Source organism: Curtobacterium sp. VKM Ac-1393 (assembly GCF_015350995.1).
Lineage (GTDB): Bacteria > Actinomycetota > Actinomycetes > Actinomycetales > Microbacteriaceae > Curtobacterium.
On sequence record NZ_JADKRW010000005.1, the window covers coordinates 1 to 115,343 of the forward strand.

A 115,343-nucleotide genomic window follows, 5' to 3' on the forward strand; every position below is an offset into this window, starting at 1 on the left:
GGCTCGGTGCCAGCTGGCACCGCGCCTCCCGTCCGTCAGGTGGTCGCGTCTAGGACTTCGACGCCTCGACGAAGTTGCGTCGCGGGTCCGTCTCCTTGATCAGCGAGGTCGCGTCGCGACCCGACACGGCGCCGGTGACCCAACCGATGATGATGCGTGCCTTGCGGTTCAGCGTCGGCATCGCGTACACGTGGTACGCGCGGTGGGCGAGCCACGCGAGCAGGTTCGTCATCTTGATGCCCTTGATGTTGGCGGCACCCTTGGCGACGCCGTACGACGCGACGGTGCCGATCGAGGGGTGGCGGTACTCCTCGAGGGGCTTGCCGGTGATCGTCGCGACGACGTTGTCCGCCGCGACGACGGCCTGACGCACGGCGTTCTGCGCGTTCGGCGGGTAGAACGCCGGCTGCTTGTCGGCGGTCAGGTCGGGCACCTGTGCGACGTCACCGAGGCCCCAGACGCCGGGGACGACCGCGTGGGTGTCCTCGGCCTCGACCTGGAGCTTTGCGTTCGCAGCGAGGTGGCCCTTCGGACCGCGGGGCAGGTCGGACGCGTCGAGCAGCGGGTTCGGCTTCACGCCGGCGGTCCAGACGAGCAGCCCGGTCGGGATCTCGTCGCCGTCGGACAGCTTCACGATGCCGCCCTCGGCGCTCGGCATGGTGGTCTTCAGCCGGACGTCGATGCCCCGGGCGCGGAGCGACTCGAGCGTCCACTTGGAGAGCTCCGGGCCGACCTCCGGAGCCACGCGGTCGAGCGCGTCGATGAGGACCCATCGAGGCTGCTCCCCCGCGAGCGACGGGTAGGTCTTGATGGCGGCCTGCGAGACGTCGAAGAGTTCGCCGATCGCCTCGACGCCCGTGTAGCCACCGCCCACGAAGACGCTGGTGAGCAGGCGACGACGCTCGTCCTCGTCACGCGTGGCAGCGGCCTTGGCGATGTTGTCGAGGAGCTTGGCGCGCACGTAGGCGGCCTCTTCCACGCTCTTGAAGCCGACGCCGTACTCCTCGAGCCCGGGGGTCGGGAAGGTACGGGTGACGGAACCGAGCGCGACGACGAGCTGGTCGTAGCCGAGCGTGCGGTCGTCGCCACCGGCGGTCGCGATCGAGACGGTCTTGTCCGCCGACGAGATGCCGGTGACCTTGCCCTGGATGACGCGCGTCTTGCGGAGCGCACGACGCAGCTCGACGGTCACGTCCTTCGGGGCGATGTGGCCGCCGGCGACCTCGGGCAGGAACGGCAGGTACGTGTAGTAGGTGTTCTGGTCCACGAGCGTGATGCGCATGGGCACGGTCGCGGCGTGCTTCTGCAGCTGCTTGACGGTGCTGTAGCCAGCGGAGCCGCCGCCGAGGACGAGGACGTGGGGGATCGAGTCTGCCATTCCTCCGGTCTACCGGACTTTGGCTTGGCGCGTCATGAGCTGCGCGGCCTGTCGCGGAGCCGCCACCAGGCCGTCTCGGCGATGTCGAGGCCCGTGTAGACCCCGTGCGGGGTGCGTCGGGACTCGGTCAGCGAGAACCGTCGCAACCGGTAGCCCCCGGCGAAGCGGTCGATGATCGCCTCGGGTGACGCTTCTGCGTCGCGTTTGACGTACCAGGTGCGATCGTCGACCGGCTCGATCACGCGCGGGTCACCGGCGTCCGCCGATGCGCGAGCGCAAGACGTCGATGCGCTTCTGGATCTGTTCGATGCTCGCCTGTGCCACGGCCGGACCGCCGCTGATCCGCCGGAGTTCTGCGTGGATCGAGCCGTGGGGTTCGTTCGAGTGGCGGGACCAGATCGACACGAGCCGCGCGAGCTCGGTCCGCTGCTCCTTGATGGTCATGTACATCGGGCGGTTCTCGGGCTCGGCGGCCTTCGGCTGCCCGTCCTTGACCGCGCGGCCCTTGGACCGCTTGGCCTGGGTCGCCTGGCGGGCCCGGAGCAGGTCGCGGACCTGGTCGGGTTCCAGCAGCCCGGGGATGCCGATGAAGTCGAGCTCCTCGAGCGAACCGACCTCGCCGCCGGTGCCGAACTCACCGCCGTCGTAGAGGACCCGGTCGAACGACGCCTGGGAGTCGAGCGCCTCGAACGGCTGGACCTCGAGCAGGCTCTCGGACGCACGGTCTTCCTTGTTGGCCTCGGCGACCATGGCGTCTTCGGGGTTGTACATGCCGTCGTCGGCGTCCTTGGGACGGTCGAGGGCGTGGTCGCGTTCGAGCTCGAGGGTCGCCGCCAGCGCCATCAGGCCGGGCACGCTCGGCAGGAAGACACTCGCGGTCTCACCGCGGCGTCGGGCACGCACGAAGCGGCCGATCACCTGGGCGAAGAACAGCGGGGTGCTCGCGCTCGTGGCGTACACGCCGACGCAGAGCCGCGGGACGTCGACACCCTCGGACACCATGCGCACGGCGACCATCCACCGCGAAGTGTCGTCGGCGAAGGCGCTGATCCGGCTCGACCCGGCGGCCTCGTCCGAGAGCACGACCGTCGGCCGCTCCCCCGTGATCTGCTGCAGGATGCGGGCGTACGCGCGGGCCGTCGTGGTGTCCGTCGCGATGACCAGACCACCGGCGTCCGGCACGCCGCGGCGCACCTCGGTCAGGCGCTTGTCGGCTGCGGAGAGCACCGCGGGCATCCACTCGCCCTCTGGTGACAGCGCGGTGCGCCACGCCTGGGCGGTGATGTCCTTCGTGACCTGTTCGCCGAGGGACGCCGACATCTCGTCGCCCATCCGGGTCTTCCAGCGCATCTGGCCGGCGTAGGCCATGAACAGCACCGGTCGGACGACGCCGTCCTTGAGCGCACGGCCGTAGCCGTAGTTGTAGTCGGAGATCGAGGTGCGGATGCCTTGCTCGTCGGGGGCGTACTGGACGAACGGGATCGGCGCGGTGTCGGACCGGAAGGGCGTGCCGGACAGCGACAGGCGACGGGTGGCTCCGGAGAAGGCCTCTCTGATGCCGTCACCCCAGGTCAGGGCATCGCCGCCGTGGTGGACCTCGTCGAGGACCACGAGCGTACGGCCGCTCGCGGTGATCTTCTGGTGCACCTCGGGGTTCATGCCGACCTGGGCGTACGTGATCGCGACGCCCTGGTAGTGCCGGCCGAACATGCCGTCACCGTTCTTGAACATCGGGTCGATCCGGATGCCCACGCGGTCGGCCGAGTCGGCCCACTGCCGCTTGAGGTGCTCGGTCGGGGCGACGACCACGATGCGGTCGACGGTGCCGCGCGCCAGCAGCTCGGTGGCCAGGCGGAGCGCGAAGGTCGTCTTGCCGGCGCCGGGTGTCGCGGCGGTGAGGAAGTCGCGCGGCTCGGTCTCGAAGTACTTCGTCAGGGCTTCGACCTGCCAGGCGCGGAGCTTCGACGCGGTGCCCCACGCGGCGCGGTCCGGGAACGCCGGCGACAGGTGCTGGACGGCGGAGTTGCCCGCAGCCTCGGCCAGGGCGGCTGCATCGGCTTCGTCTCGCGCCGCCGCTTCGGCGTGTGCCGACGACGGCGACCCCGCACCGTCTCCGGCCCGGTCGTCCCCCGACTCGGCCCACAGCGTGGCGGGCTGCTGCTCTTCGTACTCCGCTGCGCTCACTGGACCCGATTCTACCGCCACCGTCAGTCCTGCCTGGCATGCGGGACGTGGCCGTCGGGGGTCCGACGGACCAGCGATGCCGGTCGCAGCACGCCTGCACCGAACCGCGCCGCGACTGCGTCGACCGTGGTCTCGGTGTCGCGCCACGGCGCGTCGTCGTCCCACAGCGCGTTGCTCGCCGCGGCCGGCACGAGGTTCTCACCGCGGACGCCGATGAGTCGGATCCGGTTGCCTGGTCGGTGCAGCACGTCGTACAGCTCGACGGCTTCGCGGTGCAGCCGCTTGGCGACGTCGGTCGGCTCGGCGAGGGTGCGCGACCGGGTCAGCGTGGTGAAGTCGGTGTACCGGACCTTGAGCGCGACCGTGCGGGCCTGCACGTCCGCGTGGCGCAGGCGGACGGCGACCTTGTCGGCGAGGCGCAGGAGTTCGCGCGCGACGTCGTCCCGCTCGGTCAGGTCGTGGCCGAACGTGACTTCGTGCCCGATGGACTTCTCGCCCACCCCGGTGTCGACGACCCGTGGGTCGCGCCCCCAGGACAGATCGTGCAGGCGCTGGCCGCCGGCGGGTCCGAGCGCGGAGACGAGTGACCCGAGCGGGGTGTTCGCCAGGTCGCCGACGGTGCGGATCCCCCGGCGCTCGAGGGTCTCCTGCGTCTTGCCGCCGACGCCCCACAGCGCGGAGACCGGCTGCGGGTGCAGGAACGCGATGGTGTCGGCAGCGGGCACGACCAGCAGCCCGTTCGGCTTGGACCGGCTCGACGCGAGCTTCGCCACGAACTTCGTCGACGCGGCACCGACCGAACAGTGCAAGCCCGTCTCGGCGTGGACCGTGCGCCGGATCGCCTGACCGATCTCCCACGGCGTGCCGTACAGCCGGAGCGCGCCGGCGACGTCGAGGAAGGCTTCGTCGATGCCGAGCCGCTCGACCCGCGGGGTGAAGCGGTCGAAGATCGCCATCACCGCCGCGGACTGGTCGCGGTACTTCTCGAAGTGTGGCTCGACGATGACCGCGTTCGGGCAACGTCGCTTCGCGATGGCCATCGGCATCGCGGAGTTCACGCCGTACTTGCGGGCCTCGTACGTCGCCGCGGTGACCACGGACCGGTCGGAGTCGTGGCCGACGATGACCGGCAGCCCCACCAGATCGGGTCGGTCGAGCAGTTCGACGGACGCGAAGAAGGCGTCCATGTCGACGTGCAGCACGGTCGCCGAGGCATCGTCCACCGGGGCGTCGGAGACGAGCCGGTTGCTTCCGTCCTGCTTGCTCACACCGAGATGCTGCCACGCACCACCGACATCGCCGTGCCAGCGCTCGTTCGAGCCGGCACCGTGCGAGGTCGACCGCTTCGTGCGGCTCCGCGAGCGGGACCCGCACCGGCCGTGGGCGCGCGCGTCAGGCGGGCGGGCCGAGCACGGACGCCGCGAGGGTGCGCGCCGCCGAGTCCCGGGACGACGGGTGGTACTGCCCGGCCCGGACGTCCCGCGCCAGGCGCGCGAGCTCGCTCGACGACCGGAACGCCGAGCCGCCGACGACCCGCATCGCCTCGTCCACGACGTGCTGCGCCGTGTCCACCGCCCTGGCCTTCGTGCCGACGAGCAGCGGGAACCACCGGGCGCCGAGGTCGTCGAGTTCGTCCACCGAGCGGGCGAGGGCGTCCACCTGCAGCGTGATCGCGTCGACCGTGCCCCGCAGGTCTGCGATCGTGCGTCGGACGTCGGGGTCCTGCGACCGGAGCGAACCGTCGGCGGACATGCGGCGGCCGACGGCGGACGTCGCCAGCGCGATGGCCCGCTCGGCGATCCCGACGTACACCGACGCGATGAGGAGTTCGAAGGCGGCGAAGACCCCGAACACGAGCGGGTCCTGGTTCGGCCCGACGGGCAGCGACCGGACGATGCGCTCGGCCGGAACGTGCACGCCGTGCAGCCTCGTGGTGCGGCTCTGCGTCGCTCGCATGCCGAGGGTGTCCCAGTCGTCCAGGTGCTCGACGTCGCCGTCGGACCGGAGCACGAAGCCGTGCACGAGCCGCGGTTCCGCTCCGGACGTGTCCTTGCCGAAGACGCTCAGGACGTCCCACGCCGGTGCGAGCGAGGTGAACACCTTGGTGCCGGTGAAGCGGTACCCGCCGGCGCCGTCCGGCTCCGCCGTCGTCGACGAGTCGAACAGGACGGCGTCGTTGCCGGGTTCGCTCACCCCGAAGGCGAGCAGGTGGCCGTCCGCCGCGTGGTCGGTGACGGCCTGGAGGAACGACTCACCTCGCGCGGTGACGGCGCGCGCCGCCTGGACCCACACCTGGTGCATGCCGAGGCCGAGCGCCGTCGCCGGCGCGGCCTGGGCGAGGGTCCGCTGGACGCCCACCGTGCCGCGGAGGCCGAGTCCGGAGCCGCCCTGCTCCACGGGGACCCCGATGCGCAGGTACCCGGCTGCCCGGAGCTCGTCGAGGTCCTCGGCGCAGAACGCGTTCGCGGCGTCGTACCCGGGGGCCCGCTCGGCGATGCGGGCGAGGAGGTTCTCCGGCACCGTCCACGCGGTTGCACCCGTCCCGGCGTCCGCGCCCGTGTTGGCCTTCGTCATGGCACGAGACTATGGTCCGGAGCGTGTCAGATCGTCATCCGTGGTCCAGGTACGTCGCGATCGGTGACTCGTTCACCGAGGGGATCGGCGACCCCGACCCCACTGTGCCCGGGGGGAACCGGGGCTGGGCGGACCGGGTGGCCGAGGTGCTCGCCCACGGGTCCGACGACTTCGCGTACGCCAACCTGGCGATCCGCGGGCGGCTGCTGCAGCAGATCATCGACGAGCAGGTGGAGCCGGCGCTCGCCCTCCGCCCGGACCTGGTCACGGTGTCGGCCGGTGGCAACGACATCATCCGGCCGGGCTCCGATCCGGACGAACTCGCCGAGCGAGTGGACGCCATGGTGGCCCGGCTGCGGAGCGACGGCGCCACGGTGGTGCTGTTCACCGGCCCGGACGTCGGCATGACGCCGGTGCTCGGCATGGTGCGCGGCAAGACGGCTATCTACAACGAGAACCTGCACGCCATCGCGCTGAAGCACGGGGCCCTGGTGGCGAACATGTGGGCCCTCCGGGTGCTCCGCGACCCGCGGATGTGGGCACCGGACCGGCTGCACCACTCCCCCACCGGACACGCCACGATCGCCGCCGCGGTGCTCGACACCCTCGGCGTCCCGCACGGCCTGGAACCGTTCAACCCGGAGCCGCTCGAGGCCCGGCCGTGGCGTGAGTCCCGTGCGGAGGACCTCGGCTGGGCGAAGGAGTACCTCATGCCGTGGGTCGTCCGGCGGATCAAGCACACCTCGTCGGGCGACGGTGTCTCCGCCAAGCGCCCGGACTTGCAGGACGTCGTCGAGCACCGGTCCGACACCCCGTAACGGTCAGTCAACCGGGCGACGGAGCGTCATCGGGCCGTCGTGCAGCGGCTCGGTCTTCCACTTCGCCCCCACGGTGCCTGCGTCGAGGTCGATGCGCAGGTGCAGCAGGTGCGGCGTCTCCAGGAAGCGGAGCGCGACGAGCACGCTGCCCTCCGGCTCGGTCGCCGCACTCGCCGCGAGGGCGCCCTCGACCGCCCACCGTCCTTCGCCGAGCGGCACGGACTCCGACCGGCCGTCGTCGGTGATGGTCAGGCGGATCCCGTCTGCGTCACGTGCGAGCGTGACGGCATCGAGGATCCCGCCGGGACGCGACCGGAGCTCGACGTCGGCGAGGTGCTCGGGAAGGCGACCGCCCTGCACCGGAGGCAGTCCCAGGGAGGCGAGCCGGGCCTCCAGGGCGGTGTCCGCACCCGTGTCGGACGGACGGTCGACGGCGGGCAGCAGGTGTTGCCAGGCCGCGTCGAGGACCGCCTGCATGTCGAGGCTCTGTCCCGTGATCGCGAGGACGACGTCGTGCTCCGGCAGGACGACGCAGAACTGACCGTAGGCGCCGTCGCCGCGGAAACCGTGGCGGGCCATCCAGAACTGGAACCCGTAGCCCTGCGACCAGTCCGGGTTCTCCTCGCCCGGGTTCTCGACCTGTGTGCTCGTCGCGGCGGCGACCCAGTCCTCGTCGAGGAGCCGCTCGCCGTCCCAGACGCCGCGCTGCAGGTACAGCTGACCGAGCGCCGCGATCGCCGACGTCGGGGCGTAGCACCCGCTGAAGCCGAGCTCGGCGCCGGACTCGTCGCGGCGCCAGGCGAGGTCGTCGATGCCGAGCGGGTCGAGCAGCCGGGGGCGCAGGTAGTCGACGAGGGACCCACCACTGACCCGTCGGACGAGGGCGGCGAGCGTGTACGTGCACGGCTGGTTGTAGGCGAAGACGGTGCCGGGCTCCTCGTCCGGTGGCGTCAGCAGGAAGCCGCGGACGAGGTTCGTCGGGTCGGCGGCGCGGGCACGGTCGAGCGCTTCCTCACGGTGGCCGCTCGCCATCGCGAGCAGGTGTCGCACCCGGATGCGGCGGCTGCGCTCGTCCGTGATGTCGGCGTCGAGTTCGGGGAAGTACGACAGCGCGGTGGCGTCGAGGTCGATCAGTCCCTCACGCACGGCGATGCCGACGGCCGCTGCGGTGAAGCTCTTGCTCAGCGAGTAGAGCAGGTGCACCCGGTCGGCCGCGTACGGCTGCCACCACCCTTCGGCAGCGACCTGGCCGTGCCGGAGCAGCACCAGGCTGTGCGGCTCGACGCCGGGTGTCGACTCGAGGGCGTCGACGAACGCGAGCACGCCGCGCGCGTCGATGTCGAGGGCGGAAGGGGTGGACCGTGGGAACGTCGTCGTCGTCACGCGTCCGACACTACGGACTCCGGGTGGTGCGCGTCAGAGCGCGAGCACCGTCAGCCCTGGAACGGGTTCGTCCAGCGCCACCAGACGCCGGGATCGTCGATCGTCCGTTCGAGCACGAGCGGCACCGTCACCGGGTCGTGGTCAGTGACGGTGAAGCGGACGGTCCCGACCCGCTCGCCCTTCGTCCCGAGGGTCACCTGGTCGAGGTGCGCCGTCGCGCGGACCTTCGTCTTGCCCCAGACCAGGACCTCGGCGGCCTTCGCGGTGACCGCGTCGGCCTCGTCCTGCCAGGGGGTCGAGAACGTCCCGAACGTCTGCCCGGCGTGGGTCAGGGGCACCACCTGGAAGTTGTCGGCGACCGAGCGCAGCAAGCGCTGCACGTCGACGTCGAGCGAGTCGTGGTCGACGCCACCGAGCATCACGCCGATGACGGTGACGTCGCGGCCGCCCCGTTCGTAGGTCGCGGCGAACAGCAGGCAGGCACCGGCTTCGTCGAGGGTGCCGGTCTTGATGCCCTCGACGCCGTCCATGCCGAGCAGCTTGTTCGAGTTCTCGATCGCGCCGACGGTCGGGATCGTGACGTCCTCGGTGCCGACGATCTCCTTGACCACGGGGTTCGCGAGTGCCAGCTGTCCGAGGTCCACCAGGTCGGTCGCGGTCGAGGTGTTCTGCGGATCGAGACCCGTCGGCTCGTGGATCGTGGTGTCGTCGAGACCGTGCTCGTCGAGCCACTTCGACGCCGCCTGTTCGTACTCGGCGATCGACCCGAAGGCCCAGATGGCGAGGGCCCCGGCGTAGTTGTTCGCCGACTTCATGAGCATGACCTGGAACGCCTGGTGCTCGGTGAGCTTCAGGCCGGCTGGCATCGGGGCGACCTCGCCGTTCATCGCCGCGTACTTGGCGTAGAGCGACTCCATCTTCGGCGTGAAGGTGATCGCCGGTCCGGACTGCCCGCGTTCCATCGGCTTCTCGTCGAGGACCACGAGTGCCGTGACGATCTTGGTGATGCTCGCGATCGACCGGGGCTTCGTGTCACCGCTCGTGCGCAGGCTCTCCGGGAAGTCCGTGGCCTCGACCGCGGTGGCGCCGTAGCCGGGGAAGCGCAGTGCCGGGACACTCGAGGTGGGGGCCGAGTACGTGGTGGTCGACGCGCTCGCCGGACCGAACGGCACGACGGCCGCGGCCACGAGGTACCCGGCGACGAGCACCAGGACCGCGACGACGGCGATCGTCACGGGCCTCCGGACGGCGGAGCGGGGGCGACGGACGACTCGTGACACGGGAACCGAGCGTACCGGTCGGTCCCTAGACCCGGGCTGCGACCGGCAGCTCGGCGGCCGGGGTCGTCGTGGGCGTGTCCATCGTCGCTGCGGTCGGCGTCGGCCGCGCGAACGTCAGCCGCCGGGACAGGTACGCGAACACCGGGCCGAGCGCGTTCATCGCGACGACCGACGCCCACGCCGCCCAGGCGTTGCCCGGATCGAACCCGAAGCCTCCGAAGCACGTCGCGAAGAACGACGCGAAGCCGAGGAACATGCCGGGCACGAGCCCGAACAGCCGCGTCCGACCCGTGTACATCAGGGCGCAGTTGACGACCAGGATGAGCAGCGCGAGCACGGTGTTCTGCGCGGCCTGCCCCTCGCCGAGCACTGTGCCGAACCGCTGGTCGAGCAGCACGATCACGAGGCCGAAGGCTGACCCGATCGGCATCGCCGGCCAGAGCCGGGTGGCGTTCCGGAGCGTGGGCGTCGGCCCGAGCAGGAACATCCCCGCCCAGCTGATGAAGATCGCCCAGGTGGGCAGGTGCAGCGCGTTGCCGCCGATGAACGCCGTGGTGCCGGCGAGGACCGAGGCGACGATCTCGTGCGGGATCCGTTCACGCATGGGTGAGCTCCTTCGATCGGGTGGTGAGGCGGGTCGTCCGGGTGGTCTCCGCGACGACGCGGCCGCGCTTGAACACGATGTTCCGGTCGGGACGGTCGAGCAGGACACCCGCCGGGTCGGTCGTCGACAGGACGACGAGGTCGGCGGCGGCTCCCGGCCGGATGCCGTGGGTGTCGGCGACGCCGACGACGCGGGCTGCGGACGACGTGGCCATCTCGAGCACGCGCCCGAGGTCGTCCGGGCCGGACAGGTGCCCCACCTGCGCGAGCAGCAACCCGATGTCGAGCAGGTCCGCGTTGCCGAACGGCGTGAACGCGTTGCGGATGTTGTTCGACGAGTAGGCGCTCGTGACGCCGGCGTCCCAGAGCTCGCGTACCGGGACGACCCCGCGGCGGACGTCCCGGTCGTCCGAGCGACCGCCGAGGTGCAGGTCCGTGGCGGGCAGCGGCACCACCGCGACACCGGCTGCCGCGAGTCTCGCGAGCACGGCGCCGCGCGAGACCGGCGGCAGGCTCGCCAGCGAGGTCACGTGTCCGAGGGCGACCCGGTCGTGCAGTCCGCGAGCGGCGACCCGGTCGGCGATGTGCCCGGCGAGGGCGAAGCGCGGGTCGGACGTGTCGTCGGCGAAGTCGGCGTGCAGGTCGGCCGGCACGTCGAACTCCTCGGCCAGGTCGAGGACGGTCTCGACGTGCTCGTGGCACGCGGCCAGGGTCGCCTCGTTGTAGGTGCAGCCACCGATCACGTCGGCCCCGGCGGCGAGCGCCTGGCGGAGCAGGGCGAGCGTGCCGGGCGCCTTCGCGATGCCCTCCTGCGGGAACGCGACGATCTGCAGGTCCAGGGCGTCGCGGTACTCGTCGCGCAGGGTGAGGAGCACCTCGACGCCGGTCAGTCCGACGACGGGGTCGACGTCGGGGTGTGCCCGGACGAGTGTCGTGCCGTTGGTGATCGCCTGGTCGAGCAGGGTGCGGGCGCGGTCGCGCACGGCGTCGTGCGTGAAGCCGCGCTTGAGCTCCCCCGTCACCGCGATCGCGCCGGCGAGGGTGCCGTCGGGGTTCGGGCGTTCGCGGTCGAGCAGGGCCTTGTCGACGTGCAGGTGCGCTTCGATGAGCCCCGGGATCACGACGCGACCGGCACAGTCCACGACGTGCGCCGCGTCGGTCGGCTCGACCTCCGTGCCCGCTTCGGCGACCTCGGTGCCCGCTTCGGTGACGCGGACGATGGTGCCGTCGGCGACGTGGACGTCGACCAGGCGGCCGTCGGTCAGGCGGGCCGTGCGCAGGATCAGGTCCATGGTGGTGCTTCCTCGGATCGGGTCGGATCGGACGTGAGACCCACCCTTCGCCCGCCGTGTTTCCGGCTCCGACGTCGCGTGTGACGAGCGTGTAAAAGTTGGTCGTACCAATGAACCAAGCGGACCAATGGCCGTAGGCTCCTGCCATGCAGAGAGGCCGCACCCTGAGCGCCGCGACCGCCGCGCACCTGGCCCGTCTGGTGCTCGAGGACCTGGCACCCGGCGACAAGCTCCCGCCGGAACGGACCCTGGCCGAGGACCTCGCCGTGTCCCGCACCACGGTGCGTGAGGCCATGCAGGAGCTCGAGCGCCGCCGGCTGGTCTCGCGGACACCCGGCCGTGGCACCGTCGTGCTGCCGCGCTCCGAGGAGGCGACGGCCCTGCTCGAGCAGCAGACCGGCGCAGCCCACGGTGACGACCTGGCACGGCGGGCCGAGCACGTCGCCGAGTTCCGCGCGGTGGTCGAACCGAGGGTCGCCGGTCTCGCCGCCGTCCGTGCCGGCGAAGCGGACCTGCTCGCCCTCGAACGCATCCTCGCCGCCACGCACGCGGGGCTCAGCCCCGAGGAGTCGCTGGCCCAGGACGTCGCCTTCCACGTGCAGGTCGCGCGTGCCTCGGGCAACCCGCTGCTGGTGTCGCTGTGCGAGCTCAGCAGCGGCTGGGTGCAGGACGTCCGTGCCCGGTCGCACAGCACCAGCGAAGGCCGCCGCTCGTCGTTCGTCTGGCACGAACGGATCCTCGACTGCATCCGACGTCACGACGAGGACGGCGCGCGTGACGCGATGACCGCACACCTCGCCGACGTCGCCCACCTCGTCGAACGGAAGGCCGACCGATGACCACGCACACCCCGGCGATCCCGACCCTGCAGCCCGGCGCCGGCCCGATCCGGTCCACCCGCTACCTGCCCGTCGATCCCGGCACGGTCCTGTGGGGCCGACTGCCGAACGCCGACGACCGTCCGGCGATCACCGTCGCACCCGGTGAGGACGTCACGATGGACACCGTCAGTCACGAGGGGATCCTGCCCGACCAGGGCAGCGACCCCCTGGCGTACTTCGGGTCGCACGGGGTCGCCCCCGAGCATGTGCTGGACGACGCCGTCGCGATCGCCCGGTCCGGTCACCGCGACCCGGGTGCGGACGGCCCGCACGTGGTCTCGGGTCCGATCGCGATCGCGGGCGCGGAACCCGGCGACGTGCTCACCATGACCGTCCTCGAGACCCTGCCGCGGGTGCACTACGGCGTCGTGTCGAACCGGCACGGCCGCGGCGCCCTGCACGGCGAGTACCCGGTCGACGGCACCACGGTCAGCGTCTTCGCCGACGTGGTCGAGACGGCCGACGGCCAGCGGGGTCGCATCCCCCTGACCGGTGCCCGCGACCGCTTCGCGCACTTCCCGCTCGCACCCTTCCTCGGCATCATGGGCGTCGCCACCCCCGGCGAACGCCTGCACTCGGTGCCGCCGGGCCGGCACGGTGGCAACGTCGACGTGAACCTGCTGCAGGTCGGCGCGCAGCTCCACCTGCCGGTCCTCGTGCCCGGAGCGCTCGCGTACGTCGGCGACCCGCACTTCGCGCAGGGCGACGGCGAGGTGGCGCTGACCGCACTCGAGGCCTCGCTCCGCGCCACCATCCGGTTCGACCTGACGCCGGCCGACCGGGCGGCGCAGCAGTTCGGCGAGCTCGTCTGGCCGCTCGTCGAGACGCACGAGTTCCTCGTGCCGACCGGCATGGACCCGGACCTCGACGAGGCCGTCCGCGCCTGCGTCCGGCACGCCGTCGCGATCCTCGGGTCCCGATGGGGCATGGAACCGCACCTGGCGTACGCCTACCTGTCGGCGGCGACGGACTTCAACATCTCGCAGGTCGTCGACCTGGTCACCGGCGCGCACGCCCGCATCCGCAAGGCCGACTTCGAGGAGCCCGCACGATGACCACGCCCGACACGAGCACCGCGGCACCGGAGGGCCTGCTCGCGGCCCTCGACGCCTACGAGGCCGCCCTCGCCGCGAACGACCTCGACGCGCTCGACGCCGCCTTCGTCGACGCCCCCGGCACGATGCGCGGCGACGACCGCGGCCTGCTCGTCGGGCACGACGCGATCAGCGCGTTCCGCGGCGCACGGGGTGGGATCGGGACCCGGTCGCTGACGCGCGTCGAGGTCCGCCCCCTGGCCGACGGGCTCGCCCTCGTCGTCTCGGTGTCCGAGTTCGCCGCGGGTGGGCAGGGCCTCCAGACCCAGCTGTGGCGACGCGACAGCGACACGAGTAGCGGCAGCGGCAGCGACGACGTCGCACCGCGCTGGCGCATCGAGGCGGCCCACGTCACCGGCCGTCCCAAGGCGTTCGACACCACCGTCTGGCGCGCGGTCGGCGATCCGCTCGTCGCCGCGACGGGCGACGGCCCGCTCGACGGACTGACCGTGGCGGTGAAGGACCTCTACGCCGTCCCTGGCCAGCCCGTCGGCGCCGGCAACCCCACCCACCTGCGCGAGTCCCCCGTCCAGACGACGCCGGCCGCAGCCGTCGCCGCGCTCCTCGACGCCGGCGCGTCGATCCGCGGCATCGCACGCACCGACGAGTTCGCCTACAACCTGACGGGTCGCAACGAACACCACGGCACCCCGCCCAACGGGGCGGTCCCGACCCGACTGCCGGGAGGCTCGTCCAGCGGATCCGCATCGGCCGTCCGTCTCGGCATGGCCGAGATCGGGATCGGCACGGACACCGCGGGATCGGTGCGGGTCCCCGCCTCGTACCAGGGACTCTGGGGCCTCCGGACGACCCACGACACGGTCTCCCGTCAGGGCCTGCTCCCCCTGGCGCCGTCGTTCGACACGGTGGGGTGGCTCACCCGGATCGCCGACGTCCTGCTCGCGGCGCTCGACGCCACGGTGCCGTCGAACCCGGGAGCCCCCGCCGCGTCCGTGCTGCTCGTGCCCGCTGAGCTCCTGGACCTCGTGGAGCCCGACGTCGCCGAGGCCTTCACGGCGTTCGTCGCCGGACAGGACGAACCCATCGGCGCCGTGCAGCTCGCCGACCTCGGGGTCCCGCCCCTCGACGACCTGCGCGAACTGCTGCGGCTCGTGCAGGCCGCCGAGGCCGTCGCTGCCCACGGCGCATGGATCGACGCCCACCCCGGCGCCCTGAGCACCGTCGTCGGCGACCGGTTCGCAGCAGCCCGGGCGAACGACCCCGCCGCCACCGCCGACGCCGTGGCCCACCTCGACGACGTCCGAGCGGCCATCCGGACCGCGCTCGCCGGACGGACCCTGCTGTTCCCGACGGTCCCGGGGCCGGCACCGTTGATCGCCGCCGATGCCGCCGCGCTCGAACGGACCCGGACCGCCACCACGGCGATGACGAGCCTCGCGAGTGTCGGCGGCCTGCCGGCGGTCACCGCTCCCGCCCTCACCGTGGACGGCGCACCCGTCGGCGTGTGCCTGGTCGGCGAACCGGGCACCGACCGTGCCCTGGTGATCCACGCCGGACGGTTGCTGCAGGACTGACGCGGGTCGGGCCTCCCGGTCGGCTCGTCGGGTGTCTAGGAGGCGAGCCGCTGGGCGTGCGTGACCGCCCACAGACCGACGGCGCTCGCCGCGGCGATGTTGAGCGAGTCGACGCCGTGTGCCATCGGGATCCGCACCGTGGTGTCGGCGGATGCGATCGCGGCGGGCGTCAGGCCCTGCCCCTCGGTGCCCATGACGAGCGCGACCTTGCCGGGGACGTCGCGGACGAACTCGGCGAGGTCGACCGACTCGTCGGTCAGCGCCATCGCGGCGAGGTGGAAGCCCTGCTCGCGCAGCTCCTCGCCCGCAGCCGGCCAGTCGCCGATGCGGGTCCACGGGACCTGGAGGACCGTGCCCATGCTCACCCGGACACTCCGGCGGTACAGCGGGTCCGCGCAGCGCGGGCTGACGAGCACCGCGTCGGCGCCGAGGCCGGCGACGCTGCGGAAGACGGCACCGACGTTGGTGTGGTCGACGATGTCCTCGAGCACGACGACGAGCTTCGCGTCACGGACCACCTCGGCGACGGTCGGCAACTCGGGGCGCTGCACGGCGGCGATCGCGCCACGGTGCATGCGGAAGCCGGTGAGCTCCTCGAGCAGGGCGTCCGGGCCGACGAAGACGGGGCCGTCGTGGTCCGCGACCAGTGGCAGGACGCTGTCGAGCCACTTCTCCTGCACCAGGATGCTCCGCGGCGTGTGTCCCGCACGGACCGCACGCTCGATGACCGTGTTCGACTCGGCGATGTACAGGCCGCCCTCGGGTTCGCTCACACGGCGGAGCGCCACGTCGGTCAGCCGGGCGAAGTCGTCGAGGCGGGGGTCGTCGAGGGACTCGATGCGGACGGGGTGCACGGGGCTCGTTTCGGTGTGGTGCGGGTGGTGTGCCGGACGGTGTCGCAGCCGGTGCGCCGGTCGGTGTCGCGGCTGGTCTCGCTCCGTCGCGCCCGTCGGGAAGCGACCGGGACGGTCGGCTGTTGAGGGTACCGTGAACAGGGTGCTGGATGATGCTGCGTCGACGAGCGGACCGACCACCGGGGCGGCCACCGGCTTGCCGACCGCAGCGGACCTCGATCGCGTGGTCGAGGTGCTCGCCGGCAAGCGCGTCGCGGTCCTCTCCGGCGCCGGCCTGAGCACCGACTCGGGCATCCCCGACTACCGCGGCGCCGGACGGATCGTGCGGAAACCCATGACCTTCCAGGAGTTCCGAGCCGACTCCGCCAAACGGCAGCGCTACTGGGCGGGCTCGCACCTCGGCTGGCGGAGCTTCGCCGCTGCCAGGCCGAACGAGGGGCACCGCGCGCTCGCCGCACTCGAGGACGCCGGCGTCGTGACCGGTGTCATCACGCAGAACGTCGACGGCCTGCACCTGCGGGCCGGGTCCCGCCGCGTGGTCGAGATCCACGGCTCGATGGACCGCGCGCTCTGCCTGACGTGCGGGCAGGTGTTCTCCCGTGCTGACCTGGCCACCACGATCGACCGCGCCAACCCGTGGATCGACGAGCCAGGCTCGGTGCAGCTGCAACCCGACGGCGACGTCGAGATCACCGACGTCGAACGCTTCGTGGTGCCGGACTGCTCGGTGTGCGGCGGGATGCTCAAGCCCGACGTGGTGTTCTTCGGCGAGTTCGTGCCCACCGAGAAGTTCCAAGAAGCCGTGTCGATCGTCGCCGACGCCGAGGCACTGCTCGTGGTGGGGTCGTCCCTCACCGTGAACTCCGGTGTGCGACTCGTCGACCACGCCGCCCGCCGCAAGAACCCGGTGGTCATCGTGAACCGCGGAGCCACGCGGAGCGATCGCCGTGCCGCGGTGAAGCTCGACGGCGGCACCACCGAGACGCTCGTGCACCTGGCGGAGCGGCTGGGGTCGGCGGGGTCCGGTCCGCCGTCTGGTCCTGCGGCGTCTGCTCCGCCGTCTGGGATGATCGACGGGTGACGACGCTCCTGTACCTGGTCCGGCACGGCGAGACCGACTGGAACGCGCAACGCCGCATCCAGGGGTCCACCGACATCCCGCTCAACGCCGTGGGGCGGCGGCAGGCCGCGGACGCCGCCGAACTCCTCACCCGCCGACGGTTCGACGCCGTCGTCGCGTCGCCGCTGTCCCGCGCCGCCGAGACGGGGTCGATCATCGCCGACCGGCTCGGTCTCGCGGCACCCACGACGTACCCCGGCTTGGCCGAGCGCTCCTACGGCGAGGCCGAGGGTCTCACCGACACCGAGGTCACCGCGCGCTACCCGCACGACGACATCCCCGGACGCGAGTCCCGCGCAGCCCTGCTCGCCCGCATCACCGAGACGCTCGGCGAGATCGCGGTGCGCTTCGACGGCGGTGTCGTGGTCGTCGCCACCCACGGCGCGGTGATCCGGAGCGTGGTGAACGAGGCCGCTCCGGGCACCGCCGACCGGCACAGCACGCCGATCAGCAACGGGTCGATCCACTCGTTCCGGTGGGACCCCGAGCGCTTCCACGCCGAACTCGTCCGGTTCGACGACCCGATCGACGACGCCTCGGACGGACCGGGCGGGTACGCCTTCGAGTACCAGAACCCACTGGAACGCCGGGGCTGACCGGGTTCGGCAGCGCCGTCCGGGGGCCGCGCGGGTCCGGCAGCGCCGTCGGCGGACGTCGCGGACGTCGCGGGCGACCAGCGACTAGGCTCCGACGAACCCGAACCAGGGGGCGACATGGTGACCGACGGAACCGAACGGGGCGGCTGGCAAGCCGCCGACCAGCAGGACGACGACCTCAACCGGGCCTTCGGCCCCGAGACCGCGAGCGTGCAGACCCGCTCGATGGGGCAACGTGCTCGGACCTGGCTCGTCATCGGGGGCAGCACCGTCGTCGTCGCCGGTGTCATCGCTCTCGTGCTCGGCACCATCATCGGCAGCGTCCAGAACGGCATCGGCGGGGTCTTCCCCCGGCCGGACCTGGCGCTCGACCGGTTCGACCGTCAAGCGTCCGACGTCACCGGTGTCACCGAGGTGCGCCAGCACCCGGCGACGAAGACCGGGTTCGCGAGCTACGACGCGATCGCGACGGTCACCGCGGACCCGTCGCTCGACGCCGCCGCACGGAGCGAGCTGGTCGCCGACCTCAGCCGTGCAACCGACTCGGCAGGTGGCAACGGGGTGCGGGTGGTCGCGATCGCCGACCTCGGCAACCTCGAGGTCGGCGTGACCGAGTCCCGTTCCGTGGCCGAGCAGCGCCTCGTGCTTGCCGACCGCCTCGACCACATCGGCGGGGTGACGGCCGTCCGGTGCTCGTGGGCCCGCGGTGGTTCCCCATCGGACCGCGCCGCCGACCAGGCGATCGTCGTCGAGACCCCGGGGCGCGGTGCAGCGGTGCCGCCGATCGTCGCCCGGGTGACCGAGGAGACGCACAGGGTGTTCCCCGGGGCGAGCGTCGAGGTGGTCGCGGCGAAGTAGTTCGGGCCGGCAGCGGGTCCCGTGGCCGACGCGGAACGACGTGACCGATGTCGTACGACGTCGACATCGTCGTTCCGCGTCGGTACCCCGCCAGCCCGCCCCTACCGAGCGCCCCGGTCCGCGACAGCCCGCTCGACGGCCCGCACGACCTGTTCCGCAGAGTCCTGCCACCGGAACCGCGCCGCCCGCTCGACCGACTGCGCCGAGGCCTCGTCCCACCGCTCCTCGACCCGCCGCACCGCGGCCGCCACCGCCGACGGAGACGCCGGATCGAAGTACTCGGCTGCCGCGCCCCCGATCTCACGGAAGATCGGGATGTCGCTCACCACGACCGGCGTGCCGACACCCATCGCCTCGACGAGCGGGATGCCGAACCCCTCGTCGTACGAGGCGGTCGCCAGCGCCGTGGCCGACCGCAGCACCGACAGGTACTCGTCGTCGGTCGCACCGTCGTGGAACACGATCGCCCCCGCCGCCGCGAGTCCCTCGATCCGCGACCGGTCCGCGGCGGACACCCGCGACATGCAGTGCAGGGTCCAGTCCGCCCCGAGCAAGGGCAACGCGGCCGCGAGGGTCTCGACGTTCTTGTACGGCATGAACGACCCCATGTACACGAGCGAGCGCTCGCGGGGCGCACCGGCCGCACGCGGCGTCGCCGGGTCGGCGGCGTTGTAGGCCACCGTCACGGGACGCTTCGTCAGGCGGTGCTCCGCGATCAGCCCGGCGGTGGTCTCGGACACCGTCACCACCCCGTCGGCACCGTTCAGCAGGACGCGCTGCGGCACCCACGACAGGTGGAACGCGCGCCATCCGAGGCGCAGCGGCCACGAGAACTCCCGCGGAGGCGTCCGGTTCCGGTAGTAGATCAGGTCGTGCAGGGTGAGCACGAGCGCGTAGTCCCGTCCCCGGGACCCCATCGTCTGCATCGGCGAGAACACCGCGTCGAGCCGGAGTCGGTTCACCCGGCGTGCGACGAGCGGCTCCCCCGCCTCGGTCGGCGCGGGGAGCATCTCCCACGGCAGGCCCGGCGGCAGCGAGTCGAGCTGGCGCTCGTCGTGGACGAGCGCCACGAAGTCGTGCCGGTCCGGCAGGTTCGCCACCACGCCGGCGGTGAACCTGCTGATGCCGTCATGGCGGCCGATCCTGACGTACCGGCAGTCGATCCCGATGCGCAGGCGCGTCACGACGCGTCCGTCCCCTCGGTCGTCCGGGAGGCCCGTCCCGCGCCCGACGGTCGACCCGCCTTGGCAGCGCGGCCGCGTCCACTGCGTCCCCGCGTGTCCGCCATCCGGCGCAGCACCGCGGCCGCGGCCGGCGCCGGCGTCTCGTAGTGCACCAGGTGGCCGACGCCGGGGATCACCACGAGCTCGGCGTCGCGCAGCCGGGCGGCCAGGGCACGCTGCTCCGGCACGGCGGTGATGTCGTCGCGCTCGGCGGCGATCATCAGGACCGGCACGTCGATGCGGTCCGCGTACTCGGAGACGTCGTGGGTGACCGAGGTCCGGAACGCCTCGAGCACGCTCGTGCGGTTCGCGAAGGCCGAGAAGTACCGGTCGTGCTGGTCGTGCACCCACCGGCGCAGCGCGCGGTCGTGCGACTTGAGCATGGCGATGCTCATCACGCGCACGATGGCGGCGTTCCGCAGGATCCCGAGGCCGATCGGCTTCGGCAGGACGGCCCCGGCCCGGTAGTAGCCGATCGCGATCCCGGTGCCGACGGCCCGCGGGCCCTGCAGCGCCGGCGCAGCGATCGGGTTCACGAGGACCAGCAGGCGGGTGTCGAGACCCGCGGCGACGGCGGCCGACACCACGATCGAGCCGAACGAGTGCCCGAGCACGACGGCGTCGCGTCCGAGGCCGAGTGCCGCGTGGAAGCCGGCCAACCACGACACGTACGACTCGACGTCCGAGACCGGCAGCGGGTCGGACACGCCGAACCCGGGCAGGTCGGGCACGATCACGCGCGCGCCCTGCAGGTGGGCGGCGATCGTCTCGAGACCGTGGTGGTCGCCGCGGAACCCGTGCACCGCGAGCACGGTCTGTGCCGCGTCGGACGGCCCGTACTCCCAGTAGTGCGTGGTGCGGCCGTCGACCTGCACGGACCGGTGGACCACCGGGGTGGCGGCCATGAGCGACTGGTACGGGGAGAGCACGGGCGGTTGCATCGGCGCCAGTCTACGAAGACAACCGGCCGAAACCCCGGACACCCGGAGCATCGCACGCCTATCGTGTCCGGGGCGGGCTCTCGATGCGGCTCGTGGACCTTCGACGAGGAGCACGGTGACCTTCACAGCCCCGATCCAGCTGCCCGGCCTGACGCTCGACCCGCAGTGGTACAAGCGCTCGGTGTTCTACGAGTGCATGATCCGCTCGTTCGTCGACTCGAACGGCGACGGCATCGGTGACCTGCAGGGCGTGATCGGCAAACTCGACTACCTGCAGTGGCTCGGAGTGGACGCCCTGTGGCTGCCGCCGTTCTTCCAGTCGCCGATGCGCGACGGCGGCTACGACATCGGGGACTACAAGGCGATCCTGCCCGAGTTCGGCACGCTCGACGACTTCCGCGAGCTCGTCACGAAGTCGCACGAGCGGAACATGCGCATCGTGATCGACATGGTCATCAACCACACGAGCGACCAGCACGAGTGGTTCCAGCAGTCCCGCGAGGACCCCGACGGACCCTTCGGCGACTTCTACGTCTGGCGGGACACCGACGAGGAGTTCTCGAACATCCGCGTCATCTTCGTCGACACCGAGGAGTCGAACTGGACGTTCGACCCGGTGCGCCGCCAGTTCTTCTTCCACCGGTTCTTCTCGCACCAGCCGGACCTGAACTTCGAGAACCCCGCGGTCGTCGAGGCCGTCTACGACGTCGTCCGGCACTGGCTCGACCTCGGGGTCGACGGCCTGCGCCTCGACGCGATCCCGTACCTGTTCGCGTCGGAGGAGGGCAACGGCGAAGGCGAGCCGGAGACCCACGAGTTCCTCAAGAAGCTCCGCGCGATGGTGGACGACGAGTACCCCGGCCGCGTGCTGCTCGCCGAGGCGAACCAGTGGCCGCGCGAGACCGCCGCGTTCTTCGGCACCGACGAGGAGCCCGAGTGCCACATGGCGTTCGACTTCCCGGTGATGCCGCGCATCTTCTACTCGCTCCGCGCCCAGCACGCCAAGGAGCTGTCGGCGATCCTGTCCGAGACCCTCGACGTGCCGGAGAGCGCGGCGTGGGGCGTCTTCCTCCGCAACCACGACGAGCTGACGCTCGAGATGGTGAGCGAGGAGTACCGGCAGGCCATGTACGGCTGGTACGGCTACGACCCCCGGATGCGCTCGAACATCGGCATCCGCCGCCGTCTCGCTCCCCTGCTCGACAACTCGCGCGCCGAACTCGAGCTCATCCACGCGCTGCTGTTCTCGCTGCCGGGCTCGCCGTTCCTGTACTACGGCGACGAGATCGGGATGGGCGACAACATCTGGCTGCCGGACCGTGACTCCTCCCGCACGCCGATGCAGTGGACCCCCGACCGGAACGCCGGGTTCTCGACCGCGGACCCCGGCAAGCTCTACCTGCCGGTCGTGCAGTCGCTGGTCTACAACTACGCGCAGGTCAACGTCGAGGCGCAGCTCGCACAGTCGCGGTCGCTGCTGCACTGGGTGCGGAACGTCATCCACGTGCGGAAGGCCCACCCGGTGTTCGGGCTCGGGACCCTGCAGGTGCAGGAGACGTCGAACGAGTCGGTCCTCGCCTTCGTGCGCTCGTGGGAAGGCTCCGGGCAGCAGTTCGGCCCGTCGGCGGAGGACGTCCTGTGCGTCTTCTCGTTCGCCACGAACCCGACGTCCGTCACGGTGTCGGCACCGGAGTTCGCCGGTCGCCCGCTCTACGACCTGTTCGGCGGCGGTTCGTTCCCCGCGTTCGACGAAGACGGCACGGTCACGCTGACCCTCGGCACGCAGTCGTTCTACTGGCTGCACGTCGGCGCGCCGGTCGGGTAGCGCCGGCGGTGTCGGTGCGTCCCGTTAGCCTGACCGCGTGACGTTCCCCACAGCACAGCTGGACACGACGCAGCCGACCGCGGCCGACGAGGCCCCTGCCCCGGCACAGGACCTCTCCGGACGACCCTGGTGGCACGCCCTCGGTGTCTTCGACCTCGAGACCACCGGTGTCGACGTCGAGACGGCACGGATCGTCACGGCCCACGTCGGCCTCATCGACATGACCGGGGCCTCCATCGCCGAGGGTGCGTGGATCGCCGACCCGGGCATCGCGATCCCCGAGGGTGCAGCGGCCGTGCACGGCTACACGACCGAGCGCGCCCAAGCCGAGGGGCGGCCGGCGGCCGAGGTCGTCGCGGAGATCATCGCCGCGATCGAGGCCGTGTTCGCCCGCGGCATCCCGCTCGTGATCTACAACGCCCCGTACGACCTGACCGTCCTCGACCGCGAGGCGAAGCGGCACGGCTTCGCCTCCCCCGTCATCGGGAACATCGTCGACCCGCTCGTGATCGACAAGGCCCTCGACACCTTCCGCAAGGGCAAGCGCACGCTCGAGGCGGCCTCCGAGCTGTACGGCGTCACCCTCGACGACGCCCACGACGCCGGTGCCGACGCGATCGCCGCCGGACGGGTCGCTCAGGCCATCGCCGGCAAGTACCAGGACGAACTCGGCATCTCGGCAGAGGAACTCCACCGCAAGCAGGTCGGTTGGTGCGCCGAGCAGGCGGCGTCGTTCCAGGACTACATGCGCAAGAAGCGCGATCCGTCCTTCACCGCCGACGGTCGCTGGCCCCACCGCAACGCCACCGCGAGCATGTAGCATCTCAGCGGGGGCAGATCACGGTATCCGTCCCGCACCGACGCAGGACGAAGCACCAACAGGAGATCAGCACACGTGTTCTTGAAGACCTTCGGGTGGTCCCTCGTGATCACCGTCCTCGCCCTCGCCACGGCGCTGATCTACGGCAGCTGGAGCGCGGTCGCCATCACGCTGATCCTCGGCGTGCTCGAGATCAGCCTGAGCTTCGACAACGCGGTCGTCAACGCCCGCATCCTCGAGCGGATGAGCCCGTTCTGGCAGAAGATGTTCCTGACGGTCGGCATCGTCATCGCGGTGTTCGGCATGCGCGTGCTGTTCCCGCTGCTCATCGTGGCCGTCACGGCGCACCTCAGCCCGGTCGAGTCGATCCAGCTCGCGCTCGAGAAGGGCCCCATCGACGAGCCGGGGACCTACGCCTACCTGTTGCACGAGGCGCACCCCCAGATCGCTGCGTTCGGCGGGATGTTCCTGCTGATGATCTTCCTCGACTTCATGTTCGAGGACCGCGACATCCTGTGGCTACGGTGGCTCGAGCGTCCGCTGCACTTCATCGGCCGCCTGCCGATGGTGAACGTCGTCGTCGCCCTCGCGCTCCTCGCACTCTTCGGGGTCACGTCGGGCGACCACCAGGCGATCGTCCTCGTCTCCGGGATCGCCGGCCTGGTGACGTACTTCCTCGTCACCGGACTCGGCGGCCTGTTCGACGTCGGCGACCCCGACGACGACGGCAACTCGTTCGAGAGCGCCGACGAGATGGACGCCGAGGCGGGTCGCATCGTCACGAAGCGCCGGCTCGGCCACGTGGCCGGCCGTGCCGCGTTCCTGCTCTTCCTCTACCTCGAGGTCATCGACGCGTCGTTCTCGTTCGACGGGGTCATCGGCGCCTTCGCCATCACGGCCGACCCGATCATCATCGCGCTCGGTCTCGGGCTGATCGGCGCGATGTTCGTCCGCTCGCTCACGGTCTTCTTCGTCCGACAGGGCACGCTCGACGAGTTCGAGTACCTCGACCACGGTGCGCACTGGGCCATCGGGGCGCTCGCCGTGATCCTGCTCGTCACCATCACGACCGAGGTCAACGAGGTCGTCACCGGCCTGATCGGCGTCGTGTTCATCCTGGCGGCGTTCATCTCGTCGATCGTCCGGAACCGGCGCAAGGCCGACCACCCCGCTCCCTCGGAGCCGGCCACGCTCTCGCGCTGACCGGGTCCCGGCACACGCATCCCCACTCCAGCACTCCACGAAAGGGTCATCGCCATGGGTCTCAGCCTCCAGAAGGGCCAGTCGCTCTCACTGACCAAGCAGGACGGCAGCGCGCTGTCGCGGGTCCGCCTCGCGCTCGGCTGGGACGCCGTCGCGGCGAAGCGGGGACTGTTCGGCGGTCGCAAGGAGGCCGAGGTCGACCTCGACGCCTCGGCGATCTTCTTCGACGCGCAGGGCACTCCCATCGACTACGTCTGGTTCAACCAGCTGCGCAGCAAGGACGGTTCGGCCCAGCACACCGGTGACAACCTCACCGGCGCCGGGGACGGCGACGACGAGACGATCCGGATCGACCTGTCGGCCGTGCACGCCTCGGTCGCGCAGATCGTCTTCGTGATCAGCAGCTACAGCCGACAGACCTTCGACAACGTGCAGAACGCCTTCTGCCGGGTGGTCGACGACTCGTCCGCCGGGTCGCCCGAGGTCGCGCGCTACCAGTTGACCGACTCCGGCTCGCACACCGCGATGGTCATGGCCAAGGTGTCCCGCGCCGGCAACGGCTGGTCCTTCAGCGCGATCGGTGAACGCGCGAACGGGCGGACCGTGCAGGACCTCGTCGCACCCGCGACCGCAGCACTCTGAACCGGAAGGACGCAGCGAACGTGGCGACCCTCTCGCTCTCCAAGGGCAACAACCTCTCCCTGACCAAGACCGACCCGAGCCTCCGACGGGCCATGATCGGCCTCGGCTGGGACCCCCGGACCACCGCGGGTGAGCAGTTCGACCTCGACGCCTCGGCGCTGCTGGTCGGTGCGAACGGCCGCGTGCGGTCGAACGACGACTTCATCTTCTACAACCAGCTGCAGTCGGTCGACGGTTCCGTGGTCCACCAGGGCGACAACCGCACGGGCGACGGCGACGGTGACGACGAACAGATCCTCATCGACCTCGACGCCGTCGCGGCCGACGTCGAACGCGTTGTGATCGTCGTCACGATCGACCAGGCGGAGGCCCGCCACCAGAACTTCGGACAGGTGCGCGGCGCGTTCTGCCGGGTCGTCAACGACGAGACCGCGAACGAGGTCGTGCGGTTCGACCTGACCGAGGACGCCGCTTCCGAGACCGGCATGATCTTCTCGGAGATCTACCGGTACAACGGGGAGTGGAAGTTCCGCGCCGTCGGCCAGGGGTACGCCTCCGGCCTGCGTGGCGTGGCGACCGACTACGGCGTCGTCCTCGACTGACCGTCCCCACCGACTGAAAGGCACGACCATGGCAGGACTGACCCTCACCAAGGGCAACAACCTCTCGCTCACGAAGACCAGCCCCGGCCTGACGGTCGCCACCGTCGGTCTCGGCTGGGATCCCCGCACCACCACGGGCGAGCAGTTCGACCTGGACGCCTCGGCACTGCTGCTGAGTGCGTCGGGCAAGGTGCGCTCGGACGCCGACTTCATCTTCTACAACCAGCCGCGCAGCGCCGACGGCTCGGTCGAGCACAAGGGCGACAACCGCACCGGCCAGGGTGACGGCGACGACGAGCAGATCAGCATCGACCTGACGTCGCTGCCCGCCGACGTGGACCGCGTGGTCATCGTCGTCTCGATCGACCAGGGCGAGGCCCGCGGTCAGAACTTCGGCCAGGTCCGCAGCGCCTACTCGCGGGTGCTCGACCAGGACGGCACCGAGATCGTGCGCTTCGACCTCTCCGAGGACGCCGCCCCCGAGACCGCGATGATCTTCTCCGAGATCTACCGGAACGGTGCCGAGTGGAAGTTCCGTGCCGTCGGGCAGGGCTACACCACGGGTCTCGCCGGCATCGCCACCGACTTCGGCATCCAGCTCGGCTGACCCACCGACCCCGCCGACCGCACCCAGACCAGGAGAACCAGCCATGCCCGGACCGCTCGCTCCGCCGGAACCGATCGAACCGACCGAGGACGCCCTCGTCCTCCGTCCCGCAGCGTCCGCCGAGGTCGTGACCCCGGACGACGCCCCGGGCATGGTGCCGGTCGATCCCGAGCGGCAGTCGCAGATCGCCGCGCAGGCCCGGGAGTTCGTCGACGAGGTCGCCACGCTCGACCCACGATCGCCGGCGTTCACCGAGAAGGTCGACGGCATCACCACCATCGGTGGCGCCGAGATCGCCCGGTCCGGCGGCTTCTCCTCGCGGATGCTCGAGCGTTCGCAGTCCTCGGTCGCCGGTGCCAAGCGGACCGGCGACAGCGCGCAGGTCAAGGTCGCGACGACGCTCGGCGACCTGCGGTCCACCGTCGAGGACCTGACCCCGAACCAGGCCGACCTCAGCACCGGCCGGAAGATCCTCGGGCTCATCCCCGGCGGCAACAAGCTGGCGAAGTACTTCCAGAAGTACGAGTCGGCGCAGACGCAGCTCGACCACATCATCAAGTCGTTGATGGCCGGCCAGGACGAGCTCCGCAAGGACAACGCCACCCTGGCGGACGAGAAGGTCCAGCTGTGGGAGACCATGCAGCAGCTGAGCGAGTACGCCGTCTTCGCGAAGGCGCTCGACGCGGCGACGGTGACCAAGGTCGAGTCGCTGCGGAACGGCGGCCGCGTCGACGAAGCGCAGAAGCTCGAGTCCGACGTCCTCTTCCCGGTGCGCCAGCGCCACCAGGACATCCTCACGCAGCTGGCCGTCTCGGTGCAGGGCTACCTCGCGATGGACCTGGTCCGGAAGAACAACACCGAGCTCATCAAGGGCGTGGAGCGTGCGCGGACCACGACCATCGCAGCGCTCCGGACGGCCGTCGTGGTCGCGCAGGCGCTCGCGAACCAGCGGATGGTGCTCGACCAGATCGACGCCGTGAACAACACCACGAACGCGATGATCCTGCAGACCAGCGAGATGCTGCGCGACCAGACCACGCGGATCCACCAGCAGGCGACCAACTCCGGCGTCAGCGTCGAGACCCTGGAGCGTGCGTTCGACAACGTGTTCCAGACGATGGACGCGATCGACTCGTTCCGCTCCGAAGCCGCGCAGAACATGGCCTCGACGGTGACTGCGCTCGAATCCGGCATCCAGCGCGCGAAGCCCTACCTGGAGCGCGCGCGGCAGTCCGGCGACGACCCACGCTCGATCAGCCGATGACCCGATCGGCCGACCACGGTGCGTGACCGTCTGCGCGCGCTGTTCGGCCGCGACGACGATCGCGAACCGGAGCCCACCGACACCACCCCGGCGGCGGTGGCCGCGGCGGCGGCTGCACGCATCGACGTCCGGGGAGCCGGCGGGTCATCCGACGACTCCGCGGCCGCGGCGGGCCTCGACGACCTCCGTGCCTTCGTCCGGGCCGCCGGGGCCGAGCTGCCCACGGTCGTGTCGTCGCGGATCCGGCACGTCGAGGACCTGCTCCGGAAGACGGCCGGCACGGTGGTGGCACGCGGGGCATCGACCGAACAGCGGTTCCTCTTCCAGGCCATCGTCGACGACTACCTCCCCACACCGGTCCGGACCTACCGGTCCCTGCCGGACGCCGACCGCACCGAGGACAGTGCGGCGACCCGCACCCTCGCCGACCAGCTCGACGTCGTCGCCGAGACGGTCGACGACATGCACGAACAGATCAGGAGCGGAGCCATCGCAGAGCTCTCCACCCACGGACGGTTCCTCCGTGACCGTCTCGGCGACGGCGACCCGGGTCTCCGACTCCGCGGAGCCGACTCGTGACCGGGCGACTCGTCCCGGGCGCGAACGCGGCGCTGACGGCCGAGAACCCCGGCCTGGACGCGGTCGTCGTGGGCATCGCCTGGGACCAGATCGCGAGCCGCGGCCCGTCCGCTGAACTCGTCCCGATGGCGATCGTCTGCGGTGCCGACGGCAAGGTCCTCTCCGACGACGACCTGGTGTTCTTCAACCAGCTCGACGGCGCCGACGCTTCGGTGCGCTTCCTCGACGACTCCGACGACGAGGAGATCGACGTCGACCTCGTCAGCGTGCCGGCCGCCGTCGACAAGATCGTCTTCGCCGTCTACCTGGACCCGGACCCGCGCTCCCCTCGCGACCTCGGCTCGGTCCGGTCGATGACCATCCGGGTCGGTTCACCCGACGGCCGTGAACTCGTCCGGTTCGACCTGCCGTCCGACCGGAACCACACGATCGACGCGGTGATCCTGGGCGAGCTGTACCGGCACCGGTCCGAGTGGAAGTTCCGTGCGGTCGGACAGGGCTACACCACCGGGCTGACGGGGCTGCGCACCGACCACGGCATCGGCCGCGCGCGATGACGTCCGGACACCCCTACCTGCGGCGACGACGCCGACCTGTCCCGACGGCCACGCTGCCGCCCCGCACGCCGGTCGCGCCCGTGGCTCCGGCAGCAAGCGCGCCCGCACTCCCCGCGGCCGGCGCGGCCCCGCACCCCGTCGCGTCCGTCGGTCCGTCGGAGCGGGTGCTCCGCCGACGTGCCGAACTCGCACGGCGCGTCCGCCCGTTCCCCGCCCCCGATCCCCGGGCCGTCCGCGTGCTCGGTCCGGACGACCCGGTGGCCCGCGTCGACCGCCGCCGGTCCGCCGTCGGCGCGCTCACCGTCACCGGTTGCACGAGCGCGGCCTGGGAGACCGTCGACTGGACCGTCGGCGCGACGACCGCGGCCGGCGCCGAAGCGGGCCGGCGAGCCGTCACCGCGGGCAACCGTCCCCTCGTCGGCTTCGACGACGGCGTCGCACTCGTGTCGCTCCGACACGTCCGGCAGCTCCGACGTGCACTGTTCATGGCCCGTGGCACGGAGCGGCTCGTCGTATCCCTGCACGACGGCACCACGATCGGCGTCGCCGAGGGCACCCCCGACACCATGACCGTGCTCGCGCTCTCCGTCGTCGACGGGGAGCTCGAACTCCGCGCCGAACCCTTCGCTCGCTCGACCCACGACGGCGACGTGTTCGCCGCCTTCGGGTTCGTCCTGTCCACGCCGCTCCCGGGGGTCTGACCCATGCGCCACTTCGCCCACCTCGAGGGACAGGAGCAGCTGTTCCTGCACCCGCCGGAGGACGTCGGCCGCGACAGCGACCAGGGCCTCCGGGCGGTCGCCCTCGGCGCCACGCTCTACACGCCGGGCATCCGACCCGACCTGGTGCACGACGTCCGGCGCCAGACCGCCCTCGGCGCCGGGTCGATCGTGCTCTGCCTCGAGGACTCCGTCGCCGACGCCGACCTCCCCGTCGCCGAGACCCACGTCGAGGACGCCCTGCGTGCGCTGCAGCAGGACGCCGACGATGCCACCCTGCCGCAGCTCTTCCTGCGGGTCCGTGACCCCGGACACCTCCGCCGGCTGACCGACCGCTTCGGCGACCGTCTGCTCGACGTGCTCACCGGCTTCGTCCTGCCGAAGTTCGAGGACTCCCCGAACAGCGGATCCCGCTACTTCGACGTGCTCGACGACCTGAACGCCGGCCGTCCCGAACACCGCCGCCTGCTGGTCATGCCGATCCTCGAGTCACCGTCGATCATGCACCGCGAGACCCGCACCGAGGCCCTCGCGGCGCTCCGTGACCTGCTGCTGGCGCGCCGCCGCGACGTCCTGGCGCTGCGCATCGGCGCCACCGACCTGTCGAGCGTGTTCGGCCTGCGCCGACCGTCCCACCTGACCGTGTACGAGGTGCAGGTGCTCGCCTCGGTCATCGGTGACGTGGTGAACGTGCTGGGACGGGCCCGTGACGGCTTCGTCGTCAGCGGTCCGGTGTGGGAGCACTACCCCGGCTCCGACCGGGTGTTCCGCACCCAGCTGCGGGCGACGCCGTTCGAGGTCGCGGGTGACCTGGCGCTGCGTCGCCAGCTGCTGCTCGAGGGCTTCGACGGCCTGCTCCGCGAGGTCACCCTCGACCGCGCGAACGGGCTGACCGGCAAGACCGTCATCCACCCCCGGCACGTGCCGTTGGTGCACGCCATGTCGGTCGTGAGCGACGAGGAGTTCTCGGACGCGACCGACGTCCTCGCGAACGTCGACGGCGGTGTCGCCGCTTCCCGCTACGGCAACAAGATGAACGAGATGCGACCGCACCACGACTGGGCCGAGCGCACGATCCTGCGCGCGCGGGCCTTCGGTGTCGCCAACCCCGACGTGACGTTCGTCGACGTGCTCGAACGGAGCCTGCAGTGACCGAAGCCCCGCCCACCCCCGCCGACCTCGGCGTCGCCCTCACCGACGCGCCGCCGACGACGGTCGCGCCGTCCGTGCCGCTCGGCTCCCTCGCACGGATCGCCCTGCGCCGGAACCCGAAGCGAGCGCACCTGCTGGTGTCGACGGTGCTCGCGAAGCACCTGCCCACCGTCCCCGCGGTCGCCCTGACGGCCGGCGAGGCACTGGCCGCACGGGTGGCCGACGTGCTCGACGGCGGGTCGCGCTGGGACACCGCCGCCGCCGCCCGGCTCGAGCGCGTCGTCGGTGCGGCCGCTGCCGCCGACGCTCCGGACGGCGACACGGCCGCCGCCGCCGGACCCACGGGTGCAGACCCTGCGACGCTCGCAGTGCACCGCGCCGCGACCACGCTGCGGACGGACCTCGCGGCGCTGCGCCCCGAGCACCCGGACACGCTCGTCCTGGGCTTCGCCGAGACGGCGACCGCGCTCGGCGCGATGGTCGCCGAAGCACTCGGCGCCGCGTACCTGCACTCCACCCGGCACGACCCGCCTGGTGCCGTGCCCGCCGCCGGGTTCGACGAGGCCCACTCCCACGCGACCGCGCACCGCCTGCTCCCCGCCGACCCCGACTGGCTGCCCGACGACGGCACGGTCGTCCTCGTCGACGACGAGCTGAGCACCGGCGCCACCGCGCGCGCGACGATCCGCGCACTGCACGCCCTCGCGCCGCAGCGGCGCTGGGTGGTCGCCGGTCTCATCGACCTCCGCTCCGCAGCGGACGTCACGGCGACCGAGGCACTCGCGGCCGAGATCGGGGCACCCGTCACGGTGGTCGCGCTCGGCCGCGGCGACGTCGTCCTGCCGGCCGACCTCGCACACGCCGCCTCCGCGGTCGTCGCGGCCCACGCGGTCGCACCGACGGACGCACGAGACCTGTCGGACGCGCACCGGATCGAGACCGGCGAGGTGTCGGACGGGAGGCCCGTGGCGGCCCCGCCCCGCGCCTCCCGTCCGACAGCGGTCACCACCGTCACCGCACCGCCCACCGCCGTCGACCGCACCGGCACGCCGGCACGCCGTGTCCGGCTCCCACGTACCGACGTCGAGGGGATCGCACGCGACGTCGTCGCGGCGCTCGGCGACGCGCCGCGACGTGTCCTGGTCCTCGGCACCGAGGAGCACATGCACACGCCGCTCGTGGTCGCGGACGCGATCCGGCGGCAGTCCGACGCCGACGTGCGGTTCTCGACCACCACGCGGTCCCCGGTCGCCGTCCTCGACGACCCGGCGTGGCCGATCCGATCCGGTGTCCGCTTCCGGTCGCACGACGCCACCGTGGACGGCCCAGGGGAACGCTTCGCGTACAACGTGCACGGCTTCGACGCGATCGTGGTCCTGCCCGAACCCGGCACCGAACGCGACCTGCTCGACGGCGCGGACGGCCTCCTCGCCGCACTGCTGACCGCGGCACCCACCGTCGTCCTCGTGCGTGCGCCGCTCGACGCGCACGACGGCTCCGGTGTCCCGCGGCCGCTCACCGGGCCGTCCTTCGGCTCCTACGAACCCGACGACGTCACCTGGCTGCTCCAGGACCTGGCCGGAGCGGCGCTCGAGGCCGACACGGCCGACCGCGAGCGGGCGATCCAGCTCGATGGGGCGAACTACGCCGAGTCGCTGCCCGTCGAGTACGTCCCGTCGGACGAGTACGAGGCGCTCTACCGGGACGCCCTCGATCGGTCCGCCGAACGCATCGCCGAGGCCGTGGGGATCGTCACCGAGCTGATCCTGCGCGGTCGGCCGCGCCCGGTCCTGGTGTCCCTGGCCCGGGCGGGCACCCCGATCGGCATCCTGGTGCGACGGTGGGCCGAGGTGCACCACGGCCTGCGGCTCCCCCACTACACGGCGAGCATCGTGCGCGGGGTGGGCCTCGACGAGACGGCACTCCGCTGGCTCGCCGCCCACCACGACCCGAGCCAGGTCGTCTTCGTCGACGGGTGGACGGGCAAGGGCGCGATCACCCGCGAACTCACCGAGGCCCTGAACCGCTTCGCGGCGTCCGACGGTGTCCGCTTCGCCGACGACCTCGCCGTCCTGGCCGACCCCGCGGGGTGCACGCCCCTGCACGGCACGCGCGACGACTACCTCGTCCCGTCGGCCTGTCTCAACTCGACGGTGTCCGGGCTGGTGTCCCGCACCGTGCGCAACCCCGCCCTGACCCCCGACGGTACCTTCCACGGTGCCAAGCAGTACCGGGACCTCGCGCCCCGCGACCACTCCCGCGCCTTCGTCGCCGCGATCGCCGACCGCTTCGACGCCGTCCGTGACCGGGTCGACGCGGCGCTGGCGGCCACCGGCGGACCAGAGGGATCCCGGGCGGTCGACTGGCGTGGCATGCGCACCGTCGAGGCGATCGGATCGGAGTACGGCATCGACGACCTGCACCTCGTGAAGCCGGGCGTGGGTGAGACCACGCGGGTGCTGCTCCGTCGGGTGCCGTGGCAGGTGCTCGTCCGCGACCCCGACGACGTCGACATCGCCCACGTCGTCGCCCTCGCTCGGGAGCGCGGCGTCCCCGTCGTGACCCGGCCGGACCTGTCCTACAGCTGCATCGGGCTCATCCACCCCCTCGGCAGCCGGGTGGCGGGTTCCCCGGCAGGGACCGGGTCCGCCGATGCGGTGGCAGGTGGTGCGGCGTGACCGCGCTGGTCGGCTTCGACCTGGACCGCACGCTCGTCTACTCGGCCGCGGCACTGCTGCTCGACGGACCGGACGAGACCGCCCCGGCGCTCGTCGTGACCGAGGTCTACCGGCATGCCCCGCTCTCCTTCATGACCCGCGCAGCCGACACCGCCCTCGCCGCGCTGGCCGAGCGCGCCGCGGTCGTGCCCGTCACCACCCGGACGGTCGCGCAGTACCGCCGCATCCGGCTCCCCCTGCCGGCCACCGGGTGGGCGGTCACGACGAACGGCGCGGTCCTGCTCCACGACGGGCGGCCCGACGACGACTGGACGGCTGCGCTCCGAGCGGAGATCGACACGACCTCGGCGCCGTTGGAGACGGCCGAGGCGCTCGTGCTCGCCGGGCTCCCCGCAGCGGCACTGCTCCGGAACCACCGCGCCGAGGACCTCTTCGTCTACGCCGTGCTCGAGCGGTCGGAGCTCCCGGACCACGCGGTCACCGACCTGGCGGCGACCCTCGCCGAGCAGGGCTGGACGGTGTCGGTGCAGGGTCGGAAGCTGTACGCGGTCCCGATCGCGATCCGCAAGGAGCGTGCCTTGGCGGCCGTCGCCGAGCGGATCGGAGCCACCCGGGTGATCGCGGCGGGCGACTCCCTGCTCGACCGCGACATGCTCGCCGCCGCCGACGTCGCCATCCGGCCGGCACACGGTGAACTGCACGCAGCGGGCTGGACGGCGCCGCACCTGCTCGTCACGCGGTCGTCGGGCGTGCTCGCCGGCGAGGAGATCATCGGCCTGGCGGCGCGAGCCGTCGCGGACGTGCCGGTCCGCGCGGACTGATCCCGGTCCCCTACCCCACCGACGACGAACGGGCGGCCCTCCCGGAGGAGGACCGCCCGTTCCGTTGCTGTGGAAGGACTACTTGGAGAAGCCCTTGAAGCGCTGGTTGAACTTCTCGACGCGACCGGCCGAGTCGAGGATGCGCTGCTTGCCCGTGTAGAACGGGTGCGACGCGGACGAGATCTCGACGTCGATCACCGGGTAGGTGGCACCGTCGAGCTCGATGGTCTTGTCGCTGTTCGCGGTCGAACGCGTCAGGAACGTCTCACCGGAGGCCAGGTCACGGAAGACGATGGCGCGGTACTCGGGGTGGGTGTCGGTCTTCATGGAGTTTCCTCGATAGCGGTAGCGGTGGTGGGATTGCGCAAGATGCGCGGGAAGTCATCGGCTTGCGCCAGCCGTCAACGTTACCAGACGGACGGCGCGATCGCAGCGCTAGGACGCGCGCGCCGTGTACCGGCCGGCGTCCTTCGTGACGGACAGCGCGATGCCGAACGCCTCGGTCAGGGTCGCGTCGGTCAGGACCTCGTCGATGGGCCCGGCTGCCTGGACGTGACCGTCGGCGAGCACCAGCGCGTGGGTGAACCCGGCCGGGATCTCCTCGACGTGGTGGGTGACGATCACGATGGCCGGCGAGTCCGCGCTCTGGGCGTAGCCGCCGAGCGTGCGGACGAGGCTCTCACGGGCGCCGAGGTCGAGCGAGGCGGCCGGCTCGTCCAGGAACAGGATCTCCGGGTCGGTCATCACGGCGCGGGCGATCTGGACGCGCTTCTGCTCGCCGTCGCTCAGCTCGCCGAAGGTGCGGTCGGTGAAGGACCCGAGACCCCACTCCTCGAGCACACGCTGGGCTCGGCGGACGTCGAGCTCCTCGTACTCCTCGTTCCAACGCCCGGTCACCGAGTACGCGGCCGTCAGGACCACGTCGATGACCTTCTCGGTCACCGGGATGCGGCGGGCGAGGGCGGTCGACGCGAAGCCGATGCGCGGACGGAGCTCGAACAGGTCGGCGCCGCCGAGCTCGGTGCCGAGCACCTCGACCTCGCCCGAGGTCGGGAACGTCTGGGCCCCGGCGACCTGCAGCAGCGTGGTCTTGCCGGCGCCGTTCGCGCCGAGCACGACCCAGCGTTCGTCGTCCTGCACCTCCCACGAGATCGAGTCGAGGATGGTGGCCCCGTTGCGGACCACGGAGACGTCTGACAAGCGCACGACCGAGGGCATGCGACCAGCCTACGGGTTCCGGCCGAGCACCTCGTCGTAGACCTGCCGTGTCCTGGTGGCGATCGCGTCCCAGGTGAACTCGGTCTCGACCCGCAGGCGTCCGGCGCGGCCCATGAGCTTCGCGAGCCCCTCGTCGGCGAGCACCTCGTTCAGGGTCGCCGCCAGGTCCGCGACGTAGCGGTCGGGGTCGGTCGGGGTGCCGGTGCCGTCCTGCGCCTGGTCGATCGGCACGATGCGGCCGGTGAAGCCGTCCGCGACGACCTCGGGGATGCCACCGGTACGCGTCCCGACGACGGGGATCCCGCACGCCATGGCCTCGAGGTTCACGATGCCGAGTGGCTCGTAGATGGACGGGCACACGAACACGGTGCCCGAGGAGAGCACGTTCACGATCTCCTCGTGCGCGAGCATCCGGTCGATCCAGACGACGCCCTCGCGCTGTTCGCGCAGCCCCTCGACCAGGCCGGTGACCTCGGCGAGGATCTCAGGGGTGTCGGGAGCGCCGGCGCACAGCACGATCTGGACGTCCTCGGGCAGCGACGCCACCGCGCGGAGCAGGTAGGGCAGCCCCTTCTGACGGGTGATGCGCCCGACGAACACGACGCTCCGACGAGACGGGTCGATGCCGAGGGCACGCACGGCGTCCTCGTCGACGGTCGGCTTCCAGGCGTCGATGTCGATGCCGTTGTAGACGACGTGCACCTTCGCCGGGTCGATCGAGGGGTACGAGCGCAGGATGTCGGCGCGCATGGCCTTCGACACCGCGATGACACCGTCGGAGTTCTCGAACGCCTCGCGTTCCATCCAGCTCGACAGGCGGTAGCCGCCGCCGAGCTGCTCGGCCTTCCACGGACGGAGCGGCTCGAGGCTGTGCGCCGTGACGACGTGGGGGATGCCGTAGGTCAACTGCGCGATCCGGCCCGCCGAGTTCGCGTACCAGGTGTGCGAATGCACGAGGTCCGCACCGTCGACGTCGGCCGCGATGGCCACGTCGGTCCCGAGCGCCTGCAGCGCACCGTTCGCCTGCTCGAGGCCGGCCGGGGTCCGGTAGCCCCAGACGTCGGCCTCGTCACGGAAGGCCCCGAACGCCCGGACACGGACGTCGGTGTCCGTCCCCGACCGCAGCGCAGCGGTGAGTTCGGACACGTGGACACCCGCACCGCCGTAGACCTCCGGCGGATACTCCCTGGTCAGCAGATCGACTCGCACTGGATCAACGTAACCGGTTCCCAGTGCTGACGCCTACTGTGAGCGGCATGGCTCCAAAGAAGGTCTTCGGCATCGTGCTCGCTGGCGGCGAGGGGAAACGGCTCATGCCGCTCACGGCCGACCGGGCGAAGCCCGCAGTCCCGTTCGGCGGGAACTTCCGTCTCATCGACTTCGCGCTGTCGAACCTGGTGAACTCCGGTCTGCAGAAGATCGTGGTCCTCACCCAGTACAAGTCGCACAGTCTCGACCGGCACGTCGCCGAGACCTGGCGCATGGAGGGCCTGCTCGGGTCCTACGTGGCGTCGGTCCCCGCGCAGCAGCGGCTCGGCAAGCGCTGGTTCGCCGGCTCGGCCGACGCGATCCTGCAGTCGCTCAACCTGCTCCGCGACGAGCGCCCCGACATCGTCGTCGTGGTCGGTGCGGACCACGTGTACCGGATGGACTTCCACCAGATGGTCGAGGCGCACATCGCCTCGGGTCGCAGCGCCACCGTCGCGGCGATCCGGCAGCCCATCGAGCTCGCCGACCAGTTCGGCGTCATCCAGGTGGACGCCGACGACCCGACCAAGATCGACGCCTTCCTCGAGAAGCCGAAGAACCCGGTCGGGCTCGCCGACGCCCCCGGCGAGGTCCTGGCGTCGATGGGCAACTACGTCTTCAACGCCGATGCCCTCGTCGACGCGGTGCTCCGCGACGGCCAGGTCGAGTCGTCCGCGCACGACATGGGCGGCGACATCGTGCCGGACTTCGTCGACCGCGGCGACGCCGGCGTCTACGACCTGCAGCGCAACGAGGTCCCCGGCTCCACCGACCGCGACAAGTACTACTGGCGCGACGTGGGGACGATCGACTCGTTCTTCGACGCGCACATGGACCTCATCGCGCCGGTGCCGGTCTTCAACCTGTACAACCAGGACTGGCCGATCTTCAACCAGCAGACGAACCTGCCCCCGGCGAAGTTCGTGCGGGACGCCAACGGCAACACCGGGTCGACGGTCGACTCGCTCGTGTCGCTCGGCTGCCTGGTGTCCGGCGCCCAGGTCGAGCGCAGCATGATCGGCCCGTGGTGCGGGATCGACTCCGGCGCGAAGGTCCTCGACTCGATCGTGTTCGAGCGGGCGACGATCGGTGCGGGGTCGGTCGTGAACCGGGCGATCCTGGACAAGGACGTCGTCATCGCACCGGGCGCGAAGGTCGGCATCGACCGCGAGGCCGACGTGGCACGCGGCTTCACCGTCACCGAGTCCGGCATCACCGTGGTGGGCAAGGGCGTCCGCGTCGACGCGTAGCGTCGGCCGGTCACGTCTACTCCGACGAACGGGCGGACAGGAGGCACGGCTCGCGTCACGGACGCGGGCCGTGCCTCCGTCTGTCGGTACCGTTGGTGCGTGCCCCGCTTCCTCGTCGTCCTCGATGCCGATTCCACCCTCCTCGAGGACGAGGTGATCGAACTGCTCGCTGACGCCGCCGGCACCCGGCCACAGGTCGCGGCGATCACGGAGCGCGCCATGCACGGGGAGATCGACTTCGCGGAGAGCCTCCGGGAGCGTGTCGCGACCCTGGCGGGCCTCCCGGTCGACGTCTTCCGTCGCGCACAGCAGGCGGTCCGTGTGACGCAGGGGGCCGACCGACTCGTCCGCGGCGTGCACGCCGCCGGCGGGACCGTCGGTGTCGTCTCCGGCGGGTTCCACGAGGTCCTCGACCCGTTCGCGACCGAGCTCGGTCTCGACCACTGCCGAGCGAACCGGCTCGAAGTCGCCGACGGCGTGCTGACCGGGCGTGTGCTCGGCGACGTCGTCGACGCGCACGCCAAGGCCGTCGCCCTGCGCGAGTGGGCCGCGTCCGACGGCGTGGACGAGGCCCGCACCGTCGCGATCGGCGACGGTGCGAACGACCTCGAGATGATGCGCGTCGCCGCCCTGTCGGTCGCGTTCGACGCGAAGCCGCGCGTGCGGGAGCAGGCCGACGTCGCGGTCGTGGACCGCGACCTGTCCGCGGTGCTCGCGACGCTCGGCCTGCGCGGCTGAACGGACCGTCCGGTCTTTCGTGCTCAGCGACAGCTCACGCGCGCGAGCACCCGTGAACTGTCGCTGGGCCCGAACCGACGCGCAGTCGCTGGCTAGTGGCCCATCCCGAGGCCGCCGTCGACCGGGATGATCGCGCCGGAGACGTACCCGGCGCCGTCGCTCGCCAGGAACAGCGTGGCATCGGCGACGTCGTCCACCGTGCCGTACCGGGCGGCGGGGATCGCCTTCTTGAACTCGGCCTGCAGTTCGTCGGAGAGCGCAGCCGTCATGTCGGTCTGGATGAACCCGGGCGCGACGACGTTCGCGGTGATGCCGCGCGAGCCGAGCTCGCGGGTGATCGAGCGGGCCATGCCGACCAGGGCGGCCTTCGACGACGCGTAGTTGACCTGGCCGATCTGGCCGTAGGCGCCGACGACGCTCGACATGAGCACGATGCGGCCGAACTTCGCCTTCATCATGCCCTTGGTGGCGCGCTTCACGACGCGGAACGTGCCGGTCAGGTTGGTGTCGACGACGCTCGTGAAGTCGTCCTCGGACATGCGGAGCAGCAGCTGGTCGTTCGTGATGCCGGCGTTCGCGACGAGCACCTCGATCGGACCGAGCTCGGCTTCGACCTGCGTGAAGGCAGCGTCCACCGAGGCGGTGTCGGTGATGTCGGCCTGCACGGTGAGCGCCCCTTCGGGTCCGCCCTGTCCGCTGCGCGACGTGACCGCGACGCGGTGCCCGGCCGCGACGAAGCGCTCGGCCAGGGCGTGGCCGATGCCGCGGTTGCCGCCGGTGATCAGGACGGTACGGGGGGTGCTCATGGTCGCTCCGTTCGATGGTGGTGTGCGGTGGTGTCGTGCCGACGGGTCGGCTGACACGCCCGGACGAGCGTACCGGAGCCACCACCGCCCCCCGTTCGCGCGCGGCGCACCCACGATCGGCCGCAGAGGCTTAGGCTGGACCACGGGTAGACGGAGACCATCTGTATGAAGAGCACGCACACCAGCATCACCACGCTCCCGGATTCGCCGGAGCTGGACCGGGCGCACCGCCTGTCCAAGTACGTGTGGCAGATGGCGATCCGCGTCGTCCTGTTCATCGCTGCCGTGCTCGTCTACTCCATCTGGCACTCGTGGATCGCCGTGCTCCCGATCGTCGCTGCCGCCGTGATCCCCTGGGTCGCCGTCGTCATCGCGAACGCGGGCAGCCGCACCGAGAGCGACATGATCTCGCCCGCGGGTGCGATGCAGCTCTACGATGCCGTCGACCCCGGCCTGCGAGAGCAGCAGGAGGAAGACCGCGCCCAGGCCTACCGCGACGAGCAGGACCGACTCCGCCAGCAGGCGCAGCACGCACAGGACGAGTGGCAACGCAACGGCGACCGCTCGAAGATGTGGGGCCACCGCTGATGGGGGCCACCTTCGACCTGCAGACCGAGCCCGGCTCGACTCCCGTGTGCTCCCGCGCCGGGTGCGTCCAGACGGCTGCGTGGCGCGTGAACTGGCGCAACCCGCGGATCCACTCGGCCGACCGCGTGAAGATCTGGGCTGCGTGCGAGGAGCACCGCGACTTCCTCGCCGACTACCTGCGGTCGCGCTCCTTCCCGGTGCGCGTCACGGGCATGCACGAGGACGTCGACCGCCTCGACGACGAACGCGACCCGGCATCGTCGCCCAAGAACGACGTCGGGGTGCGCTCCACCGGCACCGGTCGATGACCGACGACTTCGACCCGCACTCCCGGTACGGCCGGAAGCACGCTGCCAAGCTGCAGCGCGCTGCGGACCGTTCCCGCCGGTCCGTCCCGGACGACCAGCGACCCGACCACGACCCGAACGAGCCCTTCGTCGGCTGGCACTTCGTCCGCAGCCGCCGCTGGCTCGGGTACTTCGCGATCGCTGTGGCCTTCGCGATCGTCTGCGCCCTGTTCGGCATGTGGCAGTGGGACCGCCGGAACGAAGCCGTCCGCCAGAACGAACAGGTGGCGCAGAACTACGACCACACCCCCGTGCCGCTCGACCAGGCGCTGCCGACGGCCTCGAGCTGGCAGGACGAACAGGAGTGGCTCCGCGTCTCCGTGACCGGCCGCTACGACGTCGACGCGCAGCTCCTCGTCCGCAACCGCGTGCACAACGGCCAGCCCGGCTTCGAGGTCCTCACTCCCCTGGTCACCGGCGACGGCCGGGCCTTCATCGTCGACCGCGGGTGGGTCCCCACCGGCAACGCGCAGGACGCCCCGGACCACGTGCCTGCTCCCCCGTCGGGTGAGGTGACGGCGATCGTCCGGCTGCAGCAGAGCGAGCCGCGCATCCCCGGCCGGACCGACCCGGCGCACACCGACCAGGTGCAGTCGGTCACCCTTGCGGACGTCGCGAAGAAGGTCGACACCCCCATCTGGACCGGTGCGTACGGCGAGCTCGCCTCCGAGTCCCCCGCTCCGACCGAGGCCCGTCCGCTCGGCTGGGAGCGTCCCACCGCGGACACCGGCCTGCACCTCAGCTACTTCATCCAGTGGTTCATGTTCGCCGCCGGCGGCTTCGGGTTCCTGGCGTACGTGATGGTGCAGGAGTACCGGAACCTCAACCAGGACGACCCGGACGAACGCGAGCGCGCCCAGGAGCGGCAGCGCCGCAAGGACGCCAAGCCGAAGACCGACGCCGAGATCGAGGACGACCTGATCGCGTCCCGCCGCTGACGCTCGGCTCGCGCGCTGGTGCTGCGATTTGTGCTGTGGCAGCTGCTGACGCGAGACGCCGGCGTCATCGCAAGACGCCGCCATGTCCGCGAGACGCCGCCAGATCCGGCGGCGTCTCGCCGCTTCCGGGGCGTCTCGCCGACACGACGCGTCTCACCAGCACGCGAACGCGACCCCACAGCGGACGGGAGGCCCGTGGCGGCGTCACCACGGGCCTCCCGTCCGCCTGCCCTCGCGATCAGGGCGCACGACGCCGTCGTGTCCACAGGACGCCGCCATGTCCGCGAGACGCCGCCGAATTCGGCGGCGTCTGGTCGCCTCAGCGGCGTCGGGCGGAAACGACGGCGTCTGACAGGACGACTACGCGAGCTCGATGAGCTCCGCGTAGTCCTTGTTCCAGTGGTCCTCGGTACCGTCCGGCAGCAGCAGCACGCGTTCGGGGTTGAGCGCCTCGACGGCACCGGCGTCGTGCGACACCAGGACGACCGCACCCTCGAACCCGGCCAGCGCGTTCAGGATCTCCTCGCGCGACGCCGGGTCGAGGTTGTTCGTCGGTTCGTCGAGCAGCAGCACGTTCGCGCCCGAGACGACGATCATCGCGAGCGACAGTCGGGTCTTCTCGCCACCCGACAGGACCCCGGCCTTCTTGTAGCCGTCGTCCCCGGTGAACAGGAACGACCCGAGCACGCGACGTGCCTCGGTCTCGTTGAGGTCGGTCGACGCCGACACCATGTTCTCGATCACCGTGCGGTTGATGTCGATGTTCTCGTGCTCCTGCGCGTAGTACCCGATGCGCAGGCCGTGACCGGGCTGGATCTCACCGGTGTCGGGCAGGTCGGCACCCGCGAGGATCCGGAGCAGCGTCGTCTTGCCAGCACCGTTGAACCCGAGGATCACGACGCGCGAACCGCGGTCGATCGCCAGGTCGACACCCGCGAAGATCTCCAGCGACCCGTAGGACTTCGACAGCCCCGCGGCCATGAGCGGCGTGCGGCCGCAGGGGGCAGGCGTGGGGAAGCGGATCTTGGCGACCCGGTCGGCGACGCGCTCGTCCTCGAGACCGGCCAAGAGCTTGTCGGCACGCGCGACCATCTGGTGCGCCGCGGCGGCCTTCGAGGCCTTCGCGCCGAACCGAGCGGCCTGGTCCTTCAACGTCGCGGCCTTCTTCTCGGCGCCGGCACGCTCCTTGCGGCGACGCTCCTCGTCAGCGACACGCTGCCGCTGGTAGAGCTTCCAGCCCATGTTGTAGATGTCGATGGTCTGGCGGTTGGCGTCGAGGTAGAAGACGCGGTTCACGACCTCGTCCACGAGCTCGACGTCGTGGGAGATGATGATGACGCCGCCGGGGTAGGTCTTGAGGTGCTCCCGCAGCCACACGACCGAGTCGGCGTCGAGGTGGTTCGTCGGCTCGTCGAGGATCATCGTCTCGGCGTCCGAGAACAGGATGCGCGCGAGCTCGATGCGACGGCGCTGCCCACCGGACAGGGTCTTCAGCTGCTGGTCGAGGATGCGGTCCGGCAGCTTGAGGTTCGACGCGATCGACGCCGCCTCGGCCTCGGCCGCGTAGCCGCCGAGCGCGTTGAACTGGTCGTCGAGCCGGCTGTACCGGCGCATCGCCTTCTCGGCGACGGCCGAGTCCTCGCTCGCCATGTCGAGCGTGGCGAGGCGGATGCCCTCGACGAGCTCGCCCAGACCACGGGCATCGAGGATGCGCTTGCGCGCGGTCTCCTCCGGGTCACCCGACCGTGGGTCCTGCGGCAGGTAGCCGATCTCCCCACCGCGGTCGATCGTGCCGCCGTTCGGCTGCGTCTCGCCCGCGAGAGCCTTGGTCATCGTCGTCTTCCCCGCGCCGTTGCGGCCGACGAGTCCGATCTTGTCACCCTTCTCGACACGGAAGGACACGTCTTCCATGAGGAGACGAGCTCCGACGCGGATCTCGAGTTCGTGCACGGCAAGCACAGTGGACGTCCAATCAGTTGGTGGGTTTGCACAACGACGTGTGCGTGAGGTGCACCGCTACGCTGACGGGACCGATGGTTCCGAACGGGACCAGCAGTCCATTCTAGGAGAATCCATGACGAACGCCACCGGGTTCGCTCCCCGCGCAGTCCTCGCCGACCGTCTGCGCACGCACGGGCTGGCCACGAACGCCGCCCTCGTCGCCGGCGGAGCCCTGTTCACCGCCGCGATGGCGCAGCTCGAGGTCCCGATGTGGCCGGTCCCGATCACCGGGCAGACGCTCGCCGTCGTGCTCGTCGGCGCGACCCTGGGTGCCCGCCGCGGCATGCTCTCGCTGCTCGTCTACGCCGTCGCCGGCCTGGCCGGTGCACCGTTCTTCGCCGACCTGACCGGTGGCCTGCAGGCCTTGGCCGTGCCGAGCTTCGGCTACGTCATCGGCTTCATCCCCGCCGCGGGCGTCGTCGGCTGGCTCGCCCGCCGCAACTGGGACCGCCACTTCGGACGTGCCGCCGTGGCGATGCTGCTCGCGAGTGCCATCCCCTTCGTGACCGGTCTGCCGTACCTGGCGGTCGTGCTCGGCCAGCTCGGTGCGCCGAACGACCTGCAGTCGGTGCTCGCCGCCGGCCTGTACCCGTTCATCGTCGGCGGGATCGCGAAGGCGCTCATCGCCGCCGGCATCGTGCCGCTCGCGTGGAAGGCGCTCGGCCGCCGCTGACGCGCGCTGCGCGGAGTGTCTGCCACGCCCGCCCCCGGCGGCCGGGGTTCCGAAATACCGGAACCCCGGCCGCTTCTGCGTCCGCCCGTGGAACCTCGGCGAAACTGAGCGGCGTGTCCAGCCCGGCGCGCCCCGCGCGTGTCGCGACCACAGACGGACGGGAGGCCCGATACCAGCTGGTACCAGGCCTCCCGTCCGTCAGGGGGTCGCGACTAGATCGCGAACCCGAGTGCGCGCATCATCTCGCGCCCGTCGTCGGTGATCCGATCCGGACCCCACGGCGGCATCCAGACCCAGTTGATGCGGAAGGCGTCGACGATGCCGTCCAGGGCGTTCGCGGTGTCGCCCTCGATGACGTCGGTGAGCGGGCAGCCAGCGCTGGTCAGGGTCATGCTGATGACGAGCGCCGAGGCCTCGTCGTCCCACGCCAGGTCGTAGATCAGGCCGAGGTCGACGATGTTCACGCCGAGCTCCGGGTCCTGCACCTCTTTCAGGCCCTCGACGACCTCGTCGAACTTCTCCGGGGCGAGTGCCGCGATCATCAGGCCTGCGCCTCGGCGGCCGACGCTGCAGCAGCCTGCACGTAGCGGTCGTAGCCCTCGTTCTCGAGGCGATCGGCCAGCTCCGGGCCACCCTGCTCGGCGACCTTGCCGGCGACGAACACGTGCACGAAGTCCGGCTTGATGTAGCGCAGGATGCGCGTGTAGTGCGTGATGAGCAGCACGCCCAGGCCGGTCGCGGCCTTGGCACGGTTGACGCCCTCGGACACGATCTTCAGCGCGTCGACGTCGAGTCCGGAGTCGGTCTCGTCGAGCACGGCGAAGCGCGGCTTGAGGAGCTCGAGCTGCATGATCTCGTGGCGCTTCTTCTCGCCGCCGGAGAAGCCCTCGTTGACGTTGCGCTCGGCGAAGGACGAGTCCATCTTGAGGTCGGCCATCGACTGGCGGAGCTCCTTGATCCAGCCGCGCAGGGCCGGGGCCTCACCGTCGATCGCGGTCTTGGCGGTACGGAGGAAGTTCGAGACCGTCACGCCGGGGATCTCGACCGGGTACTGCATCGCCAGGAACATGCCGGCACGGGCACGCTCGTCGACGCTCATCGCGAGCACGTCCTCGCCGTCGAGGGTGATCGAGCCACCGACGACGTTGTACCGGGGGTGGCCGGCGATCGTGTACGCCAGAGTGGACTTGCCGGAGCCGTTCGGCCCCATGATCGCGTGGATCTCGCCCTCGTTGATCGTGAGGTCGACACCCTTGAGGATCTCCTTGGTGCCCTGATCGGTGTCGATCGAGACCTGGAGGTCGCGGATTTCCAGAGTGGACATTGCGTGGGTTCCTTCGGTTGCAGCTGTGTGCGGCGTCAGCCGCGGGAAGTGTGGGGTGGTCTAGTCGACCGGGACGGTGTCGTGCACGTCGACGTAGACCTCGCCGTCACGGACCTCGACCCGGAAGACCGGGACGGGCTCGTACGCGGGGAAGTTCTGCGGCTTGCCGGTGGTCAGCGAGAAACGGGACCCGTGCGCCCAGCACTCGAGCGAATCACCCTCGACGAAGCCCTCGGCGAGCGAGATGTCGCCGTGGGTGCAGGTGTCGCCGATCGCGTGCACGGTGCCGGACGAGTCCTTCACGATGGCCACCGCGGTGCCGTCGACGACGGCGCGCATCGGGCTGTCGACAGCGATCTCGGACTCCGCGCAGACCTTCGTGGGCATCAGGCGTCGGCCTCAGCCGTCGCGACGGTGTCTGCCTCGGCACCGGACTCGTCCGGCGCGACGATCACCGAGTGACCGTCGGCGAGTTCCTGCTCGACCGCGGCGATGAGGCGTTCCTCGAGCTCGGGGGCACCGATCTTCTGGATGACCTCGACCAGGAAGCCGAGCACGACGAGACGACGTGCCTCTTCTTCGGGGATGCCACGGGCCTGCAGGTAGAACAGCTGCTCGTCGTCGAAGCGACCCGTCGCACTCGCGTGCCCGGCGCCCTCGATGTTGCCCGTCTCGATCTCGAGGTTCGGGATGCTGTCGGCACGGGTGCCGTCGGTCAGCACGAGGTTGCGGTTCTGCTCGTAGGAGTCGGTGCCGTCACCGGCGCGGCCGATGAGCACGTCGCCGATCCAGACCGTGTGCGCACCCTTGCCCTGCAGTGCACCCTTGTAGTTGACCCGACCGCGCGTGTTGGGCGCGTCGTGGTTCACGTAGACCTGCTGCTCGATGTACTGGCCGGCATCGGCGAAGTACACGCCGTACATCTCGGTGTCGGCACCCTGGGCACCGAGGTGCGTCGAGGGGTTCACCCGGATGACGTCACCACCGAGCGAGACCACGACGTGCTTGAGGAAGGCGTCGCGGCCGACCTCGGCGAAGTGCGTCGACACGTGCACGGCGTCGTCGTCCCAGTCCTGCAGGCTGACGACGGTCAGGCGTGCGCCGTCCTGCACGACGATCTCGATGTTCTCGCTCAGCAGCGCGCTGCCGCGGTTGTCGATGACGACGATGCCCTGGGCGTGCGGCTCGGCCGTGATGACCGTGTGCGCTGCGCGGGGCTGCGTGCCGAAGTCGGAGCGCGTGATGGTGATGAACTCGTGCGCCTCGGTCGACTTGACGGTGACGGCGAGGACGGCGTCACGAGCCGTCCAGGCTGCGGCGGCCGCACGGTCCTCCGGCAGGCCGGCGGTGCCGACACGGGGGTCGTCACTGCGACCCCACTCGACGTCGGCGCCGTCGGACTGACGGGCGAGGAACGGGTAGGCGGAACCGTCGAGGTCACCGTCGAGGAGCGGCTGGAGCTTCGCCAGGGGCGCGAACTTCCAGTTCACCTCGCGCCCGGTGACGGTCGGGAAGGCGCCGAGGTCACCGGACTGGAACCGCTCGGAGCGGGTCTGGACCGGGATCTTCTTGTCGGGGGCGTCCCAGCCGCCGTCGGAGTGGGCTCCGGCGCCGTGCTGAACGGTCGCCGCAGGCGCCGCTGAGGCCGCTGGTTCGATCGGCTGGTCGATGTGGGGAGGGGTAGTGCTGGACATCTAGCCGACGGATCCTTCCATGCTCATCTCGATGAGCTTGTTGAGTTCGAGCGCGTACTCCATCGGGAGCTCGCGGGCGATCGGCTCGATGAAGCCACGGACGATCATCGCCATCGCTTCGTCCTCGGCCATGCCGCGGGACATCAGGTAGAAGAGCTGCTCCTCGCTCACGCGCGAGACCGTGGCCTCGTGCCCGAGCTGGACGTCGTCGACGCGGATGTCGATCGCCGGGTAGGTGTCGCTCCGGCTGATGGTGTCGACCAGCAGCGCGTCACACCGCACGGTGTTCGCCGCGTGGTGTGCGGACGGGTCCACCCGGACCTCGCCGCGGTAGCCCGCACGACCGCCGCCGCGGGCGATCGACTTCGAGACGATCGACGACGTCGTGTACGGCGCCATGTGGATCATCTTCGCGCCGGCGTCCTGGTGCTGGCCGGGGCCGGCGAACGCGACGGAGAGGGTCTCACCCTTGGCGTGCTCACCGGCGAGGTAGATCGACGGGTACTTCATCGTGACCTTGGACCCGATGTTGCCGTCGATCCACTCCATCGTGGCGCCCTCGTGCGCGATCGCGCGCTTGGTCACGAGGTTGTAGACGTTGTTCGACCAGTTCTGGATCGTCGTGTACCGAACGCGGGCGTTCTTCTTCACGATGATCTCGACGACGGCCGAGTGCAGCGAGTCCGACTTGTAGATCGGCGCCGTGCAGCCCTCGATGTAGTGGACGTACGAGTCCTCGTCCGCGATGATCAGCGTCCGCTCGAACTGGCCCATGTTCTCGGTGTTGATACGGAAGTAGGCCTGCAGCGGGATCTCGACGTGGACGCCCTTCGGCACGTACACGAACGAGCCGCCGGACCAGACGGCCGTGTTCAGCGCCGCGAACTTGTTGTCGCCGGCCGGGATCACGGTGCCGAAGTACTCCTGGAAGAGCTCGGGGTGCTCGCGGAGCGCGGTGTCGGTGTCCATGAAGATGACACCCTGCTGCTCCAGGTCCTCGCGGATCTGGTGGTACACGACCTCGGACTCGTACTGCGCGGCGACGCCGGCGACGAGGCGCTGGCGCTCGGCCTCGGGGATGCCGAGCTTCTCGTAGGTCGCGCGGATGTCCTCGGGGAGGTCCTCCCACGACTGCGCCTGCTTCTCGGTGGAGCGCACGAAGTACTTGATGTTGTCGAAGTCGATGCCCGTGAGGTCGGCGCCCCAGGTCGGCATCGGCTTGCGGCCGAAGAGCTGCAGGCCCTTGAGCCGGTTCTTGAGCATCCACTCGGGCTCGTGCTTGAGGTTCGAGATGTCGGTGACGACCTCGTCCGAGACACCACGGCGGGCCGAGGCCCCGGCGGAGTCGGAGTCGGACCAGCCGAACTCGTATTGCCCGAGCCCTTCGAGCTCCGGACGGTCGATGAGCACGTCGGACATGGTCTCCTCGTTTCCTTCTCGCGGGACAGCGTCTTCAGGGGTGAACCCGTGGCGTCTGGACGCCATTCCACCGCAGACCGCTGACAAGCGGTCACGGTGCTGCTCCCTCGCAACGACAATGGTTCCACGCAGTCCCTGGATCGATCGGCGATCTCGGCCCATTCGGAGCCGGCGCCTGCCTAGACTTGACTGCTGCTGAACCCTCGAATCCTACAGGTTCACTGCACGGAACAACAGGAAGGCACCACCCTCGTGACTCGCGTCGGACCCCCCGTCGACCAGGAACTCCGGACCGGACGGTGGTGGTCGCTCCCCCGCGTCGTCGACCGGCGGGTCATCGCACTGGCGTGGGCCTCGTTCGTGGTCGAGGTCATCCTGATCGGCACCGGTGGCCTCGTCCGCCTGACCGCGTCGGGCCTCGGATGCCCCACCTGGCCCAAGTGCACGGCCGATTCCCTGGTCTCGACGCCTGAGATGGGCATCCACGGGATCATCGAGTTCGGCAACCGGATGCTCACCTTCGTGCTCGTCATCGTGGCGATCGCGATGTTCCTGGCGGTCGTCCGGATGCTCCGCACGCGTCCCGAACTCTTCTGGCTCGCGTTCGCTCAGGGCGTCGCGATCCCGATCCAGGCGGTCATCGGCGGCTTGAGCGTGTTGACCAGCCTCAACCCGTTCGTCGTCGGTCTGCACTTCGTCGTGTCCGCCGCCCTCACCTCCGTCACCGCGGCGCTGGTGTACCGGACGACGCACGGCCCCCGCACCGCCCGCCGTCTGGTCCCCACCTGGTACACCGGTGTCGTCCGCGGCACCGTCGCCGCCGTCGTGGTCACCGTGCTCGTCGGCATCCTCACCACCGGCAGCGGCCCGCACGCCGGTGCCGACGAGGCCGTCGACGGCGGACGCCTGCACCGCACCGGGTTCGACCCAGCGGTGCTCGAGCACCTGCACGCCTGGCCCGCGTACGTGCTCTTCGCGCTGACACTCGTGCTCGTCGTCGGCGCGGTGCGCCTGCGACTGTCGAGCAAGTGGGCGCTCCTGCTGCTCGTCGTCGAGTTCCTGCAGATCGCCGTCGGACTCACCCAGGCGCGCACGGGCTTGCCCGTCGGACTGGTCGGCACGCACATGGTGCTCGCCGGACTGCTCGTCGGGGCGGTGACGGCCGTCGTGCTGTCCACCCGCGCGAGCGCCGGTCGCGAGGCCGCGCGCGAACCCCTCGACGCCTGACGCCCGGGCGCGTCGCGCCGGTCGGGCGCACCGCTGCTGCGACACCCCACGAGTCGATCGACTCGTGGGGTGTCGTTCGTTGCGCGTGCATCGGATGCCTGCGCATGGTCCGTCAGTCCACGCGACGATCGACCGGTGGATCGTCGCAGAACGCGTGCGCCTCGCGCCCACGCACGCACACGGCGGCCGGGAGGCCCGTGGCCGTGTCCGCCACGGGCCTCCCGGCCGCCTGGTGGGAACGTCACCCGCCGCAGCACGCCGGCGTCATCGTGTCACGCCCCGGAATGCACGAGACGCCGCCGAATACGGCGGCGTCTTGCGGACACGGCGGCGTCTCGCGGACACGACAGCGTCTCGCGACGCCCGCCGTAACGGCTAGAAGGTGAAGACCTGCGGCAGCAGCGGGTCGATGCCCACGGCGATGAACAGCAGGGTCAGGTACGTGATCGAGCTGTGGAACACGCGCATCGGCTGCACGTGCTCGACGTGCTGGATCACCCGCGAGTACAGCCGGTGCGACTCGACGACGAACCAGATGCCCCCGGCCAGCGCGACCACGGTGTAGAGCGGGCCCATGTGCGCCACGGGGATGAGCAGCAGCGAGCAGACGAGCGTCGCCCAGGCGTAGAGCACGACCTGCAGACCGACGACGGTGCGGCCGCGGACCACGGCGAGCATCGGGACGTCGGCGGCGTCGTAGTCGTCGCGGTACTTCATCGAGAGCGGCCAGTAGTGCGGCGGCGTCCAGAGGAAGATCACCATGAACAGGATGACCGGTGCCCAGGTCAGCGAACCGGTCACGCCGGCCCAACCGATCAGCACGGGCATGCAGCCGGCCGAGCCGCCCCAGACGATGTTCTGGGGCGTGCGGCGCTTGAGCCACAGCGTGTAGACGAACACGTAGATGAGGATCGCGATGACGCTGAGCGCCGCGGCGAGCCAGTTGACCAGGAAGCCGAGGACCGCTGTCGACAGGACGCCGAGGATCCACGAGAACACGAGTGCCTGGCGGTCGGTGAGTTCACCAGTCACCAGGGGCCGGGTGCTCGTCCGCTTCATCAGGCGGTCGATGTCGCGGTCGATGTAGCAGTTGAAGGCCGATGCCGAGCCCGCGGACATCGCGCCGCCGAGCATCGTCCAGAACACGAGCCACAGGTCCGGGACGCCCCGCGCGGCGAGGAACATCGTCGGCGCGGTCGTCACGAGCAGCAGCTCCATGACCCGCGGCTTCGTCAGGGAGACGTACGCACGGACCTTGCGGGACAGCGGCGATCGGGGTCGATCGGTGTCGGGCCTGGTCACGGTGGCAGTCGGCAAGGGAACCTCAGTCTGTTCGCATCAGCTCGCACACTCGGTGGACGACTGCGGCGGCGTCCGGGCGTGCGCTGACCCGGAATGTCCACGGGTCGTCGACAGTTTACGCGATGGAAGCGCCGCGATGATGCCCCGCTTCCCCACGACACGCCCGGCGAACGCGTCCTGCGCGACCCGAGTCATGAACATCGGGGGTCACCTGAACCCCTTCTGAGTGGCTGGTCACTATGCTGGACATGCCCTCCCGCAGTGCGTGCCCCGATGACGTCGGTCGCGATGAGCCGGTCGGCCGCCGCATGACGGCGACACGACTCGGCCCCGGGATGGCCACATGTCCGTGCGATGGCACGAGCCCTCGCACATGTCGCATCAAGAAGGGTCAACATCCAAGTGGCTGAATTCACCTGGGACGCCATCGACCGGAAGGCCGTCGACACGGCCCGCGTTCTCGCCGCCGACTCGGTCGAGGCCGCCGGCAACGGTCACCCCGGCACCGCGATGAGCCTCGCGCCGCTCGCACACCTGCTCTTCCAGAAGGTGATGCGTCGCGACCCGAGCGACTCCACCTGGATCGGCCGCGACCGCTTCATCCTCTCCGCCGGTCACGCCTCGATCCTCCAGTACGTGCAGTTCTACCTGCACGGCTACGGCCTCGAGCTCGAGGACCTGCAGCACCTGCGCAAGTGGGGCTCGAAGACCCCGGGTCACCCGGAGTACGGCCACACCGACGGTGTCGAGATCACCACCGGCCCGCTCGGCCAGGGCCTCGCCAGCGCCGTGGGCTTCGGCTACGCGCAGCGTTACGAGCGCGGCCTGTTCGACCCGGAGACCGCCGACGGCGAGTCGCCCTTCGACCACTTCACCTACGTGATCGCCGGCGACGGCGACATGCAGGAGGGCGTGACGAACGAGGCCGCGAGCCTCGCCGGCCGCCAGCAGCTCGGTCGCCTGGTCGTCTTCTACGACTCGAACCAGATCTCGATCGAGGACGACACCGACATCTCCTTCTCGGAGAGCGTGCCGGACCGCTACGAGGCACTCGGCTGGCACGTCCAGACCGTGGACTGGAAGAAGACGGGCGAGTACTCGGAGGACGCCGAGGCGCTCTTCGCCGCGGTCGAGGCCGCCAAGGCCGTCTCCGACAAGCCGTCGCTCATCGTCCTCAAGACGATCATCGGCTGGCCGTCGCCGACCAAGCAGAACTCCGGCAAGATCCACGGCTCCGCGCTGGGTGCCGACGAGCTGAAGGGCCTCAAGGAGGTGCTCGGGTTCGACCCCGAGCAGACCTTCCACGTCGACCCCGAGGTGCTCGAGTACACCCGTGGCGCCATCGCCAAGGGCCAGGAGCAGCACGCCGAGTGGACGAAGACCTTCGACGCGTGGGCTGCGGCCAACCCGGAGAAGAAGGCCATCCTCGACCGCATCAACGCGGGCGAGCTGCCCGAGGGCCTCGAAGCGGCCCTGCCGGTCTTCCCGACCGAGAAGGCCGTCTCGACGCGTGCCGCCTCCGGCAAGGTCATCAACGCCATCGCGCCGCTGATGCCCGAGTTCTGGGGCGGTTCGGCCGACCTCGCCGAGTCGAACCTCACCACGATCGAGGGCGCGAAGTCCTTCGGTCCGGCCGAGGCGTCGACCAAGGCGTGGAGCACCGACCCGTACGGCCGCGTGCTGCACTTCGGCATCCGCGAGCACGCGATGGGCTCGATCCTCTCCGGCATCGTCCTGCACGGCAACACCCGCCCCTTCGGTGGCACCTTCCTGATCTTCAGCGACTACATGCGCCCGGCGGTCCGTCTCGCCGCGCTCATGCAGGCGCCGGCGATCTACGTCTGGACGCACGACTCCGTCGCCCTCGGCGAGGACGGCCCGACGCACCAGCCGATCGAGCAGATCTCCGCGCTCCGTGCGATCCCCGGTCTCGACGTGGTCCGCCCCGCCGACGCCAACGAGGTCGCGTACGCGTGGCTCGAGATGCTCAAGCACACCGACCGTCCGGCGGGCATCGCGCTGAGCCGTCAGAACCTCCCCGTGTTCGAGCGTGGCGAGGGCGACGCCTCCGGTGAGGTCTTCGCCTCGGCGAAGAACGTCGCCAAGGGCGCGTACATCCTGGCCGAGGCGCCGAACGGCACCCCGGACGTGATCCTCATCGCGACCGGTTCCGAGGTCCAGATCGCCGTCGAGGCGCGCGAGCAGCTCAAGGCCGAGGGCATCAACGCCCGCGTCGTGAGCGCCCCGTCCCTCGAGTGGTTCCGCGCCCAGTCCGAGAACTACCAGGACCAGGTGCTCCCGAAGGACGTCACCGCACGCGTGTCGGTCGAGGCCGGCATCGCCATGAGCTGGCGCGACATCGTCGGCGACAAGGGCCGCAGCGTCTCGATCGAGCACTTCGGTGCATCGGCCGACTACCAGACGCTCTTCAAGGAGTTCGGCTTCACGACGGAGCACGTCGTGGCCGCCGCGAAGGAATCGCTCGCGGCTTCCTGACCCACGCGGGGCCGGGTCCGGTTCGCCGGATCCGGCCCTTCTGCCGGGAGGCGCGGCTCGGCTCCGCCACGCGCCTCCCGGTCCCCCAGACCCCGACTCCACGGCCCCCGTCGCATCCACGACGACGGCCAGTCGATGAAAGAAGAAGAGAAACACATGGCTGAGAACACCCCCACCGCCGCCCTCTCCGCGGTCGGCGTGAGCATCTGGCTCGACGACCTGTCCCGCGAACTGCTGGAGACCGGCAAGCTCGAGTCCCTCATCGCCGAGAAGAACGTCGTCGGTGTCACCACGAACCCGACGATCTTCGCGTCGGCCCTCGCCAAGGGCGAGCGGTACGACGCACAGGTCAAGGAGCTGGCCGCTGCCGGCACCGACGTGACCAGCGCGATCTTCGAGATCACCACGCAGGACGTCGCCAACGCATCCGACGTCTTCAAGCCGATCTACGACTCGAGCAACGGCTTCGATGGCCGTGTGTCGATCGAGGTCGAGCCGGGCCTGGCCCACGAGACCGCCAAGACCATCGAGCAGGCCAAGTTCCTCTTCGACAAGGTCGGCCGCGAGAACGTCCTCATCAAGATCCCCGCCACGGTCGAGGGCCTCGAGGCCATCACCGAGGTCATCGGCGCCGGCATCTCGGTCAACGTCACCCTGATCTTCTCGCTCGAGCGCTACCGCGCTGTCATCGACGCCTACCTCGGTGGGCTCGAGAAGGCCAAGGCCGCCGGCCACGACCTGTCGAAGATCCACTCCGTCGCCTCGTTCTTCGTGTCGCGCGTCGACTCCGAGATCGACAAGCGCCTGGACGCCGTCGGCACCGACGAGGCCAAGGCCCTCAAGTCGAAGGCCGGCATCGCCAACGCGCAGCTCGCCTACCAGGTCTGGACCGAGGCGTTCGCCTCCGAGCGTGCCCTCGGCCTGCTCGAGGCCGGTGCGAACACGCAGCGTCCGCTCTGGGCCTCGACCGGCGTCAAGGACCCGTCGCTGCCCGACACCCTCTACGTGACCGAGCTCGCCGCGCCGAACACCGTCAACACGATGCCGGGCAAGACGCTCGACGCCACGTTCGACCACGGCGAGATCCACGGCGACGCGATCGCCGGCACCTTCGACGACGCGCAGCAGGTCCTCGACCAGCTCGCCGCGCAGGGCATCGACTACGACGACGTCGTGGCGCTGCTCGAGAAGGAGGGCGTGGACAAGTTCAACGTCTCGTGGGGCGAGCTCGTCGACACCGTCAAGACCGCGCTCGAGGGCGCCAAGTAGTGACGGTTTCCATCGCTGCCAGCGGCGACGCCGCGCGGGCCATCGACTCGGTGGTCCCGCGGCTCGTCGCTGACCTGGTGGCCTCGGGCATCACCGCCCAGGACGCCGAACTGTGGGGACCGGACGCCGAGGCCGAGGCGTCGAAGCGCCTCGGCTGGGTAGAGGCCGTCTCGGTCTCCCGCCCGCTCGTCGACCAGATCACCGCGCTGCGCGAGTCGCTCCGTGCCGAAGGGGTCGACCACGTCGTCCTCGCCGGCATGGGCGGCTCGTCGCTCGCGCCCGAGGTGATCACGCGCACCGCCGGCGTCCCGCTGACGGTGCTCGACTCGACCGATCCCGCGCAGGTCCGGGCCGCCGTCGCGACGAACCTCGAGCGCACCGTGCTCGTCGTCTCGTCGAAGTCGGGCTCCACGCTCGAGACCGACTCGCAGCGCCGTGTGTACGAGCAGGCGTTCCGCGACGCCGGGATCGATCCCGCCGCCCGCATCGTCGTCGTCACCGACCCGGGCTCCGCGCTCGAGGCCGTCGCGACGGACGCCGGCTACCGCGTCTTCACCGCCGACCCCACCGTCGGCGGCCGCTACTCGGCGCTCACCGCCTTCGGCCTCGTGCCCTCGGGGCTCGCCGGAGCGGACATCGCCGAGCTGCTCGACGAGGCAGATGCCATCTCCGCACTGCTGTCGGTGGACCTCGACGAGAACCCCGGGCTCGTGCTCGGTGCGGTCCTCGCCGGCACCGACCCGCTGCGCTCCACGATCGCGATCGTCCCGGACGGCACCCACATCGTCGGCTTCGGCGACTGGGTGGAACAGCTGATCGCGGAGTCGACCGGCAAGAGCGGTCGCGGCCTGCTGCCCGTCGTGCTGCACGCCGACTCCCCCGAGGTGTCCGCCGCACTGCCCGACGTCCAGGTCATCCGCCTGGTCGGGTCGCGCGAGGACGAACGCCACGTCGCCGAGGGCGAGGTCGAGATCACCGGCACGCTCGGTGGCCAGTTCCTCGTCTGGGAGTACGCGGTCGCGGTCGCCGGGCGACTGCTCGGCATCGACCCGTTCGACCAGCCCGACGTCGAGGCCGCCAAGGTCGCGACCCGTGCGCTCCTCGACGACCGTCCGGCCGCAGCAGAACCCGCGTTCACCGAGGACGGCATCGCCGTCTCCGCGACGCCTGGACTGCCGGTCGGGACGACGCTCGCAGAAGCTGTGTCGGGCCTCCTGTCCGCACTGGACCAGACCGGCTACGTGGCGGTGCAGGCGTACGTCGACCGCACCACGAACGGCGACCTCGAGACGCTCCGCGACGCCCTGGCGGCGCGCACGCGTCGTCCGGTCACCTTCGGGTACGGACCGCGGTTCCTGCACTCGACCGGCCAGTACCACAAGGGCGGCCCTGCCACGGGAGTGTTCCTCCAGATCGTGGCCGACGAAGCGGAGGACCTGGCGATCCCGGGTCGACCGTTCTCGTTCGGGCAGCTCCTCCAGGCCCAGGCCGCCGGCGACGCGAGTGTCCTCGCACAGCACGGCCGCCCGGTCCTCACCCTCACGACGTCGGACGTGCACGCCGCCACCGCGGCCATCGCCTCCGCCGTCTCCCACTGACTCTCGAAGGAGATCACCGACTCATGTCACCGGTGGCAATCACCCCGGAGCACAACCCGCTCCGGCTGCCGACCGATCGTCGACTGAACCGGATCGCGGGACCGAGCACGCTCATCATCTTCGGCGTGACAGGTGACCTGTCACGCAAGAAGCTGATGCCCGCGGTCTACGACCTGGCCAACCGTGGGCTCCTGCCCCCGGGGTTCGCGCTCGTCGGGTTCGCCCGTCGCGACTGGGAGGACCAAGACTTCTCCCAGCTCGTGCACGACGCCGTCAAGGAGCACTCCCGGACCCCGTTCGACGAGGACGTCTGGCGTCAGCTCGAACAGGGCATCCGCTTCGTCCAGGGCTCGTTCGACGACCCCGAGGCCTTCCGTGAGCTGAAGCGCACGGTCGACGACCTCGACGCCGAGCGCGGGACGCTGGGCAACCACGCGTTCTACCTGTCGATCCCGCCGAAGATGTTCCCGGTCGTCACCGAGCAGCTGAAGCTGTCCGGCCTGACCGAGAAGCGCGAGGGCTCGTGGAGCCGTGTGGTCGTCGAGAAGCCGTTCGGCTCCGACCTCCGCACCGCCCGTGAGCTGAACGCGATCGTCGAGAGCGTCTTCGCTCCCGACGACGTGTTCCGCATCGACCACTACCTCGGCAAGGAGACCGTCCAGAACCTGCTGACGCTCCGGTTCGCGAACCAGATGTACGAACCTATCTGGAACTCGAACTACGTCGACCACGTCCAGATCACGATGGCCGAGGACATCGGCGTCGCCGGACGTGCCGCGTACTACGACGGCATCGGTGCGGCACGCGACGTCATCCAGAACCACCTGCTGCAGCTCCTCGCGCTCACCGCGATGGAGGAGCCCGTCTCGTTCAAGGCCGCCGACCTGCGCGCCGAGAAGGAGAAGGTCCTCTCCGCGGTGCGCCTGCCCGAGGACCTGTCGACGGCCACCGCCCGCGGGCAGTACGCCGGCGGGTGGCAGGGCGGCGAGAAGGTGCTCGGATTCCTCGACGAGGGCGGCATGGACCCCGAGTCCGGCACCGAGACCTACGCGGCCATCAAGCTCGACATCGCGACCCGTCGCTGGCAGGGCGTGCCGTTCTACCTGCGCGCCGGCAAGCGTCTGGGCCGACGGGTGACCGAGATCGCGATCGTGTTCAAGCGCGTCCCCGAGGACGTCTACGGCAACTCGCAGTCGCCGCTCGGTCAGAACGCGCTCGTCATCCGTGTCCAGCCGGACGAGGGGGTCACGCTCCGCTTCGGCTCGAAGGTCCCGGGCGTCGGCACGCAGGTGCGCGACGTCACGATGGACTTCGGCTACGGCCACGCGTTCACCGAGGCCTCCCCCGAGGCGTACGAGCGACTCATCCTCGACGTGCTCCTCGGCGACCCACCGCTGTTCCCGCGGCACCAAGAGGTGGAACTGTCCTGGAAGATCCTCGACCCGATCGAGGAGTTCTGGGCCACGCAGGGCCAGCCCGAGCAGTACCGTCCCGGCACGTGGGGTCCGGAATCGGCCGACGCCCTGCTCGCCCGCGACGGCCGGACCTGGAGGCGTCCATGAAGATCGACCTGCCGAACACCACGGTCTCGAAGATCCAGAAGAAGCTCGTCCACATCCGCGAAGAGGGCGGCGCTGTCGCTCTCGGTCGTGTCCTGACCCTCATCATCTCGACGGCCCTGGGCCACGAGGAAGAGGCGATCGAGGCGGCGAACGAGGCGTCGCGCGAGCACCCGATGCGCGTGATCATCGTGTCGAAGAACGCCGGTGACACGAAGTCGCCCGGCCGTCTCGACGCGCAGATCCGTGTGGGCAGCGACGCGGGCGCCAGCGAGGTCATCGTCCTCCGCGCGTACGGCGAGACCGCGACCGACGAGGAGAGCCTGGTCACCGGCCTGCTCCTGCCGGACGCGCCCGTCGTCGCCTGGTGGCCACAGACCGCCCCGGAGCAGCCGTCGGCCTCGGCACTGGGCCGCATCGCCCAGCGCCGGATCACCGACGCAGCCGCACAGAAGGACCCCAACGGCGCGATCGAGGCCCTCGGTGCCTCGTACGTGCCGGGTGACACCGACTTCGCGTGGACCCGCCTGACCCTGTGGCGGAACCAGCTCGCCGCGGCGCTCGACCAGCCGCCGTACGAGCCCATCACCGGCGTCGAGGTCTCCGGGGCGTCGGACAGTCCGTCGACGATCCTGCTCGCCGCGTGGTTGCAGCTGCAGCTCGAGGTGCCGGTCACGGTCACCACGTCGCCGCGTGCCACCGGTTCGAGCGGCATCCACGGCGTCAAGCTCGTGCGCGAGTCCGGCACCATCGAGCTCGAGCGTTCCCTGGTGGACGTCGCGACGCTCTCGATGCCCGGGCAGCCGACGCACGACCTGTCGCTGCCACGCCGCAACCTGCGCGACTGCCTGGCCGAGGAACTCCGTAGACTCGACCCGGACGTCCTCTTCGGAGACGTCGTCAAGCACGGGGTTCCCCAGCTGCGCGAGACCATCGCCCGCTGAGCACCCCACAACGGTCGGGCCGTCTGTCTGGTGCAGACGGCCCGACCGGACCGAAGGCGGTCGTACGACCGGTCGGCCGCCACGAACACGGGAGTCACGTGACCAACGAACGGCGGGTGCTCGTGCACCCGGACAAGCAGGCCCTCGGCGCTTCGGTCGCCGCACGCTTCATCACCAAGATCATCGACGTGCTCGACGAGCAGGAGCGTGCCGACATCGCGATCAGCGGTGGCTCGGTGTCCTCTCTCGTCCTCGCCGCGATCGGCAAGTCGCCGGCGCGCGAGAGCGTCGACTGGTCGAAGGTGCACGTCTGGTGGGTCGACGAGCGCTGGGTTCCGGCCGGTGACGCCGACCGCAACACCACGGGCACGCAGACCGACTTCTTCGACCACGTCGACATCCCGGAGTCGAACATCCACCCGATGCCCGCTTCCGACGCCGGCATCGACATCGAGGCCGCCGCGCTGCAGTACGAGCGCGAGCTGCAGGACGCCGCGTACGAAGGCGCCGTCGCTCCGCGCTTCGACATCACGCTGCTCGGCGTCGGCCCCGACGGGCACACCGCGTCGCTGTTCCCCGAGTTCCCGCAGCTCACCGTCACCGATCGCGCCGTCGTGTCGGTCGACGACTCCCCCAAGCCGCCGCCGCAGCGTCTGACCGTCACCTACCCGGTGATCAACGCCTCGCAGCGCGTCTGGGTCATCCTGTCCGGTGCCGAGAAGGCGTCGGTCCTCGGGCTCGCCCTTGCGGGCGCCTCCGTCGAGGACGTCCCCGTCGGTGGTGTCCAGGGCCGGAAGCGCACCGTGTTCTTCGTGGACCAGGACGCCGCGCGCGACGTCCCCGAGAACCTGATCGCGTCGACGTACTAGACGCGCGTCCTGCCTGACGGGAGGCCCGGTGCCAGCTGGCACCGGGCCTCCCGTCTGTCGTCTGGTCGCGTCCACCGCGCGCGTCCGCCTGCCCACCGCCCGCCGCCCGCCCCGAGGTTCCGAAATCTCGGCATGTCGGCGCGCGCCTCGCCCGTCTCTGGAACCTCGGCGGAGCGCACGCGGCGTGTTGTGGAACCTCGACGATTGCAGGTGGAGCAGATGTTGTACGCGTCCGGCACGGGCGCGCTGCATGCACGACACGCCACACGCTCGGCGTCGAGGTCGCACGAACGGCCGCCGGAGCAGCTCCGGATGACGAGATTTCGGAACCTCGGCGTGGCTCGAGGCCGCTGTGGCATCTCGGCGGAGCGCACGCGGCGTGTCGTGCAACCCCGAGAGCGCTCAGCGACACACGAAGGCCCCCGCGCCATCTCGGTGCGGGGGCCTTCGTCAGTGTGGGGGCGCTACGCCTTCTTGGCCGCGGTACCGCGACGTTCGCGAAGCTGCTGGAGCGCGTCCTCGAGGAGCTGCGCTGCCTCTTCCTCGGTACGACGTTCCTTCACGTACGCGAGGTGCGTCTTGTAGGGCTCCGTCTTGGAGACCACGGGCGGGTTCTCCTTGTCACGCCCCGCCGGCAGACCGCTCGACGGTGAATCGACCGTCTCGGGGATCTCTTCGTCGGGCAGGTTCGCGGCGAAGTACCGCACGACCTCGTTGCCGAGGGCGTCCCAGTACGAGATCGCCACACGCTCTGCCTGGACCCCGCGGTCCTGCTCCCCCATCGGACCCGCGCCGACGCGAGACCCTCGGATTGCACTGCCTCCGCTTGCCATGGATCAGACCCCCGCCGTGAACTTGTTGATGAGACCGAGCACGATGATGGAGACGATCCAGACCAGACCGAGGATCACCGTGATGCGGTTGAGGTTGCGCTCGGCCACGCCGGACGCACCGAGGTTGCTCGTGACCCCACCGCCGAACATGTCGGAGAGGCCACCACCGCGGCCCTTGTGCAGCAGGATGAGGAGCGTGAGCAGGAGGCTCGTGATTGCGAGCAGGACCTGCAGCACGACGGAGAGTATCGCCACGACGTACCTTTCGTGTCAGTCAGCCGTACCAGTGTACCGGCCGCGCGGAGCACGGCCGGTACCTGGACGGGAGTGGTGCGGACGCCAGTCCGCGACAACAGCGCCTGTCGACTACAGCCCGACGTGCTGGCGGAACCGGGCGATCGCCGCGAACTCCTGCACGTCGAGCGATGCGCCGCCGACGAGGGCACCGTCGATGTCGGGCTCGCGGAGGAAGCCCGCGATGTTCCCGGACTTCACCGAACCGCCGTAGAGCACACGGGTGTCGGCAGCCGCCTGGTCACCCCAGGCTGCCGCGATGCCGCGACGGATGGCTGCGCACTCGTCCTGCGCCTGCTCGGCCGTGGCAGCCTGACCCGAGCCGATGGCCCAGACGGGCTCGTACGCCACGACGATGTCGGCGGGCTTGACGGCGTCGAGCACGACACGGAGCTGCTCCACCGGCACGACACCGGCGCCGCGCTCCTCACGCTGCTCACCGGTCTCGCCGACGCACACCACCGGCACGAGGCCGTGCTTGACCGCCGCGGCGGTCTTGGCTGCGACGACCTCGTCGGTCTCACCGTGCAGCGTGCGCCGCTCGGAGTGCCCGACGATGACGTACTGGGCATCGAGTGCGGACAGGAACGCGCCGGAGACGTCGCCCGTGTAGGCACCGGAGTCGTACTGCGACAGGTCCTGCGCACCGAAGTGGATCGGCAGCTTGTCGGCCGAGATGAGCGTCTGCACGCTCCGCAGGTCGGTGAAGGGCGGGAACACGGCGACCTCGACGTCGTCGAAGTCGTGGCGGGCGTCCTTCAGGGTCCACGCGAGCTTCTGCACCGTGGCGATGGCCTGGAGATGATCGAGATTCATCTTCCAGTTGCCGGCGATGAGCGGGACGCGGTTCATGCTGCATCTCCCAACGCGCGACGGCCGATCAGCGGCGTACGGGTCATGCGGACCACCCCAGTGCTTCGAGACCGGGGAGCGACTTGCCCTCGAGGAACTCGAGGCTCGCACCACCACCGGTCGAGATGTGCCCGAACTGGTCGTCCGAGAAGCCGAGCGAGCGGACGGCAGCGGCGGAGTCGCCACCGCCGACCACACCGAGGCCGTCGACCTCGGTCAGGGCCTTGGCGACGGTCTTCGTGCCAGCGGCGAAGGCCGGGAACTCGAACACGCCCATCGGACCGTTCCAGAACACCGTCTTCGAACCGGACACCGCCGACGCGAACCGCGCCGCCGTCTCCGGGCCGATGTCGAGGCCGATGCCGTCGGTGCCGAACGACGACGACTCGATCGCGTCGGCCGACACGGTCTCGTGCGCCGCGTCAGCGGAGAACCCGGAGGCCACCACGACGTCGGTCGGCAGGTCGATCGTCACGCCGAGCTCCTTCGCGCGCGAGAGGTACTCGCGGACGACGTCGAGCTGGTCGGCTTCGAGGAGCGACTTCGCCACCCCGTGGCCCTGGGCCGCGAGGAAGGTGAAGAGCATGCCCCCACCGATGCAGAGCGTGTCGACCTTCGGCAGGATGTGGTCGATGACCCCGAGCTTGTCGCTGACCTTGGACCCACCGAGCACGACCGTGTACGGCCGTTCCGGCGAGGTGGTCAGCCGCTCGAGCACCCGCAGCTCGGTCTCGATCAGTGAACCGGCCGCACTGGGCAGCGCGGACGCGAGCTCGTAGACCGAGGCCTGCTTGCGGTGCACGACCCCGAACCCGTCGGACACGAAAGCGTCTCCGAGCGCAGCGATGCGGTCCGCGAACGCCTGGCGCGCGGCGGCGTCCTTCGAGGTCTCCTCCGGGTTGAAGCGGAGGTTCTCGAGCAGCAGGACGTCACCGTCCTCGAGGGCCTCGGCGGCTGCGGTCGCCTCGTCGCCGACGGTCTCGCCGACGAACGTGACCTCTTTGCCGAGCAGCTCGGAGAGCCGCTGGCCGACCGGCGCGAGCGAGAACTCCGGCTTGGGTTCCCCGTCGGGGCGGCCCAGGTGGGAGATCACGATGACGCGCGCGCCGGCGGTGATGAGGGTGTTCAGGGTCGTCAGCGACGCCCGCACGCGGCCGTCGTCCGTGATCGTGCCGTCCTTGAGCGGGACGTTCAGGTCACAACGGACGACGACGCGCTTGCCGGCGAGGTCGCCGAGGTCCTCGAGGGTGCGGAGGGCCATGTGTTACAGACGCTCGCCGACGTACTCGGTCAGGTCGACGAGACGGTTCGAGTAGCCCCACTCGTTGTCGTACCACGAGGTGATCTTCACGAGCCCGCCGATGACCTTGGTCAGGCCGGAGTCGTAGATCGAGGAGTGCGGGTCCGTCGTGATGTCGGTCGACACCAGCGGGTCCTCGCTGTAGAGCAGGATGCCCTTGAGCGGGCCCTCTGCGGCCTCCTTGTACGCGGCGTTGATCTCGTCGACGGTGACCTCGGACTTGGTCTCGAGGGTGAGGTCGGTGATCGAGCCGGTCGGGACCGGGACGCGGAGCGCGAAGCCGTCGAGCTTGCCGGCGAGCTCCGGCATGACCTGGCCGATGGCCTTCGCGGCACCGGTCGAGGTCGGGACGATGTTCAGCGCGGCCGCACGGGCACGACGGGGGTCCTTGTGCGGGCCGTCCTGCAGGTTCTGGTCAGCGGTGTAGGCGTGGATCGTGGTCATGAGGCCACGCTCGATGCCGAACTTGTCGTTGAACACCTTGGCGAGCGGCGCGAGGCTGTTCGTGGTGCACGACGCGTTCGAGATGATGTGGTGGTTCGCCGGGTCGTACTGGTCCTCGTTCACGCCGAGCACGATGGTGACGTCGTCACCGGTGGCCGGGGCGGAGATGATGACCTTCTTGGCGCCTGCGTCGATGTGCTTCTGCGCATCGGCGGCCTTGGTGAAGAAGCCGGTCGACTCGATGACGATGTCGACGCCCAGCTCGCCCCAGGGGAGGTTCGCGGGGTCGCGCTCCGCGAGGACCTTGATCGGCTTGCCGTCGACGACGATGCTGTCACCGTCGAGCTCGACGGAGACACCGAGACGACCCGTGATGGAGTCGAACTTCAGCAGGTTCGCCAGCGCGGCGTTGTCGGTGAGGTCGTTCACCGCCACGATCTCGAGGTCGGAGCCCTTCGCGAGGGCGGCCCGGAAGAAGTTGCGGCCGATACGGCCGAAGCCGTTGATACCGATCTTGACGGTCAATGGATCTCCTGGTGGGTGTGGAGCGTCCGAGGGACGCTGCTTTCGGAGGGCGATGGCCCTGTCGGACCCGCGTGTGGTGGACGATACGCCCGTAACGTCGCCGAAACGACCCTAGCAGTCGGACACTGCCAGGCCGTGCCGGATGACGGTCCGTCCGGACGGTTGCGCGAGGCGTCCTGCGGGACGTCGGCGCAGCCCGAGAAAGCGGCCACAGAACGGACGGGAGGCGCGGTGCCAGCTGGTACCGCGCCTCCCGTCATGCAGGTCGGACGACCCGTCTCAAACGCCTTCGAGCTCCTCGGGGACGCTCGCTTCCGTCCCGGGGATGCCGAGGTCGGACGCGCGCTTGTCGGCCATCGCGAGGAGCCGACGGATGCGACCAGCGATGGCGTCCTTCGTCATGGGCGGGTCGGCGTGCTGGCCGAGCTCGTCGAGGGACGCGTCGCGGTGCTGCAGGCGCAGCGCGCCGGCGTACTGCAGGTGGTCGGGGACCTCGTCGCCGAGGATCTCGAGCGCACGCTCGACCCGGGCACAGGCAGCGACGGCGGCCTGCGCCGAGCGGCGGAGGTTGGCGTCGTCGAAGTTGACGAGGCGGTTCGCGGTCGCACGGACCTCGCGACGCTGCCGCATCTCCTCCCAGTCGGCGGTGGTGCGGGCGGCACCCATCACGGTGAGCATCTGGCCGATGGCCTCACCGTCGCGGATGACGACGCGGTGCACGCCACGGACCTCGCGGCCCTTCGCGGCGACGCCGAGACGCGACGCGGCACCGACGAGGGCCATGGCGGCCTCGTTGCCGGGGCAGGTGACCTCGAGCGCGGCGGCCCGACCCGGGTCGGTCAGGGTGCCGGAGGCGAGGAACGCACCACGCCAGATCGCGGCGAGGTCCTCGCGGTTGCCGGTCGTGAGCCGGTTCGGGAGCCCGCGGACGGGACGACGACGGGCGTCCATCAGACCGGTCTGGCGCGCGAGGGTCTCCCCCGCCTCGAGCACGCGGACCAGGTAGCGGGTGCCGCGACGCGACGACGCGGACGAGCCGACCGACGCCTCGCTCCGGACGCCGTACAGCTCGGCGAGGTCCTTGCGGACCCGGTGCACGATGATCCGGGTGTCGAGCTCCACCTCGACCGCGATGCGGCCCGAGATGACGTGCAGACCACCCGCGAACCGGAGGATCGTGGCCAGTTCGGCGGCGCGGACCGTGTTGCGGTTCACGGCGACCCTGGCCAGTTCGTCCTTGACCTCGGCAGTCAACGGCACAGCATCATTCCTAACGTTCATCTGGTGGTCCCGCGATTCCGGCGGCACGTGCATGGGAGCGGCCGGAGGGACGGTCACTCCCGGCCGAGATCTCGGTTCTTCACACGCACGGCGACGCCAGGCATCCCGCGGAGGAGGTTCGCCAACTCGGCGACGATGGCGACCGAGCGGTGCTTCCCGCCGGTACAGCCGATGGCGATCGTAGCGTGTCTTTTGTTCTCGCGCTGGTACCCCTCGAGCACCGGCTCGAGCACGGAGACGTACCGGTCGACGAACGGACGGGCTCCGGCCTGGGCCAGCACGTAGTCCGAGACGGGCTGGTCGAGGCCCGTGTGGGCCCGGAGTTCCGGGACCCAGTAGGGGTTCGGCAGGAACCGGACGTCCGCCACCATGTCGGCGTCGGCGGGCAGTCCGTACTTGAACCCGAAGCTCATGAGCGTCACCTGAACACCCACGAAGTGATCGTCGGCGAACTGCTCGGTGACGGTGTTCGCGAGCTGGTGGATGTTGAGGTCCGAGGTGTCGATCACCATGTCGGATGCTTCGCGCAGTCCGGCCAGCCGGGTCCGCTCGCGCGCGATGCCGTCGAGCAGGGTGTCCTCGCCCTGCAGGGGGTGCGGGCGTCGGACCTGTTCGAAGCGCCGCACCAGCACGGCGTCGGTGGCTTCGAGGAACAGCACCCGGACCCGCGCGGACGTGGTCGACCGCACCTGCTCGACCGCGTGCTCCGGGTCCGTGAAGAACCGTCCACCGCGGACGTCGACGACCGTGGCGATCTTCGGGATCTTCTCGCCGGCGCGGTCGGCCAGCTCGGTGAGCGGGGCCAGCATCTGCGTCGGCAGGTTGTCGACGACGTACCAGCCCAGGTCCTCGAGGGCCTTACCGACCGTCGAGCGTCCGGCCCCGGACATGCCGGTGACGATGAGGATGTCGTGCTGCGACGAGTGTGGGGTCGCGGTGGCGCTGTCGGTCATCTGGGAGTGGGCTCCGTCGTGGCGGCCCGGGCGCGTCGCCCGGGGAGGTCTCGGCTGCGGCTCCAGGGTATCGCCCGCTTCCCGCCGGGAGGCACGGGTTGCGTCACGACGGCAGCTGCGGACCGTCGTGGGTCACCTCGGGGACCCGCACCGGGCCTCCTGGGACCGGCGCAGCGTCCGTCTCGTCCGCGGGGTCCGTCTCGGCGTCTGGTGCACTCGTCGGGCTGGCCGCGCTCGTGGCCGGTGCGCTCGTCGGGGTCTGCCGCAGCTTCGTGACGACGGCGGCAGCGGTCGCCGGTCCGACGCCGTTGACCTCGCTGATCTCGTCCGCAGTGGCCTCGCGCAGCCGTGCGACGGACCCGAAGTGCTTCAGCAGTGCGTTCACCCGGGACGGCCCGAGCCCGGGGATCTCGGACAGGCGGGACCGGACGTCGCGCTTGCGGCGGGTGCGCTGGTGCGTGATCGCGAACCGGTGCGCTTCGTCACGGATGCGCTGGATGAGGAAGAGCGCCTCGGAGTTGCGCGGCATGATCACCGGGAAGTCGTCGTCGGGCAGCCAGAGTTCTTCGAGCCGCTTCGCGATGCCGACCAGTGCGATGTCCCGCACCCCGGCTTCGTCCAGGGCGCGCTTGGCGGCCTGCACCTGCGGCTGCCCGCCGTCGACGATCAAGAGCTGCGGCCGGTACGCGAACCGCTTCGAGGGCTTCGAGCCTTCGACGACCTCGGCGCTCGTGACGTCGGGGACGTCCGGCAGGTCGGCGTCCTCGTCGAGGCGCGCCAGACGACGCGTGAGCACCTGGTACATGCTGTCGGTGTCGTCGGTGGTCTCGGCGATCGTGTACCGCCGGTACTGGTCCTTGCGGGGCAGGCCGTCCTCGAACACGACCATCGACGCGACGACGTTCGTGCCCTGCAGGTGCGAGATGTCGTAGCACTCCATGCGGAGCGGGGCCTCGGTCATGCCGAGCGCTTCTTGGATGTCGGCGAGTGCCGCCGACCGGGTCGTGTAGTCGGCCGACCGCTTCGTCTTGTAGAGCATGAGGGCCTGGGCGGCGTTCTGCGCGGCCGTGCGGGCGAGTCCGGCCCGGTCGCCGCGCTGGGCGGTGCTGAGCTTGGTGCCGCGTCCGCCCCGACGTTCGCTGAGCCACTGCTGCAGTGCCTCGGCGTCCTCCGGCATTGTCGGCACGACGACCTCGCGCGGGGGTTCCTCGGCGACGGCGGCCGGTGTGAGCTCGTTGTCGGCGTAGACGCCCTGCACGATCTGCTCGACGAGCTCACCGGTCGAGATGTCGAGCTCCTTGTCGACCACCCAACCGCGGACACCGCGGATGCGGCCACCGCGGACGGAGAACAGCTGCACGGCAGCGGCGAGCTCGTCCTCGGCGATGCCGAACAGGTCGATGTCCACGGAGTCGCGGAGCACCACCGCAGACTTCTCCAGCACCGCTTCGAGCGCCTCGACCTGGTCGCGGAACTTCGCGGCCTGCTCGTACTGCATGGCGTCGGCAGAGGCGCCCATGCGCTGGCGCAACTCGGTGATCACGCGGCGGTCGTAGCTGTTCATGAAGCGCACGAACTCCTCGACCAGGGCCCGGTGCTCCTCGATCGAGACCCGCTGGGAGCACGGACCGCCGCACTTGCCGATCTGTCCGGGGAAGCAGGGCTTGCCGGTCTGCATCGCACGCTTGTACGACGAGTCGGAACACGTGCGGATCGGGAACACCTTGATCATCAGGTCGATGGTGTCGTGCACCGCCCAGATCTTCGGGTACGGCCCGAAGTACTTCGCGCCCTTGATCTTCCGGTTCCGCGTGACCATCACCCGTGGGGCCTCGTCCGCCATGGTGATCGCCATGTACGGGTAGGACTTGTCGTCGCGGAACTTGACGTTGAACGGCGGGTCGAACTCCTTGATCCAGGTGTACTCGAGCTGCAACGCCTCGATCTCGGAGCCGACCGTCGTCCACTCGACGCTGCGGGCCGTCAGCACCATCCGTCGGGTGCGTTCGTGCAGCGTGGGCAGCGGTGCGAAGTAGTTGCTCAGCCGGGCGCGGAGGTTCTTCGCCTTGCCGACGTAGAGCACCCGGCCGGACTCGTCACGCCATCGGTAGACACCCGGGTCGGTCGGGATCTCCCCCGCCTTCGGGCGCCACGGGACGGTGTCCGCCACCTACCGCGCACCTGCCTTCTGCTTGCTCTGCTTCTCGGGTGCGGTCGCCTGTCGCGCCTTGACCGCCTGCTGCTTGCCGACCCGGGCGTCCTGCGCATCGAAGATCTCGCGCAGGAACACGCCCGTGAAGCTCTCCGGCACGTCGGCGACGTGCTCCGGGGTGCCGGTGGCGAGCACGGTGCCGCCACCGGCGCCGCCCTCCGGCCCCATGTCGATGACCCAGTCGGCCGACTTGATGACGTCGAGGTTGTGCTCGATCGTGATGACGGTGTTGCCCTTGTCGACCAGGCTCTGCAGCACGATCAGCAGCTTGCGGACGTCCTCGAAGTGCAGACCCGTGGTCGGCTCGTCGAGCACGTAGACGGTCCGGCCGTTCGACCGGCGCTGCAGCTCGGTCGCCAGCTTGACGCGCTGCGCCTCGCCACCGGAGAGCGTGGTCGCGCTCTGGCCGAGTCGGACGTACCCGAGACCCACGTCGACCAGGGTCGCCATGTACCGGTGGATCGCGGAGATCGGCTCGAAGAACTCGGCCGCCTCGCTGATCGGCATGTCCAGGACCTCGGAGATGCTCTTGCCCTTGTAGTGGACCTGGAGCGTCTCGCGGTTGTAGCGCGCGCCACCGCAGACCTCGCACGCGACGTAGACGTCGGGCAGGAAGTTCATCTCGATCTTGATCGTGCCGTCGCCGGAGCAGTTCTCGCAGCGACCGCCCTTGACGTTGAAGCTGAACCGACCGGGCTGGTAGCCGCGGGTCTTCGCTTCCGGGGTCTCCGCGAACAGCTGGCGGATCCGGTCGAACACCCCCGTGTAGGTCGCCGGGTTCGACCGCGGCGTGCGACCGATCGGAGCCTGGTCGACGTGCACGACCTTGTCGAGCTGGTCGAGCCCCTTGACGCGGGTGTGCTTGCCGGCGATGTGGCGGGCGCCGTTGAGCTGGTTCGCGAGCACCTTGTACAGGATGTCGTTGACCAGGGTCGACTTGCCCGAACCGCTCACCCCGGTGACGGCGGTGAACACGCCGAGCGGGAAGTCGGCGTCGATCGTCTTCAGGTTGTTCGCCCGGGCACCCTGCACGCTGATGGTGCGCTTCAGGTTGACCTTGCGGCGCTCGGCGGGGACCTCGATCGCACGACGACCGGCGAGGTAGTCCCCCGTCACCGACTCGCGGTTCGCGATGATGCCCTCGTACGACCCGGAGTGCACGACGTTGCCACCGTTGACGCCGGCCCCGGGGCCGATGTCGACGACCCAGTCGGCGGTGCGGATGGTGTCCTCGTCGTGCTCGACGACGATGAGCGTGTTGCCGAGGTCCTTGAGCTTGACCAGGGTGTCGATGAGGCGCCGGTTGTCGCGCTGGTGCAGCCCGATGCTGGGCTCGTCCAGCACGTACAGCACGCCGGTCAGGCCGGACCCGATCTGCGTCGCGAGACGGATGCGCTGTGCCTCGCCGCCGGAGAGCCCGCCGGCACCACGGGCGAGCGTCAGGTAGTTCAGACCGACCTCGAGCAGGAACTCGAGGCGTGCCCGGATCTCGCGCAGGACCGCCGCGGCGATGTGCGCTTCACGGTCGGTCAGCGTCAGGGTGTCCATGAACGCGTAGGCGTTGTCGAGGGACATGTCGGTGACGTCGGCGATGCTGCGGCCGTCCACCGTCACCCCCAGCACCTCGGGCTTGAGTCGTGTGCCCTCGCAGACCGGGCACGGCACCTCGCGCAGGTAGCCCTGGAACCGCTGGCGCTGGGCGTCCGATTCGGCCTCGGCGAACTTCCGCTCGATGTAGGGCATCACGCCCTCGAACCCGCTGGTGTAGCGCATCTCGCGGCCGAACCGGTTGCGCCAGGACACCGACACCTGGAAGTCCTTGCCGGTCAGGATCGCGGCCTGCACCGACGCGTCGAGCTGGCTCCACGGGGTGTCGAGCGTGAACCCGAGCTCCTTGCCGAGACCGGCGAGGAGCTTCTCGAAGTACGAGTACAGCCCGCTCGTGCCCGTCCACGGCAGCAGGACGCCGTCGCGCAGCGAGGCCTCGGGGTCGCCGAGCACCAGGTCCGGGTCGACGGACATGCGGGTGCCGAGGCCGGAGCACTCGGGGCACGCGCCGAACGGTGCGTTGAACGAGAACGTGCGCGGCTCGATCTCGGTGAGCGCGAGCGGGTGGTTGTTCGGGCACGACAGGTTCTCGGAGTAGGTGCGCACGGCACCGGGTCCGTCGTGGTCGACCAGGTCGATGCCGACCGTGCCACCGGTCAGGCGCAGCGCCGTCTCGAGCGAGTCGGTGAGGCGACCGAGGATGTCGTCGTTCGACACGAGGCGGTCGACGATCACCGAGATGTCGTGCTTGACCTGCTTCTTGAGCTTCGGCGGGTCGCTGAGCTGGATGCGCTCACCGTCCACGATCGCGCGGGCGTACCCGGACGCCGCCAGTTCTTGGAAGAGGTCGACGAACTCGCCCTTCTTCTTCGAGATGACGGGCGCCAGGACCTGGAAGCGCGTGCCGGACTCGAACTCCATGAGCTGGTCGGCGATCTGCTGCACGGTCTGCTTGCTGATGACCTCGCCACAGGTCGGGCAGTGCGGGATCCCGATGCGCGCCCAGAGCAGGCGCATGTAGTCGTAGACCTCGGTGATCGTGCCCACGGTCGACCGCGGGTTGCGGTTCGTCGACTTCTGGTCGATCGACACCGCGGGCGAGAGCCCCTCGATGAAGTCGACGTCGGGCCGGTCGACCTGCCCGAGGAACTGCCGCGCGTACGCGGACAGCGATTCCACGTAGCGACGTTGGCCCTCGGCGAAGATCGTGTCGAAGGCCAGCGACGACTTGCCGGATCCGGACAGGCCGGTGAACACCACGAGGGAGTCACGAGGGATCTCGAGGTCGACGTTCCGGAGGTTGTGCACCCGGGCCCCACGGACGCTGAGCGTCGAGGAACCGGTGGGAACGGTCACACCGGGGAGGTGGGGATCGGTCGGCTCGCCGAAGGCGTTCCGGCCAGGGGTCGCAGTGCCGCGGTCAGAGGTGATTGTCATCGCCGTCGATTCTACGAAAGGGGTCCGACATCCGCCCGCGCGTCGGCGCTCACACGAGTGCGTCGAGAGCGAACGCGACCCCGGAGCGACGCTCGCTGGCGGTCCAGAGCCGTGCTGCGGCGGTCCGGTCGTGGGCGCGCGGTTCGGCGGCGACGACAGCAGCGGGGCCTCGCAGCTGCATCCACCCCGCCGGCCCCCAGTACTCCCCCGAGCGCACTCCGACGCCGACCGCGGCGCGCACGAGCGGTTCGGCCCCGGCGTCCTTGCCCTGGGCGTACAGGCGCTGCGCCGGCCGGGTCCACGCGGGCTCCGGACGGGACGGCGCGACGTCCGGGCGCGACGGCGAGAGTGCGTCGAGTGACAGCCCGGGGTGCGCGACCACGCTGGCGACGGACGAACCCGCATCCGCCAACCGCTGGGCGAGTTCGAAGCCGAACAGCATCACCGCGAGCTTGCTGCGGCCGTACTGCCGGTAGCTGGAGTAGTGGCCGACGCGGAACGGGTCGCCCTGGTCGAGTCGGGCCCACCGGTGCGCGATCGAACCGAGGTGCACGACTCGACCGCTGCGCTGTTCGAGCGACGGCAGGGTCAGCGCCGTCCAGGCGAAGTGCCCGAGGTGGTTCGTGCCGACCTGCAGTTCGGTGCCCTGTGCGGTACGGCTCGGGGTCGAGGCCCCGACGACACCGGCGTTGTTCACGATCGCGTCGACGCCGTCCGGTTCGAGGCCCGCGAGCTCGTCGGCGGCGGCACGGACGGAGTCGAGGTCGGCGAGGTCGAGGTGGACGTGCGCCAACGCCGCATCGGCCACGTGACGGCGGATGCTGCGCTCGGCAGCCGCTGCCCGGTCGTGATCCCGGGTCGCGAGCACGACCCGGTGCCCCGCCGCGGCGAGCTGCTCGGCGGCGTGGTAGCCGAGACCCGCACTCGCGCCGGTGACGACGACCGTGCGTTGCCGGTCAGCTGACATGCCCGGCCGACTCCATCTGGCGCAGCGCCTTCTTCAGGTCCTGTACCTCGTCGCGGAGTCGCGCGGCGAGCTCGAACTTCAGCTCGGCGGCGGCCTGCAGCATCTGCTCGTTCAGGTCCCCGATGGTCGCCTCGAGCTGGGTCGCGCCCTCGCCCGCGATGCCGCCGCGCTTGAGGTTCGGCGTCGGCGAGCGGCGGCCGTCCGACCCGGCACGACCCTGCAGCAGTGCCTTCGTGTCGTCGTTCTCGCGCTGCAGCACCTCGGTGATGTCGGCGATCTTCTTGCGGAGCGGCTGCGGATCGATCCCGCGCTCGAGGTTGTAGGCGACCTGCTTCTCGCGACGACGATCGGTCTCCTCGATCGCGGTCTTCATCGAGTCGGTCATCTTGTCGGCGTACATGAGCACCTGGCCCGACACGTTGCGGGCGGCACGACCGATGGTCTGGATGAGCGACGTCGACGACCGCAGGAAGCCTTCCTTGTCGGCGTCGAGGATGGCCACCAGCGAGACCTCCGGCAGGTCGAGGCCCTCGCGCAGCAGGTTGATGCCGACCAGCACGTCGTACACGCCCTGCCGCAGTTCGGTCAGGAGCTCGACGCGCTTCAGGGTGTCGACGTCGGAGTGCAGGTACCGCACCCGCACGCCGGCGTTGCCGAGGAAGTCGGTGAGCTCTTCGGCCATGCGCTTGGTCAGCGTCGTGACGAGCACGCGTTCGTCCTTGTCGACGCGCTGCTTGATCTCCTCGAGCAGGTCGTCGATCTGGCCGTCGCTCGGCTTCACGACGATCTCGGGGTCGACCAGACCCGTCGGACGGATGATCTGCTCGACGACGCTGTCCGTGATCCCGAGCTCGTACCGGCCGGGGGTCGCCGACAGGAAGACCTTCTGTCCGACCCGGTCGAGGAACTCCTCGAACCGCAGCGGACGGTTGTCGAGTGCACTCGGCAGGCGGAACCCGTGGTCGACCAGCGTGCGCTTGCGCGAGGCGTCGCCCTCGTACATCGCGCCGATCTGCGGCACCGTGACGTGGGACTCGTCGATCACGATGAGGAAGTCGTCGGGGAAGTAGTCGATGAGGCAGTGCGGCGCTTCGCCCGCGACGCGGCCGTCCATGTGCCGCGAGTAGTTCTCGATGCCCGAGCAGAACCCGATCTGCTCCATCATCTCGATGTCGAAGGTCGTGCGCATGCGGAGCCGTTGGGCCTCGAGCAGCTTGCCCTGCCCCTCGAGCTCGGCCAGACGCTCGGCGAGTTCCGCCTTGATGTCGACGATGGCGCGGTGCATGACGTCGGTGTCGGCGACGTAGTGCGACGCCGGGAAGATGGACACGGCCGGCAGGTCGTCGATCACGTTGCCGGTCAGCGGGTGCAGCGACGACAGCGCTTCGACCTCGTCGCCGAACATCTCGATCCGGATGGCGTGCTCTTCGTACATCGGGATGATCTCGATGGTGTCGCCACGGACGCGGAACGTGCCGCGGGCGAAGTCGACGTCGTTGCGCTGGTACTGCATGGAGACGAACTTGCGGACGAGCTGGTCGCGCGAGATCGTCTGCCCGACGTACAGCGCCACCGAGGCGTTCATGTACTGCTCCGGCGTCCCGAGGCCGTAGATGCAGGACACCGTCGAGACGACGACGACGTCACGCCGGCTGAGCAGTGAGTTGGTCGTCGAGTGCCGGAGCCGTTCGACCTCGGCGTTGACCGAGGAGTCCTTCTCGATGAAGGTGTCCGTCTGCGGGACGTAGGCCTCTGGCTGGTAGTAGTCGTAGTACGAGACGAAGTACTCGACCGCGTTGTTCGGCATGAGGCTGCGGAACTCGTTCGCCAGCTGCGCCGCGAGCGTCTTGTTGTGCGCGAGCACGAGCGTCGGCCGCTGCACCTGCTCGATGAGCCACGCGGTGGTCGCCGACTTGCCCGTTCCGGTGGCACCGAGCAGCACGACGTCGGTCTCACCGGCGTTGATGCGTCCGGCGAGTTCGGCGATGGCCGCCGGCTGGTCGCCACTCGGCGTGTACTCGCTGATGACCTCGAACGGGCGTACCGCTCGGGTCGGTTCGATCGCAACACCCATGCCCTCAACGGTAGTCGGCACCCCTGACACCGGCGCACGTGCTCGCCCTCGGCGTATCGTCCCCGCCAAGCACCCTCCAAGTCCGCTGATAAGCAGCGGGCATAGCGTCCGGTTCGTTCAGCAACCCGACCGCTCCGCACGTTCCCGACGAGCCCAGCACGAGCCACACCCGAAGAGGCCTCATGACGACGGCGACCCCCGCCGCACCGACGAAGGGCACGCCGTTCCGCGGTCGCATCCGCGGACGCGTGCTCCTGCTGCTCTGCTGCATGTACGCGATCTCGTACATCGACCGGACGAACATCTCGACGGCGCTGCCGCACATCACCGAGGAGTTCGGCTTCAACGAGGCCACAGCCGGCCTGATCGTGTCCGCGTTCTCGCTGCCGTACGCGCTGCTGCAGGTGTTCGGCGGAACGATCAGCGAGAAGGCCGGACCACGCAAGGCCCTGTTCGTCATCACCGTGGTCTGGGGCATCGCGACCCTGTGGACCGGCTTCGCCGTCGGCTTCTGGACGCTGTTCGCGGCACGGGCACTCCTCGGGCTCAGCGAGGCGGCGGCGTTCCCGACCGCGACCCAGGCGATGACCCGCTGGATCCCGCGCGACCGCAACGGCTTCGCGCAGGGCGTCGTGCACTCCGCGGCCCGGCTCGGCAACGCCCTGGCCCCGCTCCTCGTCGCCTGGGTGATCGGCTCGACGGGCAGCTGGCGGTGGGCGTTCTTCGCGACGGCGGTCCTGTCCTTCGTGTGGGGCATCGTCTGGTTCGTCTGGTTCCGGGACAAGCCCGAGTCGACGACGGGCATCACGCGGGTCGAGATCGACGAGCTGCCGCCGGTCGAGACGCGCGCCACCCGCCCACCGGTGCCGTGGCGCCAGATGGCGCGCCAGATCCTGCCGGTGACGTTCGTCGACTTCGGCTACGGCTGGACCCTTTGGGTGTTCCTCACCTGGTTGCCGACCTTCCTCAGCTCGACGTACGGGCTCGAGATCGCTGACTTCGCTCTCTTCACCACGCTCATCCTGCTCGCCGGCGTGGTCGGGGACACCGTCGGCGGCATGCTGAGCGACCGGATCATCCACCGCGGCGGCAACACCCGGAACGCTCGCAGGACCGTCCTGGTGATCGGACTCGGCGGCTCGTTGGTCTGCCTCATCCCGCTCGTCATCGGGCAGGGCCTGCTCGTCGCGACGATCTCGCTCGCGCTGTCGTTCTTCTTCCTGGAGCTCTGCAACGCGAACCTCTGGGCGATCCCGATGGACGTCGCCCCGCAGTGGTCCGGTACCGCTTCGGGGTTCATGAACACCGGCTTCGGCATCGCGGGCGTGGTCTCCCCCATCGTCTTCGGCCTGCTCATCGACGCGTCCGGCTGGCAGCTGCCGTTCGCACTGTCGTGCGTGCTGCTCGGCGCCGCCGCGGTCGTCGCGTGGTTCATGAAGCCGCAGCGGCTCACCTCGACGAACGGCGTCCTCGAGGTCGGGACACCCGCGGCCGAGCAGCGCGCCGCCTGACCCGCGACGCGCGCCGTCAGCGGCACGCCGTGCCGAATCGGGCGTACCTGGTCGAGAGGAACGACCAGGTACGCCCGATTCCGCTGTCCGCAACGGGACCCGCCGGGCGTGCGCGCGGCCCTGGTGGTCCCCACCCGCCGGACGGGAGGCACGTGCCCAGGCCGACCCGCGCCTCCCGTCCGCCGCGCAGCGCGTCCACCGCCGCGCACAGCATCCGCCGCCGCGCACAGCGAGCAGGAACGGGCGTCCCTGGTCGGGAGAACCGACCAGGGACGCCCGGAACGCGCGGGTCAGCGCTGCGGGCTGCGCGCCCGACGCCGGCCGCGGGACGCGAGCGACGGCCGGCCGGTGAGCGGCACGCTCAGCGGGGTCCACCGGAACGCCTCGGTGACCGCCACGGACAGCACCACCACGAGCAGGTACGTCACGAGCGTCAGCCACGGACGCGGCACCACGGCCTCGAGCCAGCTGTCGCCGTACAGCAGGATCCAGATCAGGAACGGATGGCTCAGGAAGATCCCGAACGACCGGTCCGAGGCATAGTCGACGAAGCGCGCGACCGGGCTGCCGGGGCGCCGACGGTCCGCCCAGCGCGCTCCGATCGCCAGGAAGCCGACGAACACCGCGGTGCTCCAGACGGCCTCGATCGGTTGCAGCGGTGTCCCGGCGGCGTAGAGCGACTGGCCGAGGGCCACCTGGAGGGCCCAGACGCCGAGCGTCAGCGCGCCGACGCCAGCGAAGGCCCAGAGCACGGCGCGACGGTGCACCCGGATGAACCGGAGGAACGCGTCGGCGTGGTCGGCGGCGATCGCCCCGGAGACGATGAAGAACACGTACGAGAAGAAGAACTGCTTCTGGTAGCCGTGCAACCAGGCGTCGCTCGCCGGGAAGTACTTGTACCCGGCGAACACCACGAGCTGCACGACGAGCGCCACGACGAGCGCCGTGACGTGGTGCCCGCGGGTCTTCCGGACCAGCCACACGATGACCGGCAACAGCAGGTACACCTGCATCGTCACGAGCAGGAAGTACAGGTGGTACTTCGACGTCCCGGTGGCGATGCCGGTGGCGAGCGTCCGGACGAGATCGGGCACGTCGCCGCGTCGCGTGGCGCTGAGGAGCCACTCCGAGCCCACGTACACGAACGACCACGCCAGGTACGGCACACCGACGAGCAGGAACCGCTTCGGCCAGAACTGCGCCATCGGCCGCGGTCGCAGCGTGTAGCTGTAGACGAGCACGAAGGCGGTCAGCGAGAAGAAGACGAGCCGGGTGAAGTGCAGCAGCGCGAGCAGCGCGTTGAGCCCGACGTCGTCGGACGCGGCGGTGTGGCTGGTGGTGTGGACGCCGATCACGCAGGCGAACGTCAGGATCCGGAGGACGTCGACCTCGTACAGGTGGCGCGGCTTGCCTTCGGCCGTTCGGGTCGGGGTCTGGACGTGTGGCTGCTGCGGCTGGCCCTGTGGCTGCGGCTGGGCCTGCGACTTCGACTTCGACTGCGCACCGGTCACGACGGCTGCGCCATCGTCCGGACCTTCGCACGCTGCACCTTGCCGGTGGGCGCCCGCGGCAGGTCGGGCACGACGACGATCTCGACCGGGCGGCGGAACCGGGTCAGGTGGGCCTCGGCACGCGCGGTGAGGTCGGCGACGACCGTGCCGGGGTCGGGGTCCCGGTCGCCGTCCGACTGCAGGATCACGTAGGCGATCGGCACCGCGCCGAGCACGTCGTGCGGACGCCCGACCACCACCGCCTCGAGCACGCGGGGATCGCCGAGCAGTACGTCCTCGACCTCGGCCGGGTACACCTTCTCGCCACCGCGGTTGATGACGTCGTCGGACCGCCCGGCCAGCGACACCCAGCCGTCCGGGGACACGGACCCGAGGTCCCCGGTGCGCAGCCAACCGTCGGCGTCGAACCGCTCGGATGCCCGGCCGAACAGGTACCGGTCGACGATGCCTGGGCCTCGGACCCACAGCGCACCGATCGCGTCAGCCGGCAGGGGCGTGTCGTCCTCGTCGCGGACCTGGACCTCGGAGCCGACCGGCACACCGACGGAACCAGGCCGCGCGGGTGCACCGAGCGGCGTGGCCGTGATCTGCGATGCGCCCTCGGTCATGCCCCAACTGACGACGAGCGGCACGTTGCCGAGTGCCGCTCGAACGGGTTCGGGGAGCGGTGCGGAGGCACTCCGCACGAAGCGGAGCCCGTCCGGGAACGCGAGCGGTCCGGTCTTGGACAGCACCGCCAAGATCGCCGGCACCGCGTTCAGCCAGGTGATGCGCCGCTCGGCGAGCATCTCCCAGAACCCCGTCCGCCGGAAGCGCGGATCGAGTACCAGCGTCGCCCCGGCGACGAGCGTCGCCAGCAGGCCGACGACCTCGGCGTTGACGTGGAACAACGGCAACGAGTTGAACCCGCGATCGCGCTCGGTCAGCCCGTTGTGCTCTGCGACCGCCCGTGCCACGACGAGCAACTGCGACTCCGGCAACTCGACGCCCTTCGGCGCGCCGGTCGACCCGGACGTGAACAGCACCACGGATCCCTCGCCCGGTGCGTCCGGGCTCTCCGCGGGCACGTCGCCATCGCGGACGGCGGCCGGGAGGAACGTGGTCGCGTCGATCCCGCAGGCCGGCGCCCCGGGGACGGTCCCGTCCACGGCACGGTCCGACACCACGATCGAGGCCCCGCCGATCAGGTCGGCGAGACGGGCCGGCTCGGTCGCCGGCTGTCCGGTGTCCACCGGGACGGCACGGCGACCGGTCGCCACGGCGGTCAGGTGCACCACGGCGAACGCGAGGGGGTCGCCGACGTCGACCAGGACCGCGCCGGACGCCGGGACGCCGATCGCGTCGAACGTCGCGGACCAGGCGGTCACCGCGTCCTCGAGGCCCCGGTACGTCAGGACCCGCGCGGAACGGGCGTCCTCCAGGTACGGGCGCTCCGGACTCCCCGCCGCACGGGCACGGACGAGCGAGCGCAGGTCGGGTTCTCGGTCGAGGGGCTGCACCAGCAGAGGCTATTGCTCGTGGCTATGAGCCGTCAGGGGGAACGGTGCCGGCTGACGGTGCAGCGCCCTCGGTCGGGAACCGGTGCAGCATCCACTGCCAGATCGCCGTCATCCGCGCCTTCCCGTCCGCGCCGAGCGGCGTCGAGTCCTTGATGATGAGCGAGTGCGCCTTCCCCCGCCCCCGGACGTCGGTCAGGATCGCGTGCGGGTCGGCGCCGACGGGCGGTGGGTCGGTGTCCGTGCGGAACGGACCGGTCGTGCCGTCGAGTCCGAGGACCCGCCACGAGCCGGTGATCCGCGGGCCGAAGGCGTCGCGGACGTCGTCGACGGCGTACATCCGCGCGACGGGCGTCTGGCCGGGTCGATCCATCCAGGCCGCGTGCGACGGTCCCCGCGACTCGACGGGCGACGAGAACATCAGCGCCCCGCGGACGGACCGGATGTGCGCGATGTACGCCGCCTCGCCACCGCCCTGGGAGTGTCCGGCCACCACGATGTCCTGCCAGGCGATGTCGTCGTCACCCTGCACGAACCGGCCCCACCCGCCGTCGGGGTCGTGGTCGTCGAGGTAGGCCACCGCGTCGCGGAAGCGCGACACGATCGACCCGGCGGGCGTCACCGAACTGAACTGGGACTGGCGGGTGCCGTCGAACCGGTTGCGCTGGACCATGCCGTAGCAGCGGGCGTCGGCCTCGCACGTGCCGGACAGGGTCCGGCCGAGGTTCCAGTAGTCCAACCCGAGCACGTGGTACCCGTCCGCGAGGGCCTGACCGAGGAAGCGCTGGTAGTCCGCCGGTCGGGATCGTGTGGCGGGCAGGAACAGCAGGAGCGGTCCGTCGACGGAAGTGCGAGCCGCGAAGTCGTCGCGGTTCGGGGTGAGCCGTTCGCCGCCCACGGTGCCGAGCCGGAAGCGGTGGAACTCCCCCGCAGGTCCGCGGTCATCGCCCGACGGTGCCTCGTCGGCGTGCGAGCGATCGGTCGTCGGCGTCCGTCCCTCGTCCTCGATGCGCTGCGCCCCGAGCAGGTTCGCTGCGACCAGTGCGCCGCCACCGATCGCGACGAGGACGATCGCGGCGAGGACGAGCAGCAGACGGTGCTTCACGAGGTGATCCGCGACCACACCTCGTCGGCCGAACGGAGGGTCTGCGCGAGCGTGCCCGTCGCGTCGACGACGTGGTCGGCGAGGGCGAGACGGTCGGCGTCGCTCGCCTGCGCGGCGACCCGGCGTTCAGCGTCGTCGCGGGCCATGCCGCGGTGCTCGACGAGTCGTTCGATGCGCTGGGCCGCCGGGGCGTCGACGACGACGACCGCGTCGAACCGGATCGGGCGGGAGCCACGGGCCTCGGCCAGCAGCGGCACGTCGTACACGACCATCGCGTCGGGGTCGGCGGCGCCGGCTTCGTCGAAGGCGCGCTGCGCGAGCCGCCAGACCTCGGGGTGCGTGATCGCCTCGAGGTCCTTCCGGGCAGCCGGGTCCGAGAACACGATCGCTCCGAGCGCCGCCCGGTCGAGCGAGCCGTCGGCCGCGATCACCGAGGAGCCGAACCGCTCGGCGACCTGCGCGAGCCCGGGGCTGCCGGGTGCGACGGCGTCCCGCGCCAACCGGTCGGCATCGACGACGATGCCGCCGTGCTCCGCCCAACGCTTGGAGACCGTCGACTTGCCCGCGGCGATGCCGCCCGTGAGACCGATGATGCGCACGGCGACAGGCTAACGACCCGCAGCGTGGAAACGCCGAAAGCCCGGCACCCCCTGGGGGATGCCGGGCTTCCGGTCAGTGCGACTCGCTCGATCAGTTGGTCGAGCTGAGCTTCTCGCGGAGCGCCGCCAGCGAAGCGTCGTCGGCGAGGGGGCTTGCGCCACCGGTCTCGCTCGAGAACGACGACGAAGAGGAAGCGGACGACGTCGATGCGCCGGCCGGGAGGTCGAAGCCACCCTTTTCCTCGTCGGCGATGGTCTTCGCGACCTGCGCCTTGTGGGCTTCCCAACGACCCTGGGCGGCCGCGTACTGGCCCTCCCACTCGGTGCGCTGGGTGTCGTAGCCCTCAAGCCACTCGTTCGTCTCCGGGTCGAAGCCGTCCGGGTACTTGTAGTCACCCTTGTCGTCGTACTCGGTCGGCATGCCGTAGAGCGCCGGGTCGAACTCGGTGCCCTCGGGGTCCACGCCCTCGTTCGCCTGCTTGAGGCTGAGCGAGATGCGGCGACGGTCGAGGTCGATGTCGATGATCTTGACGAAGACCTCGTCGTTGACCGAGACGACCTGCTCGGCGAGCTCCACGTGCTTGTTCGAGAGCTCGGAGATGTGCACCAGACCCTCGATGCCGTCGGCAACGCGGACGAAGGCACCGAACGGGACGAGCTTCGTGACCTTGCCCGGTGCGATCTGACCGATCGCGTGGGTACGGGCGAAGACCTGCCACGGGTCCTCCTGCGTCGCCTTGAGCGAGAGCGACACGCGCTCGCGGTCCAGGTCGACCTCGAGGATCTCGACGGTGACTTCCTGACCGACCTCGACGACCTCGCTGGCGTGCTCGATGTGCTTCCAGCTGAGCTCGGAGACGTGGACGAGACCGTCGACGCCACCGAGGTCCACGAACGCACCGAAGTTGACGATCGAGGACACGATGCCCTTGCGGACCTGGCCCTTGTGCAGGTTGTTGAGGAACGTGGTCCGGGACTCGGACTGCGTCTGCTCGAGGAGCGCACGGCGCGACAGGACCACGTTGTTGCGGTTCTTGTCGAGCTCGAGGATCTTCGCCTCGATCTCCTGGCCGAGGTACGGCGTGAGGTCGCGGACGCGACGGAGCTCGATGAGCGAGGCGGGGAGGAAGCCGCGGAGACCGATGTCGACGATCAGGCCGCCCTTGACGACCTCGATGACCGTGCCGGTCACGACGCCGTCGGACTCCTTGATCTTCTCGACGTCGCCCCATGCGCGCTCGTACTGCGCACGCTTCTTCGACAGGATGAGGCGGCCTTCCTTGTCCTCCTTCTGGAGAACCAGGGCCTCGACCTCGTCGCCGACCTTGACGACCTCGTTGGGGTCGACGTCGTGCTTGATCGAGAGCTCGCGCGAGGGGATGACGCCCTCGGTCTTGTAACCGACGTCGAGGAGGACCTCGTCGCGGTCGATCTTCACGACGGTGCCGGAGATGAGATCACCGTCGTTGAAGAACTTCAGGGTCTTCTCGACCTCGGCCAGGAAGTCATCAGCCGAACCGATGTCGTTGATGGCGACCTGCTTAGGAGCCTTGGTCGTAGTGGTTGTCATGTAGAGATTGCTCCGAACGGACATGAGTCGGGCCGTGGCGTGCGGGGGGTCGAGACCCCCGTGGTGCTCCGCCGTGGCGATTGATTGAGTGGCGCGGATTGCGCCGCACAAGTCTAACCGCACCGGCCGAGCCCTCACAACCGGGCGTGTCGCCGGCGCGTCAGCCGAGCAGGGCGCTCCGCAGGGTGTCCAGACCGATGCTGCCGAGGGACAGTGCGCGGCGGTGGAACGCCTTGAGGTCGAAGGCCGCACCCTCGCGGGCGGCGACCTCGTCGCGGATCGACTCCCACACCCGCTGCCCGACCTTGTACGACGGTGCCTGCCCGGGCCACCCGAAGTACCGCGCGACCTCGAACTGCACGAACGCGTCGTCCATGTTCACGTTCTCGCGCATGAAGTCGAGGGCGTACTCCCACGTCCAGCCGCCGCCGTCCGGGTTCGTCTTCTGCAGGTGCACGCCGATGTCGAGCACCACGCGCGCGGCTCGCATGCGCTGCCCGTCGAGCATGCCCAGACGGTCACCGTCGTCGTCGAGGAACCCGAGCTGTTCCATCAGGCGCTCGGCGTAGAGCGCCCACCCCTCGACGTGCCCGGAGGACCCGGAGAGCTGGCGCCGCCACGTGTTCAGCTCGCCGCGGTTGTAGACGCCCTGGCTGATCTGCAGGTGGTGGCCGGGGACACCCTCGTGGTACACCGTGGTCTTCTCGCGCCAGGTGCCGAACTCGGTGACCCCCTCGGGCACCGACCACCACATCCGGCCCGCGCGGGAGAAGTCGTCGGACGGGCCGCTGTAGTAGATCCCGCCCTCTTGCGTCGGGGCGATGCGGCACTCCAGGCGGCGGATCGGATCCGGGATGTCGAAGTACGTGCCGGCCATCGCGGCGACCGAGGCGTCGCTCGTCTCCTGCATCCACCGCTGCAGGGCTTCGGTGCCGTGCAGGATCCGTGCCGGGTCGGTGTCGAGGACCTCGATGGCGCGGGCGACGCTGGCGCCCGGCTCGATCCGGTCGGCGATGCGCTCCTGCTCGTCGCGCATGCGGGCGAGTTCCTCGAGGCCCCACTCGTACGTCTCGTCGAGGTCGACCACGGCGCCGAGGAACCGACGGGAGTGCAGCTCGTACGCGTCGCGGCCGACGGCGTCGACCGGGGTGGCGAGCGGGAGCAGCTCGTGTTCGAGGAACTGCCCGAGGCTGCGGTAGGCGGCCGAGGCGACCTCGGCCCCGCGGCTCAGGTCAGCGCGGAGCGAGTCCGGCACCGCGGACCCGTCATCGAGGGCGGCACCCTCGGCGAGCCGGCGGAAGAACCCGTCCTCGGCACCGTTGCGGGCGGCCTGCTCCGCCACCAGGGCGACCTGCCGCTTCGCCGGGGTGACGTCGTCGCGCGTGCCCTGGAGCAGGGTCTCGCGGATGCCCTCGAGCGCGTCCGGCAGCGCGTGCAGTCGGCTGGCCACGTCCTGCCAGTCGGCCTCGGTCGCGGTCGGCATCAGGTCGATGATCTCGCGGACGGACTGCGTCGGGCTCGCGATCACGTTGAGGTCGCGGAGGTGCAGCCCACGGTCGTACGACTCCTGCACCAGGTCGAGCTCCGCGCCGAGGTCCGCCTTCGTGACATCGTCGACGGGGTCCACGGCCGCGGCGGCGTCGAGCGCACGCTTGGCGGCCCGCGCCGCGTCTGCCAGGGCTGCGGCCCCGGCCGGCGAGGTGTCGCCGTACTCCCCCGTCCGACCCGGCACACCGATGTACGTGGCGGTCGTCGGGTCGAGGTCGACGAGGGTCGTGACCCACCCCTCGGCGACGTGGTCGACGGCGGTCTGCTGGCGGACGGGACGCTCTTCGCTCATGGTCCGACCCTATCCACCACGACCGGACGGCACGCGGGTCAGTGCGCCGCGCTCTCCCAGTTCGCGCCGACGCCGACCGAGACGTCGAGCGGCACGGTGAGCTCGGCGGCGTTGCCCATCCGGGTGCGCAGGATCTCCTCGACCCGCTCCTGCTCGCCGGGTGCGACCTCGAGGATGAGCTCGTCGTGCACCTGCAGCAGCAGGTGCGACCCGAGTCCGCCGTCGCGCAGGTCGTCGGCGACGCCGAGCATCGCGATCTTCATGATGTCGGCAGCCGAGCCCTGGATCGGGGCGTTCAGGGCAGCACGCTCGGCGTTCTCGCGCAGCACGCGGTTCGGGCTCTTCAGGTCGGGGAACGGACGACGACGGCCGAAGATCGTCTCGGTGTAGCCGTCTTCGCGGGCCTGCTCCACGACGTTGCGCAGGTAGTCGCGCACCGCGCCGAACCGGGCGAAGTACTCGGTCATGAGCGTCCGGGCCTCGGACTGCTCGATGCGGAGCTGCTTCGAGAGCCCGAACGCGCTCAGCCCGTACGCCAGGCCGTACGACATCGCCTTGACCTTGGTGCGCATCTCGGCGGAGACCGCTGCCGGCTCGACGCCGAACACCCGGGCGCCGACGAAGCGGTGCAGGTCCTCGCCTTCGTTGAAGGCCTGGATCAGTCCGGGGTCGCCGGACAGGTGCGCCATGATGCGCATCTCGATCTGCGAGTAGTCGGCCGTGATGAGCGTCGTGTACGGCTCGGCCACGGCGAACGCGGACCGGACCCGGCGGCCGACCGCGGTCTTCACGGGGATGTTCTGCAGGTTCGGGTCGGTCGACGAGATGCGCCCGGTGCTGCTGCCCGTCTGCTCGTACCGGGTGTGGATGCGCCCGTCGACGATCGCCGCGTCGAGCGTGTCGACGATCTGCCGGAGCTTCGTGGCGTCGCGGTGCTGCAGCAGCAGGCCGAGGAACGGGTGCGGGTGCTGCTCCTGCAGGTCGGTGAGGCTGGCGGCGTCGGTCGAGAACCCGGTCTTCGTCTTGCGGGTCTTCGGCATCGCGAGCTCGGTGAAGAGCACTTCCTGCAGCTGCTTCGGGGACCCGAGGTTCACCTCGTGCCCGATCTCGGCGAAGGCCTGCTGCGCGAGGTCGGCGGCGCGCTCGCCCAGTTCCTTCGACAGGCCGGTGAGCACCGGGCGGTCGATGCCGACGCCGATGGTCTCCATGCCCGCGAGCACCGACACCAACGGCAGCTCGATGTCGTCGAGGACCTTGAGCGACGACTCGTCGATCCGGGCGCGGAGCGCGGTGGTGACCCGGAGGACGAACCACGCGTGCACGCCGACGTTCACCGGGTCGGTCTCCGGCACGAGCTGGTTCGGGTCGGCCGTCGGGAGCTCTTCGCCGAGCTCCTGGTAGACGAGGTCGGTCAACGGCTGCCCCTGCTTGCCCGGCTGCGCGAGCCACCCCATGATGCGGGCGTCGCCGGCGATGCCGTTCACGACGAAGCCGGCGGTCGCGAGCGCCTTGATCGCGGCCTTGGCGTCGTGGAAGTGCTTCGGGGCGTCGGAGGCGAACCACGCCGACAGCTGCTCGTAGTCCTTCGCGCCGCTGCCGCCTGGCACCTGGACGGCGTCGTCGTGGGTCGCGATGCCGATGGTGCTGAGCCGGCCGTCGATGAGCTCGACGGCGACGCCGTAGCCGTTCGCCGCCTCGGACGCGTTGCGGCGCTCGAGCCAGTAGCCGAGCTCTTCGTCGATCAGGGTCTTCACCGACGGTGGGGTCGCGGCACCGTCCGTCACGCCACCCTCGGCCGGCTGCTCGGACGGTTCGCCGGAGCCGGCGACCTTGAAGACCCGGTCGAGCAGGGTGCGGAACTGCAGCTTGGCGAAGAGCTCGCGCACGGCGGTCTCGTCGAAGGGCCGGAGTGCGACGTCGGCCGGGCCGACGGGCAGTTCGACGTCGGTGACCAGACGGTTCAACCGACGGTTGCGGACCGCGCGGTCCTGCTGCTCGCGCAGGTTGTTGCCGACGACGCCCTTGATCTCGTCGGCGTGTTCGAGGACCCCCTCGAGCGAGCCGTACTGGGTGACCCACTTGACCGCGGTCTTCTCGCCGACCTTGTCGATGCCGATCAGGTTGTCGCTGGTCTCGCCGACGAGCGCGGCGATGTCGGGGTACTGGTGCGGCTCGATGCCGTAGCGCTCGTAGACCTTGTCGCGGTCGTAGCGGGTGAGCTCGGACACACCGCGGACCGACGGGTACAGCAGCGTGACGTCGTCGTTGACGAGCTGGATGGCATCGCGGTCACCGGAGACGACGTAGACCTGGTACCCCTGCGCGGCACCCTGCGACGACAGGGTCGCGAGGATGTCGTCGGCCTCGTAGTCCTCCTTCGTCACCGTGGTGATGCCCATCGCCTCGAGCGCCTGCTGCAGCAGTGGGATCTGGCCCTTGAACTCGACCGGGGTCTCGGAGCGGGTGCCCTTGTACGCCTCGTACTCACGGGTGCGGAACGAGAACCGGGAGATGTCGAACGCCACCGCCAGGTGGGTCGGCTTCTCGCGCTGCAGCAGCATGAGCAGCATCGAGATGAAGCCGTGGATGGCGTTGGTGTGCTGGCCGTCCCGGTTCACGAAACTGTCGACCGGCAGGGCGTAGAAGGCCCGGAAGGCGAGCGAGTGGCCGTCGATGACCATGAGGGTAGGCTTTGCGGAGTCCGACACCCGGACAGCCTACCGACGCCATCCGACACGGGAGTTCGAGCGCGTGACCGACGAAGCGACCATCACCGGGGGCGTCGACGACCGCCTCGCTGCCCGCGGCATGGGCGAGCTCGCCGACAAGATGGGCATGGTCATCACCGAGATGTCGGCCGACCGCGCCGTCGGCAGCATCCCGGTCGAGGGCAACCGACAACCGGTCGGCCTGCTGCACGGCGGCGCCTACGTGGTGCTCGCCGAGAGCCTGGGGTCGATGGCCGCGAACGTGCACGCCGGCGAGGGCCGCTACGCCGTCGGCATCGAGCTCAACGCCTCGCACACGCGGAGCGCCACGTCGGGCACCGTGACCGGTGTCTGTACCGCGATCCACCTCGGCAACACGCTCACCACGCACGAGATCGTGCTCACCGACGACCAGGGGCGCCGCTGCTCCACCGTCCGCATCACCAACCTCATCCGCGAGGCGCGCTGAACCCTCGTCAGTCCTCGGGCGGACGCTGCAGCAGGAGTCGTGCGTCGCCGAAGCCGAGCCGTCGGTAGAGCCGCTCCCCGTCGACGCTCGAGTGCACCGAGGTCCGTTCGACACCGAGGTCGTCGGCGATCTCGAGCAGCGCGGTCACGAGTCGTCCGGCGACGCCGAGCCCACGCAGGTCCGGGTGCACGTAGACGGTCTGCACGTCCGCGGTCAGGCGTCGCCCCGGCCGGTCCGGTGTGGGCGGGCGTGCGACCAGCCCCAGCCAGGCCATGCCGAGCACCGCGCCGTCGCGCTCCGCGACCACGCATCGGTGCGTGTCCGGGTGCGCGGCGGCGAAGGCGGTCATGGCTGCGCGGTACTCGTCCGGCGTCGCGGCCGGCTCGGCGCCGCCCTCGCCGACGCTCCACCGCCACCGCAGGTCGGCCACCGCTGGCATGTCCTCAGGCCGGGAGGCCCGGATCACCACGTCGTCCACGGCTCCAGCCTGCCAGGTGGTCGCCTCCACCGCCCCACGCACCAGGGAACGCAGAAGCGCCGCCGGACCAGGGTCCGACGGCGCTTCGTGAGCGACGAGGTCGTGCTACTTCTTGGCGCTGAGCTGCTCGATGATCGCCTTGGCGACGTCGTGCATCGTCAGGCGGCGGTCCATCGAGGCCTTCTGGATCCAGCGGAACGCCTCGGGCTCGGTGAGGCCCATCTTCTCGTTCAGCAGGCCCTTGGCACGGTCGACGAGCTTGCGGGTCTCGAAGCGCTCGACCAGGTCGGCGACCTCGGCTTCGAGGGTGATGATCTGCTGGTACCGCGAGAGGGCGATCTCGATCGCGGGGAGCAGGTCGTTCGGCGTGAACGGCTTGACCACGTAGGCCAGCGCGCCGGCCTCGGTCGCACGCTCGACGAGGTCCTTCTGGCTGAACGCCGTGAGGAGGACCACCGGAGCGATGTGGTTCTTGGACAGCTTCTCGGCTGCGGAGATGCCGTCGAGCTGCGGCATCTTGACGTCCATCACGACCAGGTCGGGGCGGAGGTCGGTGGCGAGCTGCACGGCGGTCTCGCCGTCGCCGGCCTCGCCGACCACGTCGAACCCGTTGTCGCGGAGGATCTCGACGATGTCGAGGCGGATGAGCGACTCGTCCTCGGCGACGACGACGCGGCGCGGTGCTGTTGCGGTTGCTTCTGTGTCACTCACAGCCGCAAGCCTACTAGACGTCAGAAGTTGCGTTGTACGAGTGGCGGGACTTGAACCCGCACGCCGTGAGGCAGAGCATTTTGAGTGCCCCGTGTCTGCCGATTCCACCACACTCGCGAGGACTCCAGGCTAGCAGGACACCTGCGCCCCGACGGCCGCCGCCGGCAGCGACAGCTCGAACACCGCGCCGCCCAGTACGCCGTCCGCCCCGTGCCGCAGCCCGCCGCCGTGCGCCTCGGCGATCCCCCGCGCGATCGGCAGCCCCAGTCCGGCGCCACCGGACCGGGCGTCACGCGCGGCCTCCAGTCGGACGAGCCGGTCGAACACGCGCTCGCGGTACTCCACGGGGATCCCAGGCCCGTCGTCCTCGACCCGGACCACGGGACCGGTGCCGTGGTCGCCGAGGCTGACCACGACCCTGCCGGTCGCACCCGCCGCACGCGCCGCGTTGTCGACGAGGTTGCCGACCACCTGGGCGAGTCGCTCGGCGTCGACGTCGGCGGGCACGGGGCGTTCGGGCACGTCCACGTCGAGGTGGACGGACGGCAGCCGGAGCCGGAGCCGTTCGCCCTCGGCAACGAGGAACGCCCCGAGGTCGACGACCCGTCGGTCGAGCTCGATCCCCCGGTCGAGCCGGGCCATGGTCAGCATGTCCTCGATGAGCCGCGCGGCCCGGTCCGCCTGGCGCACGACGTGCACGGCGAGGACCTCGCGGGTCCGGTCGTCGCCGTCGCCGCCGCGCACCAGGGTGTCGGCGGCGGCGCGGACCCCGGCGACGGGCGTCCGCAGCTCGTGCGCGGCGTCGGAGAGGAACGAGCGGACCCGCGCCTCGGCGGCGACCGCGTCCCGCTCGGCCCCCTCGACGGCGTCGAGCATCTCGTCGAGGGCGACGGCGACCCGCCCGATCTCGGTGTCCTGCCGGGTGGGCCGGAGTCGCCGGCCGCGGTCGCCGCCGGCGATCGACCGCGCGGTCGTCGCCATCTCGTCGAGCGGCCGGAGGGACCGGCGGACGACGAGCACCACGCCGAGGACGGCCACGCCGAGGAACGCCGCGGACGCGCCGCCCATCACCCAGCCGAGCTGCACGAGCGTGTCCTGGACGTCACGGGTCCCGGCGGTCAGCGTGAGGCGGGTGCCGTCGTCGAGCCGGCTCACCAGGGTGAGGACGCCGTCGTCCTCGCGCACCGTCGACGACGTGATCGTGGTGCGCTCGACCGTGCTCGTCGGTGTGGTCGTCGGCGTGGCCGCCGCGGTGGGCGTCCGACCGACGTCGCCGCTGCCGCGCGGCACCGTCGCCGGCAGGCCGCCCGGGTCGGGCGGACCGGTGCGGAGCTGGTCCGGGGTGGGGCCGGCCTCGACGGCGTCACCGTCGGGTTGGACGATCCGGACCGAGAGTCCCTGGGCGGACAGCCGGTCGGCGAGGTCCTCGACGTCGACGGTGCCGACGAGTGCCGCGGCGGCCGACGCACGGTCACGGAGCCGGTCCTCGGCCTGGGCGCGGAGTCGGACCCCGAGGACCACCTCGACCGCCACGGCCAGTCCGGCGAGCAGGACGGCGAGCAGGACCACGATGGCCACCACGGTCCGCAACCGCAACGAGGTCGTCCGGAGCGGACCGTCGTGGACGCTCACGCTGCCGTCCGCTCGTCGCTCAACCGGTACCCGATGCCGCGCACGGTGTGCACGAGACGGGGCCCGTGCGCCTCCATCTTCCGCCGGAGCGCACTGAGGTGGACCTCGACGACGTTCGCCGCGACGTCGTCGTACCCCCACACCTGCGTCGTGATCTGTCCCTTCGACACCGTTCGGCCCCGGCTCTCGGCGAGGAAGCGCAGCAGCCGGAACTCCGTCGCGGTGAGGTCGAGGAGCACTCCTGCCCGGCGAGCGGTGGCGGCGTCCGGGTCGAGCACGAGGTCGCCGACCTCGACGACCGACGGGATCCGGCCGCGCCGCCGCAGCACCGCCGTCACCCGTGCGACCAGCTCGGCCATCGCGAACGGCTTGACCACGTAGTCGTCGGCCCCCTCGGCGAAGCCACGCAACCGTTCGTCGAGCTCGTCGCGCGCGGTCATCATGACGACGGCGGCGTCCGAGGCCGACCGCAGACGTCCGGCGAGCACGATGCCGCTGGGACCGGGCAGCATCCAGTCCAACAACACGAGGTCCGGCGCGGCACGGCGGACGTCGTCCAGGAGGTCGCGGCCGTCGGCGGCCTCGGCGACGAGGAAGCCCTCGGCGCGCAGGGTGGTCGCGACGGAGGTGCGGATGGAGTCGTCGTCGTCGACGACGAGGATTCGAGCGGGAGCAGGCACGGCGGACACCGTAGGTCCCCTCGGCGGGCACCGAGCATGGAGGACGCTGGAGAATCCCTGTGCTTCAGGCATGCTTCAGATTCGGACTCGAGCGTCGTCTCCAGCGACGGATCAACCGGATCCGCCCGGTCACGGAACGGAACCACCATGCACGACGAACGAGACGACACGACCACCGCGACGAGTCCGCGACGCGGCGCACTCCTGCGTCGGGTCGGGATCGGCACGGCCGCAGCCGCGGTGCTGGTGCTCGGCGGGTTCGGCATCGCCACGGCGAACGCCGCGCCGAGCAGCCCCGGAGCGACCACGCCGACGGGTGCGCCGACCAGCGCGACCACGCCGGCTCCCGCGCAGCCCGACGGCGGCACCGCGACGGTGCCCGCACCACCCGGGGGCGGTCCCGCCACGGCGCCCGGCTGCACGGCGCTGCCGGATCCCGGTGCGCGCGCGACCGTGCCCGCGCCCCCGAAGGACGAGCAGGGCAAGGCCCCCACGCCGCCGAAGGACGGCGCGAAGAGCAAGCCCACCGCGCCCACCCCGCCGAAGGACGGCACGAAGAACAAGCCCACCGCGCCCACCCCGCCGAACGACGGCACGAAGAACAAGCCCACCGCGCCCGTCCCGCCGAAGGACGGCGGGACGGGGAAGGCGACGGTTCCCACCCCGGCACCGACCTCCGGTTCCTGATCACCAGGCCGGGAGGCGCACCCCGTCAGCGGTCCCGACCGCGCGGGGCGCGCCTCCAGGCCGGTTGTCGACCGTCTCAGACGCCCTCGAGCGCCTCGATCGCCGCCACGAGACCGGCCCGTCGCGGCGACCGCCGCGGCAGCACCGCGAGCAGCGCGCGGAGCACCCGCGCGTCCGCCGCCCCGTCGGGTGTCCGCGCCCACGCGAGCAGCGCGTCGACCCCGCCGTCGGCGACGACGGACTCGCGGAACCGACCCCGCACCAGGTCGCGCACGGCATCCACCCCCGGCGCAGCCGACCCCGGCAGGACCGGTCCGGCGTACCGGTCGACGGCCTGGAGGCGCGCCCCCCGGTCGAGCGCGGACAGCACGGTGTCGACGTCGGTCGCCATCCCGGTCACGCGGTACGGCCGCGACGTCACGGTCACGCCCGACGCGTGCTCCGCGAGGACCCGTCGGAGCCGCACCACCTCGGCGCGCAGGGTCACGATCGCGCCGGCGTCGCCGTACACCGCCTGCGCGAGGTCGGCGGCGGCCAACCCGTCCGGGTGGGCGGCGAGGACGACCAGGAGCTCGGAGTGCCGGGGCGAGAGCTGCACCCGGTGGTCACGGACGCGCAGGACGGCGGTGTCGGTACCGAGCACGGACAGTTCGGCGCCGGGTGCGGCCGGCGTCGACGCGGAGGGCGCCGGCAGGCGACTCGCGGCGAGGGCGAGCTGTGCCTCGGCGGCGGCGACCGTGGCGGCGAGCAACGACAGGGTGTGCCGCTCGACGGCCCGGTCGTCGCCGGTCAGGTCGAGCACCCCGACGGTGGCACCGCGGGCGTCGTGGACGGGCACCGCCGTGCACGACCACGGCTTGACGGCGTTCGCGTAGTGCTCCTCGGAACGGATCTGCACCGGTCGGTCGAGCCGCAGGGCCGTGCCGGGCGCGCTCGTGCCGACGCGGTCCTCGGCCCAGTCGGCACCGGGGACGAAACCCATGTCCTCGGCCGCGCGCCGTGCGGTGCGGGCACCGTCGACCCAGACCAGGCGGCCGGAGGCGTCACCGACCGCGACGACACAGCCGGCGGAGCGCGTGTCGTCGAGCAGCAGGCGCCGGACGACGGGGAGCAGGGTCGCGAGCGGGCCGTCGCGGCGGGCGGCGTCGAGCTCGTCGTCCCCGAGGGTGAGCGACGGCACACCGTCCGGGTCGACCGCCGCGGACCGCCGCCAGGACGCGGCGACGAGCGGGCGGAGCCGGTCGGGTGCGCGCATGCGTCCTCCGATCGACCCCACCCGCCGCACCGTCGCGACGAGTCCCGCCAGCCTACGTCCGGGGCACGGCCGGGACCAGGCCCAGATCGGCGAGCTCGGCGTCGTCGAGCATCCGCGACCGGGTCAGGAACCGCTTGCCCTCCGGACTCTCCACCGAGAACCCGCCGCCCCGGCCGTCGACCACGTCGATCGTCAGGTGCGTGTACTTCCAGTACTCGAACTGCGACTTCGACATGTAGACCTCGATCGGGTCGAGCCCGTCGACCGCGAGCGCTCCGAGCAGGACGTCACCGGAGCCGGTGCGGAACATGCCGACGGGATAGCACATCGGACTCGACCCGTCGCAGCAGCCGCCCGACTGGTGGAACATCAGGGGACCGTGCCGGGCGGCGAGGGTCCGCAGGACCTCCCCCGCCGCCGGCGTCACCGCCACGCGTGCGGTGTGCGGCCGACTGTCCATCAGAAGAAGCCCATCGGACCGTCGGCGTAGGACACGAGCAGGTTCTTCGTCTGCTGGTAGTGGTCGAGCATCATCTTGTGGTTCTCGCGCCCGATGCCGGACTGCTTGTACCCGCCGAACGCCGCCCCGGCCGGGTACTGGTGGTAGGTGTTCGACCACACCCGACCGGCCTGGATGTCGCGGCCGGCGCGGTACAGCGTCGTGGCCTCGCGACTCCACACGCCGGCCCCGAGCCCGTACAGGGTGTCGTTGGCCGTGGCGATCGCCTCGTCGTAGCCGCTGAAGGACGTCAGTGCGAGGACGGGTCCGAAGATCTCCTCCTGGAAGATCCGCATCGAGTTGTCGCCCTCGAAGACCGTCGGCGTGACGTAGTAGCCACCGGAGAGCTCGCCGCCCAGGTCGGCACGCTCGCCGCCGGTGAGCAGTTTCGCGCCCTCCTGCTTGCCGATGTCGATGTAGCTCAGGATCTTCTCGAGCTGGTCGTTCGACGCCTGCGCGCCGATCATCGTCGACAGGTCGAGCGGGTGCCCCTGCTTGACGGCGCGCACCCGGTCGAGGCCGTCGGCGACGAACCCGTCGTAGATCTCCTTCGCCACGAGCGCGCGGGAGGGGCAGGTGCAGACCTCGCCCTGGTTGAGGTTGAAGAACGTGAAGCCCTCGAGCGCCTTGTCGTAGAACGAGTCCTTCTCGGCGGCGACGTCGGCGAAGAACACGTTCGGGCTCTTGCCACCGAGCTCGAGCGTGACCGGGATCAGGCTCTGCGAGGCGTACTGCATGATGAGCCGACCCGTGGTGGTCTCGCCGGTGAACGCGATCTTCCTGATGTCCGGGTGCTGGGCGAGCGGTGCGCCGACCTCGATGCCGAAACCGTTGACGACGTTGAGCACGCCGGCGGGCAGCAGGTCGCGGATGAGCTCGACGAGCACGTGGATCGACGCCGGGGTCTGCTCCGCCGGCTTCAGGACGACGCAGTTGCCCGCGGCCAGGGCCGGCGCGAGCTTCCACACCGCCATCAGGATCGGGAAGTTCCACGGGATGATCTGCCCGACGACGCCGAGCGGTTCGTGGAAGTGGTAGGCCACGGTGTCGTGGTCGATCTCGCCGGCCGAACCCTCCTGCGCCCGGATCGCCCCGGCGAAGTAGCGGAAGTGGTCGATCGCGAGCGGGATGTCCGCGCCGAGGGTCTCGCGGATCGGCTTGCCGTTCTCCCACGTCTCGGCGACGGCGAGGGCCTCGAGGTGCTCCTCCATCCGGTCGGCGATCTTGTTGAGGATGATCGCGCGCTCAGCGGCGCTCGTCTTCCCCCAGGTCGGGAACGCCTTCCAGGCCGCCGCCACCGCACGGTCCACGTCGGTGGAGTCGCCACGGGCGACCTCGGTGAAGACCTTGCCGGTGACGGGGGTCGGGTTCTCGAAGTACCGACCGCTCGCCGACGGGACGTACTCGCCGCCGATGAAGTGGTCGTACCGCGATCGGTACTGCACGAGGGAGCCCGCTTCGCCGGGTGCGGCGTAGCTGGTGGGCGATGGTGCGATGGTCATGGTGGTGGCCTTTCGACGACGCTGTCGGGGCACGTTCGGATCGCGTGCCTTCCCGCACGGTACGTCCGCGGGGGTTGCATCCGGTTGCACGGGCACGACGGCTGCACGGCGCCGCCGTCGGCCGGGTAGCGTTCGGGACTCCATCGGTCCGATCAGGAGGAGTGTCCGTGGATTCTCGTGCCGTCCGCACGTTCCGGGTGTTCGTCGTCGTCACGGCGGTCGTCGCGATCGCCCTCGGGATCGTCGCCATCGCGTGGCCGCGGCCCTCACTGGTCGTGGTGGCCCTGCTCTTCGGCGTCTACCTCGTCGTCGCCGGTGCCCTGCGGGTGGTGGCCGCGGCGCGCGGGCACGGGACCCCGACGGTGTGGCGGTGGACCTCGGGGATCGTCGGGGCGCTCGTCGCGGTCGCCGGGCTCGTGGCGCTGCTCGACCCGGCGATCCCCCTGGTCGTCTACGCGGTGCTGGCCGGGGTCGGCTTCGTCATCGAGGGCATCGTCGCGATCGTCGGCGGGTTCGTCGGCCACCCGGGGTCGTCCCGCGTGCCGACCCTGGTGAGCGGGGTGCTCTCGATCCTCGGCGGCGTGGTCGTGCTCGTCGCGCCGGGCCTCGCGCTCACGGTCTTCATGGTGTTCGCGGGCATCGCGCTCATCGTCGTCGGCGCCGCGGCCCTGCTGCTGCTGCCGCCGCGCGCCGCCGTCCGCCGGTAGCCGTCAGGCGGCACCGGTGCCGAACAGCAGCCCGAGCGCGTAGGTCACCACCGCAGCGCCGAACCCGATCGCCAGCTGCCGGAACGCCCGCTTGCCCGGCGACGCCCCGCTCAGGACACCGACGACCGCACCGGTGCCGAGCAGCGCGAGCCCGACGAGCGTGCCAGCGACCGCGATGGCCGCCCACCCCTGCATGCCGAGCAGGAACGGCAGCACCGGGATGATCGCGCCCGACGCGAAGAACAGGAAGCTCGACACCGCGGCACTCAGGCCGTTGCCGACCGCCTCGTGGTCGTCGACCGTCGCCACCGGGCCGGTCGTCGGACGCCGCTCCCCGATGCCGGACAGCACGTGTGCCGCGTGCTCGGTCGCCTCGGCCTCGGACATCCCACGGGCACGGTAGACCAGGGCGAGCTCGTTCGCGTCGACGTCGAGGTCCGCCACGGCCTGGCCCGCGTCGGGGTGCGGCGTGGACGCCTCGAGCAGTTCACGCTGCGACCGGACCGAGACGTACTCCCCCGCACCCATCGACAACGCGCCGGCGAGCAGGCCCGCGATGCCGCTCAGCAGCACGAAGTGCCGGTCCGCACCGGACGCGCTGATGCCGATGATGAGCGCCAGGTTCGACACCAGCCCGTCGTTGGCCCCGAAGACCGCTGCGCGGAACGTGCCGGAAAGCCGCATCCGGCCGCGGTTCGCGAGCCCGCGGACCACCTCGCCGTGGATGCGCTCGTCGGCCGCCATGCTCGCGGTCGCGTCGTCGTCGTCCGCGTAGGGTGAACGGTCCTCGGCACGCTGCATGAGCGCGAGGACGAAGACCGACCCGAAGCGCTTCGCCAGCCCGGCGAGGACGCGCGTGCGGAGGCTCCCCCGCATCGGCCTGCCGACGTCGTCACCGAGCAGGTCCAGCCAGTGCTGCTCGTGCCGGCCCTCGGCCTCGGCCAGGGCGGCGAGGATCGCGCGCTCCTCGCCGGAACGCCGTGCGGCGAGGTTGCGGTACACCGCGCCCTCGGCGCGCTCGTCGGCCAGGTAGCGACGCCAGCGGCGGACGTCGGCGCGCGGCGCCGGGTGTTCGGTGGGGAGGCTCACAGCAGCCATCCTGCCGCCTGCGGCCGACGGATGGTCACCACCACGGCCGTGGGGACGCGGCAGGGCGCGGACCGGAGGCGACGCGCGTTCGTACGCCGGGCCTCCCGTCCGCGCCCTGTCGGCGAGGGATCCTGCGGATCAGTCGCGCACGTAGGCCGGCGCGGCCTCGGCGTGGGCGTCGCCCACGCGGTGCACGCGCAGGTCGTTCGTCGAGCCCTCGATCCCGGGAGGGGAACCGGCCGTCACGATGACGCGGTCGCCGGGGGCGGCCAGGCCGTTCTCGAGGAGGACGTCGTCGACCTGCGAGAAGAGCTCGTCGGTGTGGGTCTTGCGCTCGACGAGGAAGGACCGCACGCCCCAGGTGAGGGCCATGCGGCGACGCGTGGCCTCGTTCGGGGTGAAGGCGATGATCGGCAGACCGTGGCGCAGCCGGGACATGCGGCGGGCCGAGTCACCGGACTCGGTGAACACGCAGAGGTACGACGCCTCGGTGAACTCGGCGATCTCGACTGCGGCGAGCGTGATCGCCCCGCCGAGGGTGCGCGGCTTCGTGCCGAGCGGCGCGATGCGCTCGAGGCCGTGGTCCTCGGTGGACTCGACGATGCGGGCCATCGTGCGGACCGTCTGCACCGGGTACTCGCCGACGCTCGTCTCGCCCGAGAGCATGACGGCGTCCGCGCCGTCGAGCACGGCGTTCGCGACGTCGGAGGTCTCGGCGCGGGTCGGGATCGGCGACGAGATCATCGACTCGAGCATCTGCGTCGCGACGATGACCGGCTTCGCCATGCGGCGGGACAGCTCGACGGCGCGCTTCTGCACGATCGGGACGGCCTCGAGCGGCAGCTCGACACCGAGGTCACCGCGGGCGACCATGATGCTGTCGAAGGCGTCGATGATCTCCTCGAGCGCGTCGACGGCCTGCGGCTTCTCGACCTTGGCGATGACGGGGAGGCGCTTGCCCTCTTCGTCCATGATCTCGTGGGCGCGGACGACGTCCGAGGCGTTCCGCACGAAGGACAGCGCGATGAGGTCGGCACCCTGGCGGATCGCCCAGCGGAGGTCGGCCTCGTCCTTCTCGCTGAGCGCGGGGACGTTGACGGCGACGCCGGGCAGGTTGATGCCCTTGTTGTTCGACACGGTGCCGCCGACGACGACCTCGGTGCGGACGCGGACACCGTCGGTGTCGAGCACGCGCAGGCGAACGCGACCGTCGTCGATGAGCAGCGGGTCGCCGGGCTTGACGTCCTGGGGCAGGCCCTTGAACGTCGTGCCGCAGATCTCCTTGGATCCGGGGACGTCCTCGGTCGTGATGGTGAACACGTCGCCGACCGCGAGGTCGTGCGGGCCGTCGGCGAACTTGGCCAGGCGGATCTTCGGACCCTGCAGGTCGACGAGGATCGCGACGGGCTTGCCGAGCTCCTCGGCCGCGCGACGGACGTTCACGTAGTTGGCTTCGTGGACGCTGTAGTCACCGTGGCTGAGGTTGAGTCGGGCGACGTCGACGCCCGCTTCGATGATCTCCTTGACGGTCTCGTAGTCCGACGTAGCCGGTCCGAGCGTCGAAACGATCTTTGCGCGTCTCAATGGATTCCTTCGTGTGGTGGATGGTGCTCTGGTTTCCGCGCTGTGGGGCCGCGCGGAACGAGGCGAGGCCACCAGCACCTTATCGAGTGCAGGTGGCCCCGGAGTCACGAGATGGACATCGCCCGGTCGGTCGCCTTGACCGGCGCCGGCAGGATCGTCGAGCCCTCGAGGTACTCGTCGACCTTCGCGGCCGCGGCACGACCCTCGGCGATCGCCCAGACGATCAGGGACTGCCCACGACCGGCGTCACCGGCGACGAACACGCCGGCTTCGTTCGTCGTGTAGTCGGCACGGCGGTCGAGCGCACCGGACACCGCGGTCGGCAGGCCGAGCTGCGGCTCGATCGTGTCGGACTCGGGGCCGGTGAAGCCCATCGCGACGAGGACGAGGTCCGCCGGGATCTCACGCTCGGAGCCGGCCTTCGGCACGCGACGGCCGTCGAGGTACTCGGTCTCGGCGACGCGGAGGGCTCGGACCTCGCCGGCCTCGTTCGCCAGGAACTCGACGGTCGACGCCAGGAAGTGCCGTTCGCCACCCTCTTCGTGGGCGCTCGTGACCTCGAACACGGTCGGGAACATCGGCCACGGCTGCTCGGACGGACGCTCCAGCGGTGGCTGCTTGCCGATCGCCAGGTTCGTCACGCTCAGGGCACCCTGCCGGTGCGCGGTGCCGATGCAGTCGGCACCGGTGTCCCCGCCGCCGATGACGACGACGTGCTTGCCCTCGGCCGTGAGCTGGTTGTCGACCCGGGTGCCGGCGTTCGCCTTGTTCTGCTGCACGAGGTAGTCCATCGCGAAGTGCACGCCCTCGAGGTCGCGCCCCGGGATCGGCAGGTCACGGGGCACGGTGGCACCGGTCGCGACGACGACCGCGTCGTAGCGGGACTTCAGGTCGTCCCAGGTGATGTCGCGGCCGATCTCGACACCAGCGCGGAAGCGGGTGCCCTCGGCCTGCATCTGGGCGAGCCGTGCGTCGATCTGGCGCTTCTCCATCTTGAAGTCCGGGATCCCGTAGCGGAGCAGACCACCGATGCGGTCGTCGCGCTCGTACACGGCGACCGTGTGCCCGGCACGCGTGAGCTGCTGCGCGGCGGCGAGCCCGGCGGGGCCCGACCCCACCACGGCGACGGTCTTGCCGGTCAGGCGCTCCGGCGGGTGCGGGGTGACCCATCCGTTCTGGAACGCGTCGTCGATGATCGAGACCTCGACCTGCTTGATGGTCACCGGCGGCTGGTTGATGCCGAGCACGCAGGACGACTCGCACGGGGCCGGGCAGAGCCGCCCGGTGAACTCCGGGAAGTTGTTCGTCGCGTGCAGCCGCTCGATCGCCTGACGGCCCTCGCCGCGCCAGGTCAGGTCGTTCCACTCCGGGATCAGGTTGCCGAGGGGGCAGCCCTGGTGGCAGAACGGCACGCCGCAGTCCATGCAGCGGCCCGCCTGGCGCTTGAGGGCGCCGGACTCCTGCTGCTCGTAGACCTCTTTCCAGTCCATGAGCCGGACGGGCACGGGTCGTCGTGCGGGGAGCTCGCGTTCCTGGACCTTGAGGAATCCCTTGGGATCAGCCACCGGTCACCTCCATGATTCTGTTCCAGACCACGTCGCCGTCGGGGTCGAGCCCCTCGTCGACGGCGCGCTGACGGGTCTCGAGCACCGCCGCGTAGTCACGCGGCAGCACCTTGACGAAGTCGCTCAGGTCACCGGACTCGAGCAGGTCGGATGCGAGCGTCGAGCCGGTCTCCGCCGCGTGCCGCGTGAGCAGGTCGGTGACGATCGCGACGTCGGCGCTGTCGAGCGCCTCGAGCCGCAGTTCGCCGGTCGCGAGAGCATCGGTGTTGACGTGCTCCTCGCGCAGTCCGCGGACGTACGCGGTGCCGCCGGACATGCCGGCCCCGAGGTTCCGCCCGGTCTCGCCGAGGATGAGCGCGAGCCCGCCGGTCATGTACTCGAGCGCGTGGTCGCCCACGCCCTCGACCACCGCGGTCGCACCCGAGTTGCGCACCAGGAAGCGCTCGCCCACGATGCCGCGGATGAACATGCTGCCCTGCGTCGCGCCGTACCCGATCACGTTGCCGGCGATGACGTTCTCGGCCGGGTCGAAGCCCGAGCCGGCGTCCGGGCGCACGATGATCTCGCCACCGGACAGGCCCTTGCCGACGTAGTCGTTGCTGTCGCCGATGAGCCGGAGGGTGATGCCGGCGGGCATGAACGCGCCGAGCGACTGCCCGGCGGAACCGCGCAGTGTGACGTCGATCGAGCCGGTGGGCAGCCCGTGTTCGCCGTGCCGCTTCGTGACCTCGTGGCCGAGCATCGTGCCGACCGCGCGTTCGGTGTTGCGGATGGGCAGGTCGAGCGCGATCGAACCACCGTGGTCGAGGACGTCGGCGGTCTGCTGGATGAGGGCCACGTCGAAGTGCTGCTCGAGTTCGTGGTCCTGCTCGCGCTGGTGCCGCCGCGGCTCGGCTGCGTCGAAGTGCGGGCCCTTGAGGACCGGCGCGAGGTCGAGCCCCGATGCCTTCCAATGTTCGAGGGCACGGTCGACGTCGAGCGTGTCGGCCTGGCCGATCGCCTCGTCGAGCGTGCGGAAGCCGAGCTCGGCCAGGAGCTCGCGGACCTCCTGCGCGATGAACTCGAAGAAGTTCACGACGAACTCGGGCTTGCCCGAGAACCGCTTGCGGAGCTCGGGGTTCTGCGTGGCGACCCCGACCGGGCACGTGTCGAGGTGGCACACGCGCATCAGGATGCAGCCCTCGACGACGAGCGGCGCGGTGGCGAAACCGTACTCTTCGGCGCCCAGCAGCGCGGCCACGACGACGTCGCGACCGGTCTTCATCTGGCCGTCGACCTGCACGACCACGCGGTCGCGCATGCCGTTCAGCATGAGCGTCTGCTGCGTCTCGGCGAGCCCGATCTCCCACGGGGTGCCGGCGTGCTTGAGCGAGTTCAGCGGCGACGCACCCGTCCCGCCGTCGTGGCCGGAGACGAGCACGACGTCGGCCAGGGCCTTCGTCACACCGGCGGCGACCGCCCCGATGCCGGACTGGCTGACGAGCTTGACGTGCACACGAGCGGCCGGGTTGGCGCGCTTGACGTCGAAGATCAGCTGCTTGAGGTCCTCGATGGAGTAGATGTCGTGGTGCGGCGGCGGCGAGATCAGGCCGACACCCGCCGTGGCGTGCCGGGTCCGGGCGACCCACGGGTACACCTTCTGCGGTGGCAGCTGACCACCTTCGCCGGGCTTCGCGCCCTGCGCCATCTTCAGTTGGATGTCGGTGGCGTGCGTGAGGTACATGCTCGTCACACCGAAGCGACCGGACGCGACCTGCTTGATCGCGCTGCGGCGCTCGGGGTCGAGGAGCCGGTCGACGTCCTCACCGCCCTCGCCGGTGTTCGAGCGACCACCGAGGCGGTTCATCGCGATCGCGAGCGTCTCGTGGGCTTCCTTCGAGATCGAGCCGTACGACATCGCGCCGGTGTTGAACCGCTTGACGATGGACTCGATCGACTCGACCTCGTCGAGCGCGATCGGCTTCCGCAGCCCGTGCTTGAACCGGAAGAGCCCACGCAGGGTCATGAGCTCCTCGGACTGGTCGTCCACGGCGCTCGAGTACTCGCGGAAGATGTCGTACCGGCGTGCACGGGTGGCGTGCTGCAGCCGGAAGACGGTGTCCGGGTTGAACAGGTGCGGGGGGCCCTCGCGGCGCCACTGGTACTCGCCGCCGGTCTGCAGGCGCTCGTGCGAGAGCACTGCGCCGTCCTGCGGGTAGGCCTGGGCGTGGCGCTCGGCGTTCTCCTTCGCGATGACGTCGATGTCGACGCCGCCGAGGATCGACGAGGTGCCGGTGAAGTACTTGTCGATGAACCCCTGGCTCAGGCCGACGGCCTCGAACGCCTGCGCACCGGCGTAGCTCGACACCGTCGAGATGCCCATCTTCGACATGATCTTCAGGACACCCTTGCCGAGCGCCTTGATCACGTTCTTGACGGCCTGCTCCGGGGTGATCCCGGTGATCATGCCGGCACGGACCAGGTTCTCGCAGGTCTCCATCGCGAGGTACGGGTTGATCGCCGAGGCACCGTACCCGATGAGCGTCGCCACGTGGTGGACCTCGCGCACGTCGCCGGCCTCGACGATCAGGCCGACCTTCATGCGCTGCTCCGTGCGGATCAGGTGGTGGTGCACGGCGGCGAGCAGGAGCAGGCTCGGCACGGGCGCCTGCTCGGCGTTGCCGTCGCGGTCCGACAGCACGATGAACTGCTTGCCCGACTCGATGGCGGCGTCGACCTCGTCGCACACCGCGGCGATGCGCTTCTGCATCGCCTTCTTGCCGGCGTCGACCCGGTACAGGCCCTTGATCGTGACGGTCAGGTGCCGACCCGACCCGGTCTCGAAGTGCTGCACCTTGGCGAGCTGGTCGTTGTCGATCACCGGGAAGTCGAGGGTGATCTGCTGCGCGTGCTCGGGGCCGGCCGACAGCAGGTTGCGCTCCGGACCGAGGCCCATGCCCATCGAGGTGATGACCTGCTCGCGGATCGAGTCCAGCGGCGGGTTGGTCACCTGGGCGAACTGCTGCGTGAAGTAGTCGAACAGCAGCCGGGGGCGCTGCGAGAGCACCGCGATCGGGGTGTCCGAGCCCATGGCCCCGAGGGGTTCCGCGCCCACCTGCGCCATCGGGCGGAGCAGGATGCGGACTTCTTCCTCGGTGTAGCCGAAGGCGCGCTGACGCCGGGTGACCGACGCCGGGGTGTGCACGATGTGCTCGCGGTCCGGCAGGTCGTTCAGGTTGATGCGGCCTTCGTCGAGCCACTCGCCCCACGGCCCCGACGTCGCCAGCTCCCGCTTGACCTCGTCGTCCTCGATGATGCGGCCGGCCTCGGTGTCCACCAGGAACATCCGGCCGGGGCGCAGACGGCCCTTGCGGACGACATTCGCGGCGGGCACGTCGATGACCCCGGTCTCGGACCCCATCACGATGAGTCCGTCGTCGGTGACGAGGAAGCGTCCGGGGCGCAGCCCGTTGCGGTCCAGGGTGGCGCCGACGAGCGAACCGTCGGTGAAGGTGATGGCGGCCGGGCCGTCCCACGGCTCCATGAGCATCGAGTGGTACTCGTAGAACGCCCGCAGCTCCGGGTCCATCCCGACCTGGTTCTCCCAGGCCTCCGGCACCATCATCGACACGGCGTGCGGCAGCGTCCGACCGGTCAGGGTCAAGAGCTCGAGCACCTCGTCGAACGAGGCCGAGTCGCTCGCGCCCGGGCTGACGATCGGCAGCAGCGGGGCCATGTCGCCGAGCAGTTCGCTCTCGAGCTGCGACTGCCGTGCGCGCATCCAGTTGCGGTTGCCGCGCACCGTGTTGATCTCGCCGTTGTGCGCGATCGTCCGGAACGGCTGTGCGAGCGGCCACGACGGGAACGTGTTCGTGGAGTAGCGCGAGTGCACGATCGCGAGCTTCGATGCGAAGCGGTCGTCGCTGAGGTCCGGGTAGAACGGCTCGAGCTGCAGCGTCGTGACCATGCCCTTGTAGACCATGGTGCGGCTCGACAGGGACATGAAGTACAGGTCGTTTGCGTGCTCGGCACGCTTGCGCAGACGGAAGGCCTGGCGGTCCAGGGCGACGCCACTCCACGACGCACCGTGCAGGTCGTGCCGCACCGACGCGACGAAGAGCTGCTCGAACGCGGGCATCGCGGCACGCGCCAGGGTGCCGAGCACCTCGGGACGCACCGGGACCTCGCGCCACCCGAGGACCTTCAGGCCCTCTTCGCGCGCGAGCCGCTCGACGGCACCCTTGACGGCATGCCGGTCGCCCTCGTCGGTCGGCAGGTAGGCCGTGCCGACCGCGTACTCCCCCGCCGCCGGCAGGTCGAACGGCACGACGGCGCGCAGGAACTCGTCCGGCACCTGGCACAGGATGCCAGCGCCGTCACCCGTGCCCGCGTCCGACCCCACGGCACCGCGGTGCTCGAGGTTCCGGAGGGCGCCGAGGGCCGCGTCGACGATGTCGTGACCGGGTGTCCCGCGGAGCGTCGCGACCATCGCGAGGCCGCAGGCGTCCTTCTCGTTCGCCGGGTCGTACATCCCGGTGGCGTCCGGCACCGCCGAGAACCGACGGTGCGGCGGCACGAGGGACTTCGGTGCCGGGGGCTGGGTTGGCTGGAGCGCCATGGGGAACCGTCCTCACGAGGAAGTGGAACAGGGACAGCGGTGGCCCGGTGGTGCGTTCCGCCCAGACGGGCGGGACTGGTGCCCGTGCCCCGCTTGTGGCGGGGAGTGGTGCTTCCTAGGCGCGATCAGCAGGGGTGGTGCCCGGTGCGGAGCCCTGGGCGACGAGTGCTGCATCGTCGCCATCGTGCTCCGAGAAGGTGTCGTCGGAGTCTACATCGGACTTCGGACGCGGCTCTCGACCGGGCAGGTACGGGCTCGGCTCCTTGCCGGTGTGCCGACGCGTCTGCACGATGAAGATGACGATCCCGAGCAGGATCGCGGCGAAGGACATCCAGACGTTGGTGCGGATGCCGGCGAAGGTCTCGCTGGTGTCCACGCGGATCGACTCGAGGAACGAGCGGCCGACGCCGTACCAGATCAGGTACAGCGAGAGCACCTTGCCCCACTGCAGGGTGAACTTGCGGTCGAGCAGCAGGATCACGACGACGCCCAGGACGTTCCAGATGATCTCGTACAGGAACGTCGGGTGGAACAGCGTGCCCTCGGGCAGCCCCTTCGGGAACGCCGCGTTGGTCGACTCGATCTGCAGCCCCCACGGCAGGCTCGTCGGCATGCCGAAGAGCTCGTGGTTGAAGTAGTTGCCCAGTCGTCCGAACGCCTGGGCGAGCAGCACGCCGGGCACGACGGCGTCGATGAAGGACGTGAACCGGAGACCGACCTGGCGGCACCCGATCCACGCGCCCACGGACCCGAGGATCAGGGCGCCGAAGATGGCGAGTCCGCCCTCCCAGATGTACAGGAAGGACAGCGGGTCGATGCCGGGGCCGAAGTAGTCGGACACGTGGGTGAACACGTGGAAGAGCCGACCGCCGATGATGCCCGCGGGCACCGCCCAGATCGCGATGTCGATGATGATCCACCGCTCGACGCCACGCGCGTTGAGGCGACGGTTCGCGAGCAGCACCGCGGCGACGATCCCGAGCAGGATGCAGATCGCGTAGGCGTGGATGCGGAAGTCGAGCGGCAGCGACCAGCCGAACGCGTCGCGCAGCCAGGCGGTCAGGTCGAAGTACTGCCAGGCGGTGCTCGGGCTCGGGATGCTCAGGAGGGGCATGGAGGAACGATCGCCTTTCGGAACTGACTGGGCGCGGTGTCGACGTGTCGTCGGCCCCGCTCACTGTAGCGCGGGTCGAGGACCCGCCAGGAACTGGACTAGGAGCGGTGAGCGCCGGTGGTGAGGTCCGCCGCGCGGTCGGCGACGCCCTGCACCCCGAGGTCGGCAAGTGCCCGGACGAACGCGGAACCGACGATCGCGCCGTCCGCGTACTCCAGGACCTCGGCGACCTGCTCGGCCGTCGAGATGCCGAGGCCCACGCACGTGCGCTCCACACCGGCGTCGCGGAGTCGGGACACGACCGTTCGTGCCGCCACGTCGACGCCGATCCGAGCTCCGGTGACACCCATCGTCGAGACGGCGTAGACGAACCCGCGGCTGGCATCCACCGCCTGACGCATGCGGGTGTCAGACGACGACGGCGCGGCGAGGAAGACACGGTCGAGCCCGGTGCGCTCCGACGACGTCATCCACTCGGCGGCCTCGTCCGGGATCAGGTCCGGGGTGATGAGCCCAGCGGCACCGGCGGCGACGAGGTCGTCCGCGAACCGGTCGACGCCGTAGCGGAGCACCGGGTTCCAGTACGTCATGACGAGCACGGGGACGTCCGCACGCTCGGTGATCTGCTGCACGGCGTCGAACACCTGCGCGACCCGGAAGCCGTTCGCCAGGCTCTCCTCCGCCGCGCGCTGGATGACCGGACCGTCCATGACGGGGTCGGAGTAGGGCAGGCCGAACTCGATGACGTCCACACCGTTCTCGGCGAGGGCGACCGCGGCGTCGACGCTGGTCTGCAGGTCGGGGTACCCGGCGGGCAGGTAGCCGACGACGGCCCCGGCACGCTCGGCGTTGGCGGTGTCGATCGTCGTGGCGACGGTCTGGTTCGTGGTCACAGCTGCACCGCGTTCTCGTCGAGGATGCCGAAGTACCGACTGGCGGATGCCACGTCCTTGTCGCCTCGGCCGGACAGGTTGACGAGCACGACGCCCTCGGGCCCGAGTTCCTTGCCGAGCTTCATCGCGCCGGCCAGGGCGTGCGACGACTCGATCGCCGGGATGATGCCCTCGGTCTGGCTGAGGAGACGGAACGCCTCCATCGCCTCGGTGTCGGTGATCGGCGCGTACTTCGCGCGGCCGATCGATGCCAGGTAGGCGTGCTCCGGCCCGACGCTCGGGTAGTCGAGCCCGGCGGAGATGCTGTGGCTCTCGATGGTCTGGCCGTCCTCGTCCTGCATCAGGTACGACTTCGCGCCCTGCAGGACGCCCTCGCGCCCGAGCGTGATGCTCGCGGCGTGACGACCGGTCTCGACACCGTCACCGCCGGCCTCGAAGCCGTGCAGCGCGACGGACTCGTCGTCGAGGAACGCCTCGAAGATGCCCATCGCGTTCGACCCGCCACCGACGCACGCGGCGACGGCGTCCGGCAGGCGTCCGACGCGGTCGAGGACCTGCTGACGCGCCTCTTCGCCGATCACCTTGTGGAACTCGCGCACCATCTCGGGGAACGGGTGCGGGCCGGCGACGGTGCCGAGCAGGTAGTGCGTCGAGTCGACGTTCGCCACCCAGTCGCGCAGGGCGTCGTTGATGGCGTCCTTCAGGGTGCGGGAACCGGTCTCGACCGGGATCACCTCGGCGCCAAGCAACCGCATGCGGGCGACGTTGAGCGCCTGACGCTCGGTGTCCACTGCCCCCATGTACACGACGCAGTCCATGCCGAACAGTGCGGCGGCGGTCGCGGTCGCGACGCCGTGCTGACCCGCGCCGGTCTCCGCGATCAGGCGGGTCTTGCCGAGACGCCGCGCCACGAGGGCCTGGCCGAGCACGTTGTTGATCTTGTGGGACCCGGTGTGGTTGAGGTCCTCGCGCTTCAGGATCACCCGGGCGCCACCGGCGTGCTTCGCGAACCGCGGCACCTCGGTGATGATCGACGGACGCCCGGTGTAGTCGCGCTGCAGCTCGTCGAGCTCGGCGCGGAACGCCGGGTCCGCCCAGGCCGTGCGGAAGGCTGCCTCGAGCTCGTCGAGGGCGAGGACGAGCGACTCGGGGACGAAGCGTCCGCCGAAGTCACCGAAGTACGGGCCGTGCAGGTCGCGGAGTGAGGTCACGATGGGTCTTCCCGGGACGAGTCCGACGCGACCGGCGGTGCCGGCGGTCGGACGGGTGGAGCGTTCAGCCGCGGTCGGCGGCCTCGATGAACGACGCGAGGGTGGTGGCGGGGTCGGTCCCGGTGACCAGGGCCTCCCCGACCAGGACGACGTCGGCACCCGCAGCGCGGTAGTGGGCGACGTCGGCAGGACCGGCGACGGCGGACTCGGCGACGCGCACGACCCCGTCGGGGATGCGGTCGGCGAGGGAGCCGAACAGGTCGCGGTCGAGCGAGAAGTCGGTGAGGTCGCGGGCGTTGACCCCGAGGATGCGCGCGCCGGCGTCGAGGCCACGAGCGACCTCGTCGGCGGAGTGCGCCTCGACCAGCACGCGCATGCCGAGTTCTTCGGCCAGCGTGTGGAGCTCGACGAGCTGCTGCTGTCCGAGCGCGGCCACGATGAGCAGCACGACGTCCGCACCGGCGGCGCGGGCCTCGACCACCTGGTACGGATCGGCGATGAAGTCCTTGCGGAGCACCGGGACACCGACGCGCGCCTTGACGGCTTCGAGGTCGGCGAGGCTGCCGAGGAACTTGCGCCCCTCGGTCAGGACGCTGATGGTCGATGCGCCGCCGCGTTCGTAGTCGGCGGCCAGTGCGGCCGGGTCCTCGATGGAGGCCATCGAGCCACGGGACGGGCTGGCGCGCTTGACCTCGGCGAGGATCTTCACGCGGTCGCCGGGGGCGAGGAAGGTGAGGGCGTCGAGTGGCGACGCCACCCGGTCGAGGTCGCGTTCGACGTCCGCGTACGGGCGGTCGACACGACGGGCGGCGGCGTCCTCGAGCGCGCCCGCGACGAGGGTCTCGAGCACGTTCGGCATGCGAGCCCTACTCGGCGTGGTGCTTGGCGACGTACTTCGGACCGTTGACGCCGTAGCCCGCCTTCGCCATGACCGCACCGACGATCAGGCCGATGACGACGACCGCAGCGGAGGCCCAGACGCCCCAGGGCTGGTCGAACCAGAAGAACAGCGTGCCTGCGGCGAATCCGATCAACATGATCACGACGGCGGTCCAGGCGGCCGGCGAGTGGCCTTCGCCGAGATCTGCGGGCTCAGTGTTGCTCACGGTGCTCCTCGTTCTGCTCCGGCGTCGTCGGTCGACCGACGCCCATCCGATCCTACCGTGCCGACGGTCGGGTCGACCCCAGCGCTGAGGTCGTCCCAGTCGACGACGGCGTCGCGCACGACCGGGGCCTTCGCGCGGGCGTCGGCTGCCGCGCCGGCCGTGGCCGCGCCGTACTTCCGGCTCGGACCGGGCCACGAGCGCTGCACCACGATGACGACGACGCCGAGCAGCACGGCGAGCACGCCGCCGGCGATCCCGACGGCCGGCCAGAGCGACACGTCGACGCCCGAGACGACGCGGCGCACCGCGGTGACGTCACTGACACCGGCGACGGCGCCGATCGCGCCCCGGGCCGCGGCGACCGGGTCGCGGAGCGCGGTGATGCCGCTGACGACGACGCCGAGTCCGAGCAGGATCTCGACGCACGCGAGCACGATGCGGAGCACCCTGCCGGCGATCGTCATCGCGAGGAACAACGCCAGGCTCGCGATCGCCAGGGCGGTGTACTGCGGCACGACCGCTGCGCCGTCGGCGTCGACCGTCGAGGTGACCGCGGCACCGGCGTGCAGGTCCACGGTGAACCACGTCTGGGTCCACGCGAGCATGATGACGCCGGCCACCAGCAGCCCGGCGACGACGATGATCGGGCGCGAGCGCTTCACGAGCGGACCTCGCGCATCCGGTTGGCCGTGGCCACGGCGCGCAACGGTGCCGCCGCCTTGTTGATCGTCTCCTCGTGCTCGGTCGCTGGGTCGGAGTCGGCCACGAGCCCGGCACCGGCCTGCACGCGTGCCACGCCGTCCTTGATCAGGGCGGTGCGGATGGCGATCGCGATGTCCGCGTCGCCGGCGAAGTCGAAGTAGCCGACGACGCCCGCGTAGGCGCCGCGCTTGGCCGGTTCGAGCTGATCGATGATCTCGAGAGCGCGGGGCTTCGGCGCACCGGACAGCGTGCCCGCCGGGAACGTCGCGCGGAACACGTCGATGGCGGACATCCCCGGGCGCACGGCTCCCTCGACGCTCGACACCAGGTGCATGATGTGGCTGAACCGCTCCACCGTCATGAACTCGGTGACCGCGACGGACCCCGGCTCGCAGACCTTCTGCAGGTCGTTGCGGGCCAGGTCGACGAGCATCAGGTGCTCGGCGCGTTCCTTCGGGTCGTCGAGCAGGTCCTCACCGAAGCGGACGTCCTCTTCCGGCGTCGCGCCGCGCGGGCGGGACCCGGCGATCGGGTGCGTGATGGCGCGGCCGGACTGCACCTTCACCAGGGCCTCCGGCGAGGCACCGACGATCCAGTACCGCTCGTCGGCGGTGTCGGCCAGGGCCAGGAAGTACATGTAGGGGCTCGGGTTGAGCGTCCGCAGCACGCGGTAGACGTCGAGCGGGTCGGCCGTCACCTCGTGGTCGAACCGCTGCGAGACCACGACCTGGAACACGTCGCCGTCGCGGATGAACTCCTTCGAGCGCTCGACCGCTGCCATGTACTCGTCCGGTGTGGAGCGGTGCGTCGGGGTCGGCTCGGCGATCTCGAACGCCTCGGCGACGGTCGCGACGCTCGGCTGGACGAGGTCGGCCTGCAGGCGGTCCAAGCGGAGCTGCGCGTCGGACCAGAGGGCCTCGGCGTCGTCGGTGCCGTCGTTCAGCACACTCGCCACGAGCAGCACGAGCCCGGTGCGGTGGTCGAGCGCGACGAGTTCGGACACGAACGACAGCGCCTGTCCGGGCACGTCGAAGTCGGCCGGGGGCACGTTCGGCAGGTGCTCGAGCTGGCGCACGGCCTCCCACCCGATGAACCCGACGGTCCCGCCGACGAGCGGGGGCGAGCCGGGCACCCGCGGGGTCGCCCAACGGTCGTGCAACCGGGCGAGCACCTCGAGCGGTTCGCCGTCGAGGGAGCCGACGGCGCGCTCGGCGTCGATCCCGGTGTCGATCCAGGCGGCGCGGTCGCCCTCCTGCGTCAGGACCCCGAAGCTGCGCACGCCGACGAACGACCAGCGCGACCAGAGGCCGCCCTGGCCCGCGGACTCGAGCAGGAACGACCCGGGCCGGCCGTCCGCGAGCTTCCGGTAGACGCCCACCGGCGTCTCGCTGTCGGCGTAGAGCGCGCGCACCACCGGGACGACGCGGTGGTCGCCCAGCAGGGCGTCGAACTCCGGACGGGAGGTCGTGTGCGGGGTCTCTGAGATCGTCGCGGTGGTCATCGGGTCGCCTCCACTGCCGTGTCCGCCGGGGCAGACATGGTCACGGGCGCGAGCGGGTCGACGTCGAAGCAGCGGTGCGCACCGGTGTGGCACGCGGCCCCGACCTGCTGCACGGTGACGAGCAGCGTGTCGGCGTCGCAGTCGAACGCCGCGTCACGCACGTACTGCGCGTGCCCCGAGGTGTCACCCTTCCGCCAGTACTCGCTCCGCGACCGCGACCAGAAGGTCACGCGCCCCTCGGTGAGGGTGCGGCGGAGCGCTTCCCGGTCCATGTACCCGAGCATGAGGACGTCCTTCGACGACTCCTCTTGCACGATGGCGGGGAGCAGCCCGTCCGCACCGAAACGTGCGCGGTCGAGGACCGCCTCGGTGTCGGTGCTGGTGCTGTAGGTCATGAGACTCCTAGCCTACGGCGGCGGATCAGCGGACGGCGGCGGTTCAGCGGACGGCGTGGCCGGTCGCGCGCAGCGCGGCCTTGACGTCGCCCACCGTCATCTCGCCACGGTGGAAGACGGACGCCGCGAGGAGGGCATCCGCACCCGCGTCGACGGCCGGGGCAAAGTGGTCGACCCGACCCGCGCCTCCCGACGCGATGACCGGGACCCGCGCGACCGAGCGCACCGCAGCCACGAGTTCGAGGTCGAACCCGTTCTTCGTGCCGTCCGCGTCGATGGAGTTCACGAGCAGCTCCCCCGCGCCGCGCTCGACGGCGTCGCGCGCCCAGGTGACGGCGTCGATGTCGGTCTCGGTGCGGCCGCCGTGGGTGGTGACCACGAAGCCCGAGGCGGTGCGGTCGGAGCGCTTGACGTCGAGCGACAGGACAACGGCCTGCGCGCCGAAGCGGTCGGCGATCTCGCCGACCAGGTCGGGCCGGGCGATCGCGGCGCTGTTCACGCCGATCTTGTCCGCACCGCACTGCTGCAGCCGGGACACGTCGTCGACGGAGCGGACACCGCCGCCCACCGTGAGCGGGATGAACACCTGCTCGGCGGTGCGGGTGACCGTGTCGTACATCGTCGAACGGTTCTCGACCGTGGCGCCGACGTCGAGGAAGGTCAGCTCGTCGGCGCCCTGCTCGTAGTAGCGCGCAGCGAGCTCGACGGGGTCACCGGCGTCCTGCAGGTCGAGGAAGTTCACGCCCTTGACGACCCGGCCACCCTGGACGTCGAGGCACGGGATGACCCGGACGGCCACGCCGCCCGGCGCCGCGGCGGCCGCGGTCACAGCCGGGCCGCGTGGATCGGGCTGACGAGGATCGCGCGGGCACCGAGGTCGTACAGCGCGTCCATGATGAGGTTGGCGTCGTCGCGCGGGATCATCACGCGCACCGCGGACCAGTCGCGGCCGTGCAGCGGCGAGACCGTCGGCGACTCGATGCCGGACGCGACCGCCGTCGCCTGCTCGAGCAGCGCGGTGGGGATGTCGTAGTCGAGCATGACGTAGCCCCGCGCGACGAGGACGCCCTGCAGACGACGGCGCAGGACGTCGATGCCCGGGATCGTCTCGTCGGTCGACACCAGCAGCGCGGTCGACTCGAGGATGACCGGACCGAAGATCTCGAGACCCGCCTGCCGCAGGGTGCTGCCCGTCGACACGACGTCGGCGACCGCGTCGGCGACCCCGAGGCGCACGGCGCTCTCGACGGCTCCGTCGAGCTTGACGAGTGTCGCGGTGACCCCGTGGCGGGCGAGGAAGTCCCCCACCAGACCCGGGTAGCTCGTGGCGACGCGGACCCCGTCGAGGTCCGGCAGCGTGCTGTACTTCCCCGGCGTGCCGGCGAACCGGAAGGTCGAGTCGGCGAAGCCGAGCGCGTCGACCTCGTGTGCCTCGGAGCCGGAGTCGAGCAGCAGGTCGCGGCCGGTGATGCCGACGTCGAGTGCGCCGGAGCCGACGTAGGTCGCGATGTCGCGCGGGCGGAGGAAGAAGAACTCGACGCCGTTGCGCTCGTCGAGCAGGTGCAGCGCCTTCGGATCGCGGCGGCCGGCGTACCCGGCCTCGCGCAGCATGTCGGACGCGGTCTCGGACAGGGAGCCCTTGTTGGGCACGGCGATGCGGAGCATCAGGGGGTCTGCTTTCTGGTCGGGAGCATGACGGATCGAGGTCGGTGCACGGGCGGCGCCCGGGCGCGTCCTACAGATGTCGCCAGATGTCCGCCGGGGACAGCCCCTTCGCGACCATGAGCACCTGCAGGTGGTACACGAGCTGCGAGATCTCCTCCGAGGTGCGCTCGTCGCCCTCGTACTCGGCCGCCATCCAGACCTCGGCCGCTTCTTCCACGATCTTCTTGCCGATCTGGTGCACGCCGGCGTCCAGTTCGGCGACGGTGCCGGAGCCCTCGGGGCGCGTGCGCGCCTTCTCGGTGAGCTCCTGGAACAGGTCGTCGAACGTCTTCACGCGGTCCAGGCTACCGGTCTCCGCTGACGACGCCGACGTACCGTCCGGACGGGGCGCGCTCATGCCCGCGCCCGCGCGGCCGCTTCGCGCAGGTCCGTGATCCGCGCGGCGGGCTCACCACCGAAGACCGCCGACCCGGCGACGAGGGTGTCGGCGCCGCTGCGCACGGCCTCGGGCGCGGTGTCCACCGAGATGCCGCCGTCGACCTCGAGCCACACGTCGAGCCCGGAGGCGTCGACCGCGGCACGGGCGTCGGCGAGCTTCGGCATCACGGACGGCATGAACGACTGCCCGCCGAACCCGGGCTCGACGGTCATGAGCAGGATCATGTCGTAGGCGTCGAGGTGGTGCAGCACCTGCGTGATCGGGGTGCCGGGCTTCACCGCGACGGCGGCACGGGCCCCGTTCGAGCGGATCGCGGCGGCCGTGGCCACGGGGTCGTTCGCGGCCTCGAAGTGGAACGTCACGCTGGACGCCCCCGTCTCGGCGTACTTCGGCGCGTTGACGTCGACGTCGGTGACCATGAGGTGGACGTCGAGCGGCACCGGGGAGACCTGCTGCAGGCGCTCGACGATGGGCAGGCCGAGCGTGAGGTTCGGCACGAAGTGGTTGTCCATCACGTCGACGTGCACCAGGTCGGCGGTCTCGATGCGGTGGAGTTCACGCTCGAGGTTCGCGAAGTCGGCGGACAGGATGCTCGGCGAGATGCGGATCGTCACCCGGCAAGCCTACCGGCGCGTGCGCGACACCCCGCCGCCTCGCCGCCCCGCCGCCTCCCCGCCCCGCCGCCCCGCGACGACCTCAGCGGGCGCCGACCACCCGGGTGCCGAGCTCCGAGCCGAGCATCGTCCCGAGCGCGGCGTCGACGAGCCGTTCGCCCTGCGCCCGGTCGATCCGGCGGGAGACGACCAGGGTGGCGATCCCCTGCATGGTCGCCGCGAACAGGAGCTTGAAGAGGAGTCGGGCGTCCGCACCGTCGTCCCCCACGGCCGCGGTTCCCACGGCACCCTCGAGCTCCGCGAACAGCGACTCCGCGGCGGCCTGCACCGGCCCGGGCCGGCCGGTCGTCTTCGCCTGGAACATGAGGTCCATCAGCGCCGCGTCGTCGATCGCGAAGTCGACGTACGCCAGGGCGACCCGGCGGAACCGGTCCTCCAGGGCGTCGGCGCCGGACAGCGCCCGGCGCACGGCAGCGGTCAGCCGGTCGAAGCCGAGTTCGGCGAGGGCATCGAGGAGCGCCTGGCGATCGACGAAGTGGCTCCGGGGGGCGCCGTGACTGACCCCGGCGCGGCGGGCGAGGTCGCGGAGCGAGAGGCCGTCGACCCCGGATTCGCGCAGCACCGCGACGGCCTCGTCGAGCAGCACCGCACGCAGGTTCCCGTGGTGGAAGGGCCGCTCGGTCATGGGGACATCCTAGACCCGGACTAGGCATTGACTATTTTCTAGGCAGCGCCTAGTTTGACGGCATGCCTTCCAACGAGACCCTGCTCGTGTTCGGCGCGACCGGCCAGACCGGCCAGCACTTCACCCGACTCGCGCTCGAGGCCGGTCACCGTGTCCGAGCCGTCGCACGGACACCCGCCAAGATGCGGATCAGCCACGACGCCCTCAAGGTCGTTCCGGGATCGATCACGGACACGCTCGACCTCGATGCGCTCCTCGACGGCGTCGACGGCGTCATCACGATGCTCGGCGACGCGCCCGCCCAGCGCGAGCGCCCGATCAACACGCCGTTCGTCCAGGCGCTCGTCCCCGCGATGCGCCGGGGCGGTGCCCGTCGACTGCTGTACCAGGCCGGCGGCCTGAGCGCCGCGCCGGGCAAGCCGCTCGCGCTGCCGCTCCGGGCGATCCGCGGGACGATCGCCCGCGGCTACATCGGGCAGCACGAGGACAACGAGGCGGTGATGCGGTACCTCGACCAGGACGCGCAGGACATCGCCTGGACGGTGCACCGGGCCGGCATCGGGTCCGACGGGCCGTCGAAGGGCGAACTGCGACGCTCGTCGTCACGGATCAGCATCGGCACCTTCGTCGACTGCGCCGCCTACAACCTGCGGGCGCTGTTCGACGACTCGGCCGTGCACACCTGCGACGGCAGCGCCTACCGACGTGCGGCCTGACCGCCGGGCGGCCTGCTCAGCCCACGCGACGGAACAGCGCGATGAACATCGCATCCGTCCCGACCCGGTGCGGCCAGAGCTGCGCCGTGGCACCGTCCGCGATCTCCGGGTCACGTGCCGCGACCCCGCGCACGATCGACGCGGTCTCGAGCTGCTCGAGCACGTCGCCGTGCCGCCCCATCAGCGCGTCGACCTG

104 protein-coding genes and 1 tRNA gene (1 of these 105 running past the window's edge) are annotated in these 115,343 nt (G+C 70.7%); 38 read left to right on the forward strand and 67 right to left on the reverse strand.

Features of this window, described 5'->3' with window-relative positions:
* Window positions 1-49 precede the first annotated feature (49 nt).
* From ITJ59_RS11855 to ITJ59_RS11875, 5 genes are all read right to left on the reverse strand, one after another.
* A complete protein-coding gene (locus ITJ59_RS11855; protein WP_194651310.1) occupies window positions 50-1,378 on the reverse strand; it encodes an NAD(P)/FAD-dependent oxidoreductase in 1,329 nt (442 codons plus the stop codon).
* A 32-nt stretch (window positions 1,379-1,410) separates the two neighbouring features.
* Complete coding sequence (locus tag ITJ59_RS11860) at window positions 1,411-1,620, reverse strand: hypothetical protein (RefSeq protein ID WP_194651311.1); 210 nt, start codon at window positions 1,618-1,620, stop codon at window positions 1,411-1,413.
* A gap of 7 nt (window positions 1,621-1,627) precedes the next feature.
* Complete coding sequence (locus ITJ59_RS11865) at window positions 1,628-3,421, reverse strand: DEAD/DEAH box helicase (RefSeq protein WP_194651811.1); 1,794 nt, start codon at window positions 3,419-3,421, stop codon at window positions 1,628-1,630.
* 164 nt (window positions 3,422-3,585) lie between these two features.
* Window positions 3,586-4,830 carry a DNA polymerase IV gene (gene dinB, locus ITJ59_RS11870; protein WP_194651312.1) on the reverse strand — a complete coding sequence of 415 codons (1,245 nt, stop codon included), beginning with the start codon at window positions 4,828-4,830 and terminating at the stop codon, window positions 3,586-3,588.
* Between the two features lie 124 nt (window positions 4,831-4,954).
* Window positions 4,955-6,136: an acyl-CoA dehydrogenase family protein gene (locus ITJ59_RS11875; RefSeq protein ID WP_194651313.1), complete on the reverse strand. Its 1,182-nt coding sequence runs from the start codon at window positions 6,134-6,136 to the stop codon at window positions 4,955-4,957.
* 23 nt (window positions 6,137-6,159) lie between these two features.
* Here ITJ59_RS11875 and ITJ59_RS11880 point away from each other — a divergent pair, with 23 nt between their 5' ends.
* On the forward strand, window positions 6,160-6,954 hold the full coding sequence (locus ITJ59_RS11880; RefSeq protein WP_194651314.1) for an SGNH/GDSL hydrolase family protein: 795 nt from the start codon (window positions 6,160-6,162) through the stop codon (window positions 6,952-6,954).
* Between the two features lie 3 nt (window positions 6,955-6,957).
* Here ITJ59_RS11880 and ITJ59_RS11885 read toward each other — a convergent pair whose 3' ends face one another.
* From ITJ59_RS11885 to ITJ59_RS11900, 4 genes are read right to left on the reverse strand one after another with little or no spacing between them, the layout of a single operon-like run.
* Window positions 6,958-8,337: a serine hydrolase domain-containing protein gene (locus ITJ59_RS11885; protein WP_194651315.1), complete on the reverse strand. Its 1,380-nt coding sequence runs from the start codon at window positions 8,335-8,337 to the stop codon at window positions 6,958-6,960.
* A gap of 50 nt (window positions 8,338-8,387) precedes the next feature.
* A complete protein-coding gene (locus ITJ59_RS11890; RefSeq protein WP_194651316.1) occupies window positions 8,388-9,617 on the reverse strand; it encodes a D-alanyl-D-alanine carboxypeptidase family protein in 1,230 nt (409 codons plus the stop codon).
* A gap of 25 nt (window positions 9,618-9,642) precedes the next feature.
* Window positions 9,643-10,221, reverse strand: coding sequence for a DUF1097 domain-containing protein (locus ITJ59_RS11895; RefSeq protein WP_194651317.1), 579 nt, complete (start codon window positions 10,219-10,221; stop codon window positions 9,643-9,645).
* Window positions 10,214-11,512 carry an amidohydrolase family protein gene (locus ITJ59_RS11900; RefSeq protein WP_194651318.1) on the reverse strand — a complete coding sequence of 433 codons (1,299 nt, stop codon included), beginning with the start codon at window positions 11,510-11,512 and terminating at the stop codon, window positions 10,214-10,216. Before ITJ59_RS11900 ends, ITJ59_RS11895 begins: the two co-directional genes overlap by 8 nt.
* Before the next feature lie 146 nt (window positions 11,513-11,658).
* Here ITJ59_RS11900 and ITJ59_RS11905 point away from each other — a divergent pair, with 146 nt between their 5' ends.
* Genes ITJ59_RS11905 through ITJ59_RS11915 form a run of 3 tightly spaced genes read left to right on the forward strand, consistent with a single transcriptional unit; the run spans window position 11,659 to window position 15,022 of the window.
* Complete coding sequence (locus ITJ59_RS11905; protein ID WP_194651319.1) at window positions 11,659-12,351, forward strand: FadR/GntR family transcriptional regulator; 693 nt, start codon at window positions 11,659-11,661, stop codon at window positions 12,349-12,351.
* Window positions 12,348-13,448 (forward strand): acetamidase/formamidase family protein, encoded by a 1,101-nt coding sequence (locus tag ITJ59_RS11910; RefSeq protein ID WP_194651320.1) that lies wholly within the window; start codon window positions 12,348-12,350, stop codon window positions 13,446-13,448. The genes ITJ59_RS11905 and ITJ59_RS11910 overlap by 4 nt, the downstream gene beginning before the upstream one ends.
* On the forward strand, window positions 13,445-15,022 hold the full coding sequence (locus tag ITJ59_RS11915; RefSeq protein WP_194651321.1) for an AtzH-like domain-containing protein: 1,578 nt from the start codon (window positions 13,445-13,447) through the stop codon (window positions 15,020-15,022). Before ITJ59_RS11910 ends, ITJ59_RS11915 begins: the two co-directional genes overlap by 4 nt.
* A 35-nt stretch (window positions 15,023-15,057) precedes the next feature.
* Here the strand turns inward: ITJ59_RS11915 and ITJ59_RS11920 are convergent, their stop codons facing one another.
* On the reverse strand, window positions 15,058-15,876 hold the full coding sequence (locus ITJ59_RS11920) for a TrmH family RNA methyltransferase (protein WP_194651322.1): 819 nt from the start codon (window positions 15,874-15,876) through the stop codon (window positions 15,058-15,060).
* A gap of 142 nt (window positions 15,877-16,018) precedes the next feature.
* On the opposite strand from ITJ59_RS11920, the gene ITJ59_RS11925 reads away from it, so the two are divergent.
* The 3 genes from ITJ59_RS11925 to ITJ59_RS11935 all read left to right on the forward strand — a co-directional run bounded on the left by ITJ59_RS11925 (window position 16,019) and on the right by ITJ59_RS11935 (window position 18,450).
* Window positions 16,019-16,957, forward strand: coding sequence for a Sir2 family NAD-dependent protein deacetylase (locus ITJ59_RS11925; protein WP_416354863.1), 939 nt, complete (start codon window positions 16,019-16,021; stop codon window positions 16,955-16,957).
* Window positions 16,954-17,592 carry a histidine phosphatase family protein gene (locus ITJ59_RS11930; RefSeq protein ID WP_194651323.1) on the forward strand — a complete coding sequence of 213 codons (639 nt, stop codon included), beginning with the start codon at window positions 16,954-16,956 and terminating at the stop codon, window positions 17,590-17,592. Before ITJ59_RS11925 ends, ITJ59_RS11930 begins: the two co-directional genes overlap by 4 nt.
* 117 nt (window positions 17,593-17,709) lie before the next feature.
* Entirely contained in the window at window positions 17,710-18,450 is a 741-nt protein-coding gene (locus tag ITJ59_RS11935; RefSeq protein WP_194651324.1) for a hypothetical protein, read from the forward strand.
* Between the two features lie 101 nt (window positions 18,451-18,551).
* Here the strand turns inward: ITJ59_RS11935 and ITJ59_RS11940 are convergent, their stop codons facing one another.
* A complete protein-coding gene (locus tag ITJ59_RS11940; protein ID WP_194651816.1) occupies window positions 18,552-19,625 on the reverse strand; it encodes a glycosyltransferase family 4 protein in 1,074 nt (357 codons plus the stop codon).
* A gap of 5 nt (window positions 19,626-19,630) precedes the next feature.
* Window positions 19,631-20,614 (reverse strand): alpha/beta fold hydrolase, encoded by a 984-nt coding sequence (locus ITJ59_RS11945; RefSeq protein ID WP_194651325.1) that lies wholly within the window; start codon window positions 20,612-20,614, stop codon window positions 19,631-19,633.
* A 115-nt stretch (window positions 20,615-20,729) separates the two neighbouring features.
* On the opposite strand from ITJ59_RS11945, the gene treS reads away from it, so the two are divergent.
* The 13 genes from treS to ITJ59_RS12010 all read left to right on the forward strand — a co-directional run bounded on the left by treS (window position 20,730) and on the right by ITJ59_RS12010 (window position 34,083).
* Window positions 20,730-22,439 (forward strand): maltose alpha-D-glucosyltransferase, encoded by a 1,710-nt coding sequence (gene treS / locus ITJ59_RS11950; protein ID WP_194651326.1) that lies wholly within the window; start codon window positions 20,730-20,732, stop codon window positions 22,437-22,439.
* 37 nt (window positions 22,440-22,476) lie between these two features.
* Window positions 22,477-23,259, forward strand: coding sequence for a 3'-5' exonuclease (locus tag ITJ59_RS11955; protein ID WP_194651327.1), 783 nt, complete (start codon window positions 22,477-22,479; stop codon window positions 23,257-23,259).
* A gap of 75 nt (window positions 23,260-23,334) precedes the next feature.
* A complete protein-coding gene (locus ITJ59_RS11960; RefSeq protein WP_194651328.1) occupies window positions 23,335-24,462 on the forward strand; it encodes a DUF475 domain-containing protein in 1,128 nt (375 codons plus the stop codon).
* A 54-nt stretch (window positions 24,463-24,516) separates the two neighbouring features.
* Window positions 24,517-25,104, forward strand: coding sequence for a TerD family protein (locus ITJ59_RS11965; RefSeq protein WP_194651329.1), 588 nt, complete (start codon window positions 24,517-24,519; stop codon window positions 25,102-25,104).
* A gap of 20 nt (window positions 25,105-25,124) precedes the next feature.
* Complete coding sequence (locus tag ITJ59_RS11970; RefSeq protein ID WP_194651330.1) at window positions 25,125-25,706, forward strand: TerD family protein; 582 nt, start codon at window positions 25,125-25,127, stop codon at window positions 25,704-25,706.
* A gap of 28 nt (window positions 25,707-25,734) precedes the next feature.
* A complete protein-coding gene (locus ITJ59_RS11975; protein WP_194651331.1) occupies window positions 25,735-26,313 on the forward strand; it encodes a TerD family protein in 579 nt (192 codons plus the stop codon).
* A 43-nt stretch (window positions 26,314-26,356) separates the two neighbouring features.
* Complete coding sequence (locus ITJ59_RS11980; protein WP_194651332.1) at window positions 26,357-27,577, forward strand: toxic anion resistance protein; 1,221 nt, start codon at window positions 26,357-26,359, stop codon at window positions 27,575-27,577.
* 18 nt (window positions 27,578-27,595) lie between these two features.
* On the forward strand, window positions 27,596-28,156 hold the full coding sequence (locus ITJ59_RS11985; RefSeq protein ID WP_194651333.1) for a hypothetical protein: 561 nt from the start codon (window positions 27,596-27,598) through the stop codon (window positions 28,154-28,156).
* Window positions 28,153-28,713: a TerD family protein gene (locus ITJ59_RS11990; RefSeq protein WP_194651336.1), complete on the forward strand. Its 561-nt coding sequence runs from the start codon at window positions 28,153-28,155 to the stop codon at window positions 28,711-28,713. The genes ITJ59_RS11985 and ITJ59_RS11990 overlap by 4 nt, the downstream gene beginning before the upstream one ends.
* An 80-nt stretch (window positions 28,714-28,793) precedes the next feature.
* Window positions 28,794-29,414, forward strand: coding sequence for a hypothetical protein (locus ITJ59_RS11995; RefSeq protein WP_194651338.1), 621 nt, complete (start codon window positions 28,794-28,796; stop codon window positions 29,412-29,414).
* 3 nt (window positions 29,415-29,417) lie between these two features.
* A complete protein-coding gene (locus ITJ59_RS12000) occupies window positions 29,418-30,584 on the forward strand; it encodes an HpcH/HpaI aldolase/citrate lyase family protein (RefSeq protein WP_194651340.1) in 1,167 nt (388 codons plus the stop codon).
* The gene (locus ITJ59_RS12005) at window positions 30,581-33,262 is read left to right on the forward strand and encodes a phosphoribosyltransferase domain-containing protein (protein WP_194651341.1); all 2,682 of its coding nucleotides are present in this window, start codon (window positions 30,581-30,583) and stop codon (window positions 33,260-33,262) included. The genes ITJ59_RS12000 and ITJ59_RS12005 overlap by 4 nt, the downstream gene beginning before the upstream one ends.
* Window positions 33,259-34,083, forward strand: coding sequence for an HAD family hydrolase (locus ITJ59_RS12010; RefSeq protein ID WP_194651342.1), 825 nt, complete (start codon window positions 33,259-33,261; stop codon window positions 34,081-34,083). The genes ITJ59_RS12005 and ITJ59_RS12010 overlap by 4 nt, the downstream gene beginning before the upstream one ends.
* Before the next feature lie 78 nt (window positions 34,084-34,161).
* Here the strand turns inward: ITJ59_RS12010 and ITJ59_RS12015 are convergent, their stop codons facing one another.
* From ITJ59_RS12015 to glgA, 3 genes are all read right to left on the reverse strand, one after another.
* The gene (locus ITJ59_RS12015; RefSeq protein WP_017887280.1) at window positions 34,162-34,410 is read right to left on the reverse strand and encodes a type B 50S ribosomal protein L31; all 249 of its coding nucleotides are present in this window, start codon (window positions 34,408-34,410) and stop codon (window positions 34,162-34,164) included.
* Between the two features lie 108 nt (window positions 34,411-34,518).
* A complete protein-coding gene (locus ITJ59_RS12020; protein ID WP_194651343.1) occupies window positions 34,519-35,301 on the reverse strand; it encodes an ABC transporter ATP-binding protein in 783 nt (260 codons plus the stop codon).
* A 9-nt stretch (window positions 35,302-35,310) separates the two neighbouring features.
* A complete protein-coding gene (gene glgA, locus ITJ59_RS12025) occupies window positions 35,311-36,510 on the reverse strand; it encodes a glycogen synthase (RefSeq protein ID WP_194651344.1) in 1,200 nt (399 codons plus the stop codon).
* Window positions 36,511-36,557: 47 nt separating this feature from the next.
* Between glgA and glgC the strand changes: the two genes are divergently transcribed.
* A complete protein-coding gene (gene glgC / locus ITJ59_RS12030) occupies window positions 36,558-37,799 on the forward strand; it encodes a glucose-1-phosphate adenylyltransferase (RefSeq protein WP_194651345.1) in 1,242 nt (413 codons plus the stop codon).
* A 99-nt stretch (window positions 37,800-37,898) separates the two neighbouring features.
* The gene (gene serB, locus ITJ59_RS12035) at window positions 37,899-38,537 is read left to right on the forward strand and encodes a phosphoserine phosphatase SerB (RefSeq protein ID WP_194651346.1); all 639 of its coding nucleotides are present in this window, start codon (window positions 37,899-37,901) and stop codon (window positions 38,535-38,537) included.
* A 92-nt stretch (window positions 38,538-38,629) separates the two neighbouring features.
* On the opposite strand, the gene fabG is transcribed toward serB, so the two are convergent.
* Window positions 38,630-39,343: a 3-oxoacyl-ACP reductase FabG gene (gene fabG / locus ITJ59_RS12040; RefSeq protein ID WP_027465673.1), complete on the reverse strand. Its 714-nt coding sequence runs from the start codon at window positions 39,341-39,343 to the stop codon at window positions 38,630-38,632.
* A gap of 165 nt (window positions 39,344-39,508) precedes the next feature.
* Here fabG and ITJ59_RS12045 point away from each other — a divergent pair, with 165 nt between their 5' ends.
* Genes ITJ59_RS12045 through ITJ59_RS12055 form a run of 3 tightly spaced genes read left to right on the forward strand, consistent with a single transcriptional unit; the run spans window position 39,509 to window position 41,216 of the window.
* Entirely contained in the window at window positions 39,509-39,931 is a 423-nt protein-coding gene (locus ITJ59_RS12045) for a DUF3099 domain-containing protein (RefSeq protein ID WP_194651348.1), read from the forward strand.
* Window positions 39,931-40,239 (forward strand): hypothetical protein, encoded by a 309-nt coding sequence (locus ITJ59_RS12050; RefSeq protein WP_416354864.1) that lies wholly within the window; start codon window positions 39,931-39,933, stop codon window positions 40,237-40,239. Before ITJ59_RS12045 ends, ITJ59_RS12050 begins: the two co-directional genes overlap by 1 nt.
* Window positions 40,236-41,216 carry an SURF1 family protein gene (locus ITJ59_RS12055; RefSeq protein ID WP_194651350.1) on the forward strand — a complete coding sequence of 327 codons (981 nt, stop codon included), beginning with the start codon at window positions 40,236-40,238 and terminating at the stop codon, window positions 41,214-41,216. Before ITJ59_RS12050 ends, ITJ59_RS12055 begins: the two co-directional genes overlap by 4 nt.
* 360 nt (window positions 41,217-41,576) lie before the next feature.
* On the opposite strand, the gene ITJ59_RS12060 is transcribed toward ITJ59_RS12055, so the two are convergent.
* Window positions 41,577-43,175 carry an ABC-F family ATP-binding cassette domain-containing protein gene (locus ITJ59_RS12060; RefSeq protein WP_194651353.1) on the reverse strand — a complete coding sequence of 533 codons (1,599 nt, stop codon included), beginning with the start codon at window positions 43,173-43,175 and terminating at the stop codon, window positions 41,577-41,579.
* Between the two features lie 115 nt (window positions 43,176-43,290).
* On the opposite strand from ITJ59_RS12060, the gene ITJ59_RS12065 reads away from it, so the two are divergent.
* Window positions 43,291-43,890, forward strand: a complete 600-nt coding sequence (locus ITJ59_RS12065) for a biotin transporter BioY (RefSeq protein ID WP_194651354.1) — start codon at window positions 43,291-43,293, stop codon at window positions 43,888-43,890.
* A gap of 212 nt (window positions 43,891-44,102) precedes the next feature.
* Here ITJ59_RS12065 and ITJ59_RS12070 read toward each other — a convergent pair whose 3' ends face one another.
* Genes ITJ59_RS12070 through sufB form a run of 5 tightly spaced genes read right to left on the reverse strand, consistent with a single transcriptional unit; the run spans window position 44,103 to window position 48,327 of the window.
* A complete protein-coding gene (locus ITJ59_RS12070) occupies window positions 44,103-44,432 on the reverse strand; it encodes a metal-sulfur cluster assembly factor (RefSeq protein WP_194651355.1) in 330 nt (109 codons plus the stop codon).
* Complete coding sequence (gene sufC, locus ITJ59_RS12075; RefSeq protein WP_111083971.1) at window positions 44,432-45,214, reverse strand: Fe-S cluster assembly ATPase SufC; 783 nt, start codon at window positions 45,212-45,214, stop codon at window positions 44,432-44,434. Before sufC ends, ITJ59_RS12070 begins: the two co-directional genes overlap by 1 nt.
* A gap of 60 nt (window positions 45,215-45,274) precedes the next feature.
* Window positions 45,275-45,601, reverse strand: a complete 327-nt coding sequence (locus ITJ59_RS12080; protein WP_194651356.1) for a non-heme iron oxygenase ferredoxin subunit — start codon at window positions 45,599-45,601, stop codon at window positions 45,275-45,277.
* The gene (gene sufD, locus ITJ59_RS12085) at window positions 45,601-46,908 is read right to left on the reverse strand and encodes a Fe-S cluster assembly protein SufD (RefSeq protein ID WP_194651357.1); all 1,308 of its coding nucleotides are present in this window, start codon (window positions 46,906-46,908) and stop codon (window positions 45,601-45,603) included. Before sufD ends, ITJ59_RS12080 begins: the two co-directional genes overlap by 1 nt.
* The gene (sufB, locus tag ITJ59_RS12090) at window positions 46,909-48,327 is read right to left on the reverse strand and encodes a Fe-S cluster assembly protein SufB (protein WP_123339675.1); all 1,419 of its coding nucleotides are present in this window, start codon (window positions 48,325-48,327) and stop codon (window positions 46,909-46,911) included.
* Window positions 48,328-48,579: 252 nt separating this feature from the next.
* On the opposite strand from sufB, the gene ITJ59_RS12095 reads away from it, so the two are divergent.
* Window positions 48,580-49,554, forward strand: coding sequence for a COX15/CtaA family protein (locus ITJ59_RS12095; RefSeq protein ID WP_194651358.1), 975 nt, complete (start codon window positions 48,580-48,582; stop codon window positions 49,552-49,554).
* Window positions 49,555-49,929: 375 nt separating this feature from the next.
* Here the strand turns inward: ITJ59_RS12095 and ITJ59_RS12100 are convergent, their stop codons facing one another.
* On the reverse strand, window positions 49,930-50,856 hold the full coding sequence (locus ITJ59_RS12100; RefSeq protein WP_194651359.1) for a heme o synthase: 927 nt from the start codon (window positions 50,854-50,856) through the stop codon (window positions 49,930-49,932).
* 402 nt (window positions 50,857-51,258) lie between these two features.
* Here ITJ59_RS12100 and tkt point away from each other — a divergent pair, with 402 nt between their 5' ends.
* The 6 genes from tkt to pgl all read left to right on the forward strand — a co-directional run bounded on the left by tkt (window position 51,259) and on the right by pgl (window position 59,591).
* The gene (tkt, locus tag ITJ59_RS12105) at window positions 51,259-53,352 is read left to right on the forward strand and encodes a transketolase (protein WP_194651360.1); all 2,094 of its coding nucleotides are present in this window, start codon (window positions 51,259-51,261) and stop codon (window positions 53,350-53,352) included.
* A 156-nt stretch (window positions 53,353-53,508) separates the two neighbouring features.
* A complete protein-coding gene (tal, locus tag ITJ59_RS12110; protein ID WP_194651363.1) occupies window positions 53,509-54,621 on the forward strand; it encodes a transaldolase in 1,113 nt (370 codons plus the stop codon).
* Complete coding sequence (locus ITJ59_RS12115) at window positions 54,621-56,219, forward strand: glucose-6-phosphate isomerase (RefSeq protein WP_194651365.1); 1,599 nt, start codon at window positions 54,621-54,623, stop codon at window positions 56,217-56,219. Before tal ends, ITJ59_RS12115 begins: the two co-directional genes overlap by 1 nt.
* A 23-nt stretch (window positions 56,220-56,242) precedes the next feature.
* Entirely contained in the window at window positions 56,243-57,781 is a 1,539-nt protein-coding gene (gene zwf / locus ITJ59_RS12120; protein WP_194651366.1) for a glucose-6-phosphate dehydrogenase, read from the forward strand.
* On the forward strand, window positions 57,778-58,722 hold the full coding sequence (locus tag ITJ59_RS12125) for a glucose-6-phosphate dehydrogenase assembly protein OpcA (protein WP_194651367.1): 945 nt from the start codon (window positions 57,778-57,780) through the stop codon (window positions 58,720-58,722). The genes zwf and ITJ59_RS12125 overlap by 4 nt, the downstream gene beginning before the upstream one ends.
* Before the next feature lie 98 nt (window positions 58,723-58,820).
* A complete protein-coding gene (gene pgl, locus ITJ59_RS12130) occupies window positions 58,821-59,591 on the forward strand; it encodes a 6-phosphogluconolactonase (protein ID WP_194651368.1) in 771 nt (256 codons plus the stop codon).
* A 464-nt stretch (window positions 59,592-60,055) separates the two neighbouring features.
* Here pgl and ITJ59_RS12135 read toward each other — a convergent pair whose 3' ends face one another.
* From ITJ59_RS12135 to uvrB, 11 genes are all read right to left on the reverse strand, one after another.
* Window positions 60,056-60,424: an RNA polymerase-binding protein RbpA gene (locus ITJ59_RS12135; RefSeq protein WP_027465686.1), complete on the reverse strand. Its 369-nt coding sequence runs from the start codon at window positions 60,422-60,424 to the stop codon at window positions 60,056-60,058.
* Between the two features lie 3 nt (window positions 60,425-60,427).
* Entirely contained in the window at window positions 60,428-60,679 is a 252-nt protein-coding gene (secG, locus tag ITJ59_RS12140) for a preprotein translocase subunit SecG (RefSeq protein WP_017887256.1), read from the reverse strand.
* Between the two features lie 111 nt (window positions 60,680-60,790).
* On the reverse strand, window positions 60,791-61,570 hold the full coding sequence (gene tpiA / locus ITJ59_RS12145) for a triose-phosphate isomerase (RefSeq protein ID WP_194651370.1): 780 nt from the start codon (window positions 61,568-61,570) through the stop codon (window positions 60,791-60,793).
* Between the two features lie 43 nt (window positions 61,571-61,613).
* Window positions 61,614-62,831 carry a phosphoglycerate kinase gene (locus ITJ59_RS12150; RefSeq protein ID WP_194651372.1) on the reverse strand — a complete coding sequence of 406 codons (1,218 nt, stop codon included), beginning with the start codon at window positions 62,829-62,831 and terminating at the stop codon, window positions 61,614-61,616.
* Between the two features lie 3 nt (window positions 62,832-62,834).
* Window positions 62,835-63,839: a type I glyceraldehyde-3-phosphate dehydrogenase gene (gene gap, locus ITJ59_RS12155; protein ID WP_194651374.1), complete on the reverse strand. Its 1,005-nt coding sequence runs from the start codon at window positions 63,837-63,839 to the stop codon at window positions 62,835-62,837.
* Between the two features lie 279 nt (window positions 63,840-64,118).
* Window positions 64,119-65,099 carry a DNA-binding protein WhiA gene (gene whiA / locus ITJ59_RS12160; RefSeq protein WP_111083957.1) on the reverse strand — a complete coding sequence of 327 codons (981 nt, stop codon included), beginning with the start codon at window positions 65,097-65,099 and terminating at the stop codon, window positions 64,119-64,121.
* Window positions 65,100-65,173: 74 nt separating this feature from the next.
* Window positions 65,174-66,073, reverse strand: a complete 900-nt coding sequence (gene rapZ, locus ITJ59_RS12165) for an RNase adapter RapZ (RefSeq protein ID WP_194651375.1) — start codon at window positions 66,071-66,073, stop codon at window positions 65,174-65,176.
* 103 nt (window positions 66,074-66,176) lie between these two features.
* On the reverse strand, window positions 66,177-68,243 hold the full coding sequence (gene uvrC / locus ITJ59_RS12170) for an excinuclease ABC subunit UvrC (RefSeq protein ID WP_194651377.1): 2,067 nt from the start codon (window positions 68,241-68,243) through the stop codon (window positions 66,177-66,179).
* Window positions 68,244-71,270: an excinuclease ABC subunit UvrA gene (gene uvrA / locus ITJ59_RS12175; RefSeq protein WP_228511459.1), complete on the reverse strand. Its 3,027-nt coding sequence runs from the start codon at window positions 71,268-71,270 to the stop codon at window positions 68,244-68,246.
* Window positions 71,271-71,319: 49 nt separating this feature from the next.
* Window positions 71,320-72,237 (reverse strand): SDR family NAD(P)-dependent oxidoreductase, encoded by a 918-nt coding sequence (locus ITJ59_RS12180; RefSeq protein ID WP_194651379.1) that lies wholly within the window; start codon window positions 72,235-72,237, stop codon window positions 71,320-71,322.
* Window positions 72,227-74,299, reverse strand: a complete 2,073-nt coding sequence (gene uvrB, locus ITJ59_RS12185) for an excinuclease ABC subunit UvrB (protein WP_323749505.1) — start codon at window positions 74,297-74,299, stop codon at window positions 72,227-72,229. The genes ITJ59_RS12180 and uvrB overlap by 11 nt, the downstream gene beginning before the upstream one ends.
* 194 nt (window positions 74,300-74,493) lie before the next feature.
* Between uvrB and ITJ59_RS12190 the strand changes: the two genes are divergently transcribed.
* On the forward strand, window positions 74,494-75,822 hold the full coding sequence (locus ITJ59_RS12190; RefSeq protein ID WP_194651382.1) for an MFS transporter: 1,329 nt from the start codon (window positions 74,494-74,496) through the stop codon (window positions 75,820-75,822).
* A 290-nt stretch (window positions 75,823-76,112) separates the two neighbouring features.
* Here the strand turns inward: ITJ59_RS12190 and ITJ59_RS12195 are convergent, their stop codons facing one another.
* The 7 genes from ITJ59_RS12195 to polA all read right to left on the reverse strand — a co-directional run bounded on the left by ITJ59_RS12195 (window position 76,113) and on the right by polA (window position 86,624).
* Window positions 76,113-77,333 carry an acyltransferase gene (locus tag ITJ59_RS12195; RefSeq protein ID WP_194651384.1) on the reverse strand — a complete coding sequence of 407 codons (1,221 nt, stop codon included), beginning with the start codon at window positions 77,331-77,333 and terminating at the stop codon, window positions 76,113-76,115.
* Window positions 77,330-78,832: a class I adenylate-forming enzyme family protein gene (locus ITJ59_RS12200; RefSeq protein ID WP_194651385.1), complete on the reverse strand. Its 1,503-nt coding sequence runs from the start codon at window positions 78,830-78,832 to the stop codon at window positions 77,330-77,332. The genes ITJ59_RS12195 and ITJ59_RS12200 overlap by 4 nt, the downstream gene beginning before the upstream one ends.
* 22 nt (window positions 78,833-78,854) lie before the next feature.
* Complete coding sequence (locus tag ITJ59_RS12205) at window positions 78,855-79,934, reverse strand: BPSS1187 family protein (protein ID WP_194651387.1); 1,080 nt, start codon at window positions 79,932-79,934, stop codon at window positions 78,855-78,857.
* Complete coding sequence (gene coaE, locus ITJ59_RS12210) at window positions 79,931-80,533, reverse strand: dephospho-CoA kinase (protein ID WP_194651389.1); 603 nt, start codon at window positions 80,531-80,533, stop codon at window positions 79,931-79,933. Before coaE ends, ITJ59_RS12205 begins: the two co-directional genes overlap by 4 nt.
* Window positions 80,534-80,624: 91 nt before the next feature.
* Complete coding sequence (gene rpsA / locus ITJ59_RS12215) at window positions 80,625-82,103, reverse strand: 30S ribosomal protein S1 (RefSeq protein WP_111083948.1); 1,479 nt, start codon at window positions 82,101-82,103, stop codon at window positions 80,625-80,627.
* Window positions 82,104-82,263: 160 nt separating this feature from the next.
* A complete protein-coding gene (locus tag ITJ59_RS12220; protein WP_194651391.1) occupies window positions 82,264-83,943 on the reverse strand; it encodes a DUF885 domain-containing protein in 1,680 nt (559 codons plus the stop codon).
* 38 nt (window positions 83,944-83,981) lie between these two features.
* Window positions 83,982-86,624 carry a DNA polymerase I gene (gene polA / locus ITJ59_RS12225; RefSeq protein ID WP_228511460.1) on the reverse strand — a complete coding sequence of 881 codons (2,643 nt, stop codon included), beginning with the start codon at window positions 86,622-86,624 and terminating at the stop codon, window positions 83,982-83,984.
* 127 nt (window positions 86,625-86,751) lie between these two features.
* Between polA and ITJ59_RS12230 the strand changes: the two genes are divergently transcribed.
* Entirely contained in the window at window positions 86,752-87,120 is a 369-nt protein-coding gene (locus ITJ59_RS12230) for a PaaI family thioesterase (protein WP_111084165.1), read from the forward strand.
* Between the two features lie 7 nt (window positions 87,121-87,127).
* On the opposite strand, the gene ITJ59_RS12235 is transcribed toward ITJ59_RS12230, so the two are convergent.
* From ITJ59_RS12235 to ITJ59_RS12255, 5 genes are all read right to left on the reverse strand, one after another.
* Complete coding sequence (locus tag ITJ59_RS12235; protein ID WP_194651396.1) at window positions 87,128-87,598, reverse strand: GNAT family N-acetyltransferase; 471 nt, start codon at window positions 87,596-87,598, stop codon at window positions 87,128-87,130.
* A 105-nt stretch (window positions 87,599-87,703) separates the two neighbouring features.
* Window positions 87,704-88,309, reverse strand: coding sequence for an ANTAR domain-containing response regulator (locus ITJ59_RS12240; protein WP_071291723.1), 606 nt, complete (start codon window positions 88,307-88,309; stop codon window positions 87,704-87,706).
* A 35-nt stretch (window positions 88,310-88,344) separates the two neighbouring features.
* Window positions 88,345-88,426: transfer RNA gene (locus ITJ59_RS12245), tRNA-Leu, on the reverse strand.
* A gap of 12 nt (window positions 88,427-88,438) precedes the next feature.
* The gene (locus tag ITJ59_RS12250) at window positions 88,439-89,941 is read right to left on the reverse strand and encodes a sensor histidine kinase (RefSeq protein ID WP_194651398.1); all 1,503 of its coding nucleotides are present in this window, start codon (window positions 89,939-89,941) and stop codon (window positions 88,439-88,441) included.
* Entirely contained in the window at window positions 89,938-90,621 is a 684-nt protein-coding gene (locus ITJ59_RS12255) for a response regulator transcription factor (protein ID WP_323749485.1), read from the reverse strand. The genes ITJ59_RS12250 and ITJ59_RS12255 overlap by 4 nt, the downstream gene beginning before the upstream one ends.
* 147 nt (window positions 90,622-90,768) lie before the next feature.
* Between ITJ59_RS12255 and ITJ59_RS12260 the strand changes: the two genes are divergently transcribed.
* Complete coding sequence (locus ITJ59_RS12260; RefSeq protein WP_194651401.1) at window positions 90,769-91,308, forward strand: hypothetical protein; 540 nt, start codon at window positions 90,769-90,771, stop codon at window positions 91,306-91,308.
* A 76-nt stretch (window positions 91,309-91,384) separates the two neighbouring features.
* Here ITJ59_RS12260 and ITJ59_RS12265 read toward each other — a convergent pair whose 3' ends face one another.
* Genes ITJ59_RS12265 through ITJ59_RS12275 form a run of 3 tightly spaced genes read right to left on the reverse strand, consistent with a single transcriptional unit; the run spans window position 91,385 to window position 94,564 of the window.
* Window positions 91,385-92,563: a GAF domain-containing protein gene (locus ITJ59_RS12265; protein ID WP_194651402.1), complete on the reverse strand. Its 1,179-nt coding sequence runs from the start codon at window positions 92,561-92,563 to the stop codon at window positions 91,385-91,387.
* Between the two features lie 52 nt (window positions 92,564-92,615).
* Window positions 92,616-93,023 (reverse strand): DUF779 domain-containing protein, encoded by a 408-nt coding sequence (locus ITJ59_RS12270; RefSeq protein WP_194651404.1) that lies wholly within the window; start codon window positions 93,021-93,023, stop codon window positions 92,616-92,618.
* On the reverse strand, window positions 93,023-94,564 hold the full coding sequence (locus ITJ59_RS12275) for an aldehyde dehydrogenase family protein (RefSeq protein ID WP_194651406.1): 1,542 nt from the start codon (window positions 94,562-94,564) through the stop codon (window positions 93,023-93,025). The genes ITJ59_RS12270 and ITJ59_RS12275 overlap by 1 nt, the downstream gene beginning before the upstream one ends.
* Before the next feature lie 167 nt (window positions 94,565-94,731).
* On the opposite strand from ITJ59_RS12275, the gene ITJ59_RS12280 reads away from it, so the two are divergent.
* Complete coding sequence (locus ITJ59_RS12280) at window positions 94,732-95,271, forward strand: HdeD family acid-resistance protein (RefSeq protein ID WP_194651408.1); 540 nt, start codon at window positions 94,732-94,734, stop codon at window positions 95,269-95,271.
* A gap of 3 nt (window positions 95,272-95,274) precedes the next feature.
* Here ITJ59_RS12280 and ITJ59_RS12285 read toward each other — a convergent pair whose 3' ends face one another.
* The 17 genes from ITJ59_RS12285 to ITJ59_RS12365 all read right to left on the reverse strand — a co-directional run bounded on the left by ITJ59_RS12285 (window position 95,275) and on the right by ITJ59_RS12365 (window position 114,431).
* Complete coding sequence (locus tag ITJ59_RS12285) at window positions 95,275-96,369, reverse strand: VIT1/CCC1 transporter family protein (protein ID WP_194651414.1); 1,095 nt, start codon at window positions 96,367-96,369, stop codon at window positions 95,275-95,277.
* Window positions 96,370-96,498: 129 nt separating this feature from the next.
* The gene (pyk, locus tag ITJ59_RS12290; protein WP_194651416.1) at window positions 96,499-97,944 is read right to left on the reverse strand and encodes a pyruvate kinase; all 1,446 of its coding nucleotides are present in this window, start codon (window positions 97,942-97,944) and stop codon (window positions 96,499-96,501) included.
* A gap of 104 nt (window positions 97,945-98,048) precedes the next feature.
* Entirely contained in the window at window positions 98,049-99,509 is a 1,461-nt protein-coding gene (locus ITJ59_RS12295) for a glutamate synthase subunit beta (RefSeq protein WP_194651418.1), read from the reverse strand.
* Window positions 99,502-104,106 (reverse strand): glutamate synthase large subunit, encoded by a 4,605-nt coding sequence (gltB, locus tag ITJ59_RS12300; RefSeq protein ID WP_416354865.1) that lies wholly within the window; start codon window positions 104,104-104,106, stop codon window positions 99,502-99,504. Before gltB ends, ITJ59_RS12295 begins: the two co-directional genes overlap by 8 nt.
* A gap of 115 nt (window positions 104,107-104,221) precedes the next feature.
* Entirely contained in the window at window positions 104,222-105,220 is a 999-nt protein-coding gene (gene lgt / locus ITJ59_RS12305) for a prolipoprotein diacylglyceryl transferase (protein WP_194651420.1), read from the reverse strand.
* Between the two features lie 98 nt (window positions 105,221-105,318).
* Window positions 105,319-106,113, reverse strand: a complete 795-nt coding sequence (gene trpA, locus ITJ59_RS12310) for a tryptophan synthase subunit alpha (protein WP_194651422.1) — start codon at window positions 106,111-106,113, stop codon at window positions 105,319-105,321.
* Complete coding sequence (trpB, locus tag ITJ59_RS12315) at window positions 106,110-107,324, reverse strand: tryptophan synthase subunit beta (protein ID WP_194651424.1); 1,215 nt, start codon at window positions 107,322-107,324, stop codon at window positions 106,110-106,112. The genes trpA and trpB overlap by 4 nt, the downstream gene beginning before the upstream one ends.
* A 64-nt stretch (window positions 107,325-107,388) precedes the next feature.
* Window positions 107,389-108,174 carry an indole-3-glycerol phosphate synthase TrpC gene (trpC, locus tag ITJ59_RS12320; protein WP_194651824.1) on the reverse strand — a complete coding sequence of 262 codons (786 nt, stop codon included), beginning with the start codon at window positions 108,172-108,174 and terminating at the stop codon, window positions 107,389-107,391.
* 16 nt (window positions 108,175-108,190) lie between these two features.
* Entirely contained in the window at window positions 108,191-108,430 is a 240-nt protein-coding gene (locus ITJ59_RS12325) for an HGxxPAAW family protein (RefSeq protein ID WP_194651426.1), read from the reverse strand.
* Complete coding sequence (locus tag ITJ59_RS12330) at window positions 108,427-109,092, reverse strand: Trp biosynthesis-associated membrane protein (RefSeq protein WP_194651428.1); 666 nt, start codon at window positions 109,090-109,092, stop codon at window positions 108,427-108,429. The genes ITJ59_RS12325 and ITJ59_RS12330 overlap by 4 nt, the downstream gene beginning before the upstream one ends.
* Entirely contained in the window at window positions 109,089-110,633 is a 1,545-nt protein-coding gene (locus ITJ59_RS12335; RefSeq protein ID WP_194651430.1) for an anthranilate synthase component I, read from the reverse strand. The genes ITJ59_RS12330 and ITJ59_RS12335 overlap by 4 nt, the downstream gene beginning before the upstream one ends.
* Complete coding sequence (gene hisI / locus ITJ59_RS12340; RefSeq protein ID WP_194651432.1) at window positions 110,630-111,028, reverse strand: phosphoribosyl-AMP cyclohydrolase; 399 nt, start codon at window positions 111,026-111,028, stop codon at window positions 110,630-110,632. The genes ITJ59_RS12335 and hisI overlap by 4 nt, the downstream gene beginning before the upstream one ends.
* A gap of 43 nt (window positions 111,029-111,071) precedes the next feature.
* Window positions 111,072-111,857: an imidazole glycerol phosphate synthase subunit HisF gene (hisF, locus tag ITJ59_RS12345; RefSeq protein WP_323749486.1), complete on the reverse strand. Its 786-nt coding sequence runs from the start codon at window positions 111,855-111,857 to the stop codon at window positions 111,072-111,074.
* Window positions 111,854-112,693 carry an ATP phosphoribosyltransferase gene (gene hisG / locus ITJ59_RS12350; RefSeq protein WP_194651434.1) on the reverse strand — a complete coding sequence of 280 codons (840 nt, stop codon included), beginning with the start codon at window positions 112,691-112,693 and terminating at the stop codon, window positions 111,854-111,856. Before hisG ends, hisF begins: the two co-directional genes overlap by 4 nt.
* 70 nt (window positions 112,694-112,763) lie before the next feature.
* Window positions 112,764-113,027 carry a phosphoribosyl-ATP diphosphatase gene (locus ITJ59_RS12355; protein WP_111084162.1) on the reverse strand — a complete coding sequence of 88 codons (264 nt, stop codon included), beginning with the start codon at window positions 113,025-113,027 and terminating at the stop codon, window positions 112,764-112,766.
* A gap of 59 nt (window positions 113,028-113,086) precedes the next feature.
* Window positions 113,087-113,746 (reverse strand): ribulose-phosphate 3-epimerase, encoded by a 660-nt coding sequence (gene rpe, locus ITJ59_RS12360; protein ID WP_194651436.1) that lies wholly within the window; start codon window positions 113,744-113,746, stop codon window positions 113,087-113,089.
* Between the two features lie 82 nt (window positions 113,747-113,828).
* Window positions 113,829-114,431: a TetR/AcrR family transcriptional regulator gene (locus ITJ59_RS12365; protein WP_194651439.1), complete on the reverse strand. Its 603-nt coding sequence runs from the start codon at window positions 114,429-114,431 to the stop codon at window positions 113,829-113,831.
* A gap of 62 nt (window positions 114,432-114,493) precedes the next feature.
* On the opposite strand from ITJ59_RS12365, the gene ITJ59_RS12370 reads away from it, so the two are divergent.
* Entirely contained in the window at window positions 114,494-115,147 is a 654-nt protein-coding gene (locus tag ITJ59_RS12370; protein WP_194651440.1) for an NAD(P)-dependent oxidoreductase, read from the forward strand.
* 16 nt (window positions 115,148-115,163) lie between these two features.
* Here ITJ59_RS12370 and ITJ59_RS12375 read toward each other — a convergent pair whose 3' ends face one another.
* Window positions 115,164-115,343, reverse strand: the 3' end of a protein-coding gene (locus tag ITJ59_RS12375) for an RsmB/NOP family class I SAM-dependent RNA methyltransferase (protein ID WP_228511465.1). Its footprint extends 1,371 nt past the window's final position; 180 of the gene's 1,551 nt are visible here — the last part of the coding sequence; its start codon lies off the right edge, out of view; it ends in the stop codon at window positions 115,164-115,166.

Excerpts from the sequence above, each read along its gene's own strand:
- ITJ59_RS12275 (WP_194651406.1), bottom strand. The coding sequence starts at position 94,564 with ATGACCATCGCACCATCGCCCACCAGCTACGCCGCACCCGGCGAAGCG.
- ITJ59_RS12230 (WP_111084165.1), top strand. The coding sequence starts at position 86,752 with ATGGGCGAGCTCGCCGACAAGATGGGCATGGTCATCACCGAGATGTCG.
- ITJ59_RS12265 (WP_194651402.1), bottom strand. The coding sequence starts at position 92,563 with ATGCGCGCACCCGACCGGCTCCGCCCGCTCGTCGCCGCGTCCTGGCGG.
- ITJ59_RS12000 (WP_194651340.1), top strand. The coding sequence starts at position 29,418 with ATGCGCCACTTCGCCCACCTCGAGGGACAGGAGCAGCTGTTCCTGCAC.
- ITJ59_RS12260 (WP_194651401.1), top strand. The coding sequence starts at position 90,769 with ATGCACGACGAACGAGACGACACGACCACCGCGACGAGTCCGCGACGC.
- ITJ59_RS12335 (WP_194651430.1), bottom strand. The coding sequence starts at position 110,633 with ATGACCACCGCGACGATCTCAGAGACCCCGCACACGACCTCCCGTCCG.
- fabG (WP_027465673.1), bottom strand. The coding sequence starts at position 39,343 with ATGAGCACCCCCCGTACCGTCCTGATCACCGGCGGCAACCGCGGCATC.
- sufC (WP_111083971.1), bottom strand. The coding sequence starts at position 45,214 with ATGTCCACTCTGGAAATCCGCGACCTCCAGGTCTCGATCGACACCGAT.
- ITJ59_RS12050 (WP_416354864.1), top strand. The coding sequence starts at position 39,931 with ATGGGGGCCACCTTCGACCTGCAGACCGAGCCCGGCTCGACTCCCGTG.
- ITJ59_RS12365 (WP_194651439.1), bottom strand. The coding sequence starts at position 114,431 with ATGACCGAGCGGCCCTTCCACCACGGGAACCTGCGTGCGGTGCTGCTC.
- ITJ59_RS12070 (WP_194651355.1), bottom strand. The coding sequence starts at position 44,432 with ATGATCGCGGCACTCGCCCCGGAGAAGTTCGACGAGGTCGTCGAGGGC.
- ITJ59_RS11915 (WP_194651321.1), top strand. The coding sequence starts at position 13,445 with ATGACCACGCCCGACACGAGCACCGCGGCACCGGAGGGCCTGCTCGCG.
- gltB (WP_416354865.1), bottom strand. The coding sequence starts at position 104,106 with ATGGCGCTCCAGCCAACCCAGCCCCCGGCACCGAAGTCCCTCGTGCCG.
- sufD (WP_194651357.1), bottom strand. The coding sequence starts at position 46,908 with ATGTCCAGCACTACCCCTCCCCACATCGACCAGCCGATCGAACCAGCG.
- ITJ59_RS12020 (WP_194651343.1), bottom strand. The coding sequence starts at position 35,301 with ATGCCCTCGGTCGTGCGCTTGTCAGACGTCTCCGTGGTCCGCAACGGG.
- rpsA (WP_111083948.1), bottom strand. The coding sequence starts at position 82,103 with ATGACAACCACTACGACCAAGGCTCCTAAGCAGGTCGCCATCAACGAC.
- ITJ59_RS12190 (WP_194651382.1), top strand. The coding sequence starts at position 74,494 with ATGACGACGGCGACCCCCGCCGCACCGACGAAGGGCACGCCGTTCCGC.
- ITJ59_RS12135 (WP_027465686.1), bottom strand. The coding sequence starts at position 60,424 with ATGGCAAGCGGAGGCAGTGCAATCCGAGGGTCTCGCGTCGGCGCGGGT.
- lgt (WP_194651420.1), bottom strand. The coding sequence starts at position 105,220 with ATGCCCCTCCTGAGCATCCCGAGCCCGAGCACCGCCTGGCAGTACTTC.
- ITJ59_RS12065 (WP_194651354.1), top strand. The coding sequence starts at position 43,291 with ATGACGAACGCCACCGGGTTCGCTCCCCGCGCAGTCCTCGCCGACCGT.
- ITJ59_RS11905 (WP_194651319.1), top strand. The coding sequence starts at position 11,659 with ATGCAGAGAGGCCGCACCCTGAGCGCCGCGACCGCCGCGCACCTGGCC.
- ITJ59_RS11980 (WP_194651332.1), top strand. The coding sequence starts at position 26,357 with ATGCCCGGACCGCTCGCTCCGCCGGAACCGATCGAACCGACCGAGGAC.
- ITJ59_RS12270 (WP_194651404.1), bottom strand. The coding sequence starts at position 93,023 with ATGGACAGTCGGCCGCACACCGCACGCGTGGCGGTGACGCCGGCGGCG.
- sufB (WP_123339675.1), bottom strand. The coding sequence starts at position 48,327 with ATGTCCGACGTGCTCATCGACCGTCCGGAGCTCGAAGGGCTCGGGCAA.
- ITJ59_RS12285 (WP_194651414.1), bottom strand. The coding sequence starts at position 96,369 with ATGGCTGCTGTGAGCCTCCCCACCGAACACCCGGCGCCGCGCGCCGAC.
- tpiA (WP_194651370.1), bottom strand. The coding sequence starts at position 61,570 with ATGAACCGCGTCCCGCTCATCGCCGGCAACTGGAAGATGAATCTCGAT.
- uvrA (WP_228511459.1), bottom strand. The coding sequence starts at position 71,270 with ATGACAATCACCTCTGACCGCGGCACTGCGACCCCTGGCCGGAACGCC.
- ITJ59_RS12015 (WP_017887280.1), bottom strand. The coding sequence starts at position 34,410 with ATGAAGACCGACACCCACCCCGAGTACCGCGCCATCGTCTTCCGTGAC.
- zwf (WP_194651366.1), top strand. The coding sequence starts at position 56,243 with ATGTCACCGGTGGCAATCACCCCGGAGCACAACCCGCTCCGGCTGCCG.
- ITJ59_RS12370 (WP_194651440.1), top strand. The coding sequence starts at position 114,494 with ATGCCTTCCAACGAGACCCTGCTCGTGTTCGGCGCGACCGGCCAGACC.
- glgC (WP_194651345.1), top strand. The coding sequence starts at position 36,558 with ATGGCTCCAAAGAAGGTCTTCGGCATCGTGCTCGCTGGCGGCGAGGGG.
- ITJ59_RS11965 (WP_194651329.1), top strand. The coding sequence starts at position 24,517 with ATGGGTCTCAGCCTCCAGAAGGGCCAGTCGCTCTCACTGACCAAGCAG.
- ITJ59_RS11945 (WP_194651325.1), bottom strand. The coding sequence starts at position 20,614 with ATGCAACCGCCCGTGCTCTCCCCGTACCAGTCGCTCATGGCCGCCACC.
- ITJ59_RS12180 (WP_194651379.1), bottom strand. The coding sequence starts at position 72,237 with ATGTCAGCTGACCGGCAACGCACGGTCGTCGTCACCGGCGCGAGTGCG.
- ITJ59_RS12045 (WP_194651348.1), top strand. The coding sequence starts at position 39,509 with ATGAAGAGCACGCACACCAGCATCACCACGCTCCCGGATTCGCCGGAG.
- ITJ59_RS12055 (WP_194651350.1), top strand. The coding sequence starts at position 40,236 with ATGACCGACGACTTCGACCCGCACTCCCGGTACGGCCGGAAGCACGCT.
- tal (WP_194651363.1), top strand. The coding sequence starts at position 53,509 with ATGGCTGAGAACACCCCCACCGCCGCCCTCTCCGCGGTCGGCGTGAGC.
- rapZ (WP_194651375.1), bottom strand. The coding sequence starts at position 66,073 with ATGACCGACAGCGCCACCGCGACCCCACACTCGTCGCAGCACGACATC.
- ITJ59_RS12080 (WP_194651356.1), bottom strand. The coding sequence starts at position 45,601 with ATGCCCACGAAGGTCTGCGCGGAGTCCGAGATCGCTGTCGACAGCCCG.
- ITJ59_RS12220 (WP_194651391.1), bottom strand. The coding sequence starts at position 83,943 with ATGAGCGAAGAGCGTCCCGTCCGCCAGCAGACCGCCGTCGACCACGTC.
- ITJ59_RS11910 (WP_194651320.1), top strand. The coding sequence starts at position 12,348 with ATGACCACGCACACCCCGGCGATCCCGACCCTGCAGCCCGGCGCCGGC.
- hisI (WP_194651432.1), bottom strand. The coding sequence starts at position 111,028 with ATGACCTACAGCACCAGCACCGACACCGAGGCGGTCCTCGACCGCGCA.
- ITJ59_RS12125 (WP_194651367.1), top strand. The coding sequence starts at position 57,778 with ATGAAGATCGACCTGCCGAACACCACGGTCTCGAAGATCCAGAAGAAG.
- ITJ59_RS11895 (WP_194651317.1), bottom strand. The coding sequence starts at position 10,221 with ATGCGTGAACGGATCCCGCACGAGATCGTCGCCTCGGTCCTCGCCGGC.
- hisG (WP_194651434.1), bottom strand. The coding sequence starts at position 112,693 with ATGCTCCGCATCGCCGTGCCCAACAAGGGCTCCCTGTCCGAGACCGCG.
- ITJ59_RS11855 (WP_194651310.1), bottom strand. The coding sequence starts at position 1,378 with ATGGCAGACTCGATCCCCCACGTCCTCGTCCTCGGCGGCGGCTCCGCT.
- ITJ59_RS11935 (WP_194651324.1), top strand. The coding sequence starts at position 17,710 with ATGGTGACCGACGGAACCGAACGGGGCGGCTGGCAAGCCGCCGACCAG.
- polA (WP_228511460.1), bottom strand. The coding sequence starts at position 86,624 with ATGGTCATCGACGGCCACTCGCTCGCCTTCCGGGCCTTCTACGCCCTG.
- ITJ59_RS11975 (WP_194651331.1), top strand. The coding sequence starts at position 25,735 with ATGGCAGGACTGACCCTCACCAAGGGCAACAACCTCTCGCTCACGAAG.
- ITJ59_RS11875 (WP_194651313.1), bottom strand. The coding sequence starts at position 6,136 with ATGACGAAGGCCAACACGGGCGCGGACGCCGGGACGGGTGCAACCGCG.
- ITJ59_RS12150 (WP_194651372.1), bottom strand. The coding sequence starts at position 62,831 with ATGGCCCTCCGCACCCTCGAGGACCTCGGCGACCTCGCCGGCAAGCGC.
- ITJ59_RS11900 (WP_194651318.1), bottom strand. The coding sequence starts at position 11,512 with ATGGACCTGATCCTGCGCACGGCCCGCCTGACCGACGGCCGCCTGGTC.